A 114,626-nucleotide genomic window follows, 5' to 3' on the forward strand; every position below is an offset into this window, starting at 1 on the left:
CAGGCGCCGGAGTTGCCGCCGTTGCGGTTGATTTCTTCCATGATGACCGAGGCGGCCGTCAGCGACAGGCCCGAACCGCCGTAGGCCTCGGGGATCAGGGCCGACAGCCAGCCCGCGTGGGTAAGCGCCTGAACGAATTCCTCGGGAAAACCGTTCTGTTCTTCAATGCGCTGCCAGTAGGCCGAATCGAAACCCGCGCAAAGGTCGCGTACGGCTTCGCGGATTTCCGGGAAAAGCTGGTCTTGATCCTGATCTGCAAACATGGGGTAGGCCCGGTCGATTTGAATGGGGCCATTATTCCCGACAGCCCTTTGGCCTGAAATTCGGATTTGCGAAAGAGCGGCTTAGGTGCGGCTTAGGTGCGGCTTAGGTGCGGCTTGGGGGCGGGCCAGTGTGGAGCCCAGATGCGAGGCCGGCACAGCGTGCGCATTCTGCGGTGAAAGGCCAGCCCCAATAGCAAGACGCCCGGCGAGCCGGGCGTCTTCTGGCATGCTATTGGCGCGGAGCGTATCAGCGCATGAACAGCCAGATCAGGATCAGCACGAAGGCCGGAACGCCGAGAAGCCACGCGATGATATAGGGCATGATGTGCTCCTTCCTTTTTTGTACGTATTCACGATAGAAGGAACGGCTGCGCTGTCGTGTCCGGGGGCATCCGGTTGCGCTGTAGGACGGCATCGCATTTGTGTGGCGTGACGTGGCGAGCGCCTGCCACGCGAAGAATCGCGGTGCGCATCACTAATTTTGATCATGATACGGCGCCGCGCATCGGTCACAATGGCATGGCGGTTCGCATTGGCGACGGGGAGGCGTCACCTGCGGTCCGCCAAAAAAAGCAGGGGAAGCAAAACGGATTACGTCCTCACCTGGCGCACAGGGCCGGCACATGGCGGCGAGACGGGACGATGTCCGCGAGGGGCGTAGACGGCGCGCCCGGCGGCACTGCGGTGCCGCCGGGCAAGGCCGCGCTGCGTCGCCATGTCGCCCGCGCGCCCGCCCCATGCGGCACGATCAACGGCAGGGCGCTGTCCTGCTTCGCACGCACATTCCAGGCAGCTGATTGGCTCTCGTGCCGGCCCGCCGCGCGCAGTCGGGAAATTCGATCTTTCTGCGCGCAACCGCACGCTCCGCGCAGCGGCGCAGGCCTATGCTCTGTCGCAGAGGCCCCGTCGTCAGGGGCCCACCGCAGGGGAGTGTGGCATGAAAGCAATCATCAGTGACGAAGCGGCGTTCGCCGTGTTCGTAGGATCCCGTTTCCCGTACTACCGCGCTCGCTGGCAGGTCGCGGCGGCGAACAACGGCATGGCGTGGAACTGGGCCGCGTTCTTCTTTGGGCCCTTCTGGATGGCCTACCGCCGCATGTACTGGCAGGTCGGCGTCTACGCCATCGTCCTGTGCGCCGAACCGGTGCTGCACGCATTGTTCCATGTCCAGATGCCGGATGTGCTCGCACGGCCGCTAGCCTATGCCATGGCGCTGGTCCTCGGCTTCTACGGTAACCAGCTGTACCGCATGCATGCGGAATCGACGATCCAGCGCCTGCGCGATTACCACTGGTCGCCCGAAGTGGTCAACGATTCCCTTGCGCGCTGCGGCCGCACGAGCTGGCCGGGTGTGGCGGCCATGGCGCTGCTGATCGCGGTCATGCTGGTGTCGCTGCGGCCGCTCGCGAGGCTGGTGGCCTAGCGCCGCCAGTGGGCGAACGGCCATGTATTGCCAACTCTATACAGGCTCGCGCGCAGCGTCGACCAGGTACTGGATCAGGGTTTCGGCGAACTGTGGCAGTTCGCGGCCCGGGCGGCGGCACAGGCGCAATTCGCGGCGCGCCCATTCATCTTCCAGCGAGATAAAGCGCAGCACCTTGCGACTCGCATAGCGGCGCGCACAGCTGTTCGGCACGATGGCGATGCCGGCGCCGGCCTCGACCATGCGGCAGACCGCGTCGAAGCTGCCGACCTGGATGCGCAGGCTGATACGCTTGCCCATGCCGCTGGCGATGCGGTCGAGGAAGGACTGGATCGCGCTGAACTGGTTCAGGCCGACGAAGCGGCAGGTATCCAGCAGGTCGGCGAAGTGCAGCCGCTTGAACTGCGGCAGCGGGTGGTTGACCGGCGCAATCACGATCAGTTCGTCGCTGCACAGGTGCATGACGTCGAGATCCTGGGTCGCGACTTCGCCCGCCACAATGCCAAGGTCCGCCGCGCCCGCGCTGATCGCGGACACGATTTCCTGCGACAGATGCTCTTCCAGCTCCACATCGACGTCAGGGTTTTCACTTAGAAAACGGGACAGGCCCGTCGCCAGGAACGAGTTGGTGGCGGTCGTATTGGCCAGCAGGCGGACCTTGCCCTTGACGCCCTTGGCATAGGGACGCAGGTCGGAGTGCAGGCATTCGAGCTCGCGGAACACCTCGCGCGCATGGTGCAGCAGTGTATCGCCGGCCGGGGTCAGCCTGACGCCTTTCACCTGGCGGATCAGGAGCTGGGTCTGGAACGCCTCTTCCAGTTGCTTGATGCGCGTGCTGGCTGCCGGCAGGGACAGGAAACTGCGCTCCGCTGCGCGGGTCAGGTTTTCCGTTTCACCGACGTTGAGGAAAAGGCGCAGGTCGGTCAGGTCGTAATGCATGGGGTTCCGTCAGGCCAAAGGCCACTTTTGCGATTCGTGAATTCCAATGTTTCAGCCGCCAATTTATCGTATCTCGCGTGGCAATAACATCCGGACATGCTTGCCTGCGACTGGCACGGCCGTCGCGGGCAGCCGTTATTGTCGCCAGAAACGCGGTCTGTTGACCGGGAAAAGCATTCAGAGGAGCAACGCAATGAGCGGTTTGATGGCAGGCAAGGTAGCGCTGGTAACGGGCGCGGGTGGTGGAATCGGGCGCGGTATCGCGCTGGCGATGGCAGCTGCCGGCGCCAAGGTCGTGGTCAACGACCTTGGCGTGTCGATGACCGGCGAAGGTGGCGATGCCGGTCCCGCACAGCGCGTGGTGGAAGAAATCCGCGCGGCCGGCGGCGAGGCCGTGGCGAACACCGACAGCGTGTCGACCTGGAACGGTGCTAACGCCATCGTCCAGTGCGCGCTCGACAACTTCGGCCGCATCGATGCCGTGGTCAACAACGCCGGCAACCTGCGCGACCGCATGTTCTTCAAGATGAATGAAGAGGAATGGCGTTCGGTTATCGACGTGCACCTGCACGGCACCTTCTTCGTGAGCCGCGCCGCAGCCAACTATTTCAAGGACCAGGAAGGCGGCGCCTTCGTGCACATGACGTCGACTTCGGGCCTGATCGGCAATCTGGGCCAAGCCAACTACTCGGCCGCCAAGCTCGGCATCGCCGCGCTGTCGAAGTCGATCGCACTCGACATGCAGCGCTTCAACGTGCGCTCGAACTGCATCGCGCCGTTCGCATGGAGCCGCATGACCAGCTCGATCCCGGCCGAGACGCCGGAAGAGAAGGCACGCGTGGCCAAGCTGCAGAAGATGGAAGCCGGCAAGATCGGCCCTGTGGCCGTCTACCTGGCCAGCCCGTCCGCAGCCGAGGTCAACGGTCAGATCTTCGCCGTGCGCGCCAACGAAATCATCCTGATGAGCCAGCCGCGCCCGGTGCGCTCGGTGCACATGAGCGAAGGCTGGACGCCGGAATCGATTGGCGAGATCGCCATGCCGGCCATGCGCAACAGCTTCTTCAAGCTCGAGCGCTCGCCCGACGTGATCAGCTGGGATCCGATCTGAGATGGCGCCCGCCATGCAGGGCGCACTGGCCGGTGTCCGGGTGCTCGACCTGTCGCGCATCCTGGCCGGGCCGTGGTGCGCGCAGAACCTGGCGGATCTCGGCGCGGAAGTCATCAAGGTGGAACGCCCCCGGGTCGGCGACGACACGCGCTCCTGGGGCCCGCCATGGTTGCCGGATCCTGAAGGCCAGCCTTCGCGCGATGCCACCTACTTCGCCGGCGCCAATCGCGGCAAGCAGTCGCTGACGCTTGACATCGCGAGCCCGGAAGGGCAGGCGATCGTGCGCGAACTCGCGGCCAAGTCGCACATCGTCCTCGAGAACTACAAGGTCGGCGACCTGAAGCGCTACGGGCTCGACTATGAAAGCCTCAAGGCGATCAATCCGGCGCTGGTCTATTGCTCGATTACCGGCTATGGCCAGACCGGGCCCAGCGCGCACAAGCCGGGCTACGACTTCATCTTCCAGGGCATCGGCGGACTGATGAGCGTGACCGGCGAGCGCGACGACCTGCCCGGTGGCGGTCCGCAGAAGGTCGGCGTGGCGGTGGTAGACGTGCTGACCGGCATGTACGCGACCGTGGCTGTGCTTGCCGCACTGCGGCATGCCGAGCGCACGGGCGAAGGCCAGCATATCGACATGGCCCTGCTCGACGCCGTGGTGGCCGTGGGCGCGACGCCGATCATCGCCCAGCGCATTACCGGCCAGGCCATGCCGCGCTATGGCAATGCGCACGCGAACATGGTGCCGTACCACGTCTTTGCGACGTCGGATGGCTACATGATTGTCGCGGCCGGCAACGACGGCCAGTGGCAGGCGTATTGCCGGGGTATCGAGCGTCCGGATCTGGCCGTCGACGAGCGCTTTGCCACGGGCTCGGGTCGTATCATCCACCGCGAATTGCTGGTGCCGATGCTCGAGGCCCATATGCGCACACGTCCGACCGCACTCTGGGTCGAGGCGCTGGAGGCGCAGGGCATTCCGTGCGGGCCGATCAACGACTACGCGCAGGTGCTCGACGACCCGCAGGTCCGTCATCGCGAACTGCAGGTCGACCTGGTCCGCAAGGACGGTGCGATCTGCCCGACGGTCAAGAGCCCGCTGCGGCTGTCAACCACGCCGGTGCAATATGACGCGCCGCCGCCGCGCCTTGGCGAACACACGGAACGTGTGCTCGCCGAAGTGCTCGGTTTGTCCGCGGAGCGGATCGCTGCACTGCGGGAGCAGGGCGTGGTCTGAGCGCGGGCATAAAAGCCCGACAGGGTCAAGCCGGCGATGGCGTTGTCATCGCCGGCTTTTTTTGTTTGCGCTGGTTTTGCCGGCTCGTTAGCTGCCGGCGCTTGCGAGCTGCCGGTATTCGCCGGGCGCCACGCCCGTCCATTTCTTGAACGCGCGGTGGAAGGTGCTCGGCTCTGAAAAGCCGAGCCGCAGTGCGACCTGCTGCAGCGAGAGGTCGGAGCGCTCGAGCATGCCGATCGCTACGTCGCGCCGCAGGTTGTCCTTGATATTCTGGTAGCCGCGCCCTTCGTCGCGCAGCCGCCGGCGCAGCGTTTGCGGCGTCAGGCGCAGCATCTGCGCCATCTGCTCCAGCGATGGCAGTTCGTCGTCGAGGTGCGAGCGCAGGTGCAGGCGGATGCGTTCGGCCAGGCAACTGTTGTCGCGGTAGCGCACCAGCAACTTGTGCGGCGCCTCGCGCAGGAACTCGCCGAGGCCGGTGGCATCCTGCATCACCGGCAGTCGCAGCCAGGCGGCATCGAAATGCAGCGCCGTGCAGGGCTGCCCGTACCGGACCGTCGTGTTGAAGATGCGCTCGGTGTCGGTCTGTCCCTTGGGCGGACCCGCGCTCAGGTCGACGCGGGCCAGTGGCACGCGCCGTGCCACCAGCCAGTTGATCAGGCCGTAGGCGTGGAAGACGAACGTCGACTCCGCGAACACGTGGCACGGCGTTGCCGGCGCATGCGCTTGCAATTGCACGGAAACGGTCTTGCCATCGTCGCTGCGGTGCAACCGAGGCGTGAAGTCGCCGATGTGCAGCCGGTACTGGCGCAGCCCGGCCTGGATCGCTTCTTCCAGCGTCGCGCAGTGGATCATTGCACTGGCAGCCTGGGCGAACACCCCCGGCGGCACGGGGCGGCTGAGCAGGCCCCAGAGTTCGTCGCGCGTGATGCGGCGCAGCGTGCGGATCAGTGCGGCGTACTGGTCTTGCGTGACGCGCGCGGTGGGCGATGCCAGCAGTGCCGGCGAGATGGCCGCGCGGCGCAGCAGCGCATCGATATCGCCGCCGAGCCGGCGCACGCCGAGCACGATCTGCTGGACGTGATGGATGGCGATCGTGTGGCGCGCCGGCGCCGGCGCTGCGGCCAGCGTTGTCATAACCGTGCTGGCGGTGCCGGCCAACGCCGGACCCGGCGCGGCGATGCTGCGCGGCATGCCCGGCACGGGATGCCGGTGAGCGGGCGTGGCAACGATGTGCATGAGTCTCCTCGTCGTGTTGGGGCGCGCCGGGCATTGCCCTGGCAATGGCGGACTGGCGGCATGGTGGCCTGAGGCAGACCTTATCGCGGTCGGGTCGCACCGCACAATCGGGATTTGCCAAAGCCTGCCTTTCAACTGAGCGATTCGGCCAATCATTTTGGGTCGTCTGGTCATTGTCCGGACCACCTCCCATCGCGCACCCTCTCGCTGTGGAAAGGTCCGCACCGAACGGACCGCCACCGGCAAGCCGGACACGGCCACGCCAACGGATACATCGCCGGCGTCAGCAAAACGGGCAGAGCCCTTCGCCGCGAACCAAAAACACAAAGGAGACAACCACATGCAGGCAAATCGTCGTAGTGCATTGCAGCGTCTTGGTGCCGGGTTGCTGGCATTGGGCGGGGTCGCAACCGGCTTGCTGGGCGCCGGTTCGGCGATGGCGCAAGTGGCCTTCCCGTCGAAATCCGTGCGCCTGGTGGTTCCTTATCCGGCCGGCGGGGCGACTGACGTCCTGGCGCGTGCCATTGCCGACGGTCTGGGCAAGGCCTGGAAGCGTCCCGTCGTGGTGGAGAACCGCCCTGGCGCCAGCAGTATGATCGGCTCGGAAGTGGTGGCACGCGCCGAGCCGGACGGCTACACCGCACTGCTCACCATCACGACGCTCGTGCAGGCGCCGAGTCTTTACACCAAGGCCCCGTTCGACCCGGTGAAGGATTTCGCGCCCGTGTCTGAGCTTGGTACCACGAACCTCGTGTTCGCCGTCAACGGCGCAGTGCCAGCCACGAACCTGAAGGAATTCATTGCGCTGGTGCGCGCCAAGCCTAAACAGTATTCCTTCGGCTCGTACGGCACCGGTTCGAGCGGCCATCTCTACGGCGAGATCTTCAACGAGACCGCCAAGCTGGACATGATCCATGTCTCCTACAAGGGCGAGGCGCCTGAGTTGAACGACCTGCTCGGCGGCCAAGTGCCATCGGCGGTGATCTCCGTAATGGGCGCCAAACCGCATAACGCCTCCGGGCGCCTGCGCGCGCTTGCCGTGACGGGTGCTTCGCGTTCGCCGCAACTGCCTGATGTGCCGACATTCAAGGAAGCCGGCATCGCCGGCATGGATTCGCTCGGCTGGTTCGGCCTGCTGCTGCCGGCCGCCACGCCGCGCGCGATCGTCGAGAAGTTCTCGGCCGACGTCAACAAGGTGCTTGCCGACCCTGCGGTGCGCGCGCGCATGAACGAACTGGGCGTGATCCTGACCGGCAGCACGCCCGATGCCTTTGCCCAGACCGTGCAGTCCGACTACGTACGCTGGGGCAAGGTGATCCGTACCCACAACATTCGTCTTGACTGAGCCTTTGCCTGACATGAAGTCCGCCAGTACCTCCCAGCCTTACCGTTCCCCCGCCTGGCCCGCCGGCTTGCCGGCGTCGCTGCATGCGCCGCGTACCAGCCTGTTCTACAACCTGGAGGTGGCCGCGCGCCGCTATCCCGACAAGACCGCGATCCAGTACTTCGGCGCCGCGATTTCCTACGCCGCGCTGCTCGACGAGGTCGAGCGCATGGCTGGCTATCTGCAGCACACCTGCGGCATCCAGCCCGGGGACCGGGTGGTGCTGTTCAGCCAGAACTGCCCGCAGTTCATCGCGGCCTACTACGCCATCCTGCGCGCCGAGGCCGTGGTCGTTCCGGCCAACCCGATGTGGCTGGAGGCCGAACTCGAACACGTGGTCGCCGACAGTGGCGCCGTGGCCGTGTTCTGCGGCAGCGAACTGTACGACCGCGTTGCCCCGTTGCACGGCAAGGCATTGCGCCATGTGATCGTGCACCACTATGCGGGCATGCTGCATGACGACGGTGGCCTGCCCGTGCCGGCCTGGCTGCGCGAGCCGGCGCCCGCGCTGAGCGCGGCACCGAGCGGTGCGATGCCCGTCACATGGGAGGCCGCTTGCAATGCCGGCCAACTGCCACGTCCGCACGAGGCCGGCTACGACACGCTGTGCATGCTGGCCTACACGTCCGGCACGACCGGTAACCCCAAGGGCTGCATGCATACCCACGGCACCATGATGAGTTCCGCGGTGGGCTCGCAGGTGTGGCGCAGCAGTACGCCGGAGGCGGTGGTCCTGGCGGTGGCCCCCATGTTCCACCTGCTCGGCATGCAGAACTGCATGCATTCGCCGATCTACCTCGGCGCCACCGTGGTGCTGATGCCGCGCTGGGAGCGCTCGCTCGCCGCCGACCTGATCGAGCGCTATCGCGTCTCGGTATGGGGCGCGCCGCCGGCGATGCTGGTGGACTTTTTCGCACAGCCCGGCGTGACGCAACGCGACCTGTCCAGCCTGGCGTTCCTCGGCGGTGGCGGTGCGGCCATGCCCGATGCCGTGGCCAATATGCTGCAGGAGCGCTTCGGCCTGCCCTACGTCGAGGCCTACGGCATGACCGAGACGGCGTCGTTCCTGCTGTCGAACCCCCGTCAGAAGCCCAAGCGCGAATGCCTGGGCATCGCCACCTTCGGTGTGGACGCTCGGGTAGTCGACCCGGAAACGCTGGCCGAACTGCCGCAAGGCGAGATCGGCGAGATCGTCGCCCATGGCGCGCAGGTGATGCTCGGCTACTGGAACAACCCGGAGGCCAACGAAGAGTCGTTCGTCGAGATCGACGGCAAGCGCTTCCTGCGCACGGGCGACCTGGGCTTCATGGATGAAGAGGGCTACTTCTTCATGCGCGATCGCCTCAAGCGGATGATCAACGCGTCGGGCTTCAAGGTCTGGCCGGCCGAGGTGGAGAACCTGCTGTACGGGCATCCGGCGATCCACGAGGCTTGCGTGATCGCCGCGCGCGATGACCATCGTGGCGAAACGGTCAAGGCCGTCGTGGCGCTGCGTGCGGAATCGCGCGGCACGCCAGAGGCTGACCCGGAACGCATCATGGCCTGGTGCCGCGAGCGTCTGGCTGCCTACAAGGTGCCGCGCATCGTCGAATTCGTCGACGCCCTGCCCAAGTCGGCCACGGGCAAGATCCAGTGGCGCGCGCTGCAGGAAGAGGCCATGCAACCGGCGGGCCTGGGCAAGACGGGCATGGAAGGCCGGTGAGACCGGACCAAGACAGAGTTTTGGAGAGAGACAGCATCATGCAGAAGAGCAGACGAACCTGGCTGGCGCAGGCCGGCACCCTGGCGGGCGCCGCCATGCTTGGCAACGTGGGCCAGGCAGTGGCCCAGAACTACCCCAGCAAGCCGATCCGTATGGTCGTGCCATACCCGGCCGGCGGCGGCACCGATACCGTGGGCCGCATGATCGGCCAGCGGCTGGCCGAGGCGTGGGGCCAGCCGGTGGTGGTCGACAACAAGCCCGGCGCGAGCGGCATGCTCGGCAACGACATCGTCGCGAAGGCGACACCCGATGGCTACACGGTGCTGCTGGCCATCACGGCGCTGATCCAGTCGCCGAGCCTGTACAAGCGTACGCCGTATGACGTGAACAAGGATTTCACGCCGGTTTCGCTGATCGCCAAGTCGTCGGATCTGTTCGTGGTGCCCAACCGCGTGCAGGCCAACACGATGCGCGAGTTCATCGCGCAGGCGAAGGCCGGCAAGCTCAGCTATGGCTCGTATGGCAACGGCACGTCGTCGCACCTGCACGGCGAACTGTTGCGGCAACAGGCTGGCATCGAGCTGACGCACATTCCGTACAAGGGCGCGGCACCGCTGCTCAACGACTTGCTCGGCGGCCAAGTCGATTCGGCATTCGTCGATGTGACGTCGGCGTATCCGTACCTGACCAGCGGCAAGTTCAAGATCCTCGGCATTACGGGCACGCAGCGCTACAAGGCTATTCCGAACGTGGCGACGTTCGCCGAGCAGGGCCTGCAGGGCTTCGAGCCGAGCGGCTGGTTTGCGCTTTTTCTGCCCGCCAACACCCCGAAGGACGTGACCGCACGCCTGGCCGCCGAAACCGCCCGCATCGTGAAGCTGCCCGAGATCACCCAGAAGCTGGCCGGCATGGGCCTTCAGCCAGTCGGTTCCGCGCCGCAGGAGCTGGCCGCCGTGGTGTCGGGCGACATGCCCAAGTGGGCCAAGATCGTACGCGACGCGCATATCCAGCTGGACTGAGCGCCAGTCAGGCATCGAACCGCAGCATTACATGGAGTCATCAATGGAAACGATTCGCTATGCCGTGGAAGACGGCATTGCCACCCTTACGCTCGATTACCCGGCCCGCAAGAATGCGCTGAACGGCGTCATGCGCCGCGAAATCGGCGATGTGATGCACCAGCTGCGCCAGGACACCAGCGTGCGCGCGCTGATCCTGACTGGTGCCGGCACCGATTTCTGCTCGGGCGGGGACATCAGCTCCATGCAGGGCGAGATCAGCGCAGCGCAGGGGCGCCAGCGGCTGGGCAATATCCATCCGTGGCTCGAGACGCTGATCAATCTCGAGATTCCTGTCATTTCCGCGGTCGATGGCGCGGCTTTTGGCGCGGGATTCAGCCTGGCGCTCACCGCTGACATCATCCTGGCCACCCCGCGTGCCCGGTTCGGGTTGCCGTTCCTGCGTCTGGGTTTGATTCCGGATTGTGGCGTGTTTTACACATTGCCTCGCATGGTCGGCCTCCAGCGCGCCAAGGCGCTGATGTTCTCGATGCGCGAGCTCAACGCCGAGGCGGCCCAGGAGCAGGGCATCGTCATGGAGATCGTGCCAGCAGACAGCCTGCAGGAGCGCGCCCGTGCGATGGCCCGCGCCTTCACCGAGGCCTCGCCCGTTGCGCTGGCGCTAACCAAGAAGGCGCTCAATGCGTCGCTGAACCAGGACCTGCACAGCATGCTGGCCATGGAGGCGGACGGCCAGGGCATCGCGTTCGCCACGGAATACCGCCAGGAGGCCGCGAATCGCTTCCTGTCCAAGCAGCCGCCGCGTTATCGCTGGCCTGACTAAGTCCTGCGAAGCAACAGGGTGCGTGCGGCATGCTGCGCTGCGGTATGGCGGACAGGCGCCCACCTCGCAAGGCTTCAACGAAATACGCCCATCTATATAGAGGCGCGACAGCGGTAATGCCGCCTGTCCTCCTTTTCCCTCTGCATTTCGAAGTCGATACACATCATGGGATCTCCCGAACTGAATGCCACCGCCGCTGCCTCCACCGAGGCCCCCTGGATGACCGAAGACCTGGTCCTGTTCCGGGACACGGTGCGGCGCTTTGTCGAACGTGAACTGGCGCCGAACGAATCGCGCTGGGCCGAGCAGGGCTATATCGACCGCGACGTCTGGCGCCGTGCCGGCCAGATCGGCCTGCTGTGCGCGAGCATCCCCGAGGAATACGGCGGCGGTGGTGGCACCTTTGCGCACGAGGCCGTCATCACGCAGGAAATGGCGCGCGGCATCTGCACCAGCCTGGGCAATAACGTGCATAGCGGCATCGTGGCCCACTACTTGCTCAACTACGGCACACAGGCGCAGAAGGAGAAATGGCTGCCACAGATGGCCAGCGGCGAAATGGTGGCGGCGATCGCCATGTCGGAACCAGGTGCCGGCTCGGACCTCAAATCGGTACGCACCCGCGCGGTGCGCGAGAAGACAGAAAACGGGGATTGCTATCGCATCAACGGTGCAAAGACTTTCATTACCAACGGCTATCACGCCGACTTGGTCTGCCTGATTGCGAAGACCGATCCGGAAGCCGGCACGCGCGGGGTGTCGCTGATCATGGTGGAGACCCGTGATCTGCCGGGGTTCCGTCGCGGCCGCATCCTGGAGAAGATCGGACAGAAAGGCCAGGATACTGCCGAGCTGTTCTTCGACGACGTGCTGGTACCTTGCGAGAACCTGCTCGGCGAGCAGGAGGGGCAAGGCTTCTACCAGCTCATGCAGCAGTTGCCGCAGGAGCGGATGATCATCGCCCTTGGTGCGGTGGCGAGCATGCAGCGCGCCATCGAGCTGACGACCGACTATGTGCGCGAGCGCAAGGTGTTCGGTCAACCGTTGCTCGACTTGCAGAACACGCGTTTCAAACTGGCTGAGTGCAAGACCAATGCGACCATCGCGGCCACGTTCGTGAACGACTGCATGGTGCGGCTGATGGAAGGCAAGCTCGACGCAGCGACCGCGGCAATGGCCAAGTGGTGGTGCACGCAACGCAACTGCGAAATCATCGACGAGTGCCTGCAGTTGCATGGCGGCTACGGCTATATGCTCGAATACCCGATTGCACGCATGTACGCGAATGCGCGTGTCGGCAAGATCTACGGTGGCTCGAACGAGATCATGAAAGAGCTGGTCGCACGCACGCTCTGAGTGCTGTCATCAGCAGTCGGCGTGTGCTGATGCACGCCGCGAAAACCTCAGCAAAAGGCCGGCGAAATCGCTGGCCTTTTTTGTGTACTGGTTACAAAACCGTCTGTGCAGGCTAGGGCAGAAAGGTGTAAGGTTTGTCACAAGCCATAGTCAATGGCCCGTCGCGCGCGAGGAAGCGCTCTGGTTCAAATGTGGTGTTTTCTGGTTGGTAATGCCGTTGCTTACATACATGCGAATCGTCAACTTGAGCTCCACCCTCGCCGTTATTTGACTATGATGAAGTAAAGACTTCGCAACATGACCAGGTCGCCAAGCCGGGGTGGTGGACCGCGAAAGCTGACGCGAAGCCTCAGGGGAGTAGCAGTGCCTTGACCTCGGATGAGGACTCTGACGGGAGTGAGGAATGGACATTTTCGGCCATTACGCCACGCGTTTCGAAGCTCGCAAGGAAGAGGAATACAGCATCCAGGAGTACCTGGATATCTGCAAGAAGGATCCGACTGCCTATGCGACTGCGGCCGAGCGCATGCTCGCCGCGATCGGTCAGCCGGAGCTGGTGGACACCCACCATGATCCGCGCCTGTCCCGACTCTTCTTCAACAAGGTCATCAGGGTTTATCCGGCCTTCCGCGATTTCTACGGCATGGAGGACACGATCGAGCAGATCGTCGCGTTCTTCAAGCATGCCGCGCAGGGCCTGGAAGAGCGCAAGCAGATCCTGTATCTGCTCGGGCCTCCTGGTGGCGGCAAGTCTTCGCTGGCGGAGAAACTGAAGGCGTTGATGGAAGAGGTACCCATCTACGCGCTGAAGGGTTCGCCGATCCATGAATCTCCGCTCGGTCTTTTCTCGCCGGAGGAAGATGGCAAGATTCTGGAAGAGGACTATGGCATTCCGCTCCGCTACCTGAGCACCATTCCATCTCCGTGGGCGGTGAAGCGCCTGCAAGAGTTCAATGGCGACATCACGCGGTTCCGCGTGGTCAAGCTGCGTCCGTCGGTGCTGTCGCAGATTGCGATCTCGAAGACCGAACCGGGCGACGAGAACAACCAGGACATCTCCTCGCTCGTCGGCAAGGTGGATATTCGCAAGCTCGAGGATTTCCCGCAGGACGATCCTGACGCCTACTCGTATTCCGGCGGCCTGTGCCTGGCCAACCGCGGCCTGCTCGAGTTCGTCGAAATGTTCAAGGCGCCGATCAAGGTGCTGCACCCCATGCTGACCGCCACGCAGGAGGGCAACTACAAGGGCACGGAGGGCTTCGGGGCGATTCCGTTCGACGGCATCATCCTGGCGCACTCGAACGAGGCCGAGTGGCAGACGTTCAAGCAGGACAAGAACAACGAGGCTTTCCTCGACCGCATCTACATCGTCAAGGTGCCGTACTGCCTGCGCGTGTCGGAAGAGGTGAAAATCTACGACAAGCTGTTGCGCAGCAGTTCGCTGGCGGCGGCGCCGAACGCGCCGAGCACGCTGAAGATGATGGCACAGTTCGCGGTGCTCACGCGCATCAAGGAGCCCGAAAACTCGAACATCTTCTCGAAGATGCGCGTCTATGATGGCGAGAGCCTGAAGGACGTCGATCCGAAGGCGAAGTCGTACCAGGAATATCGCGACTATGCAGGTGTGGACGAGGGCATGAACGGGCTGTCGACGCGCTTCGCGTTCAAGGTCTTGTCCAAGGTCTTCAACTTCGACAACACCGAAGTCGCGGCCAACCCGGTGCACCTGCTGTACGTGCTCGAACAGCAGATCGAGCGCGAGCAGTTCCCGCCGGAACAGGAAGCGAAGCTGCTGTCGTATATCAAAGAGTACCTGACTACACCGTACGTCGAGTTCATCGGCAAGGAGATCCAGACGGCGTACCTGGAGTCGTATTCCGAGTATGGGCAGAACATCTTCGACCGCTACGTGGTGTTCGCCGACCTGTGGATCCAGGACCAGGAATACCGCGATCCGAATACCGGCGAAATCCTCGACCGCAACGCGCTGAATGACGAACTGGAAAAAGTGGAAAAGCCAGCGGGTATCTCGAACCCCAAGGACTTCCGCAACGAGATCGTCAACTTCGTGCTGCGCGCGAGAGCCCACAACGGTGGCAAGAATCCGGTCTGGACCAGCTACGAGAAGCTCAGGATGGTGATCGAGAAGCGCATGTTCTCCACCACCGAGGATCTCCTGCCGGTCATCTCGTTCAACGCCAAGTCTTCGCGCGAAGACCAGGAGAAGCACGAGAACTTCGTCAACCGCATGGTCGAAAAGGGGTATACGCCGAAACAAGTCCGACTGCTGGTGGAGTGGTATCTGCGCGTAAGAAAATCATCGTAACTGCGCCTGAACCAGGCCTCTTTTCGAAGGCATATACATGGGCACGGTCATCGACAGGCGTGAGAACGGCGGCAACAAAAGTGCCGTCAACAAGCAGCGCTTTATCAAGCGCTACCGAGAGCAGATACGCCAGGCGGTTGCGAAGGCGGTGTCCGGCCGGAAGATCATGGACATCGAGCAAAGCGGTCAGGTGTCCATTCCGGTCAAGGACATCTCCGAGCCGATCTTTCATCACGGCCCGGGCGGGCGGCGTGAGTGGATCCATCCCGGCAACAAGAAGTTCGTCCGGGGGGATTCATTCGACCGCCAGCAGCAGGGCGGCGGCGGAACCGGTTCGCGCGCCAGCGATAGCGGCGAGGGCGAGGACGATTTCGTCTTCACGCTGTCGCGCGAGGATTTCCTGAATTTCTTCTTCGAGGACATGGCGCTGCCGGACCTGGCCAAGCGCCACCTTGCCAAGATCGCGGAAGTGCGCAAGGTGCGCGCCGGCTACTCGATCGACGGCACGCCTTCGAACCTGTCGATCCTGCGCACCATGCGCAGTTCGATCGGCCGGCGCATTGCGTTGTCCAGCCCGTACCAGAAGCGCCTGCGCGAACTGGAGGACGCTTACAACGAGGCGCTGGAGAAGGAAGGTCCTTACGCGGACTCCGCGCTCGAGCTGATGAAAGAGATGCGGCACCTGCGTGCCTGCATCGACCGCGTACCGTTCATCGAGAAGCTCGACCTGCGCTACAACAACCGCGTGCTCAAGAAGCGGCCGCAGGCCCAGGCGGTGATGTTCTGCCTGATGGACGTCTCGGGCTCGATGGACGAGAGCCGCAAGGATCTCGCCAAGCGCTTCTTCATGCTGCTGTACCTGTTCCTGAAACGTAACTACGAGCGCATCGACGTGGTGTTCATTCGCCATCACACCGTGGCCAAGGAGGTGGAAGAGGAGGATTTCTTCCATTCGCGTGAGTCCGGTGGTACCGTGGTGTCGAGCGCGCTGAAGCTGATGGTCGAGGTCATCCATGACCGCTATCCGCCCAGCCAGTGGAACATCTACTGTGCGCAGGCATCCGACGGCGACAACTGGGCCGGGGATTCCGAGCTGTGTGGTCGTTTGCTGCGCGAGTCGATCCTGCCGCTGGTGCAGTACTACGCGTATGTGGAGGTTGCCTCGGAGGAACCGCAGAATCTCTGGGAAGAGTACCTGACGGTCAAAGGTCAGTTCGAGCACTTCGCGATGCAGCGCATCATCAGTCCGGACGAGATTTATCCGGTTCTGCACGACCTGTTCCAGAAGCGCGCGGCCTGACGGGCAAAAGGGCCTTTCCGGTCCATCGGTTCCGGTGGACCAGCAGGACGTTGACAGTGGCAACGCGGCGCAGCGTCGCCGTCCCGGGCAACGTATGCCGGGAGCGGCCCGCTTGCCCGCCAGATGGGGGTGAAGATGGCTTATCTCTCCACGGGTTCGGAATGGACCTTCGAGCTGATCAACCGGTATGACCGCGAGATCGCCCGTATTGCCGGCGAATTCGGCCTGGACACCTATCCCAACCAGATCGAGATTATCACCGCCGAGCAGATGCTGGATGCCTATGCATCGGCCGGCCTTCCGGTGGGATACAGCCACTGGTCATACGGCAAGCACTTCCTGGCCTCGGAACGCAGCTACCAGCGCGGCCACATGGGGCTGGCCTACGAGATCGTAATCAACTCCAACCCCTGCATCGCCTACCTGATGGAGGAAAACACGCTGCCCATGCAGGCGCTCACCATCGCGCATGCGTGCTACGGCCATAACTCCTTCTTCAAGGGCAACTACCTGTTCCGCGCCTGGACCAACGCGGACGCCATCATTGATTACTTGCTGTTCGCCAAGAACTACGTGGCCGAATGCGAGCAGCGCTATGGCGAGCAAGAGGTGGAACTCCTGCTCGACTCCTGTCACGCACTGCAAAACTATGGCGTAGACCGCTACAAGCGACCCAAGAAGTTGTCGATCACCGAAGAGCAGGCACGTCAGACCGAGCGCGAGAACTACCTGCAGATGCAGGTCAACGATTTGTGGCGCACGCTGCCCAAGCACCGCTCGCACGCGCTTGCGGCGGATGACGACGCGGTCGAGCCGGAAGGCACCTTCCCGCCGGAGCCCCAGGAGAACCTGCTCTACTTCATCGAGAAGAACGCGCCCAAGCTCGCGCCGTGGCAGCGCGAGATCGTGCGCATCGTGCGTAAGATCGCGCAGTACTTCTACCCGCAGCGCCAGACCAAGGTGATGAACGAAGGCTGGGCCACGTTCTGGCACTACACGATCATCCACCAGCTCTACGAGGAAAAGCTGGTCAACGACGCGTTCATGCTGGAATTGCTGCAGGCGCACACCAATGTGATCTACCAGCCGCCGTACCACAGCCCATACTACAGTGGCCTGAACCCGTACACGCTGGGCTTCCTGATGTTCCAGGACCTGCGCCGCATGTGCGAGAACCCGGACGACGAGGACCGCTACTGGGCGCCGGAGATCGCCGGCTCGGACTGGCGTACCACGCTCGACTTCGCCATGCGCAACTTCAAGGACGAGAGCTTCCTGCTCCAGTTCCTGTCGCCGCGCGTCATTCGCGAACTCAAGCTGTTCTCGGTGCTCGACGACGACCGCGAGAACAAGCTGCGCGTGACGGCCATCCATAACGATGAGGGCTATCGCATGATCCGGCAGCTGCTGGCCTCGCAGTACGACTTGTCCGGCATGGAGCCGAATATCCAGGTCACCAATGTCGATGTGGGTGGGGACCGCTCGCTGACCTTGCGTCACCAGCAAAGCGACCGCCGGCCGCTTTCGCACAACTTCGACGAGGTGATCCGCCACGTGACGCGCCTGTGGGGCTTCAACGTGCGGCTGGAAGTGGCGTATGAGGATGGCCGGCGCGAACTCAAGTACGAGTGCAAGCCGGAACGCCGCCACCGCAAGGTGCCCGGTGGCGGGCTGAGCCTAGCGGCCTGAGCCTGAGAGTTTTCCGTGTACGAAACGGCGGCCCTAACCGGGCCGCCGTTTCGTTTCGGATGTCAGCCAGCGGTCTCGCACCAGTCTCGCACCAGTTCCACCGCGCCGCGTGATGGCTCCGCGCACACAAGCTCGCCGAGCACGCGGCTCCACCAGCGATCCGAACCGTCGGCCACGCGCCATGCGTGCAGCCGGCGCGTGTAGAGCTGCAGGTCGAATTCCTCGGTGATGCCGATGGCGCCGTGCACCGCATGGGCGATGGCGGCCACCGGCGTGACCGCGTCGCTCGCGCGCAACTTGCCGATGGCGGCGCGGGCCGGATCGGGCGTGCTGCCCGAGCCTTCGCACGCGATCTGTGCGGCCAACCGCGAGGCGGCAACGTGCTCGGCCATCTCGCTGATCTGGTGCTGGATGGCCTGGAATTTGCCGATCGCGCGCCCGAACTGCAGGCGGTCGTTGGCGTACTGCAGCGTCATGTCCATGACCTGGGACAGTGCGCCGGCCATCTGCGCGGCATGCAGGCAGGCGCCGATGGTGCGCAGCGTGCCGGCGGGCAGTTCGAAGGCCTGTTCAGCCTGGATATCGGGGCGGCGCAGGCGCACGGTCAGGTCGGCGTGGGCGCCGGTCGGCTCGGCACCGGCGGTGGACGCCGGCAGCAGTACGCAGCGGGTGCCGGTCTGCACCAGGAACCAGCCCGCGTGGCGGGCGTCGGCCACCAGCGTGGCTGGGCTCTCGTCATCGAAACTTGCGAGTGCGATCGGTTCGGCTGGTGCCTGCACGCCGTGCGCGTGTAGCAGCGCGCGGGCGAACAGCGTCTGCGCGAGCGGCAGCGGCATGGCGTGACGACCCAGTACGTAGAGCACCGGGGCCACGTCGGACAGGGATAGTCCGGCGCCATCGGCCGATTCAGGCAGCAGGCAGTCGGCAAAGCCGCTTTCCAGCAGCGCTTGCCACAGTGGCGCCGTATCGGCACCCTGTTCGATGGCACGGACCGTGGCAGGTTGGCAAAGATCGCGCAGCAGGGCGTCGAGCGCGTCGGAATAGGTGTTATGCATGGCGGTGGACTCAGTAACGGACGCGTTCAGCGCAGACCCAGGCCGCGCGCAATCATGCCGCGCAGGATCTCGCGCGTGCCGCCGCGCAGCGAATAGGACGGGGCGATCTGCGTGACATAGGCCAGCGTGCGGTACAGCGCGCCATCGGCCGCGAGTGCCGGTTCGTCGCCGAGCGCGGCTTCGACAAGCGCCGGGATCGACTGCTCGAACGTCGTGCCGAGATCCTTAACCAGCGCGGCTTCGACCACCGGGCTTTCGCCGGCGGCCAAGCGCGCCGTTACGGCCAGCGACATGGACCGCAGCACCGCAAGGTGGCCGACCAGCCGGCCGGCGGTGACGGTGTCGCGCCGCGCTTCAGGCAGGCGCCGCAGCGCGGCCAGCCACGTATCGAGCAGCACCACGCTCGAGTACAGCCGTTCCGGGCCGCTGCGCTCGAAGGCGAGTTCCGCATTGACCTGTTCCCAGCCGCTGCCTTCCTGGCCGACCAGCGCGTCGGGCGCCAGCACCACGTCTTCGAAGCTGACTTCCGAGAAATGCGCATCGCCAGTCAGGTCCTGGATCGGCCGCACCGTGACGCCGGGTGCCGAAAGGTCGACGATCACCTGCGACAACCCCGTCTGCCGGTCCTGTGGCGTGCCAGAGGTGCGGACCAGCGCAATCATGTAGTGGCAGTGGTTCGCGTTCGTCGTCCAGATCTTGCGGCCATTCAGGAGCCAGGTTCCATCCGCTTGCCGCACGGCACGCGTCGCCACGCTCGCGAGGTCGGAGCCCGAGTTGGGCTCGCTCATGCCGATGCAGAAGAACGCTTCACCGCGGCAGATGGCGGCCAGGTACTTGGCCTTCTGCGCCGCATTGCCGTAGCGCAGGATCAGCGGACCGCTCTGGCGGTCCGCAATCCAGTGGGCCGATACCGGTGCACCGGCGGCCAGCAGTTCTTCGACTAGCACGAAGCGCGAGAACGGATCCAGGCCGGCACCGCCGTACTCGGCCGGCAGCGTAATCCCGACCCAGCCGCGCGCGGCGAGTGCGCGGCTGAAGGCAGCGTCAAAGCCCATCCACGAGCGTGCGCGGAGTTCGGGCGGCAGCTTCGGCATCTGTTCGGCCAGGAAGGCCCGGACCTGCTCGCGGAACGCCATGGCGTGCGGCGGCAGGCTGGTGAGCTGGAAAGTGGAAAGCAGTGCGGTCACGTTGAATATCCAGGTGCGTGTCAGTCGAGCGTGGCGCCGGAGTCCTTGACCACCTTGCGCCAGCGCGCCATCTCGGCGGACAGGTAGCTCGCATAGGCCTCGGGTGTCGAGCCGCGCGGCTCGGCGCCCTGCGCGGCCAGCGCGGATCGGGTTTCGGGGTTGGCCAGCGCCTTCATGGTTGCGGCGTTGAGCTTGCGGACGATTTCCGGCGGCGTTTTGGCGGGGACCATCATGCCCTGCCAGGCGCCGACTTCAAAGCCCGGCATGACGGTTTCGGCCACGGTCGGCACGTCCGGCAATTGCGAGCTGCGCGTGCTGCTGGTCACGGCCAGGGCGCGCATGCGCTTGTCGCGGATGAACGGCAGCGACGAATTGATGGTGTCGGTCATGAACTGCACCTGCCCGCCTGCCAGGTCCGTGAGCGCGGGCGCGCTGCCCTTGTACGGCGCGTGTACCGCGTTCAGGCCGTTGGCCTGCAGGAACAGGAACGCAGCCAAGTGCGTGACGTTGCCATTGCCAGCGGAGCCATAAGTCAGCTTGTCGGGATGGGCCTTGGCGTACTGGATGAATTCCTTGACGTTTTGCACCGGCAGTTGCGCGTTGACTTCGAGCACCAGCGGCACCATGGCGGTCAGCACCACCGGCGCGAAGTCGCGCCGCACGTCGTAGGTCAGCTTGCTGTAGAGCGCGGGGCTCAGTGCGATCGACGAGGTGTTGTACAGCACGGTATAGCCGTCGGCCGGCGCCTTGGCGACGATCTCGGCGGCGATATTGCCGTTGGCGCCGGGACGGTTGTCCACCAGCACCTGCTGGCCCAGCTCGTCCGTCATGCGCTTGGCGATCACGCGCGACACCAGGTCGGTTGGGCCGCCCGGCGGGAACGGCACTACCAGACGGATCGGATGGGCCGGGAAGCCGGCACCATCCTGTGCCAGCGCAGTCGCGCTGGCGAGCAAGGCCGGCACGAGCGCGGCCATGGTCTTCATGAGGGTCTTTGCCTTCATCTGTTGTCTCCTCCACGAAATCGTCAGGTCAATTCCAATGCGGTCCGCCGGGCGCGGCAGGCTTCAGTCGGCGCGTCCTGCCAGCAGTCGCCGTGCCGTGTACGTCATGACTTTCTCGTTGCGCTGGTTGAAGACTTCGATCGCGGAATCGACCACTGCGCGGCCGCTGCGAGACGTCGGCCGGATGCCGGTCACCGTGACCGTGGCCCATACCGTGTCGCCGACGACAACCGGAGCCAGGATCTGCTGCGTGAGTTCAAGCATCGCGAGCCCCGTGCCCTGGATCATGGTCTGCAGGATGAAGCCCTCGATCAGCGTGTACGTCAGCGCGCCCGGAACCGGCCGCCCGCCGATCGCGCCGCCGTCGTAGCCGTCCTCGATAAAGATGGCCTCGACCATGCCGGTGACCGAGATGAAGTTGACGAGGTCGGTCTCGGTGACGGTGCGGCGGAAAGTCCGGAAGGCCTGGCCTTCCTTCAGGTCCTGCCAGTAGAAGCCCTGGCCGAGCCGCGGCAGGTCGCTTTTCGTCATGCTGTCTCCTTGGTGTCGTTCTTGCTGCCGGAAGTACCGCGGGCGGCGCCCGTGGCATATAGCCCGTCAATGTCCTGCTGTGTCAGGCCGGCCTGCGCCAGCAGCTCCGCGGTGTGCTCGCCGAGGCGCGGCGGCACGCCGATCGGCGCGCGCGTGCCGTCGAAGCGCACCGGCGCACCGGGAAAGCGCAGCGTGCCCATCGCGGCATCTTCAACCGGCTCGAAAAAGCCGGTCGCGCGAAGGTGCGGATCGTCGGGCAGGTCGTCGAGTTCGTTGATCCGTGCCACCGGAATCTGCAGGGATTCGCATAGCTCCAGCCAATGCGCGGTACTGTGCCCGCCCACGATTTCGCCCGTGATCTCGTACAGCGTCTCGATGTTCGCGGTGCGCGCGGAGATATCGGTGAAGCGCGCATCGGCGGCCAGTTCGGGGCGGCCGGCGGCGCGGAAGAAGTCGCGCCAGTGGGCATCGGTGTACGGCATCATGCAGACATGGCCGTCGGCGCTCTGGTATGGGCGGCGCAGCGGCGCCAGCACGCGCGGATAACCGGTGCCCCCACGCGGCGGCTCGAAATGCCGGCCATAGAAGTGCTCGACCAGGTTGAACGCGACCATCGATTCGAACATCGGCACCTCGACCATCGTGCCTTGTCCGTCGCCGCGCGCACGGCCGGCCAGTGCCGCGCATATTGACAGCGCTGCCACCAATCCGCTGGTCTTGTCGGCGGCAATGGTCGGGAAATAGCGGCTGCTGCCGGTCTGCGCCGCCATCAGCGCGGCGTTGCCGGCAAGTCCCTGGATGATGTCGTCGTAGGCAGGGCGTCCGCCGTACGGGCCTTCCTCGGCAAAGCCCAGCAGACTCACGTAGACCAGTTGCGGATGGCGTGCCTTCACATTGGCCGGAGCCAGGCCCAGCGCGGCCAGCTTCTGCGGGCGCATGCTGTGCATCAGCACGTCCGCGCCGGACAGCAGGCGGTCCAGCGCTTCCTGCGCGGCGGGCTGCTTCAGGTCGAGCACGATGCTCTTCTTGCTGCGGTTCACGCCGAGGAAGATGGCGGCCATGCCGGCTTCGGCGGCCGGGCCGGTACGCCGGGTGGAGTCGCCTTCGGGCGGCTCGACCTTGATGACCTCGGCGCCAAGGTCGGCCAGCCACTGGCTCGCGTAGGGGCCCATCACGACCGTGGAAAGGTCGATCACGCGGATGCCTGCTAAGGGCAGCATGCGTCTGTCTCCGGATCTTTACTGTGAGCACAGCGTAGATCACCGGGACATGTCTGGTCTAATATTAGTTTTTTAGAAACTGATATTCACTGGATATCGAGATGGATCTGCGTCAACTCCAGCAGTTCGTTGCCCTGGCCGAGACCGGCAACTTCCACCGGGCTGCCGAACGCCTGCACATGGCGCAGCCGCCGCTGTCCATTTCCATCCGCAAGCTCGAAGAGCAGCTCGGCACCGCGCTGTTCGTGAGAACACCGCGCGGCGTGAGGCTGACCCAGGCCGGAGAAGCAGCGCTGCAGGATGCGCGGCGCGCGTTGTTCCATGCGGGGCAGGCACGCGCCGCGGCGATGGCGGCTGCGCAAGGCGAACGCGGCGCGCTGCGGATCGGCTTTGTCGGTTCAGCGACCTATGCGCTGCTGCCCAAGCTGATCCCCGCCTTCCGCGCCGCTCACCCGGGGATCGAGCTAGTGCTGCATGAATCCACCACCGCGAACATCCTGGACCAGCTCGAGAAGCACCGGCTGGATGCCGGGCTGGTGCGCTTCCCGATCCTGAGCAGCGGCGGCTACACGCTGACACCGCTGGAGAGCGACGTCTTCGTCGCGGCCGTGCCTGCGGACAGCCCGCATGCGAAGGAGGAATCGATTCCGCTGAAGGCGCTCGCGGCCGAGCCGTTCATCATGCATCCGGCGGCGGCGGTGCCGAACCTGCATGCGGTGTCAATGATGCTGTGCCAGCAAGCCGGGTTTGTGCCGCGCGTGGCGCAGGAGGCGGTGCAGGTCCAGACCATTATCAGTCTGGTGGAGAGTGGGCTTGGCGTGGCACTGGTGCCTAGCGTGGCGACGCGGTATGCGAACCGGCGGGTGCGGTTTTTGCCGCTCTCCAGCCCGCGGCCGGCGGGGCGGATCGGGATTGCGTTCGCGGCGCGGGCCGATGATGCGGATCGGCAGGTGGAGAGGTTTTTGGGGGCGGCGTTGGAGGCGGTGGGGGGTTAAAAGGGGCCTTTGGGTTGGGGTTGGGGTGTCGCTCTTGGCCCGCGAAACACCAGCGCCGGCCAAGAGCGACAATCCTCACCTGCTTTTCCCTTGCCTCCCCCCCTTGGGCCGCGCAGCGGATATAGCTCCTGCCCGCACTAGATTCACCCCCGGCAACAGGTGCAACAACCTCACCAACTCCGACTGCCGATGGGTTCCGGTTTTTCGCAACGTATCCCGGATATGCACCCGCACGGTATGCGGCGACAGGAACTCCCGCTCAGCAATCTCGTTAAGCGTTTCACCGGCAGCCAGCCGGATGGCAATAATGCTTTCCTTGCGCGACAGCCCAAACAATGAGGTCAACACCGCCGCATCAAGCACCGACCGCGATTCCGAGTTGCCTAGCAGCATCATCGCCGCCGGCAACTGCCAGGGACCTTCCACGGGCTGGCGCGACACCAGCGGCACGACGATGATCGGCACCGGTTGTCCGCCGGAGGTGATGTGCATCCACGATCCCGAGGCCGCGTCGGCACCGCGGCCGCGCACGGCGCCATCGAGCAGTCCGTGCAGCACAGACTGCAGCGATGGATCGCGCGCGTGCAGCAGGCCTTGTTCGAGCGACAGGTTGCTGTCGGCCTGCACCAGGGCCTCGGCCCAGCTGTTGGCATAGCGCACGCGCATGTCCGCCTGCAGCACCATCACGCCGAAGTCCAGCGTGTCGAGTCCGGCCAGACCCAGCGAAGCCAGTCCGCTCAGCTCGAAGTTGCGCTGCTGCAAGCGCGCGGCGCGCGCCCAGTGCGGCATGACATGGGCCAGCCGGCGTTCGCGTACGGATCGGCTGACATGGCTGTGTCCCGTGCTGGTGCCGCTCATGAGTACGCAGATCTCGGCGGTGTCGATCAGCCGGATGCCCTGTTCGAGTTCGTCGCCGTCGCGCGAGACGGCAACCGCTGTCGCGACGCTGTCCGCCATGGGCTCTGCATCGCCGGCGATGGCTAGTGCGGGCCCCGCGTATGACGGCTGGCCCGGATCCGATGGCGGGATGACGCCGTCGGGCAGGCTGACGCCGCTCGTGAAACAGCCGTGCGGGGTGACGCCGAGCCGGGCATGGCCGGACAGCTTGTCCCAGATCAGGTAGCGCGGGCTGCCTGTGGCTGTGTAGCGCGAAAACAGGTCCAGAGCGGCGGGCATGGCCGCCACGTCCATTGCGGACTCGTAGATGCAGTCGACCAGACGATGAAAATCATCGTCGGTCGTCGGGTGTTCGCCCATATTCAGTTCCCCCGGTGGCAAACGCCTTTACCGATCGCCATTTCAAGATGGCTGCTGTTTTGTGTTTCCCTTGCTGCTGTGGTGCCCGGGCGTTCTTGTGCGCGCCGTGGCCACGGCACCGTAACGTGACGGTACCGCGTGCAAGATGCTCTGCAAGCATTGTCCATGCTGCATGCCGGCAATCATGCCAAACAATCCAGTTCGATTTATCCCCGCCTTGGGGGGCTAGCGCTCAGTCAAGCGAGCGCAGCGGGACCGCATTGGCAATATGTCGACGCTTGCATAACGCGGATGTTAATGCGCTATACCGAGTCATGAAGAAATTTCGACGTCAAAGTGACAGCCGCGTTTCTCAAAAGCGACAACGTACCCGTTTCTGCGTGATTTAAGAATCTCATTCAGTACGCGGCATGACGGCTTCGACGCTTGCCGCGCCGGCCGTTCCGCCGTCGAGCTGGATGGTCAGGCTGGGCGACGCCATGCGGATACCGTTGGTGTCGAACTGCCGCTTGAGCAGGGCGTTGAACGCGCGCGTGATTTCCGCCTGCATCAGCGGGCGGGTCTTGAACTGCGCCAGCACCACCGGGCCGCTCGGGTCGAAGCGGTCCAGGCCCAGGATGTCCAGGCCGGACAACAGCTTGTGGGAGTAGCGGTGGTCGTGCGCGATCTGGGCGCCGGTGGTCCGGATCAGTTCCAGCGCGCGGTCCAGGTCGCTCTGGTAGGCGATGCCAATGTTGAAGACCGCATAGCCATACCCGCGGGACAGGTTCTTCACAGCCTTGATCTGGCTGTACGGCAGCGTGTGCAGCGCGCCCTTGCCGTCGCGCAGCTTGACGGTCCGGATGGTCATGCCTTCGACCACGCCGGCATGGTCGGGCAGTTCGATGGAGTCGCCAATGGCAATGGAGTCCTCGATCACGATGAACAGCCCCGTGATCAGGTCCTGGACCAGGCTCTGAGCGCCGAACCCGATCGCCAGGCCGACCACGCCGGCACCCGCGAGCAGCGGGGTGACATTGACCCCGAGATTGGCCAGCACCACCATCATCGCGATGACCAGCAGCGCCACGAATGACGCATTGCGCACCAGCGGCAGGATGGTCTTGGCGCGCATGCTGGGCTGCGCGGCCCGGCCGTATGCAGGCGACAGCGCCTGCGTGATGGCCGTGTCGATCAGCAGCCAGACCAGCCACGCGAGCAGCACTGTGGCGGTCACGCTCAGCACGGACTCCGCAATGTGCCGGCCCGCGGGCGAGGCTTCGACCAGATGGAGCACCGACGTCCCCCAGATGCGCGTGCCCAGTTCGATCACGGAGATCCATATCACCACGCGCACCAGCGCCATGGCGAAGCGGCCGAAGCGCTCCAGATAGGCGGAACGCCGCCGGTCGCGGATGCGCGGCGCACGCACCTTCGCCTTCGGGGACCGGCCTGCGATCAATGTCAGCAACAGCGCGACAACGAACAGCGACACCGAGGCCACCGTGCGGCGCAGGAAAACATCGGCATGGCCGGCGGCCAGCACGGTGCCGATCACCGATGCCACGACCACGGCGAGCACGGGCAGATGCCAGGCCTGGCCGGCCAGGCGCAGCAGGTCCGTCATGGCCGGATGCGACTGGCGGAATTCGAGCGGACGCTGCGCGATAAGCTGGCCCACCTGGCGCCGGAAGCGCAGCGCGAACACGCCGATCAGGATCGCGGCTGCCACGTTGGCGCCTGTCGAAATCAAGGCGCTCAGATTGGTGCCGAGCGTGGTCGTAATGCGGGGATCTGTCGCGCTGTTGCCGAGTGCGGCCAGCGCGCCGGTGCAGAACAGCAGCCACGGCGAGTGCACCAGCAACTGGCGTACCGCCGTGCGGCGATGTGCGGTGCGGAACAGCGCGAAGATAACCTGGCAGACCGCGCTGGCGATGGCGCCGGCCACGATGGCATGGGCCACCATCACGGCGGCCATGCTGGCCGGCGACTGCGAGTAATGACGATACGCGAGCAGTACCGTGAGCCCGAACGCGGCTATCCACGGCCCGATGCGCCGCAGCATATAGATGCCGACATCCATCCAGGACGGCACGTCGGGCAAGCCGGCGCGCGGCTTGCGCACCAGCGCGACGGTGGTTTCGGCACGTATGCGGCGGCGCACGCGGATGCGGTGGCCGATTTCCCACAAGAGCCAGCCGCACAGCGCCCAGCCGCCGATGACCGCGGCGAACTCGCGCAGGGAAACTAGACCGGAACGCGTGCCTTGGAGCGTCGCGCCGTCCCGCCATTCCTCGGCGGCAAACTGCGAACGCCAGCGCCAGTAGTGCCAAGGGCCGTGGTCCTTGCGAAGATGCGTATCGACTTCATCGAGTGCCTGCGCAACGGCGCCGATCAGTCCTGGCGACGAGGCGGCCGCGACCGGTGCGGACGCCGAGGCATTCAATCCACTGCGCAGTGCTTGCAGTTGTTCGAGCAGCGCTTTGCGCTGCGTGTCGTCCTGTAGCGTGACGATGACCTGGTCAAGCGACTGGGCGAGCGGGGCACTGGCTGGCGCATTCTGGGCATCGGCCTGCCTGATCGCGGCGGCCAGCGGGTTTGCCGGCGCGGCATGCACGGCCCGGCCGGGCACCAGTATCAGGATCAGCGGCAGCAGCAGTGCAGCAAGCAGCAGCGAGCGGGCATCAGGGGTGAAGGGGCGCATGGGTCAGGAGCCGCGTCATGGGCAGGCCGTCCATGCGCGACACTGTAGCGCATTGGCCCCTTGCCGGTCCCCAAGTTGGCATGCGGATGGTTCTGTGTTCCGCCGCAGCGCGGAAAAAGTGGCGCATCGGTGCATTCGTCGCTTCCGACGATGCGTGTCAGGGCCCGATCCACGAATCTCGAACCCGCTCCGGCGCCGTGCTGCGCCGGTTTCAGACACCAACTTCGGGCCTGCCGCTCGCGCGGCGCGGGCCTGCAAAAAACAGACGGAAGGAACTCGGCAATGGAACTTAATGCATCGGTATCGGCTATCGTGACCGGCGGCGCTTCGGGCCTGGGTGCGGCGACGGCGCGCGCGCTGGCCGCGCACGGTGTGCGCGTCGCGCTGTTTGACCTCAATGTCGAAAAGGGCGAAGCACTGGCTCGCGAACTGGGCGGCGTGTTTTGCCAGGTCAACGTGACCTCGGAAGCGGAAGTCGAAGCCGGCTTTGCCAAGGCACGCGCCGCCATCGGCCAGGAACGCATCCTGGTCAACTGCGCGGGCACCGGCAACGCGATCAAGACCGCGTCGCGCTCGAAGGAAGACCCGTCGCAGATCAAGTTCTTCCCGACCGACGCGTTCGAACGCATCGTCCAGATCAACCTGATCGGCACGTTCCGCTGCATCGCGCGCTCGGCGGCCGGCATGCTGACGCTGGACCACACTGCAAGCGGCGACCGCGGCGTGATCATCAGCACCGCCTCGGTGGCGGCGCAGGACGGCCAGATCGGCCAGGCGTCGTACTCGGCATCGAAGGCGGGCGTGGTTGGCATGACGCTGCCGATCGCACGCGATCTCTCCGGGGAAGGTATCCGGGTCAACACCATCCTGCCGGGCATCTTCAACACGCCGCTGCTGCAAGGCGCACCCGAGAACGTCAAGGCCGCGCTGGGCGCCTCGGTGCCGTTCCCGAAGCGCCTGGGCCAGCCCGAAGAGTTTGCCTCGCTCGCGGTCGAGATGTGCCGCAACGGCTATTTCAATGGCGAGTCCGTGCGACTGGACGGCGCCATTCGCATGGCACCGCGCTGATCGGAACGGCAAGCATCCACAGATGACGGCTGCGGCCCGGCCTGGCCGGGCCGTTTCTGCATATAAGAAGAGGAGACGTCGATGGATTTCAGCTACCTGGCCACGCTGCCTCACGCGGTGCGCCACTTTGCAGGCCTCCGGCCCGACGCCGTGGCCTACGCGTTCGAAGGCCGGCAGACGAGCTACGCCGAGTTCGAGCGCAATACCAGCCGCGTCGCGCAGGCGCTACTGGCTGCCGGCGTGCGCGCGGGCGATCGTATCGGCTATATCGGCAAGAACTGCGACCACTATTTCGAAGCGTGGCTGGGCGCCGCAAAGATGGGCGCGGTCATGACGCCGGCAAGCTGGCGACTGGCGGGTCCCGAAGTGGAATTCATCATCGGCCATTGCGATGCCGTGATGCTGTTCGTCGGTCCCGAGTCAACGGCGATGGTGCAGGGTTTGCTGCCCGCGCTGCCGATGGTGCGTCAGGTCATCGCCATGGAAGCGGGCGGGTCACAGGACTGGCCCGTTTACACGGACTGGCGTGATGCGCATCCGGCCACGCTGCCCGATCACCAGCCCGACGCGCATGATGTCGTGCTGCAGCTCTACACCTCGGGTACCACGGGGCGACCTAAGGGCGCCATGCTGACCCACCGCAACCTGACCATTGGCACCGAGGTCAGCGAGCGCGAATCGATTCCCTGGTCGCACTGGACCGCGGACGATATCTCGCTGGTGGCGATGCCGGTCGCGCATATCGGCGGCTCAGGCTGGGGCCTGCGCAACCTGCTGTCGGGTGCCAAGGGCGTGGTGGCGAGAGAGTTCGATCCGCGCGCGGTGCTCGACTTCATCGAGTACGAGCGCATCAGCAAGCTGTTCATGGTGCCGGCGGCGATGCAGATCGTGTTGCGCGATCCGCGCGCGCGATCGGTCGACTATTCGCGCCTGAAGTACCTGCTGTACGGTGCGGCGCCTATTCCGGCGGCGCTGTTGCGCGAAGGCATTGAAGTCTTCGGCTGCGGCTTCGTGCAGCAGTACGGCATGACCGAAACCACGGGCACCGTGGTGGCGCTGCCGCCCGAGGACCATACGACCGAAGAAGTGCCGCGCATGCGCGCCGCAGGCAAGCCGCTGCCAGGCGTGGAACTGAAGGTGGTCGACTACGAAGGCCGCGAACTGGCGCCCGGTGAAGTCGGGGAGGTCGTGGTCCGCTCCGCGCACAATATGTCCGGCTACTGGAAGCAACCCGAAGAGACCGCGCGCACGATCGACGCCGATGGCTGGCTGCGCACTGGTGACGCGGGCTATCTCGATGCGGAGGGCTATCTCTACATCCATGACCGCGTCAAGGACATGATCATCAGCGGCGGCGAGAACGTCTATCCGGCTGAGGTCGAGAGCGCCATCTATGGCCATCCGATCGTCGCCGACGTCGCCGTGATCGGCGTGCCCGACGAGAAATGGGGCGAGGCGGTCAAGGCCATCGTCGTGCTCAAGGCAGGGCAGGCTGCCGATCGCGAAAGCATCGTCGCGTGGACGCGCCAGCGTCTGGCGGGGTTCAAGGTTCCGAAGAGCATTGACTTCGTCGATGCCTTGCCGCGCAACCCGTCCGGCAAGCTGCTGCGCCGCAAGCTGCGCGAGCCGTTCTGGGACGGCATGGGCCGGCAGGTCAACTGACCGGCTGGCGGCACCAGCAAGAAGGGCCCGGTTCCTCGCGGAACCGGGCCCTTTTTCCATCTGCGGCTGCGGTATCGCTCAGTCGGCCTGGATGCCGAATTCCTTGACGATCTTCGTGTAGCGCGCCGTATCGGCTGCCAGCAGCTTCTGCAGCACGGCCGGCTCGCCGCCGGACGGCGTGACAGCAATGGTGGCCATGCGCGACACCACGTCAGGCATCTTCAGGATCTCGTTGACGTGGCCGTTGAGCGTGCGCACCAGTTCAGGCGGCATGCCCTTGGGGCCGAGCAGCGCCTGCCAGGCGCCGATCTCCACGTCTTTGTAGCCCTGCTCGGCCAGCGTCGGGACATTCGGCGCGAACGGCGAACGCTTCGAGTCGGCCACGCCGATCGGCACCAGGGTGCCATTGCCGACATACTGGGACACGGCGCCATACGTGACGAAAGTCACCGGCACCTGTCCGCCAAGTACGTCGACGATCGCCGGTGCCAGACCGCGGTAGGGCACCTGGTTGATCTTGACGCCGGCCGACTTGTTGAACAGCTCGCCCATGATGTGCATCGGCGAACCATTGCCCGGCGTGGCATAGGTTTCCACCTTGCCCGCCTTGACGCGGGCCACCAGGTCGCTGACCTTGGTGATGCCCGTGCCCTTGTTCACCACGACGAACAGCGATTGCGTGCCGATCTGCGAGATCGGCGTGAAATCGCGCTGCACGTCGTAGCTGGCGCCGGTACCGGGCTTCAGCACGAGCGGGGCGATGGCCACGGTGTTGGGCGCAAGCAGCAGTGTGTAGCCGTCCGGGTTGGCGCGCGACACGTACGCGCTGCCGATGGTGCCGGCCGCGCCGGTGCGGTTTTCGACCACGACCGATTGCTTCAGGCGCGGCGCCAGCTTCTCGGCGAACATGCGCGCCAGCACGTCGACATCGCCGCCGGCGGGGTAGGCGACCACGATGGTGATCGGCTTGTTCGGATATTCGCCCTGGGCCAGCGCGGGGACGCCGGCAAACATGGCGGCAGCGCCTGCCGCGATGACGGTGGCAAGGACTTTGCGACGTGCAGACTTCATGGTGGACCTCTGAAAACTGGTGTCCCGCGCATCGGAACATGCGCGCGGACGATGGCAATTGAGTGCTTCAGGGCAGCCGCGGGCCGGAGTGCCGCGGGACTGTGTCGTGCCAGGGGATGTATCGCCATGGAGCGCGGCGGCCGGGGATCGCGCCAGCCAGCCGCGTTGCGTACGTCTCTTAGAAGATGTGCTTGATGCCCAGCATGGTGCCGAACTGGTTCGCACCGGGCTTCGGGTTCGACCCCGGCGAGCCGCCGCTGACCGACGCGGCGAGCTGGCCGCCGTTGTCGATGAAGCCGGCGGTCGCGTACACCGACGTGCGCTTGCTGAACGCGTACGTGCCGCGCAGGGCGTACAGCCACGCCTTGTTGTCGCTGCCGTGGTAGTTCAGGTAGTACACCTGGCCAGCCAGGTTGATCGCCGGCGTGATGTCGTAGGACGCGCCGGCGTAGTACAGATCGCTGATGCGGGTCGCGCTGCCTTCGTTGTCGCGGCGCAGCCAGCCGGCACCAAGCTTGGTGCGCGACAGGATCATGTAGCCGCCCACCGACAGACGGTCGTCGGTCAGGTTGCTGTTGGTCAAGCCGGCGAACGCGCCGGGGCCGCCGCGCTGCGAGTCATAGGCGGTGTGCACGCCCCACCAGTTGGTCGCGTACTGGACCATGGCCGACCATTCGCGGCAGGCCTTCTTGTCGGCCGGGTTTTCGCCGGCGCAGTTGGTCCCGGCCGGGCTCGGGCCGGCGTTGACCGCGTCGCGGCCGAAGCTGTAAGTGGCGCCGACCGTGAAGCCGCCGAAGGTGCCCTTGTACGAGACTGCATTATCGGCACGCGTGTTAGGCAGGTAACTGTCCAGCGAGCCCGAGCCGTAGACGTTGGGGCCAAGGATGTCGCTGTCCAGCGTGGCCCAGAACAGCATCGTGTACTGGCGGCCGAACGAAAGCTGGCCGTACTGGTTCGACAGGCCGACCAACGCCTGGCGGCCGAACAGGCGGCCGCCCTGGTTGGCGCTGCCCGTATCGGGCGCAAAGCCCGATTCCAGCACGAAGATGCTCTTCAGCCCGCCACCGAGGTCCTCGGTCCCGCGCAGGCCCCAGCGCGAAGGGACGGTCGCGGTGTTGTTGGGCACGCGGGTCAGGCCGTAGCCGTTGGCGCCAACGTTGCTCACATACTCGACACCCGTATCGACCACGCCATAAAGCGTCACCGATTGGGCCGAGGCCAGCAGGGGGGAGGCTGCGAGCAGGCCCGCAGCGATTCGTGCAAGTTTCATCTACCGTTTCCTTCTTTGTTCCGTCTTCTAATCGTTCTGGCTCGTCTGTCCTGGGACCGGCTGCTGCAAGCCTCCGTAAATGCATTTACAGCCTCTTTTACGTTTTATAGGTAAAACATCAAACAACCTAAGAAACGTTGAGCGAAATATAGCCGGGCTTTTCGAGAGGAGTGAGGAGGGTTATCCCTAGTGAGGTCGCGGTACGACGCGCCGCGGACGCCAGAGGCTGCACACGGCCGGTGCATGGCCGGAATCGGGATGCGACTGCAATGCCGCGCTTGCGGCGGACCCCCGTGCAAGGTTCCGAATGCGCAAGTCGCGCCAGCAAAGACTTTGCAGACAATTGAAGGTACTGGCCGACGCTCCGTCGCCTGGTGTCGGTGCATGCACCGCGCCGGCGCGTCCCGACGGCAAGCATCGGCGACCTATCGTTAACCCTGATCCTCTTGCCGCAAGCGAGCTTCTATAGTCAAAAGGTTTCATTCGCAAACTTGAGTTTTATATATGGAACAAAATGACTATCAAGAAGGGTGTCCACCGTCACAAGCCATGCTTGCGGCGTTGGACAGCGGGTTTGCGCAACGTGTAGCGCAGGTCGGCGGCGGTGCCCAGGTGTCCTACCGCAGCGGCGGCAACGTCGGTCCGGTGATTGTGCTGCTACACGGCATCAGTTCCGGCGCGCCGTCCTGGTTGCCATGCGCAAGCCTGCTGGCCGCGCATGCGCGCGTGCTTGCGTGGGATGCGCCCGGCTACGGTGACTCCACGCCTCTGGCACAGGCGGAGCCCAAGGCGGCGGACTATGCGCAGCGCCTGCGTGAATGGCTGCGTACCCTGGGTGTGCGGCCCGACCTGATCGTCGGCCACTCGCTCGGCGCGCTGATGGCGGCGGCCTATGTGGCCGAGGCCGATGAGGCAGGACTGCCCGCGCAGTTGCTGCTGCTGAGCGTGGCTCAGGGATACGGCGCTCCGGGCAAGGAGGACAAGTCACGCGAAGTCGCGCGCCAGCGACTGGATGCGCTGGCATCGCTCGGCGTCGAAGGGCTGGCCGAACGCGGCCCCGGACGATTGCTGAGCGGCGGTGCCGACGCCGGAGCCCAGGCGTGGGTGCGCTGGAATATGCGCCGCCTGCGTGCGGACGGCTACCGGCAGGCGGTGGCCATGCTGTGTGGCGACGATATCGATGCCTATCTGGCAAGGCGTCCGGCGTCAGTGCCGGCACGCATTGGCTGCGGGAGCCAGGACATCGTCACCACGCCGGTCGCGTGCGGCATGCTGGCCGAGCGCTTCAACCTGCCGTTCGATCCGGTGCCCGATGCCGGCCATGCCTGCTATATCGACCAGGCCGCCGCCACGGCACGCCTGATCCGCAGCGCCCTGCCTGCGGCCAATCGATAGCCTTTCTGTGCCGGGGCGCGCCGCCCCGGCAGCACATTCCGCATTTCGCGGGTTAACCCTAGTCAATTTTTAAACGATCGTTGTCTATAGTCGTACCTGTGTTCAATATCTAAACCAGCGTTTCAATAGTAAAACAAACGCAGCGTGACCCGAACCGGGATCACAGCGTGATGAAACGGGTCCCCACGCAGGCAGAAATGGAGCAAAGCGCAATGGATAGCCTCTCGTACAACCCCAACCTGGTCCCCTGGGAGCGTCCGGCCCCGAACAACGTCGCGGGCAAGGGCCACATCGAACAGCCGGGCAAGGTTGCCAACATCATCTGGCAGACCCGCGCTGATGCTCCCTCGGCCTACGAGAACAAGCTCGGCGACGCGCTCGAAGCCGCGTTCGAAGGCGGCGCGCAAACGCCGGCCGACATCGTTCGCGCCTTCAATGCCACGGACTTCCTGTGCCTCGACGGCCAGGTCTGGACCGAAGAGCGCTTGCTGGCCGAACTGCGCCGGCTGGGCGCCTGACCGCAGCCCGCCCCGACCGACAAGCACAGAGCCCCGAGCGAGAGAAACATGGAATCGAACAAGCAAGCCCGCGCCGAAGCCCGCCTGAACAGCGGCCTGCGCAACTACTGGTACCCGGTCGCTGCCTCGTGGGCGGTGACGCACGCCCCGATCGGCATTACCCGCCTGAGCCAGAACATCGTGCTGTGGCGCGACAACGCCGGCCAGGTCCACGCGCTGGAAGACCGCTGCCCGCACCGCGGCGCACGCCTGTCGATGGGCTGGAACCTCGGTGACCGCGTTGCCTGCTGGTACCACGGCGTGGAAGTCGGCGGTGACGGCCAGGTCAAGAGCGTGCCGGCCGTGGACAGCTGCCCGCTGGAAGGCCGCACCTGCGTGCGCAGCTACCCGGTGCAGGAACAGGCCGGCGCGATCTTCCTGTGGTTCGGCGACCAGGCCCCGCAAGAAGGCGAGGGCAGCCCTGACGTGCTGCGCCTGCCGGAAGAACTGGTCAGCGAAGAACACAGCCACTTCCTGTGCGTCGCGCACTGGGACTGCAACTACCGCTACGCGATCGACAACGTCATGGACCCGATGCACGGCGCCTACCTGCACGCCGTGTCGCACTCGATGGCCTGCGGCGAGAAGTCGGCCACGATGCAGATCCGCGAAACCGACCATGGCTTGATCTTCGAAAAGGTCGGCCAGCGCGGCGTGAATTTCGACTGGGTCGAATTCGGCGAGACCGGCACGCTGTGGCTGCGCCTGGCGATTCCGTACCGCGACAAGGTCGGCCCCGGCGGCCCGTTCGGCATCGTTGGCATGGCCACGCCGGTCGATGAAGACCACTGCATGGTGTTCTTCTGGCGTACCCGCCACGTGCAGGGCTGGCAGCGCGATGCGTGGCGCTTCCTGTACCGCAACCGCCTGGAGCAGCTGCACTGGGACGTGCTCGAGCAAGACCGCGTGGTGCTCGAATCGATGGCGCCGCAGGCGCGCGACCACGAAATGCTGTACCAGCACGACGCCGGCATCACGCGCGTGCGCCGTCTGCTGAAGCGCCGCGCCGAGCAAGAGATTGCCGATGAGCCGGTCGCCATGCTCAAGGCTGCCGGCGGGGTGGCGAACCATGCCTGAGACCAACAACAACGGCCTGCTGGCCGGGCGCAAGGTGCTGGTCACCGGCGCCGCACGCGGACTGGGCCTGGCCTTCGTCAAGTCGCTCACTGAAGCCGGCGCCGCAGTGGCCATGGCCGACATCCTGGCCGATCGCCTGCAGCAGGAAGCCGACGCACTGCGTGCTCGCGGATTCAAGGTGGTGGCCGTGCCGGTGGACCTGTCCGACCCGGCTTCCGTGCAGGCCTGTGCCGATGCCGCCATCAAGGGCCTCGGCGGTCTGGATGGCCTGGTCAACAACGCAGCCGTGACCGATTCCGGCGGCCGTGACGCCAGCGCCATCGACGTCGCCACCTGGGACCGCGTGATGAACGTCAACGTGCGCGGCACCTGGCTGATGACCACGGCCTGCCTGCCGGCCCTGAAGGCCAGCGGCCGCGGCGCCGTGATCAACCTGGCTTCCGACACGCCGCTGTGGGGCGCGCCGAACCTGCTGGCCTATGTGGCGAGCAAGAGCGCCATCATTGGCATGACGCGCTCGCTGGCGCGCGAACTGGGCCGCGACCAGATCACCGTCAACGCGGTGGCGCCGGGCCTGACGCTGGTGGAAGCCACCGAATACGTGCCGCAGCACCGGCACGACCTGTATCGCGAGCAGCGCGCCATCCAGCGCGAGCAACTGCCCGACGATGTCTGCGGCGCGGTGCTGTTCGCACTGTCCGACCTCGCCCGTTTCGTGACCGGCCAGACGCTGGCGGTCAACGGCGGCTTTGTCATGCACTGATCCACTGATCTAACGATCTACTGAAACAGAAGGAATCCAAATGAGCGATCTGTCTCAACCAGCCAATATCAAGCGTTCGTGGGAACAACCGGACGGCGCGTCGTTCGACCAGTGGATGGAAAGCCGCGTGGCGCGCTTCTCCACGCGCAAGTACGACTGGGACGCGCTGAAGTTCCAGGCCGACTACGACCCGAAGTACCGCCGTGCGCAGATGCGCTACCTCGGTACCGGCGGTACTGGCGTGGCTGCCGACACCAACACCGTGCCGTCGGAGAACTTCACGTTCTCGACCATGATCATCCCCGCCGGCCATGAAGGCCCGATGCACATCCACACCGACGTGGAAGAGGTGTTCTTTGTGATGCGCGGAAAGATCAAGCTGATCCTGGAAAAGGACGGGGAGCGCTTCGAGACCATCCTGACCGACCGCGACCTGGTGTCGGTGCCGCCGGGCGTGTACCGCGAGGAAATCAACATCGGCGACGAAGACGCGCTGATGTGCGTGATGCTGGGCGCCAAGAAGCCCATCACGCCGACGTACCCGCCCGAGCATCCGCTCTCGAAGATCAAGCGCTGATGCCTGCGCCCAACCGCACACTGCGCCATCACCAGGTACCCAGGCCATGACCGCCCTGCAACCCGCCACCGCCACGCAAAGCACCGCCGAGTTCCCGGACAAGTACATCGTCCCGGGCCTCGAGCGCGGCCTGCGCCTGCTCGGCGAGTTCAACAGCAAGGACCGCGCGATTTCCGCGGCCGAACTGGCGCGCCGCCTTCAGGTGCCGCGCTCGACGGTGTTCCGCCTGCTGACCACGCTCGAAATGCTCGGCTTCGTCGAGCGTGCCGAGGGTGGCCGGGACTTCCGCCTGGGCATGGCCGTGCTGCGGCTGGGCTTCGAATACCTGGCTTCGCTGGAGCTGACCGAACTGGGCCGCCCGCTGCTGGAGCGCCTGCGCGACGAGATCGGCTATCCGTGCAACCTCGTGGTGCGCGACGGCCGCTCGATCGTGTACGTGGCCAAGGCCGTGTCGCCGCGCCCGTTCGCGAGCACCGTGAACGTAGGCACCCGTCTGCCGGCGCACGCGACCGTACTTGGCCGCGTGCTGCTCGAAGACCTGTCGCTCGACGAACTGCGCGCGCTGTATCCGGAGCCGCGGCTCGAGGCTTTCTCCGAGCGCACGCCGGCCAGCGTGGACGCGCTGTACGAACTCGTGCAGCACGACCGCGAGCGCGGCTATGTGCTGCATGAAGGCTTCTTCGAGTCGAGCATCTCCACCATCGCCGCGCCGGTGCGTGACCGCACCCGCAAGGTGGTGGCGGCGCTGGGCGCGACCATTCCGGCCGCGCATATCGATCCCGCGCAGCTGGACTCGATGGTGGAAAAAGTCAGGGAAACCGCGGGCGAATTGTCGCGCCTGCTGGACTACCGGCCCGCGCTGAAAAGCAGCGGCGGCAAGGTAGTGAATCTGTATCGGGAGTGAGGACAATGTCCATGATTGAACTCGACGGCAAGGTTGCCGTCGTCACAGGCGGGTCCTCCGGCATCGGGCTGGCGACCGTCGAACTGCTGCTCGAAGCGGGCGCCGCCGTGGCCATGTGCGGCCGCGACGAAAGCCGCCTGCGCAGCGCCGAAGCGCAACTGCGCGAGAGGTTCCCCAACTGCCGGCTCTATGCCGCCACGTGCGACGTGCTCAAGCCCGAACAGGTCGCAGCGTTTGCCGCCAACGTGCAAAGCACGCTCGGCAACGTCGACATGCTGGTCAACAACGCCGGCCAGGGCCGCGTGTCGACCTTTGCGAACACGGAAGATGCTGCGTGGATGGAAGAACTGCAGCTCAAGTTCTTCTCGGTGATCCACCCGACGCGCGCATTCCTGCCGCAGCTCGAGCAATCGGGGCAGGGCGCCATCGTCTGCGTGAACTCGCTGCTCGCGCAGCAGCCTGAGCCGCACATGGTCGCCACCTCCGCCGCGCGTGCCGGCGTGCTGAACCTGGTGCGTTCGATGGCCACCGAGTTCGCCCCGAAGGGTGTCCGCGTCAACGGCATCCTGATCGGACTGGTCGAATCGGGTCAGTGGCGCCGCCGCTTCGATGCGCGCCCCGAAGAAGACCGCAACCTGGACTGGGCCGCATGGACCGCGCGCCTGGCCCAGCAGAAACATATTCCCCTTGGCCGCCTGGGCCTGCCCGTCGAGGCAGCCCGCGCCATCCTGTTCCTTGCCTCGCCGTTGTCTTCGTACACCACGGGCAGCCATATTGATATCTCCGGAGGACACTCCCGTCATGCCTAATCAACAACAGTACGAACAACAGCAAGTCACCGTGGGCTGTGCCATCACGGCGTTTCTCGAGCAGTGCGGCGTCAAGGCAGCCTTTGGCGTGATCTCGATCCACAACATGCCGATCCTCGACGCCATGGGCGAGCGCGGCCACATCCGCTTCGTGCCGGCACGCGGCGAAGCGGGCGGCACCAATATGGCTGACGCCTGCGCCCGTACCACGGGCGGCCTGGGCGTGTGCCTGACCAGCACCGGCACCGCCGCGGGCAATGCCGCCGGCGCCATGGTCGAAGCGCTGACCGCCGGCACACCGATGCTGCACATCACCGGCCAGATCGAAACGCCATACCTGGATCAGAGCCTGGCGTACATCCACGAAGCACCGGACCAGCTGACCATGCTGAAGGCCGTGTCGAAGGCCGCCTTCCGCGTGCGCAGCGCCGACACCGCGATCAGCACGATCAAGCTGGCCGTGCAGACCGCGCTGACGGCGCCGACCGGCCCGGTCAGCGTCGAGATCCCCATCGACATCCAGGCCGCGCTGATCGACATGCCCGTCGACCTCAAGCCGCTGCCGGTGCCGCAGCACCAGCCGTCGGCGCACGCCATCGACGCGCTGGCCGAGCGCCTCGCCAACGCTAAGCGCCCGATGCTGTGGCTGGGCGGTGGCGCTCGCCACGCCAGCAAGCAGGTCAAGCGCCTGCTGGACCTGGGCTTCGGCGTGGTCACCAGCACGCAAGGCCGCGGCATCGTCGCGGAAGACGATCCGCGTTCGCTGGGCGCCTACAACCTGCACAAGCCGGTCGAGCAATTCTACCAAAGCTGCGACGCGATGCTCGTGGTCGGCTCGCGCCTGCGTGGCAATGAAACGCTGAAGTACGAACTGAAGCTGCCGCGCCCGCTGCTGCGCATCGATGCCGATCCCGCTTCGGAAGGCCGCTGCTACCAGAGCGATTACTTTGTCAGCGGCGACGCTGCCCTGGCGCTGGACGCCCTGGCTGACCGCCTCGAAGGCCGCATGCAGATCGACCCGACCTTCGCCGATGACCTGCGCCGCGCGCACGACACCGCGGTCAACGCGCTGATTGACGGCCTGGGCCCGTACTCGGCACTGGTGCAGGCACTGCAGCAGGCCGTGGGCCGCAACTTCAACTGGGTGCGCGACGTGACCGTGTCGAACAGCACCTGGGGCAACCGCCACCTGCAGATTTTTGATTCGCGTGCCGGCGTGCATGCGCTGGGCGGCGGCATCGGCCAGGGCTTGGCCATGGGTATCGGCGCTGCAGTCGGTGCGGCGGCCACGGCTTCGGGCAAGAAGACCTTCACGCTGGCTGGCGACGGCGGCTTCATCCTGAACCTCGGCGAGCTGGCCACGGCCGTGCAGGAACGCGCCGACATGGTCATCGTGCTGATGAACGACAAGGGCTATGGCGTGATCAAGAACATCCAGGACGCGCAGTACGGCGGCCGTCGGCACTATGTCGACCTGCACACGCCCGACTATGCGCAACTGTGCCAGTCGCTGTCGCTGCGCCACCGCCGCGTCAGCAGCCTGGACGACATCGGCGCCGCGCTGCAGGAAGCCACGGCCGAGACTGGTCCGTTCCTGCTGGAAATCGACATGCTGTCGATCGGCAGCTTCAAGACCGTGTTTGCCGGCCCGCCGGTGAACAAGCAGGCGCCGATTGCTGCGCCGGCTACGACCGCCTGAGGGATAAGGGAGATGTCCATGCTGCATGTGTCCATGGTGGGATGCGGCGCGATCGGCCGTGGCGTGCTGGAGCTGCTGAAGGCGGATCCCGATGTCGCGTTCGACGTGGTGATCGTGCCGGAAGGCCAGATGGATGAGGCACGCAGCGCGCTGTCCGCGCTCGCGCCCAACGTCCGTGTGGCCACGGGCCTCGACGGTCAGCGCCCCGACCTGCTGGTCGAGTGCGCGGGCCACCAGGCGCTCGAAGAGCACATCGTGCCGGCGCTCGAGCGCGGCATCCCGTGCATGGTGGTGTCGGTCGGCGCGCTGTCCGAGCCGGGCCTGGTCGAGCGGCTGGAAGCCGCCGCGCGCCGCGGCAACACGCAAGTGCAACTGCTGTCCGGCGCGATCGGTGCGATCGACGCGCTGGCCGCGGCACGTGTGGGCGGCCTCGACGAGGTCATCTACACCGGCCGCAAGCCGGCGCGCGCCTGGACCGGCACGCCGGCCGCCGAGCTGTTCGACCTGGAAGCCCTGACCGAGCCCACGGTGATCTTCGAAGGCACCGCGCGCGACGCGGCCCGCCTGTACCCGAAGAACGCCAACGTGGCGGCCACGGTATCGCTGGCCGGCCTCGGGCTGGATCGCACTTCGGTGCGGCTGCTGGCCGACCCGAATGCCGTGGAGAACGTCCACCACATCGAAGCACGTGGCGCGTTCGGCGGCTTCGAGCTGACCATGCGCGGCAAGCCGCTCGCGGCCAACCCCAAGACTTCGGCGCTAACGGTGTTCAGCGTGGTGCGCGCACTGGGCAACCGGGCGCACGCGGTATCGATCTGACCCGCAGCTGATCCGCATCTCACCCGAACCAGCCGGCCCCCACAGACCAAGCAGGCAACGACAATGAAGACGCAAGAAGTACTCCCCATCTGTATCGCAGGCGAATGGCGCCTGGGGACCGGCGACCGCTACGCGACGCGCTACCCGGCCACCGGTGAAGTGGTGGCCGAACTCAACGCCGCGAGCCTCGCGGACGTCGAAGAAGCGGTGCAGGGCGCGCAGCGCGCGTTCGAGACCAGCGGCTGGGCCCGGCGCAAGCCGCACGAGCGCGCCGCCGTGCTGTACCGCGTGGCCGAGCTGATCCGCGCGCAGGCCGAGCCGCTCGCGCAGCGCCAGCGCCTGGACAACGGCAAGCCGATCAGCGAAACGCGCGCGCTCGTCGCCAGCGCCGCCAGCACGTTCCAGTTCTTCGCCGCTGCCTGCGAAACGCTGGAAGAGCAGATCACGCCGCAACGCGGCGAGTGCCTGACCATGAGCGTGTACGAGCCGATGGGCGTGGTGGCCGCCATCACGCCGTGGAACTCGCCGATCGCCAGCGAAGCGCAGAAGATGGCGCCCGCGCTGGCTGCCGGCAACGCCGTGGTGGTCAAGCCCGCCGAAGTCACGCCGCTGATGGCGCTGGAACTCGCACGCATCTGCGACGAGGCCGGCGTGCCGAAGGGCCTGATCAGCGTGCTGCCCGGCAAGGGCTCGGTGATCGGGGACGCCATCACCAAGCATCCGCTGGTGCGCCGCGTGTCGTTCACGGGCGGCACCACCACTGGCAAGCACATCGCGCACATCGCCGCCGACAAGATGATGCCGGTGTCGCTGGAACTGGGTGGCAAGTCGCCGACCATGGTGTTCGACGACGCCGACCTGGATCACGCGGTGAACGGCGTGCTGTACGGCATCTTCAGTTCGTCGGGCGAATCGTGCATCGCCGGTTCGCGCCTGTTCGTGGCGCGCTCGCAGTACGAGCCGTTCATCGAGCGCCTGGCCGCCGGTGCCGCGCATTTGCGCGTGGGCGATCCGGCCGATGAGCGCACCCAGATGGGCCCGCTGATCACCGACCGCCACCGTGACTCGATCGAATCCTACGTCGCCATGGGCGTGCAGGACGGCGGCCAGTTGCGGACCGGTGGCCTGCGTCCGGACGTGGCGGGCCTGCCCAACGGCTACTTCTATACACCTACCATCATCGAAGGCCTGGACAACCACGCCCGCATCGCCCAGGAAGAAATCTTCGGGCCGGTGCTGGTGGCCATCCCGTTCGATGACGAGGACGACCTGATCGAGCAGGCCAACGACAGCGTCTACGCGCTGGCGGCCGGCATCTGGACGCGTGACTACAAGCGCGCCTGGCGCGTGGCACGGGCCGTGCAAGCCGGCAATGTGTGGATCAACACCTACAAGCAGTTTTCCATTTCCGCGCCGTTCGGCGGCTGGCGCGACAGCGGTCTCGGCCGCGAGAAGGGAAGGCTGGGCATCCTGCAGTACATGGAGCAGAAAAGCGTGTACTGGGGCCTGAACGAACAACCGCTGCCGTGGGCCAACTGAGCCCCGCAAGCTGGAGCACAACATGATCAAGGTATTGGGAATCGACGAAATCGTCTACGGCGCGGATGACTTTGACGCCTGCCGCGGCTTTTTCAGCGACTGGGGCCTGACCATCAAGCGCGACGACGCGCAAGGCCTGGACTTCGAAACGCTCAACGGCTGCCGCGTGCTGGTGCGCCGCATCGACGACGCCACGCTGCCGCCCGCGATCGAGGCCGGCCCGACGCTGCGCGAAGTGGTATGGGGCGTGGAGACGCAGGCATCGCTGGACCACATCGCGGACGCCATCGCGGACGCGCCCGGCTTCGTGAAGCTGGGCGAGGGCGACACGCTGCGCATCGGCTGCACCGATCCGAACGGCCTGGCCGTGCGTTTCCAGGTCACGCGCAAGCATGACGTGCAGGTCGAATGCGCGCTGATGAACACGTGGAACGACAAGCCGCGCCTGAACCAGCGCAGCCCGATCTACGAACGCGCCGTGCCGATCGAAGTCGGCCACGTGGTGTTCTTCGTCAAGGACGTGAAGGCTACCGAGCGCTTCTACGTCGAGAAGTTCGGCTTCGTGCCGTCCGACCGCTACCCGGACCGCGGCGCTTTCCTGCGTTGCGCAGCCGAAGGCGGTCACCACGACCTGTTCCTGCTGCAGTTGCCGGAACCGAAGGCCGGCATCAACCACGTGGCGTTCACCGTGCGCGATCTGCACGAAGTCTTCGGCGGCGGCATGCACATGTCGCGCAAGGGCTGGGACACGCAACTCGGCCCCGGCCGTCACCCGATCTCGTCGGCTTACTTTTGGTACTTCAAGAATCCGGCCGGCGGCTTGATCGAGTACTACGCCGACGAAGACCAGCTCGACGAGCACTGGGAACCGCGCGCGTTCGAGCCGGGCCCGACCATGTTCGCCGAATGGGCGATCGAGGGCGGCATCGACGGCAACACGCGCCGCCAGAAGAACGCTGGCGGCCCGGCAGGCAAGTTCCTGACCGAGAAGCGCTGAACTCGCTGAACGCGAGCGCAAGACCAGGCTAGTAGCGCCGCGCTGTATTGTGCGCGGCGCGCCAAGGAAACAGAAGGAAGACACATGAGTGCCCACAAGACCCTGACGATGCGAGTCCAGGCCATGCGCTACGAAGCGCGCGGCATTGTCAGCCTCGAGCTGCAAGATCCCGACGGGGCCACGCTGCCCGAATACGGTCCGGGCGCCCATATCGACCTGCACCTCGGCAATGGCCTGGTCCGCAGCTACTCGCTGTGCGGCGCGCCGGAAGTCCGCGACCGCTACACCGTGGGTGTCCTGCAGGACCGCAACAGCCGCGGCGGCTCGCGCTACGTGCATGAGCAACTGCGCGTCGGCGCCACGCTGACCGTCAGCGCGCCGCGCAACAACTTCGAACTCGATGAAAGCGCCGCGCACACCGTGCTCGTCGCCGGCGGCATCGGCGTCACGCCGATCGTCTGCATGGCACGCCGCCTGGCCGAGCTGGGCCGTTCGTTCACGCTGCTGTACTGCGCCCGCACGCGCGCCGAAGCGGCGTTCGTCGATTCGCTGTCGGCGTATGGCGACGCGGTGCGTTTCCACTTCGACGACGAAGCCGGTGCTCCGCCCGACATGAAGGCCATGCTGGCCGGCCAGGACGCGCAGACGCACCTGTACTGCTGCGGCCCCGGCCCGATGCTCAATGCGTTCGAAGCCGCGTGCGAGGCGCACGGCTATCCGAACGTCCACATCGAACGCTTCGCCGCCGATCCGTCGACCGAGTCGGTGCAGGAAGGCGAATACGTCGTGCAGCTGTCGCGCACGGGCTCCCTCGTCAAGGTGCCGTCGGGCAAGTCGCTGCTCGACGCACTGCTCGAAGCCGGCCTGGACGTCGAGCACAGCTGCCGCGAAGGCGTGTGCGGTTCGTGCGAGACCGCTGTGCTGGAAGGCTGCCCCGACCACCGCGACAGCGTGCTCAGCAACAGCGAGCGCGCCTCCAACAAGACCATGATGGTCTGCGTGTCCGGCTGCAAGGGCAGCCGGCTGGTGCTGGACCTGTAAGTCCACGCCCGACGGCGAGGCCTGCCAGCCTCGCCGGCGCTTCACCGTGCGCCCGAGCGCGCAACCGAAGCCCTCCGTGCCGCGGCGCGATGGCTGACTGCCCCCCAAAGTATTAGAAGAGAAGCACCGTGCTGACACAGAGACAAGACACCGCGTCCCCCGGCGCGCAAATGGCGGCCAGCGCCAGTATCGTGACCGCTGCCGAAGGCGCCGCCGGCTTTGCCGACAGCCGCAGCACCAGTGCCGCAGGTAGCGCGGGTGGCGTCACACGAGGCAACATCATCGCCCGCATCGAGCGCATGCCGGGCAATGCCATGCATATCCGCGCGCGGCTGCTGATCGGCCTCGCGACATTCTTCGACGGTTTCGACGTCATCGCCATCGCGGCCACGCTGCCGCTGCTGATCGCCAAGTGGTCGCTCACGCCGGGCCAGATCGGCTTCCTGATTGCTGCGCCCTCGGTGGGCCAGCTCGTCGGCGCGCTGGTGTTCCCGGCGCTGGCCGAGCGTTTCGGCCGGCTGCGTTCGATTGGATGGAGTGCGGGCATCATCGGTTTGATGAGCATTGCGTGCGGCTTTGCGCCGTCTTTCGAGATCTTCGCAGTGCTGCGCATCGTGCAGGGTCTGGGTCTCGGCGGCGAGTTGCCGGTGGCGGCCACCTACATCAACGAAGTCACGCGTGCGCATGGCCGTGGGCGCTTCGTGCTGCTGTATGAAGTCGTGTTCCCGATCGGCCTGATGGTTTCCAACGGTGTGGGCGCCTGGCTGGTGCCGCACTACGGCTGGGAGGTGATGTACTTCCTCGGCGGCGTGCCGCTGGTGCTGTTCTTCATCCTGCGCCGCGTGGTTCCGGAGTCGCCGCGCTGGCTGGCGGAGAAGGGGCGGATGGAAGAAGCGGACAGCGCGCTGCGTGCGTTCGAAGCGCGTGCCCGCACGCCGCTGCCGCCGGTGGGCGATACCAGTGCCTTTGATGCGATGACCCATCATCCGCGTCGCCGTGTCCGTGACCTGGTCAGCAAGGCCTATATCGGCCGCACGCTGGCGGTGTGGATGCTGTGGGCAACCTGCGGGTTCATTCAGTATGGCTTGTCGACCTGGCTGCCGACGGTCTACAAGACCGTGTATCACGCACCGCTGCAACTCGCGCTGAATCTGGCTGCTGGCGCTTCAGTGCTGGGTGTGGTGGGCTCGTTGGTGTGCGCGATGATTGTGGACAAGGTTGGCCGCAAGCCGGTGATCAATGTGTCGTTCCTGCTGTGTGCGCTGTCGCTGGTGCTGGCGGGGGTGTTTCATGCGTCGAACGTCTATGTTGTGGCGACGCTGTGTGCGCTGGCTATGGGGTTCCTGGCTAGCGGGTTTATTACGGCTTATGTCTATACGCCTGAGCTGTATCCGACCAGTGTGCGGGCTATGGGGTGTGGGCTTGGTGGGGCTTGGTTGAAGCTCGCTGCCATCTTTGCTCCGTCGCTGATCGCCAGCACTATCGGCAGCGGCGATCTCAGCGGTGCGTTTCTTTCGCTGGCGGCTGTGCCGTTTTTGGCGGCGATTACGGTGCACTTTTTGGGGATTGAGACGAAGGGGCAGGTGTTGGAGGAGTTGGAGGTTTGAGTTTGTGGTTTCGTCGGCAATCTACAGGCGGGCTGTTGGTCTCACAGCGGCCCCATCTGAGACATCCGGGGAAATCGAGAGGCCGCTTCAGCCAGAAGCGGCCATGCGGAAGATGCCAGGGCGCACTTGCGTGCCGGATTCTGACAGCTGCTCATGGCAGCTTCATTGAGGGAATCGGCGTGACTGAGTTGCGGCAAGCCTTCTCGCCATTTTAGGAGCGCGAAAGCTTCGCCAGTCATCGTGGTAGCAAGCAGTGCGGTGCTTCAGCTATGGCAGATCTCGCCGGAGCCAGCCTTCTCGTTCTCTGCTTCGGAGTCGCACGCCGAAAGGGCCAGCAAACCCCGCCGCAGATCGTCGATCAGATCCTCCGTGTCCTCCAGGCCCACATGCAGACGTACTGCTTGTCCCTGGTGCGGCCACCGATGGCCGGTGCGTCCCATTCCCGGCGTGAACGGGATCACGAGGCTTTCATAGCCGCCCCACGAAACACCCAGGCCGAAATGCTCGAGAGCGTCAATGAACGCCGCGAGCGAGGCTTTAGAGTTTGTGCGCAGCACCACCGAAAAGAGGCCGCATGCGCCGGTAAAGTCGCGCTTCCACAGTGCGTGTCCCGGATGGGATGGTAAGGCGGGATGCAGGACCGCTTCGACCTGCGGCTGCAGCTCCAGCCATTGGGCGACACGCAGCCCAGATTGCCAGTGACGCTGCAATCTGACGGCCAATGTACGCAGGCCGCGCAGAGCCAGATAGATATCATCCGGGCCTGCCGTTTGACCCATGTCATGAGTGGTCTGCTTGATCAGAGGCCAGGTCTCTCGATTGCACGTCACTACGCCAAGCATTGCGTCGGAATGACCCACGATGTACTTCGTGGCGGCCTGGACCGACACGTCGACCCCATGTGCGAACGGCTTGAAGTAGAGCGGCGTCCCCCAGGTGTTGTCCATTACGACATAGGCACCGTGTCGATGCGCCGCTGCAGCAATGGCAGGAATGTCCTGGATGTCGAAGGTCTCGGAACCGGGCGATTCTACATAGACCACGCGCGTATTCGCCCGCAACAGGGCCTCGATCGGCGTGCCGCCTACCGGATCATAGGTCTCGACTTCAACGCCGAAGCGCGCCAGGACCCGCTCCAGAAAGGCGCGTGTCGGGGAATAAGCGCTGTCGGTCACGAGGACGTGGTCACCTGCCGAGAGTAAAGCTGTCAGCGCAGTACTGACCGCGGCAAGGCCGGAAGGAAAGACTAGCGATCGATATCCGCCCTCAAGACCAGCTACGGCTTCTTCGAGCGCTTGCGTAGTAGGCGTGCCATAGCGGCCATAAGTCGTTGCCCCGGGCTCTTCCGCAGCGCGCGCGCGCTTCATCTCTTCCCATTCGGCCATCGAACCTGCGAGGATGGTCGACGCCCTGAAGATCGGCGTGTTGACGACGCCGCCGAAGCGCTCCGGGTGGCGGCCGGCACAAACGAGGTGGGTGTTTTCATTCATAGCAATTCTCATGGTTAAACGATGCGGCATCGTTATTCGTGGTCGAGTGCCGCCGGGACGTTTGATATGCAGGCAGATGATTAAATGAGGACTGCCGGGAGCGCGTCGCGATAGGCAAATAGCGCCGGTGCGCCGCCGGTATGCAGGAACAGCAGCGGACCCTCACCCGCAAAGCGCTTGCGCATCACGCCGTCGAGCAGGCCAGCCATCGCTTTTCCTGTATACACGGGGTCGAGGAGGACTCCCTCCGTACGGGCCAGCAATCTGATGGCATCGAGCGCAGCCCGGTTAGGTTCGCCATAGCGGGGCAGGAAATATTCGTCCCACAGTTCGAGCCGCAGTTCCGCCGGTACTTCGATGTCGAGCAATTCCGCCGTTCCGTCGATCAGCCCTGCCACCTTGGGCGCCTGCGCCTCGACGGGCCGCGACACGGTAATACCGACGACTTGTGCGTCCGGCATTGCATGGGCGAGTGCCAACGCCAGGCCTCCGTGGGTTCCCGCACTGCCGGATGCCAGCACGACAGCCGCAAATGAAACGCCCATCGCGTCGGCTTGCTGCGCCATCTCCAGGCCGGCATGGACATATCCCAATGCGCCAAGCGGATTGGACCCGCCGATTGGGATGATGTAGGGCTGATACCCGTCGCCGCGCAGTCGTTCGGCCAGTGCTTGCAACTGGGCGTCGGCATTGTCGAGCGTGGCAACCGGTTCACCGTGCGCGTCGAACAGGTCGAGCAGCAGGCGATTACCGCTGCGCAGATAGTCGACGTCCGTGGTGTTGATTGGGTTCTCCAGCAACGCGTGGCAACGCAGTCCAAGACGGGCTGCCAAGGCGGCCGTTTGCCGGACATGATTCGACTGAATCGCGCCGGCTGTCACCAGCGTATCAGCACCTTTGCTCAAGGCGTCGGCCGCCAGAAACTCGAGCTTGCGCAGCTTGTTTCCGCCAAAGGCGAGTGGCGTGGTGTCATCGCGCTTGATGTAGACATCGCGACCGAGCATACGAGACAAGCGATCGAGTTTCTCCAGGGGGGTGACCGCGCCGACCAGTTGAAGGCGGGAAAATGAAGCAATGCGATCCGAGATTTTTTTCATGGGACTTCGGCTCTGGAGGAAATAAATCAGGTGAGACAGACGCTGTGAGGTAGCTATCGCCGACTCTAGGCTTCATGCGGGCAAGCGCGCCTTCATCAGTGCAGGATCTTCGCCAGGAATTCCTTTGCACGGGCTGACTTCGGGTCGCCAAAAAAGGCATCTTTGCCAGTGTCTTCAATAATGGAGCCGCTATCCATGAAGATCACGCGGTTGGCAACCTTCTTCGCGAACCCCATTTCATGGGTGACGCAGATCATCGTCATGCCTTCGCGAGCGAGTCCAGTCATGACGTCGAGCACCTCGTTGATCATCTCCGGGTCCAGTGCCGAAGTCGGTTCATCGAACAGCATGGCGACGGGATCCATCGACAGGGCGCGCGCGATGGCAACGCGCTGTTGCTGTCCGCCCGAAAGCTGCGCGGGAAATTTTGCGGCGTGGGCTTTCAGGCCGACGCGCTCAAGCAGTTTTAGGCCTTTTTCCCGGGCCTCGTCCTTGCCGCGCTTTAACACCTTGACCTGTGCCAGGGAAAGGTTGTCGAGAATGCTCAGGTGCGGGAACAGCTCAAAATGCTGGAACACCATGCCAACCCGTGAGCGCAGTTGCGCGAGGTTGATCTTGGGATCCCCGACGCTCACGCCGTCCACGCTGATGACGCCCTGCTGGAACGATTCGAGCCCGTTCACCGTCTTGATGAGCGTTGACTTCCCTGATCCCGACGGACCGCAGATGACCACGACCTCGCCTTTCTCTACACGCGTGCTGCATGCATCCAGCACCTTGAACTGACCGTACCATTTCGATACGCCTTCGAGAGCGATCATTGTTTCGTCTCCTGCTTGCAGATTATTGTTGTAGCGCTTCGCCTGGCAGGCGAATCAGCGTGTCACGCGCAGTGTCAGCCGCGCCTCGATGCGCCGCTGCACCCACGACAATCCTGTGCTCAGCAACCAGTAAATGGCGGCTACTGACAGGTAGAGCGGAAGCGGTTGGAAAGTCGAGGCAATGATCTCCTGCGACGATCTCAGCAACTCGGTTACGGTGATGACGGAAACCAGCGAGGTGTCCTTGATCAGGCTGATTAGCGTATTGCCGAGGCTCGGTACGGCCAGCCGCAGCGCCTGCGGGCAGACGATGTAACGCAGTGTCTGCAGGTGACTAAGCCCGAGACTGTGCGCCGCGCTCCATTGCCCGCGGCTGATACCCAGGATCGCGCCGCGCATGCTTTCCGAGAGGTAAGCGCCGGCATTGGCCGTGAGAGTAAGGATGCCGGCAGTAGTGGGTTCGAGATTGATGCCGAGATCGGGCAGACCGTAGTAGACGACAAACATCTGCACAAGCAGCGGCGTCCCCCGCATGACGCTGACATAGGCGCGTGCGATGCCACTGAGGACAGGACTGGCACTGATTCCCATGATGGCAACGACGATCCCGACCAACAGGCCGAAGATCATCGAGGCCAGGGCGAACTTCACGGTGATCGCGGCGCCCTGCAAGAGCACCGGGGAGGCATGAATAATCAGATCAAAAGGGCTCATGATGCGATCCATGGCTTTGACCGGACGCGCCCGGCCGCAACCGGACGGGCGGGCGGTCAGGCGGTCAGGCGTTGGGGTTACTGTGCGAGGGGTTGGCTGGCATCGGTGCCGAGCCACTCGATGGACAGCTTGCGCAAGGTGCCGTCCTGTTGCAGCGCAATCAGGGCGTCGTCAATGGCCTTGGCGAATTTGGGATTGCCCTTGCGGTAGGGAATACCCATTTCCAGCTTCGTGCCGGCCAGCAGCGCACCGGTACGTAGTGGCAGGTTGGCGTTCTTGATCAGGTACGGCAGCATCAGCCGATCATTGAGCGCGGCATCGATACGGCCGGCTGCGAGATCACGCAGGTTTTCCGAGGTACCCGGATAGGTCTGCACCTGGATGCCAGGCACCGATTTGGCAAGATCGGCATAGTTGCTGCCGAGCGTGACGCCAACGGATTTGCCCTTCAGCGCGTCCAACGACCCGAATTCGCGCTTGTCGTTGCTGCGTTGAAGCACCTGGACCGCGGAATAGACATAAGGCTGCGTGAAATCGAGTGCCTGCTTACGCGCCGGCGTCATGCTCACCTGATTCACGATGACGTCAAATTTGCCGGCCTGCAGGCCCGCGATGATGCCGCTCCACTCAGTGGTAATGAACTGAACTTTGAGGCCCATCTTGTCTGCCACGGCCCTGGCCACCGCGACGTCAAAGCCATCAAGCTGGCCTTGGCCATTTCGATAGCCGAACGGGGGGTACGTGCCCTCCATGCCGACCTTCAGGACGCCGCTGGCCTTGACGGTGTCCAGCAGGTCTTCAGCATGTACGGCGGGTGCGGTGAAACCGAGAACGGTCGCGAGCAGCGCGCTTTGCAACAGCGATTGCAGCAGCTTCATGCCTTGTCTCCAATGTGGTTATAGATATTGTCGAAGGGCAACATCAGTGCCAGACAGGTCCCGTGGAACGATTTACCTGATAGCTGATGGCACCTTCGCCGGCCTCGGGACCGCTGTCTCGTCGAGACAGTGGCTCGTTAAAGCCGTGAGAGAAATCGTAGTGATCAGGGAGGGGAATGAACTTTCAAAAGACGAAGGGGTAAAGCCATTTTGTGGAATATTTTTCTACTTGTGTCGAGCTATTGGCAACGACGTTCTTGATATGCGGCCTGAAGTGTAAGAAGCATCTACATCGGGCAACGGCTTCGCTATCCGCAGCCCTCGGGTCACGAGGGCCGGCGGAGAGCCGGCGCGGCATTTGGCTGTGAGCCTCTACCGCGCACGTGCTTCGCTCTGTTCCTGGCTTCAGTGGTGGCCATGAACTGACCGCTGGTGCGGCACTCAGGAAGCCGGTCGAGCTACGCCGTATTGCGACGATAGGTATCGACGGATATGGTCGGGGGAATCGATGAACTGTGTCTGGCCGTGCATGCGAATCTCGACGCTGTCGTCAACCGGCGTTCGTCCGGCTCCGAGCACCAGGACAGGGGCGGACTGGTTTGCTTCGCCGATCAACTCGACAATTGCCTGGCGCGGGCGCGGCGCATCGATGTACTCGACATCGATCTCGCTGCGCAGCTGCGGGAAGAAGCTGAGCAGCCCTTCGACAGCAATGGCATCGCCGCAATAGAAGGGGCCTTCCGAGCCTTGAAAAAAACCAGGGCGGAGCATCAGTAGCTTGTCTTTCACGTTGTCTCTCACTTTGGGTTGAAGTCAGTGGTGTACGTCGTTCCCTTCCCTTGTCGGGTCGCGAACCACCGATCCAAGGATAGGGGTGGGTAGGTAAACTCACTAGTGGCACGAACGACAATTAACGTCTGGATCATGCCAAAATGGTGGCACGGCGATTCGGGACGGTTCCTGCCTGCTGATCCTCGCTGCGGTCCTGGGTTTGCCGGTCTGGACACTTCTGAGTCGCGCGACAGCCGGGCCACGTATCCACCTCGCCAGGTGACCTCGACTGCGACCCACTAGCGATCCGTCATTCATGTCAAAGAACAAAACGCAAACCCGTGCCAACGGAGGGCTGGTAGCAGTCGTCGTCTACGACGGGCTAAGCCTGTTTGAATACGGCTGCGCCGTGGAAGTATTCGGTCTGCCCAGACCGGAAATGGGAGACGAGTGGTATCGCTTTGCGACATGTTCGGCCGAGCCTGGAACGTTGCGCGGAGTGGGCGGTATCCAGGTGCAAGCAGACGGGGGCCTTGAACTTTTATCGAAGGCCAAGACAATCATTGTTCCCGGGTGGCGCAGCATCGATGCCGTTGTGCCGCCGGAGCTTTGCGGTGCTTTGCAAAAGGCGAACAAGCGCGGAGCGAGGGTTATGTCGATCTGCACCGGTGCCTTTGTATTGGCTGCCGCAGGCTTGCTTGACGGCAAGCGGGCGACTACCCATTGGCGTCACGCGACAGCGCTTGCGGAACGGTATCCGGAAATCCGGGTAGAGGCAGATGTGCTCTACGTCGATGCTGGCGATGTCCTGACTTCGGCCGGCAGTGCGGCGGGAATCGACCTGTGCCTGCACCTGATTCGCCGGGACTTCGGGCCTCGCGCTGCCAATCAGGTCGCACGTCGGCTGGTCATGCCCCCGCACCGTGAAGGCGGTCAGGCCCAGTATATTGCCGAGCCGGTTTCGAAGCGCAGCAGCGCATCGTTGGCTCCTCTCTTGGACACGGTGCGCGCAACATTGGGGGAAGACTGGCCGATTGTCAGGATGGCAAAACAAGCCGCAATGAGTGGCCGCACCTTCCAGCGCCACTTCGTCAACATGATGGCCATGCCGCCTGGTGAGTGGTTGCTGATCGAGCGGATCAGCCGAGCCAGGGTGTTGCTCGAAGAAACCGGATTATCGATGGATGACATCGCGGTGCAGGTGGGCTTTGGTGCCGCAGCCACGTTGCGCAATCATTTTCGCACCCGGCTTGGAACAAGTCCTGGATACTACCGGCGGCGTTTCAGCGCGTCAGACGAGCACTGATTTCAACCATGGTGTGCCATTTGGGCCGACGGTAGACAAGTCTTGCCCGGAAGGGGGTAGAACCGGATAACCGCAACCGGGTACAACAGTTCGGGCAGCTTCGGGTGTTATCCCTGCAACTCGGGTGTCGCGAGCCATTCGCGTCCTTTCAGCATCCCCTGCCAGTAGAGCGGCGGCAGAATCCGCTCTTTGAGCCACCATGCCAGCCGCGAAGGCCGCGTGCCGTCGATGAGCCAGCCCGGAAAGCTCGGTGCGACCTTGCCGCCGTAGGTGAACTCGGCCAGGACGATCTTGCCGCGTTCCACGGTCAGGGGGCAGGAGCCGTAGCCGTCGTAGCGGGCTTCTCCCGTGGCCTCGCCGCGCGTGGCGAGCAGGTTGTGCGCGACGACTGGCGCCTGCTTGCGCGCCGCGGCGGCCGTCTTGGCATTGGGCATGTTGCCGGCGTCGCCTAACCCGAAGACATTGTCGAAGCGCTTGTGACGCAGCGTTGCCGGATCGGCGTCGATCCAGCCGGCGGCATCGGCCAGCGGGCTGACGCGAATGAAATCGGGCGCCTTCTGGGGCGGCACCGCGTGGAGCATGTCGAACTCGCGCTCGACCAGTTTCGGATCGCCCCCATCCGCGGCCAGGCGGAACGTTGCCCGGCGTGCGGCGCCATCCACTTTCACCAGCGTCTCGCCGAAATTCAGTGCAATGCCATAGCGCTCGACGTACTGCATCAGCGCCGGCACGTAGTCGGCCACACCGAACAGCACGTTGCCTGCATTGCAGAAATCTATGTCGACGCGATCGAGAATGCCGGCGCGGCGCCAGGCATCGGCAGACAGGTACATGGCTTTCTGCGGCGCGCCGGCGCACTTGATCGGCATGGGCGGCTGCGTGAAAAGCGCTTTGCCGCCGCCCTTGCGGGTCAACTCGCGCACGAGGTTCCAGGTGTACGGAGCGAGGTCGTAGCGGTAGTTGGAAGTCACGCCGTTGCGGCCCAGCGTTTCGGGCAGCCCTTCGATGGCGTCCCAATCCAGCTTGAGCCCTGGGCACACTATCAGTTGTTCGTACTTCACCACGCGGCACCCATCAAGGATGACAGCATTGCGCTCGGGCTCGAAGGCTGCCACGGCTGCCTTGATCCATGCCACCCCCCGCGGCAGCACCGAAGCCATGGTGCGCGCGGTATGGGCTGGCTCGAAGACGCCGCCGCCCACCAGCGTCCAGCCGGGCTGGTAGTAGTGGATGTCGGCCGGATCCACGATGGCGATATCCAGCCCCGGCTTGCGTGCCAGCAAGCTCGACGCCACGGCGATTCCCGCGGCGCCGCCGCCAATGATGACCACAGCGTGGCTGGCATCGGCAACATCGACGGGCGTGCGGCCGCCATTGGCGATGCGCCGCACGACGCCCTTTAGATCATAGCCGGCGGCCGCGGCCCGCTCGATGATGTCCGGCAGTGGCCTGATCACGGACTGCGACAGCGCCCACAGCGTCGCCGAGCGCGTGCCGGTGCGGCAGTAGGCCAATACGGGTTTCGGCAGGCTGTCCAGGAGTTGGCCGAACGCCTGAGCCTGTTCGTCGCTGACCTTGCCCGATTCCACCGGCAGGTAATGTGCCTGCAGGCCGAGCGCGGAAGCCTTGCGTTCGATTTCCTGGAAGTTTGGCTGGTCAGGGCCTTCGCCATCCGGGCGGTTGCAGATCAACGAGCGAAAGCCGAAGGCCGCCAGAGCGTGCACATCGTCTGGAACGATCTGCTGGCTGACCGAAAGATCGTTGGTGAGGGCGCGGGGTTGCATGGTCGTCTGTTCCTTGGGTCGGGTGGCTCAGAGGGCGTTGAGGGGAATCTTCAGATAGCGCACGCCGTTGTCCTCGGGCGGAGGCAATTCGCCCGCACGCATGTTCACCTGGACCGAAGGCAGTATCAGGGTCGGCATGGAAAGCGTGGCGTCGCGCGCCTGGCGCATGGCGACGAATTCCTCTTCGCTGATTCCGTTACGCACGTGGATGTTGTTCTCGCGCTCATCCGCGACCGTCGTCATGTATTTCATTTCCCTGCCGCCCGGCTGGTAGTCGTGGCACATGTACAGGCGAGTGTCTTGTGGAAGGCTTAACACCTTGTTGATGGAACGGTAGAGCGTGCGCGCGTCGCCGCCGGGGAAGTCGCACCGGGCAGTGCCGTAATCCGGCATGAACAGGGTGTCGCCGACGAATGCGGCGGTATCGTTGCCGTCGCTGACCACATAAGTCATGCATGCCGGCGTATGCCCCGGCGTGTGCATGGCGCGCATTTGCAGTCCGCCGATGTTGAAGGTATCGCCGTCGTTCAGCAGGCGGTCAAACTGATGCCCGTCGCGCGCGAAGTCTGCACCACTGTTGAAAAGCTTGCCGAAGACCTGCTGCACGGTGGTGATATGGCTGCCGATGGCGGTCTGACCGCCGAGCCTGCGCTTGAGGTAGGGGGCGGCAGACAGGTGGTCCGCATGCACATGGGTCTCCACGATCCACTGCACGGTGGCGTGCAGCGACTGCACGCGCTCGACAAGGCGGTCCGCACTGGCGGTGCGTGTGCGGCCGGATTTGGGATCGTAGTCGAGCACGCTGTCGATCAATGCGCATTGCAGCGTGGCGCGATCCAGTACGAGGTAACTGAGCGTAGAGGTATCGGGATCGAAGAAGGCTTCGATCTCCATTTGCGAGGGGCTTGGCATGGTCGGTGTCATGTGTGTCTATCCGTGGTTAGCAGAGCGTTGCGATTCACCACTCAAAACTCGTGCCAATGCCAATTCGATCTCCAAGTGATTGATTTTTTGCGGATTTTTTAGCACGACAGTCAATCCGGCTGCCGCGGGGCATAGCGTGGCGCTGCCACTTGGCAGTGCTGGCACAATTTGGCAGAATGGCGCGCCGCCTACGCCGTCCCCAACTTAGCCCCCAAGCCCCCGATGGATCGCAAAGCCACTCTCCAGGCACTCCTGTCCTACCTGGAGCAGGAAAACCAGCCGATGATCGTCCTCGATACGGACTACCGCATCCTGGCTGCCAACACTGCCTACCGCCGGCAGTTCGGCGCTGTCGACCGACCCTATCTGGGCCAGCATTGCTACCGGATTTCGCATGGCTATGACGTACCGTGCGACCAGGCGGGCGAGCATTGCCCGATGCGCAAGGCGTTCGAGACTCGGGGCCCGGACCGCGTCCTGCATATCCATCACACGCCGCGTGGCCCGGAACATGTGAATGTCGAACTGCGCCCGATCCTCGATGAGGACCAGCAGGTCGTTGCCTATGTCGAGCGCCTCAGCACAGTGCGCAGCGCATCGGCCCGCGCGAGCGCGGAAGGGCTGGTCGGCCGCTCCGAGGCATTCAATACTGCGCTGGAGGCCGTGCAACGGGTGGCGCCTTCCTCGCTGCCGGTCCTGTTGCTTGGCGAATCCGGCACCGGCAAGGAAATGTTTGCACGCGCTGTGCACGAGGCCAGCAGCCGCGCCGGCGGGCCGTTCGTCGTGGTGGACTGCTCCGGCCTCACCGAGGCCCTGTTCGAGAGCGAACTCTTCGGATACGAAAAAGGCGCGTTCACGGGGGCCATCGCGCGCAAGCCGGGTCTGGTTGAAACCGCCGATGGCGGCACGCTATTCCTCGATGAAATGGGCGACGTACCGCTGTCGATGCAGGTCAAATTGCTGCGCCTGATCGAATCGGGGACCTACCGCCGCGTGGGTAGCGTGGAAACGCGGCGGGCGGACTTCCGGCTGGTCGCGGCCACGCACAAGCCACTGGACGAGATGGTCAGTCAAGGGCTGTTCCGGCAGGACCTGTACTTCCGTATTGCCGCGTTCCCGATTCACCTGCCGGCCCTGCGCGAGCGGCTCGACGATATTCCGCTGCTTGCGGAGTCGATCCTGCAGCGCGGGGGCGGGGCCGGGGACCAGCTCCACCTCAGCGCCGAAGCGCTGGCGCGGATGCGTGCGTATCACTGGCCCGGCAACATCCGCGAGTTGCGCAACGTGCTCGATCGCGCCCGCCTGTACGCCGATGACGGCGTCATCCGTGCCAAGGATCTCCCGCCGGGGCTCGTGGAAACGGGCATGGCGCCGGTCACCAGGCCGGGCCCGGCAGACGGCTGGAGAACCGACGACGAGGCGCTGCGCGAGCGGGTCCGTCAGTTCCGGGGCACACGGCGCGACCTCGCCCAAGCCCTCGGCATGAGCGAGCGCACGCTCTACCGGCGGCTACGGGACCTGGGCATCCGCTGATTCGCCGATCTGGCAGCGCCGTCGCTTGACTGCCAGATCGCTGCCATTCACTGCCGCCGCTGGCAGCGGTGACATCCGCCTGACAGCCGGAGCTGTCCTCCACTTGCATGCGCTCGCGGTGCAAGTCTTTGTTTTGCCGGCCTTTTTGATCAACGCGCCACGATGGCACGGAACTTGTTTATGTGTCGGCATGAACCCTTCGGATTAAAACGGGCACTGGTTCGCGGTGTCGGCTTTGTTCCCGTGCATGCCATGGCGCGGCCGCTCTCGGCTGTGTGAGTGCGGGGGGGGGCTGTGCGACGGCACTGGCCGCGTGCCTGGCGGTGCAATTCACGTAGCCGCCCCATCTTGATGGAATGACAGATGCAAGACATTGTTGCCACCAGCGCTGCACTGGGCGCTGTTGTGGGCCTCATCCTCGCGCTCACGGGCGCGGGCGGCGCCATTCTTGCCGTGCCGCTGTTGCTCTTTGTCCTGCGCCTGAGCGTGGCGGAGGCAGCGCCGGTCGCCTTGCTGGCGGTAGGCTTGTCGGCAGCCGTCGGCGCAATGCTTGGACTCCGTGCCGGCGTCGTGCGCTACCGCGCCGCATTACTCATGGCGGTGTCCGGCACGCTATTCTCGCCAATTGGGCTGTGGTTTGCCCATCGCCTGCCCAACGGTCCGCTGACGCTGCTCTTTGCCGCCGTGCTGGCGTTGGTGGCATGGCGGATGTTCCGGCAGGCAGCGGGGAGCAAGGTGCCGCAAGCAGCCGAAGCCGCCCCGTCCATGCAGCCTTGCCGGCTCGACAACCAAACTGGACGCTTTGTCTGGACAGCCTTGTGCACGCGTGCCTTGGCGCTGTCCGGCGCAGGCGCAGGCTTTCTGTCGGGGCTGCTTGGTGTCGGTGGCGGCTTTGTCATCGTACCCGCCTTGAAGAAGGCCACCAATGCGCCGCTGCATACCATTGTCGCGACATCTCTGGCGGTTATCACGCTGGTGTCGGCTTCCGGTGTCATCACGACCGCCATTGCCGGACGCATGGATTGGCAGGTCGGTGTGCCGTTCGCCGCCGGTGCCATGCTGGCGATGCTGGGTGGCCGACTGCTCGCGAGCCGGCTGAGCGGCGCAAGGCTGCAGCAAGGTTTTGCTGTGGTGGCAGGCCTGATCGCTATCGGCATGGTGGCGAAGGTGGTGATGGCAAGCTGAACGTCAGGGTGAAATCCCGCGCCTCGCTACGGAGTCGGACGCCGTGTTGGTGGCAAGCCAACAAGCGCTGACGCACTGCCGAGCCTCTGCAAAGCCTCGCTCGCCCCGCTTGCAGACCGGATCGGCGAAGTCGGCGAGGGATCGAAGCCGCGGCAGCCTAACCACCGCCGGTCTGAAGGGCGTCCGCCAAGAACGCCCCTATCCCTGTCCCTTCAACAGCTTCCTCAACCCCAGATACACCGCCCGCCGCTCCTCGGGCGCCAACTGCCGAATCACCTCCGCCTGACCGCGTCGCGCGAGCGGCATTACCTCGTCATGCAGGGCAATCCCGGCATCCGTCACGCTGCAGATGAGTTTCTTGCGCGGCGTATTCCCCTCCGTTTCCAGATGCACCAGCCCGCGCTCTTCCAGTAGCCGCAGCGTGCGGCTGACCAGCGCCTTGTCGGAGGTGGACTGCACCACGAGCTCGGAGAACGGCAAGGTCCGCGCGTGCGCCAGCAGCGCCAGGATGCGCCACTCCGGCACGGTCAGGCCGAATTGCTCGGCATAGGGCTGCGTCACCGTGCTCCGCAGTCGCGTGATGAGCTGGCTGAGCATGGTGGTCAGGAAGTTGTCCACCGTCAGGCCGTTGCCGGCCTCGTCCAGGTCGGTCCAGGGGCTGTCGTCTGCGGGGGAGGGCGGCTGAGCCTGCTGGCCAGTTGCGGGCCCGGTGTTTCGGGTCATGAATTCCTTCCGATTGAGGCGGTTCGAGGACGCTTCGCGGCGCCGGAGCAGGCGCCCAGGCGGCGTGAAGGGCGCCAGATTGTCTCATAGGCGGACGCCGTGGCCGCGGGATACGGCGCCTTCGTCATATTAGTTTTGAAAAACATAACTCATCCATTGTCAATTAGGGGTTAACGTAAGTTGAGTCATCAACAAACGCGACCTAGCATATCTGTGTGTTCCTGATGTGAACATACGTTTTACTAATGAAACACTCGCAGAGGTGTTTTCCATCGAGCCAACCCTGTCTTCGCGTTGAGCACAACCGACCCGACTCCCGCCGCGAAGCGCCCCCACAGGAGCTGTTGATGAAACGAGACCGCCGACTTTTCCTTGCTGCCACTGCCATGGCAGCGCTGGCGCTTGCTGCGGGCAGCACGGCCGCTGCCGCTGCCTATCCGACCAAGACCGTGACCATGGTGGTCGCCTATCCGCCGGGCGGCGATACGGACGCCATGGCGCGCTTGTATGCCGACAAGCTGTCGGCCCGCCTCAAGCAGCCGGTGATCGTGGAGAACCGGCCCGGCGCGGCAGGCGTGGTCGGGACTTCCTTCGTGAGCCGTGCGCCGGCCGACGGCTACACGCTGCTCTATACGCCGAACCCGTTCACGCTCGCGCCGATGGTGCTCAAGCTCGCGCCGGCATCCAGCTATGACCCGCTGCATGGCTTCACACCCGTGATCCAGACCGCGGTGCAGGCGGTGCTGCTGGTGGCCAACCCGGCGGCCGGCGTCAAGACGGTGCCGGAGATGATCGCCGCGGCCAAGGCGGGCAAGAACTTCACCTACGGCAGCCCGGGTGCCGGTTCGCCGATGCACATCGCCGGCGAGATGCTGAACCGTGCCGCGGGCGTGAAGATCCAGCACGTGCCGTACAAGGGTGTGGCGCCGGCCGTCAATGACGTGGTGGCCGGCCATGTGAGCTTCGCGTACGTGACGCTGGGTCCGGTCGCGCAGTACATCAACACCGGCAAGCTGATTCCGCTGGCGATCACCGACGCCAAGCGCTCGGCGCTGCTGCCCAATGTGCCGACGCTGGCGGAGCTTGGCTACAAGGACGTGGTGGTCGGCGCCTGGCACGGCGTGATGGCGCCCAAGGGCACGCCCGCCGAGGTGGTGAAGGTCCTCAACGAGCAGCTCAATGAAGTGATCAGGCTGCCGGACGTCACCGAGAAGATGGCCACGTTCGGCGCGATTCCGGTCGGCGGTGCGCCCTCGGCGCTCGACAAGGTCAATGCTTCGGACTATGAGCGCCTGGGCAGGGTGATCCGCGACATGGGCATCTCGGCGGAATGACGCAAGGCGCAGCAGATCCATGCAACACAAGACGCAGGAGGCGGGCATGAGCGAGTCCATCGTGGGAGCGTCCACGCCGCAGGTGACCGCGCGGGAGAAGGTCATGGGACGCGCGCAGTATGCCGGCGATATCAAGCTACCCGGCATGCTGCATGCGAAGGTGCTGCGCAGCCCGCACCCGCATGCGCGCATCGTCAGCATCGATACCGCGGCGGCGAAGGCGCTGCCCGGTGTCAAGCTGGTGGTGACCGGGCGCGATACGCCCACGCGCCTGTGGGGGCCGCACCGCAAGGAGCAGCGCATCCTCGCTGTCGGCGTGGTGCGCCACGTCGGCGAGGAAGTGGCGGCCGTGGTCGCGGTCAGCGAGGAAATCGCGCGCGATGCGCTCGACCTGATCCGCGTCGCGTACGAGGAACTGCCTGCGCTGCTGAGCCCCGAGGCTGCCCTGGCCGACGGGGCGCCGGAAGTCCATGCCGGCACGCGCAATATCGGCCATGAGATGCATATCGAGCGCGGCGACGTGGAGGCCGGTTTTGCCGAGGCCGCCGCGGTGTACGAGGCCACGTACGACATGCATTCGCAGTACCCGGGCTATCTGGAGCCGATGGCCTCCGTCGCGACGCAGGACGGCAACGGGCGCCTGACGGTGTACGCGTCGACGCAGTCGGTGTTCCTCGCGCGCAGCCGCCTGGCAGAGGCGCTCGACCGTCCGGCCTCGACAATCCGCGTGGTGCAGGCGACTACGGGCGGCGGCTTCGGCGCGAAGATCGTCGAGGAGAACAACAGCCTGATCTGCGCGTTCCTGGCGACGAAGCTCGATCGCCCGGTGCGGATGGTCAACAACCGCCTCGAAGATTTCCAGGGCGCGCGCGCAAGCGTGCCGGCAAAGGTGTGGCTGCGCATCGGCCTGTCGGCCAACGGCATGATCGTGGCCAAGGATGTCCGTATCACGGCCGAGTGCGGCGCGTATGCGGGCCTGGCCGGCGACGTCATGCACGTCAGCGCCATGCGCAGCGACAACATGCATCGCGTGACCAACGTGCGATCGCATGCGGTGCTCGCGTACACCAACAACCCGCCGCGAGGTGCATTCCGCGGCTTCGGTGGGCAACAGATGCAGTTCCCGCTGAACTGCCATCTGACGGTGCTGGCAGGGATGATCGGCATGGACCCGATTGAGGTGCACAAGCGCAATGCGATCGGCCGCGGCGAGACCAGCGTGCATGGCTGGCAGATCGGCAGCACGGGCATGCAGGAATGCCTGGAGATGACGCGCAAGGCAATCGGCTGGGATGCGAAGCGAGAGGCCCCGCGTGGCACCGGCACGCGCCGGCGCGGCGTGGGCATCGCCGCCGCGATGCACGTCAGCGGCAACCGCACGCTCGGCAACTGGGATGGCTCGACCATCCTGCTCAAGCTCAATGAAGATGGCCGCGTGATGCTGCAGACCAGCGAATGCGACATGGGGCAGGGCGCCAACACGATGCTGAGTCAGATCTGCGCGCAGGAGATGGGCATTCCGCTGTCGCACGTGACCGTGATGGCGCCGGATACCGATACCTCGCCGTTCTGCCTGGGCTCGCTGGCGTCGCGCGTGACGATCATCTCGGGCAATGCCGTGCTGCGTGCTGCGCGCGAAGCGAAGCAGAAGGTGATGGCGCTGGCGGCCGAGAAGTTCGGCGTGGATGCGGACAGCCTGGTGTTTGCCGATGGCCGCATCAGCGTGCCGGGCCAGCCGGACAAGTCGGCCACGCTCGCTGAAATCGCACGGCTCCATATCTTCCGCCATGGCGGCGAGGGCATCCATGTGCGCGCCACCTATGACGCGCCCACCGTGATGCACGACGCCAACTACTACGGCAACATTGCGCCCGCCTATTCGTTCGCGGCGCAGGCGGTGGAAGTGGAGGTCGATACCTGCACGGGCCGCGTGACCGTGATCGACAGCTTTGTCGCCGATGACTGCGGCAAGGCCATCAACCCGCTCGCGGTGCACGGCCAGACGCACGGTGCCACGGTGCAGGCAATCGGCTGGACGCTCTACGAGCACCTGCGCTACGAAGACGGCCGGCTGCAGAACGGCAACTTCGCCGACTACACCATGGCCACGGCCGATGCGCTGCCGATGCTGCGCACCGACCTCGTCGAGTCGAACGATCCCAATGGCCCGTTCGGCGCCAAGGGCGCAAGCGAGACGGCAATCCTGCCCGGCGCGGCGGCGATTGCCAACGCGGTGTATCACGCGGTCGGTGTGCGCATCCATTCGCTGCCGATCACGCCCGAGAAGGTGCTGGCCGCATTGCGCGAGCGCGAAGAGATGGAGAAGGAGAGCGCCCATGCGTGATTTCGAATTCCTGGAGCCGGCTACGGTCGGCGAAGCCAGCCGCATGCTGGCCGACCTCGGGGACAACTGCCGCGCGTATGCGGGCGGCACGGCGCTGATGCTTGGTATGCGCCAGCGCATGGTGACACCGAGCCATGTGGTCTATCTCGGCGGGCTCGATGCGCTGCGCGGCATCACGTTCGATCCGAAGCAGGGACTGCGCATCGGTGCGCTGACCCTGCATGCGGAAGTCGCGCGTTCGCCGATCGTGCAGGCGCATTACCCGATGCTGGCGAGCATGGCTTCGCGCGTGGCGAATCCGCAGGTGCGTAATCAGGGGACGATCGGCGGCAACCTTTGCTATGCCGATCCGGCCACCGATCCGCCCGGCTGCCTGATGGCGCTCGGTGCGCAGATCGTGCTGAGCGGCCCGGGCGGCGAGCGTGTGCTGGCGATCGAGGATTTCCTCGTCGATTACTACGTCACCGCACTGACGCCGGGCGAGATCGTGACCGAGATCCGCTTGCCTGCGCCGGCGGCCGGCGCGGATGGACGCTACGCGCGCTTCCTGCGCACGGCCGCGGAACACCGGCCGCTCGCCAGCGTGGCGCTGTCGGTGCGGCGCGAGGGCGGCTTCTGCGTGGAGGCGCGTCTAGCGGTCGGTGCCTCCACGCCCATCCCGGCGCGCCTGCACCGCGCCGAGTCGCTGCTGTCCGGCAAGACCGTGACTGCGGAGCTGGCGGCCGAGGCTGCCGACATCGTCGCCGCCGACATCAACGCGGTATCGGACATGCGCGGCACGGAGGATTTCCGCCGCCATATCGTGCGCACGGTCGCACGCCGCACCATCGCCGATCTGTTCGGCGTGGCCGCGGACTGAGGAGTCGCCATGAACAAAGTCACCATCGATGTCACCGTCAACGGTGAAGAACATACCGTCGAGGTCCCCGCACGGCGCATGCTGTCCGACCTGCTGCGCGACGACCTGAACTTGACCGGCACCAAGCGCGGCTGCGAAACCGGCATCTGCGGCGCCTGCACGGTGCTGGTGGATGGCGAGGCCGTCAAGTCCTGCCTGATGCTGGCCGCGCAGGTGCGTGGCCGCCACGTGATGACCGTCGAAGGCCTGGCCGCAGACGGCGATCTGCATCCGCTGCAGCAGTGCTTCATGGAGTGCGGCGGGCTGCAGTGTGGCTACTGCACGCCGGGCTTCCTGATGACGTCGTGCGCGCTGCTGGCCAACAACCCCAACCCAACGGAAGAGGAAGTCCGCCACGGCCTGAACGGCAACCTGTGCCGCTGCACGGGCTATGTCGGCATCGTCGAATCCATCCTGTCCGCCGCGGAGAAAATGCGTGGAAATTGAAAAGACCCTGGTCACCGCGGTGCCGCCGGCACGCGTGTGGGAACTGATGCTTGACCCGAACGTGATGGGCGCCTGCGTGCCCGGCATGGAATCGATCGAGGTCATCAGCGATGTCGAGTACATCGCGCATATGGCGGTGAAGATCGCGTTCATCAACGCACGCTTCCGCCTGCATACGAAAATCGTCGAGACGCGCGCGCCGCACTACCTGCGTACCGAAGGCACCGGCGAGGATGCCTCGGTGGCGAGTTCGCTGCGCCAGACGAGCGAGATGTTCCTGACGGAGCAGGAGGACGGTTCCACGCAGTTGCGTATCAAGGTGCAGGTCGATGTGCTGGGCCGGCTCGGTACCTTCGGCCTGAGCGTGATGAAGACCAAGGCTGACCGGATGTGGGACGAGTTCGGCGCCAACCTGCTCGCGCGGTTGTCGCCGCAGGCCGGGCAGGCCGTGGCGGCAGCGGTTCCGGCTGCGACGCCGGCCGCAACGGCACCTGCTGCCATGCCGGCGGCGGCGCCTGCATCGGTCGCCGCGCACAACGGACACGCGGCGAGCGCGCCGGTCTGGAACGGTAACGGCCACGGCGGTGGCAACGGCGGCTTCCTGTCGCGGCTGTTCGGGCGTGCGCCGGTGCAGCGCGGTCCGGTCTCGGACATCTGCGTGGAACTGCGCCGTCGCGACGAGACCATCGTCGTGCGCTGGCCGGCCCAGCATGGCGAGCAGTGCGCCGCCTGGCTGCGGGACTATCTGAAGTAAGGGTGGGGGAACGTGTGGCGACGGGCGGACAACCCGTCGCCATGCGGGGTTTGTCGACGTGACGGGTACCCGACGGGGCTCAGGCGTGATATATGGGACAGTTACGGATGCATGCGGCAGTGGAAAACCGCACCGCAAGGCACCCGAAGCACGTCCAGAACGCCAAAACACGCCATAGCAGAGACAGACCATGACCACCGAATCGCCGCCCGAAGACGCCCAGGACAAGTACATCGTGCCCGGGCTGGAGCGCGGCCTGCGGTTGCTGGGGGAATTCAGCAGCCGCGAGCGCACGCTGTCGGCCGCCGAGCTGGCGCGGCGCCTGAAGGTGCCGCGCTCGACGGTTTTCCGGCTGCTGGCCACGCTCGAGATGATGGGCTTTGTCGAACGCACTGATGGCGGCCGGGAATTCCGCCTCGGCATGGCGGTGCTGCGGCTCGGCTTTGACTACCTCGCCTCGCTGGAACTGACCGAGCTGGGTCGTCCGCTGCTGGACCGCTTGCGCGATGAAATCCACTACCCGTGCAATCTCGTCGTGCGCGACGGACGCTCGATCGTCTATGTCGCAAAATCCGTGGCGCCGCGCCCGTTTGCGAGCACGGTCAACGTCGGCACGCGGCTGCCGGCGCATGCGACGGTGCTCGGACGCGTGCTGCTCGAAGACCTGTCGCTCGACGAACTGCGCGCGCTGTATCCCGAATCGCACCTCGAAGTGTTCTCGGATAGCACGCCGCGCACGGTCGAGGAACTCTACGACATGGTCCAGCGTGACCGCGAACGCGGCTATGTGCTGCAGGAAGGTTTCTTCGAGGCCAGCATCTCGACCATCGCCGCGCCGGTGCGCGACCGTACTGGCAAGGTGGTGGCGGCGCTCGGGGCAACCATTCCCGCTTCGCGCATCGACCCGGATCAACTGGACAATATGGTGGAAATGGTCAGGGGTGCTGCCGCGGAACTGTCGCGGCTGCTCGACTACCGTCCGCCCGAACCGCCGCGGCCGTTTGGCCTCGGCTGAAGCACACAGACCATGCAGCAAAGCAACACCAGCCCCCGCAAAAAGATGTCCGTTACCTGTACCCGGCGCCGCTGGCTCACCACCGTGGCGACAACCCTGCTGGCAACGGCCGGCATGGCCATGCAGCATGCCGAAGCCGCCTGCGCCAATGTGCGCATCGTCGTGCCGTTCCCGGCGGGCGGCCCGGCTGACCAGCTGGCGCGCACACTCTCGCATGGGCTGCAGCAGCGGCACGCGGACGTTCCCTACATCGTCGACAACAAGCCCGGTGCGAACGGCAATATCGGCATCGACGCCGTGCGCCGTGCCGCGGGCGATGGCTGCACGCTGCTGGTTGTGCCTGCCGGCAACCTGACCATCAACCCGACGCTGTTCCCGGCGCTGTCCTATCAGGTGGAGCGCGATTTCCGGCCAGTGTCGCTGCTCGCGAGTTCGCCCAACGTGCTGGCCGTGCATCCGTCGGTCAAGGCGAACTCTGTGCAGGATCTGATTCGGCTGGCGCGGCAATCGGCACAGGCGGGTTCACCGATGGGTTATGCGAGCCCCGGTGTCGGCAGCGGCCTGCATCTGGCGGGCGAGTTGTTCCGGCACAAGGCCAACGTGACGCTGATGCACGTGCCGTACAAGGGCACCACGCAGGCGCTTAATGACGTGGTGGGCGGGCAGGTGCCGGTGCTGCTGGGTACGTGGCCGACGCTCGCGCCGTTTATCCAGTCGGGCAAGCTGCGCGCGCTGGCGGTGACGCAGTCGAAGCGTTCGCCGGCGGCGCCCGACGTACCGTCGCTGGCCGAGCAGGGCGTGACAGGTATCGATGTCAGTTCCTGGTATGCGCTGGTTGTGCCGCGTGCGACGCCAGCCGCGGCGGTGGACAGCCTTGCATCCGAGGTGCGCGCATTGCTGGGCACCACTGTCGTACGGGCCGAGCTTCAGCGCCAGGGCATGGAGCCTATCGCCAGCACGCCTGATGCGCTCGCCGCGCGCATCCGTGAAGAAACGGCCGCGTGGGCAAAGCTGATCCGCGAATACGACATCAAGGCCGAATAACGGCCGGACTGCGCTAGCGCTGCCGGCCACTGCTAGCGCGGTCACCGAGCAACGCGGACAGGTCGCGCGCGGCGGCCTTGACCTCGCGCTCGACGCGTTCGCGCAGCGTGTTGTCGGTTTCGAAGCGCTGCTGCGGGCCGGCCACGCTGATGGCGGCGATCACCTCGCCGGTGGCGTCGCGCACGGGCGCGGCGCAAGAATCGATACCGGCTTCAAACGCGGAAAAACTCCATGCGCAGCCGCGTTCGCGGTCGGCTGCGAGGATGTCGGCCAGCCGCGCATGCGTGGCGGGGCTCTGGCCGGTCACGGTTGGCAGCGGGTCATCACCAAGCAAGGCGCGCAATTCTTCAGGCGGTAGATCGGCAATCAGCATGCGCCCCGGCGTAGTCAGGTGCGCGGCGACGCGGCTGCCGACCTGGATATTGCTGACCAGCGATGTGTTCGGCATATCGCGCAGCAGGTACAGCGCATGGCCGCCATCACGCACGACGAGGTAGGCCGAGAGCTGCAGCGATCCGCTGAGCCGCGCAAGCACACGCCGCGCGAACGTGGTCAGATCATTGGCCGCCAGCACGCGAGACGCCAGCTTCAGGAACCCGAATCCAATCTCATGCCCGCCCTGCGGCAGGCGTTCCAGCATGCCTTCGTGTTCGAGCGTGGCGAGCAGCCGCATGACCGTAACGCGGTTGACGTCGATGCGCCGGCCGACTTCGCTGAGATTGGCGGTCGAGCCGCCTTCGGCAATGAAGCGCAGCAGCCGCAGGCCGCGGATGACGGGCGAGACCAGTTGCTGGTCTTTGGCGTCGTCGGTGTCGGCGTTGTTGTCGATGTCGGGGCTCTGCTTCGGCATGGTCAAGGAGAAAAAGGCAAACGGCCGCGAAGTGCGGCCGTACAGGTTGGGTTGCGTGGGGATCAACCCAGCGCAACGTTCCAGGCGTCGTAATCGTACACCCAGTCCGCATTGCCGCCTTCCTTGAGCCACGCGTTGCTGCGCGAGCCGATCTGGATGCGGCTCGTGCGCTCATGGCGTGCGCGCTGGTAACGGGCGAGCGCCGACGGCACCGCCGCATAGCCGTCCTGCGCAGCATCGGCCAGGCAGCGTGCGAGTACCACGCCATCCTCGATCGCCATGCCGGCACCTTGCGCCATGAAAGGCATCATCGGATGGCAGGCATCGCCCATCAGCGTGACATGGCCGTCCGACCACGTCGGCAGCGGATCGCGCACGTACAGCGCGGAGATCAGCACGTCGTCGCAGGCATCCAGCAGTGCGCGTGCCTCGGGATGGAACCCTGCATAAGCGCTGCGGAGGTCTTCCACGCGGCCCGGCGTGGTCCACGATTCGTTGCGCCAGCTTTCCTGCGCCACCGTCGCGAAGATGAAGATATCGCGCCCGCGATTGAGCGGGAACGTGACGATCTGCGAAGTCGGGTCCGTGCCCCACCACTTGGTGAAGGCATTGAGATTGGGCACGCCGGCCAGGCGCTCTGCGGGTACCACGGCGCGGTACGCCACGACGCCGGTAAAGATCGGACTTTCCTGGCCGAACAGCGCCGTACGGACCACCGAGTGGATGCCGTCCGCGCCGACCAGAACATCGACCTTGTCCTCGCCGCCGTCGGCAAAGCGCACGGTGGTGCCGTTGTCATTGCGCTCGATCGCCACGGCCTTGTGGCCGAGCTTGACGTTTGCAGCGGGCAGGGCGCCTTCGAGCGCGGTCATCAGGTCGGCTCGGTGCATAGTGAGCTGCGGCGCGCCGTAACGCTGTTCGGCTTCGTCCGACATGGGCAGGCGCGACGTTTCCTCGCCGGTATCCCACGTGCGGCTGATGCGATGGGTCGGGCGTGCCGCGGTTTCGCGCAACGCCTCGCCGACACCGAGGCCATCGAGCGCGCGCACGGCGTTAGGAGTCAGGTTGATGTCGGCGCCGACGCGCGCAAAGCGCGCGGCCTGTTCGTACACGGTCACATCCATGCCGAGCTTGCGCAGCGCGATTGCCGCCGCGAGGCCGCCGATACCAGCGCCGTTGATGCCGATCTTCAGGGAAGTCATGTTGTCTGCCTGCTTTCTGCCAGTGGGTGGGGCGCCATCCGCCGACCTCGTTTCGATGGCGGTTGGCATGTTGTTCAAAAATGAACGTATAGTTCATAAAAGTTTATGCGCGAAAAAAGCCGGGCGTCAAGCAGGTCGGGTTGATTTGAGGAAAGCAGGAGCCGTGAGGAGTAAGGGGCGCTTGGCAGCGCGGCGCCTCACTCCTGGGCTGGCGTAGCCAATGCCGCCGTCATGGCGGCGGAGAGTGCTGTGTAGCGCGTTTGGATGCTGTGCTGCACGGCCATGCCGCGCAAATGCGCGGAAACCGAAGGGGCGTCTCAGACGCCAGGATCAGGCAGGTCGTACAGCAGCCGCACGAGTTCGGCCACGGACGTGATGCAGAGCTTTTCGGTCACGCGGGCGCGATGGTTCTCCACCGTGCGCACGCTGATGTTCAGCGCTTCGGAGATCTGGCGGCTGGACTTGCCGCTGGCGACGTGTTCGGCAATCTCGCGCTCTTTCGGCGTGAGCGTGGCCAGCCGCTTGCGGCGCTCGCTCATGGCCAGCCGCCGGGCATGCAGGCCGCGGCTGTGTTCCAGTGCGGCCCGGACGGTCTGCACCAGGCGTTCGCCGTCCACGGGTTTTTCCAGGAAGTCGAACGCGCCGACACGCATGGCTTCCACCACCGACGAGACTTCCGCGTGACCGGACACGAAGATGATGGGCAGGCAATCGCCGGTGGAAAGCAGTTCGTTCTGCACGCCAAGTCCGCAGAGTTCCGGCATGCGCAGATCGCAGACCAGGCATTCGCACGGACTGGGCGCGTAGCTGTCGAGAAACGCCCGCGGCGATGTGAACGGTCTCAGGACCACGCCGTGGTGCTGAAGCAGTTCCCGATAGAGCCACAAGACGATCTCGTCGTCATCGAGAACGTAGACGATGGATGGGTTACCCGACACGGGTACTTACTCCTTGTGCTGATGCCATACCGCTGGTCGGGTCCGGACTGCCAGGCCCTGCACGGGGCGGGCACAAGGCAGCAGGCAGGTTCAAATGGCGACGCTGTCCTGCCGATATCCGGGAAAGCCGGAAATTTTGCTGTACTTCCCGCGCTTGGGCAATCACTGGACAAGCCCGCCAGTGCTGCCGGAAGCCCGCCGTTACAAAAAAATCGCCCGTTCAGTGGCGCCTTGCCCGACAGGGCTGGCACGAATGCAGAAAGAGGCGAGGAGTGTTCGTGCGATGCCGCGGAAAATCGAAATCGTTCGCAAGAGACAGCGGCCGTGATGATCCGCAATCCGGGCGCGGCGGCGCAAGGCCGGGCGTGCAGAACACCTCAAATGAGTTAGGTCCGCACAAACCTATGCGGCCGTGCCGGCGCGCAACGTTTGAGTAGTTTTACTCTGTCCGTAAAGTGCCGTCTCAAGCAGAATGCGCCCAGCAGTCACGACCGGCCGGGCAGACGGGGCAAGCAAGCCCGCGCATTGAAGAAGGCCGGAAGTGCTGAAGTCGCGGTGCAAGGCTGCGGCGGACGGGCAGCGTCCGGAGCACGGAGGGAGTATTGCGATGATGGCGGGGTGTCCGCGCAATGCGTAGTTGATCAGGCCCGTAGCATGAGCAGAAGCCCGCTTTCAGCGGGCTTCTGTCTGCCTTTTCCTTTAGTCTCTTTCCCGCATTCTTTCCCCAAATTACCGGTCATGGCGTCAGGCATGTGCCATCGACCGGTGTCGCGCCGCGTTACAGACCGAGCATCAGCTTGGCGATGATATTGCGCTGGATCTCGTTGGACCCACCGTAGATCGATGCCTTGCGGTAGTTGAAATAGCGTGGCGCCAGCACGGCGGCGTAATCTGGCCCGACGCGAGGCGGTGCTTCCCGGCCCTGGACTTCGGCCCAGGTGTCCTGGACGAACGGTAGCGCGGCGGGTCCGGCGGCTTCGACGGCCAGCTCGCTGATGGCCTGCATGGCCTCCGTTCCCAGCAGCTTGAGCATGCTTGACGCCGCGCCGATCGATTTGCCGGATTCCACGCCGCTGAACAGCTTCAGCTCCACGGCCTGCAGCCCCGCTGCGCGCAGGTGGAGCTGGGCCAGTTTGCGGCGGAAGCCCGCATCTTCAAGCAGCGTCTTGCCGTCGTCGCCGGGCTGGTCGGCGGCGATGGCCGCCACCTTCGCGAGCTGCTTGCGCAACGTCGGGCCGTAGGTGCCGCCGCGCTCGAATTCGAGCAGGTACTTGGCATACGTCCAGCCCATGCCTTCCTCGCCAATGCGGTTCTCTACCGGCACACGCACATTGTCGAAGAACACCTGGTTGACTTCCTGCTGGCCGGGAACCGGGCCATCAAGCGTAGGCAGCGGCGCAACCGTGATGCCGGGCGTGCGCATGTCCACCAGCACGAACGAGATGCCTTCCTGGCGGCGCGCGTCGCGGCTGGTGCGCACCAGGCAGAACATCCAGTCGGCCCATTGCGCATGCGTGGTCCAGATTTTGGAGCCGTTGAGCAGGTAGTGCGCGCCGTCGCCATCAGTGGCAAGGTCGGCACGCAGCTGCAGCGACGCCAGGTCGGAACCTGAGTTGGGCTCCGAATAGCCCTGGCACCACCAGACATCGGATTTCAGGATTGGCGGCAGGAAACGCGCCTTCTGCGCGTCGGTGCCGTACTTCATGATCACGGGCGCGACCATCTTCAGGCCCATCGGCGACACCGGCGGGCAGCCGGCCGCGGCGAGCTCGGACTGGAAGATATGGCGCTGCGTGGGCGACCACCCCGGGCCGCCATAGGCTTCGGGCCAGTTCGGCGCGGCCCAGCCGCGCGCGTACAGCGCCTTCTGCCAACGTACCTGTCCGGCCTTGTCCAGGTAGCCATTCTTGGATTGCGCCATCATGGCGCGCAGTTCGGCGTCGTACGCTTCGTCAATCCAGGCGCGCACTTCGTCGCGGAACTGCAGGTCTTGCTCGGAGAATTCGAGATGCATCGCGGGCCTCTCTGAAGGGTGCGGGGTGTCGTGCGGTGCAGCGTCAGGCTGCGGCCGGGTAGAGCAGGTCGGCGTAGCGGCCCAGGTGGTGTTCGGCCGAGCCGAACTGCAGGTCGATGGCCGTGACGCGCTTGAAGTAGTGCCCCACGGCGAGTTCATCGGTCACGCCCATGCCGCCGTGGATCTGCACTGCGGCCTGGCCGATGAAGCGGCCAGCCTGCCCGGCCTGCGCCTTGGCCGCGCATGCAGCCAGGGCTCGCTCGCGCTCTGGCGCCGGGGCCTGCATCGCAGCGACCTGCGTCAGCGCCACGGACTGCTCGAGCTGCATCGCCATATCCGCCATGCGGTGCTGCAGCACCTGGAAGCTGCCAATGGCCACGCCGAACTGCTTGCGCTGGCGCGCATAGTCGATCGTGTCCGCAAGCATGCGCGCCATCGCACCGTTGGCTTCCGCGCTCAGGGCCACGAGCGCGGCATCGCTGAGCTGCTCGATCAGCGGCAGTGCTTGTCCTTCGGTGCCGATCACATGGCTGGCCGGGACCCTGGCCTGGTCGAACAGCACTTCGGCGGCGCGGTTGCCGTCGATGGTCGGGTACTCGCGCAGGGTCACGCCCGGCGTGTCGCGCGGCACCCAGAACAGCGTGATGCCGTCGGTGTCGCGCCGCTTGCCGCTGGTGCGGGCACTGACGACGAAATGCGTGGCGAAGGGCGCGCCCGCAACCACGGATTTGTGGCCGCTAAGGACATAGCCGCGGCTGTCATGCGTGGCGCTGGACTGCACGTCGTGCCGGCAATAGCGGCTGGCCGGTTCGGCATGCGCCCAGCCGAAAGTCGCTTCCCCGCCGATGATCGCGGGCACCCATTGCTCCGCCAGCACCTTGTTGCCGTGCACCAGCGCACCGCCGCCTAGTACGACGGTCGACAGGTACGGTTCGAGCACAAGATGGCGGCCGAACTGCTCCATTACGATCATGTGTTCGGGCGCTCCGCCGCCAAGGCCGCCCAGCGCCTCCGGAAATCCCGCGCCAAGGATGCCGAGTTCGCGCGCAAAGGCGCGCCAGCAGTCGGGACGCCATCCTGCTTCGGAACGCTCTGCGGCGCGGCGCGCTTCAAAGTCATAGTGGTCGGCCAGGTACCGCGCGAGCGTGTCGCGCAGCATCGATTGTTCTTCGCTGAACTGGAAATCCACCTCGGCTCCTTTCTGCACGGGAATGCACGGAATGGGAAGGGCGCGTTGGCCCGAGACGTGCTGCGCCGGCCATCTTCGGGGCAAGCCTGACGCCGGCGCATCGTCGAATCCGACGAGCATCGGCGCGCGGAGTTTGCCGCACTGCGGCATAACCGGAAAAGACGCCTTCGTCGTTTCCGACGATGTCCTAGTCTCGCGGTGGTTACCAGAATGCTCGCAGCCCGACCGCCCGCACGCGGCGGCATCCATTCGAATAACAGGAGACCACGCCATGCACCCGTACGTCCACGCGCAGCGCACCCCAGACAAGCCGGCCGTCATCATGGGCGACGGCACTGTGGTGACCTACCGCGAACTGGATGAGCATTCCAACCAGGTGGCTCGTCTCTATCGCGACCACGGCTTGCAGCCCGGCGATCGCGTGGCGTTCCTGATCGAAAACCACCCGCGGCTGTTCGAACTGTGCTGGGGCGCGCAACGCAGCGGCATTACGTTCATCTGCCTGAGCACGCGCCTGAACGTGGCCGACGCCGCCTATATCGTTCGGGACAGCGGCGCGCAGATGCTCATCACGTCGCGCGCGCAAGCGGAGATTGCTGCCGCCCTGACGGAGCAGGTGCCCGGTCTGAAGGGCTATCTGATGCTCAACGGCACCTTGCCCGGCTACACGCCTTACGAGACCACGCTAGCGCAATATCCGACCTGGCGCATCGACGATGAAACCACGGGCGGCGATATGCTGTATTCGTCGGGCACGACCGGACGCCCCAAGGGCGTCTATGCGCCGCCCGCCAGCCCGCAGATCGACACGCCTACCTCGCTGACCGCGCTGTGCCAGAAGCTGTATGGCTTCGGGCCGGACATGCGCTACCTGTCGCCAGCGCCGCTGTATCACGCCGCGCCGCTGCGCTACAACATGTCGGTGCAGGCACTGGGCGGCACGTCGATCGTGATGGATCATTTCGACGCGGAGCAGTTCCTGCGGCTCGTGCAGGAACACCGTATCACGCACACGCAGGTGGTGCCGACGATGTTCTCGCGCATGCTCAAGCTGCCGGCAGAAACCCGCGGCAGTTATGACGTGTCGTCGCTGCAGGTGGCGATCCATGCGGCGGCGCCGTGCCCGGTTCAGGTCAAGGAGCAGATGATCGAATGGTGGGGGCCGGTGGTGTGGGAGTACTACGCCGGCACTGAAGGCAATGGCGTGACGGTGGTCAGTTCGCGGGAGTGGGTGGAGCGCAAGGGCACGGTCGGACGTGCCATGATCGGCAAGCTGCGCATCTGCGACGCGGATGGCAAGCTGATGCCCAATAAGCAGCCAGGCACTATCTACTTTGCCGAGGGACGCCAGTTCGTCTACCACAATGACCCGGCCAAGACCGCGGAGTCGCGCCACCCCGAACATGCCGAGTGGAGCACCATCGGTGACATCGGCTACGTCGACGATGACGGCTATCTCTACCTCACCGATCGCAAGGCCAACATGATCATCTCCGGCGGCGTGAACATCTACCCGCAGGAAGCCGAGAACCTGCTCATGACGCATCCGAAGGTCATGGATGTGGCCGTGATCGGCGTGCCGAACGAGGATTTCGGCGAAGAGGTCAAGGCCGTGGTGCAGCCGGCCAGCATGGCGGACGCAGGACCGGCGCTGGCCGCGGAGCTGATTGCGTTCTGCCGGGAGAACCTGTCCGGCATCAAGTGTCCGCGCACTGTGGACTTCGAAGCCGAGCTGCCGCGCCTGCCAACCGGCAAGCTGCTCAAGCGCGTGCTGCGCGACCGCTACTGGGCGGGCCACGCAAACAAGCTGGTCTGAAAGCCCGACGCCACTGCCGCGGGCGGCTTGCCGACGCGAACGTCGGTTTACGCCATAATTCCCTGTTCATTCACAGGCACGGCCGCGCCGTCATGCCGGCCCGCATCGCGGCGCAGGGCAAGGCGGACCGGATGCGGAGCACAATTTTGCCAATGGCGAGCAATGAGGAGACTGCCCGGCGCCCTGTGCCGGGCTCGGGTACAGGCGCCCTGGCGGCGAAACTTCGGCCGCCCCTGCTGACCCCCTACCAGGTGGAGCGGTCAGCCATCTGCGACACCATCTGCGCGGCCGGTTTCGTGCGGCTCGTACTGGTGCGCGCACCAGCTGGCTTCGGCAAGACGACGACCATGCTGCAATGCCGGGCCCGGCTCGAAGCGGCTGGCGTACCCACGGTCTGGCTGACGCTGGACCGCGCCGACAATGACGCCACGCGTTTCCTCGGTTCGCTCGAAGTGGCGCTCTCCCCGGTATTGGAGGGGGCTCCCAAGCGTCCTTCCGACCATGCGGGTGCCGATGCCGGCGAGCAGGCGCTTGCACTGATGGACCGCGTGGCGCGGCACCATGGCGCCTTCACGCTGTTCCTGGACGACTTCGAGGCGCTGCAGAATCCGGCTGTCGTCGGGCTGGTCTGGCAACTCGTCGAAAGCCTGCCGCCTGGCGCACGCGCGGTGGTCGGTACGCGCTGGGTGCCGGAAACTGGCCTCGGGCGACTGCGCGCACGCGGCGAACTGCTCGAAATCGAACCGGCCCAGCTGCGCTTCAGCGCCAGCGAAACCGAATCGTTCCTGCGCCACGCACGCGGCCTGAAGCTCGAGCAGGCTGCCATCAGCGCGCTGCACCGGCGCACAGAAGGGTGGCCCACTGCGCTTTGGCTGGCTTCGGTTTCTATGGAGCGGCGTGCCCAGCCGGAGACGTTCATCGCCGGATTCTCGGGCTCCAACGCGGCCATCGCCGACTACCTCGTCGAAGACGTCTTTCATCACCTGCCCGAACCGGTACGCGATTTTCTGCTGCGCACGTCGATCCTCGACCAACTGTGCGGGCCGCTGTGCGACGCGCTGTACCAGGGGGGGGCCCAGCCGCCTGCTGTCGCCGATGCCGACGCGCCGGCCGGCAACAGTGCCGATATCCTGGCGTGGCTGGAGCGCGCCAACCTGTTCCTGCTGCCGCTCGAGAGCGAGCGTTACGGCGAGCGCGGCACCGGCGAGCAATCCCAGCAGTGGTATCGCTATCACAGCCTGTTTTCGAGCTTCCTGCGCGGACAACTGACGCAGACCATGCCGCAGGCGGTGGCGGAGCTCCACATGGCGGCCTCGCGCTGGTACGAAGGCCAGGGCCGTCCGGTGCCGGCCATCGAGCATGCGATTGCGGCGGGTGCCCTGGATCACGCACTGCAACTGCTCGACGGTTCCGCGGGCGGTCTGCTTGCGCAGGGCCGCATGCGGCTGCTCACGCGCTGGCTCGAGATGGTGCCGCCCGCTGAACTGGCGCGCTGGCCGAAGCTGCAGATTGCGCGTGCGTGGGCGGTGTCGTTCACGCGCGGCCCTGCCGAGGCCATCGCGCTGCTGCAGGCCTCGTCCACCGAGGACGCGACGGGCGAACTGCTCGCCCATGTGCGCGCGCTGCGGCACATGCTGCTCAACATGATGGACCGCTTCGACGAAGCGCGCGCGTTTGCCCGCAATGAGCTGCCGCCATTGCCGATGGGTTATGCGTTTCCCGACGCGATCCTCGCCACCTCGATGGCCCGGCTCGCCGCGGTCAGCGGCGACTATGTCGAGGCGCGACGGCTGCTCGCCGTGGCGCGCCAGGCTGTGCGAGGCTCGGACAGCAACTTCAACAAGATTTTCTCCGAGTCGGTCGAAGGACTGATCGACCTGCGCCAGGGACGCCTGCAGCAGGCGCTGGGGCGCTTCCGCATTGCCGCCCGCACCATGCTGCCGAACCGCTTCGGTCCGACCAACGGCAATGCCATGGCCTGCATTCTGCTGGCCGAAGGGCTGTACGAAACCGGCGATTCGGACCGCTCGGGCCGGCTGCTCAATGTGTACCTGCCGCTATCGCGCGACTTGGGCCTGGCGGACCAGATCATCACCGGCCATCTCGTGCTCGCGCGCATCGCGTTCGAGCGCGGCGAAGTCGATCAGGCCCACGAATGGCTGGCCGCGCTCGAGCATCTCGGCCATCACCGCGGCCTGACCCGGCTCGTCATGTCCGCCATGCTCGAGCGCGCGCGCCTGGCCTTGCGCCAGGGCAACCGGCATGCCGCCGAGGAAGCCTTGCAGCGTGCGGGCGATCCCGCGCTGTGGCGCACGCGGCCTGGCGTAAGTTCCTTTGCGAGCGATGTCGAAGACATCACCGTCGGACGTTTGCGGCTGGCCTTGCATGTCGAGCCGACCGCGCAAGTGCGCGAGGCGATCGAGCGCGAACTGGCGGCAGCTGTGTCCAACCAGCTCATGCGGCGCGCGCTCAAGCTGCGCATCCTGCTGGCGCAGGCGTATCAGCGCACGGGTGACGGCGCGCAGGCGCTCGTGGTCATGGCGGAGGCATTGCGCTTCGGTGCGGCCGAAGGGTTTGTCCGCATCTTTGCCGATGAGGGCGACGAGGTGCGCCGCCTGGTGGCGCAAGCCTGCGCAAGGCAGGGGGGTAACCTGCCGTCGGCGTACGTGGAGCGGCTGCTTGGCGCCTGCGGTCAGGGGCCGGATGTGGCGCCGTCAGGCCAGGCTGCCCCGGCGCCTCTCGTGGAACCACTGACGCCGAAAGAACAGAAGGTGCTGCAATTGCTGGCCGAAGGTTTTTCCAACGTGGCCATGGCACAGCGACTGTTTGTGTCGGAAACCACCGTGCGCACGCACCTGCGCAATATCAGCGCCAAACTGCATGCGAGCAACCGCACGCAGGCAGTGGCCATCGCGCGGCAGCTCGGCTTGTTGTGAATGGCGCGCCAGGGCGGCGCGCCATAGTTCAGATGCCCATGAACTCGGTGAACGCCTCCAGCGGCGCGCGCGGCGCGCGAAGCTGGTTGGCAGGGGCTTCCGGGTCCTCGTAGCCGATCGCCATGCCGGTAAAGAGCATCCGCTCCGGCGGTAACGACAGGAAGCCGCCAATCGTCTGCGGATAGATCGCCCAGCATTCCTGCGCGCAACTGTCGAGGCCTTCTTCGCGCAGCAACAGCATCACGGTCTGCAGGTACATGCCCAGGTCCGACCATTGGGGCGGGCCCATGCGGCGGTCGACGCTGCAGAACAGTGCCAGCGGCGCGCCGAAGAACGCGAAGTTGTTGGCGAACTGGGCGAGGCGGCGCTGCTTGTCTTCACGCGGGATGCCCAGACTGCGGTACAGCGCCTCGCCGACTTCGAAACGCCGGTCGCGGTAAGGCGATACGAGTTCGCGCGGATATATGTCGTATTCGCGCTCTTCGCCGCCTGGCGCTTCCGTGACGCGCTGGCGCATGATGTCCATGAGCCGATCCATCGCTTCGCCGCCGACCACATGGATATGCCATGGCTGGAGGTTGCCGCCAGAAGGCGCGCGTGCAGCGGCGGCGAGCACTCGGCGGATGGTGTCGGGATCGATGGGATTAGGCAAAAAGCCGCGCACGGATTTGCGGCTGTCCACCGCTTGACTGACCTTCATGTCGGCTCCTGCTCAGGCGAATGGGGGCTCGCCGCCCCAGTCGAAGAAGTCCGGCATGTCTTGCGACACACGTTCGGGGAAGGCGGCGGGACGCTTTTCCAGAAATGCGCTGACGCCTTCCTTGACGTCGGCCGAGCGGCCGCGCGACTGGATCGCGCGGCTGTCGAGCTTGTGTGCTTCCATCGGGTGGCTGGCACCGGCCATGCGCCAGATCAACTGGCGCGAGATGGCGACGGACACCGGCGCGGCGTTGTCGGCAATCTCCCGTGCGATCGCGCGTGCGGCGGGCAGCAGGTCTTCCGGCGCATGGAGCGAGCGCACGAGGCCGCGCTCGAGCGCTTCCTGCGCCGAGAACACGCGACCCGTGTAGCACCATTCGAGCGCAGTCGAGATTCCCACGACGCGCGACAGGAACCACGACGACGCTGCCTCCGGCGTGATGCCGCGGCGCGCGAACACGAAGCCGAACTTCGCGTCGGTGGACGCCAGCCGGATATCCATGGGCAGTTGCATGGTGACGCCCACACCGACCGCGGCGCCATTCACGGCGGCGATCACCGGCTTCAGGCTGCGGAAGATGCGCAGCGACACGCGGCCGCCGCCGTCGCGGTGGGCCGTCTCGGGCTTCGCGCCATAGCGCTTCTCGAAATCGAAGGTGGCGCCGCCGGCCGATAGGTCCGCGCCGGCGCAGAAGGCTCGGCCGGAGCCCGTGACGATGACCGCGCGCACGTTGTCATCGGCATCGGTAGCATCAAAGGCGGCGATCAGGTCCTGCATCATCTGGCCCGTGAACGCGTTGAGCTGGTCGGGCCGGTGCAGTGTGATGGTGGCTACGCCGTCTTCCACGGCATAGCACAGGGTCTCGAAAGTGGGATTCGATGGGGTCATGGTCGTCGGGCGGCGGGATGATTCGGTCCACACTAGTGCAGAATGCGTCTCCCGCAATCGTCGCTTCCGACGAAGCTGGCGCGCACGGCGGCATCTTAGACTCCCACTGCGTGGCGCGGCCTGCCCCAAGGCGGCAAGGCGCGCGGCTGAAAACAAGGACGACCATGAAGACACGTATCACCGAAATGCTGGGTATCCGTTACCCGATCATCCAGGGCGGCATGCAATGGGTTGGTTATGCCGAGATGGCAGCCGCTGTCTCCAATGCGGGCGGCCTGGGTATCCTGACCGCGCTGACGCAGCCGACGCCGGAGGCGCTGGCCGAAGAAATCCGCCGCTGCCGCGAGATGACGGACCGTCCGTTCGGCGTCAACCTCACGCTGCTGCCGTCGATCAACCCGCCGCCGTACGCGCGCTACCTCGATGTCATCATCGAAAGCGGCGTGAAGGTGCTGGAAACCGCCGGCAACAACCCCAAGGAACACATTGCGCGCGCCAAGGCCGCCGGCATGAAGGTGATCCACAAATGCGTGGCGATCCGTCATGCGCTGTCGGCCGAGCGGCTGGGGGTGGACGCCGTGTCGATCGATGGCTTCGAGTGCGCGGGCCACCCGGGCGAGGACGACGTTCCGGGCATGGTGCTGATTCCGCTGGCGGCGCGCAAGCTCAGTATTCCTGTCATCGCTTCGGGCGGTATCGCCGATGGCCGTGGCATGGCGGCGGCCCTGGTGCTGGGCGCCGAGGGCGTGAACATGGGCACGCGTTTCTGCGCGACGCAGGAAGCGCCGATCCACGACAACATCAAGCAGGCGCTGGTAGCCGCCAGCGAGCGCGATACCAACCTGATCTTCCGCACCATGCACAACACCGCGCGCGTGCTGAAGAACGCCATATCGGACGAGGTGGTCAGCATCGAACGCCGCCCGGGCGGTGCACAGTTCGAGGAAGTGCGCCACCTGGTCACGGGGCAGCGCGGCAAGGCGGCCTTGGTGGCTGGTGAGCCCGATGGCGGCATCGTCAGCGCGGGCCAGTGCGTGGGCCTGATCGACGATGTGCCGAGCTGCGAGGAGTTGGTCGCGCGCATGGTGGCGGAGTGTCGCGAACAGCTTGGCACGGCCTCGCGCTATTTCGGCTGAAGCCATGGCGGAAGCGGACATTGCTGCCATGTCGACCGGCGAGGATGTGGAAACCATGCCCGAAGGCTTCGTGGCCCTGCGCCAGCTGGACGGCTATATGGGCCACTTCGGCCAGCTGTATGCGAACGTGCCGAAGCGCATCCTGGCCGTACGTGTCGGCGAGCACCACCTGAACAACCTCGGCATTCCGCACGGCGGCATGCTCGCCACGCTGGCCGACACGGCGATCGGCATGATGATGCAGATCGAGACCGAACGGAAGAACAACGCCGTCACGGTCAACCTGAGCCTAGACTACCTCGATGCCGCACGCGTCGGCGACTGGCTCGAGGCGCGCGTGGAGTTCGACAAGCTCGGTTCGCGACTGCGCTACGGCACGTGCCGCGTGATGAGCGGGGAGCGCTGCCTGCTGCGCGCGACCGCGATTTTTGCGGTGCTCGGGCCGCGCACCTGAGCCGGGCGCGCGTTTCGTCGCTTTCGACGACGCGCGCGCCGTTCCGCCTCAGCAGAATACGTGCATCCACGCTTTATGGCTGGCCCCTTTCGCCGGCACCGTTCAAGGAGATCACATGGCAGAGGCATACATCGTTGGCGCGGTACGTACCGCAGGCGGACGCAAGGGCGGCAAGCTGGCCGGCTGGCATCCGGCTGATCTGGCGGCGGAGGTGCTGAACGCGCTGCTCGACCGCACCGGTGCCGATCCCGCGCTCATCGAAGACGTAATCATGGGTTGCGTGAGCCAGGTTGGCGAGCAGGCCGGCAACGTGGCCCGCAACGCCATTCTGGCGTCGCGGCTGCCCGAAAGCGTGCCGGGCACCTCGGTCGACCGCCAGTGCGGGTCGTCGCAGCAGGCGTTGCACTTTGCCGCGCAGGCCGTGATGTCGGGCGCGATGGACATCGTCATCGCGGCGGGCGTGGAAAGCATGACGCGCGTGCCGATGGGACTGTCGTCGCAACTGCCGGCCAAGAACGGCTTTGGCGTGCCGAAGAGCCCGAATGTCGAACAGCGCTACCCGGGCGTGCAGTTCAGCCAGTTCACGGGCGCCGAGATGATCGCGCGCAACTATGGCTTTTCGCGCGAGGATCTCGACCGCTATGCGCTGCAGAGCCACCAGCGCGCCGCCGCTGCGACGCGTGCGGGCCGGTTCAATGCCGAGATCGTGCCGGTGGAAGTTCGTCTGGCCGACGGCACTCGCAATGGCGAGATGCACACGGCGGATGAAGGTATTCGTGCGGACGCCACGCTGGAATCGATCGGCAGCGTCAAGCTGATCGCAGAGGGCGGCCGTGTGACCGCCGCTACGGCCAGCCAGATTTGCGATGGCGCGGCGGGCCTGATGGTCGTCAACGAAGCCGGCCTGAAGAAGCTGGGCGTCAAGCCGCTGGCGCGCGTGCACCACATGACCGTGATCGGCCACGATCCGGTGATCATGCTCGAAGCGCCACTGCCGGCCACGCAGCACGCGCTGAAGAAGGCAGGCATGAACATCAACGACATCGACCTGTTCGAAGTGAACGAGGCCTTCGCGCCGGTGCCGCTCGCCTGGCTGAAGGCCACCGGTGCCGATCCGGAACGCCTGAACATCCACGGCGGCGCGATCGCACTGGGCCACCCGCTGGGCGGCTCGGGCGCCAAGCTGATGACCACGCTGATCCACAGCCTGCATACGCACGGCAAGCGTTATGGCTTGCAGACCATGTGTGAAGGCGGTGGGCTGGCCAACGTCACCATTATCGAGCGCCTGTAAGCGCTGCGCCGGGCAACCGGCATCCGCCTCAATGGTGGAGAAAAAGGGGTAAAGGGAGCAGGACCGGCGGCGCAGGCATGTCAAAGTGCCTGCGCCAGTCGCCGGATCGGCGCTGAACACGGCAAGTGGCAACGCTACTGTTCCGGCTGGCGTTGCAAGAACGCCCGCCAGAGAGGGGTAAAGGGAGAAGGACCGGCGGCGCGGGCATGTCAAAGTGCCCGCGCCAGCAGCCGGCGACACGCTCCGATTCCAACCCGGATTCCCGGGATCGAATCCAAACATCAACTGGCGGCGCGTGGCCGTCGGCTTTCAGGCGAACGTTTGCGCGCTGCGGCGATCCGGCAGTTCCAGATGGGGCACGCTGTTGAAGCTCAGCAGGCGCCGCGTGCCGCGGCCGACGATGATTTCACAGAACCCGGTATTGCGGAACTGAAGGTTCAGTTCGATGGCCGTCTGCGCGGGAGCACCCAGCAAGTCCGCGGCAGCGCGGCCAATGGCGCCGCCCGAACTGACCACGAGGATGGCATCCTCACGCGCGGTGCCTTCGCATGCATGCGTCAACGCGCCATGAATGCGCGTGCCGAACTCCGTCCACGATTCCGGCATATCGGCCAGGCTGTCCTGGGTCCATGCGTGGTAGGCGGCGCGAAACGTGCGCCAGTAGTCGTTGTAGTCGCCGTTCTGGTGGGCGCGATGGTCGGCGCCGCCCGTGTAGGACCGGTAGAGCGCTTCGCCGTCGTATTCATTGAGACCGGGATGCGATTCAATGCTGGAGGCGGCGGCACCCATGGCGGAGAGAATCTCTGAAGCCGTGTCTCGCTGGCGCACCAGCGTGCCGGCGACGACGCGCTTCAGGCCAATGCCGCGATCGCGGAAATACTCGCCCAGCCAGCGCGCCTGCTGCCGGCCTGTCTCGGAGAGACAGTCATAGTTGGCCGCGCCAAACGAGGCCTGTCCGTGCCGGACAAGGAAAAGGGTTGCCATGGATGGTCTCGGTTCGGTTTGCCGCAAAACCGCGGATCCATTACTGGACGGGCGCGGCGCGCCCTGCGGCGCGGCAAGTGTGTCAGCGGATTCTAGAGGCCATGCACGCGCCGTCAAAGCAAGGCACGGGCAAATTCATAGCGGCTATCGCCGGCCTGCATTACCTGCGGCCGGCGGTATGTATCCGCATCCGGATCGTCAGGCCGGCGTGTCTTCCACGCCCAGGTAGCCCATGAGCATCCGGCTCATTTCGCCGGGGAGGCGCTCGTCTTCAAGATGAAACGGGCCGGTGTCGTTCAGCACTGCGTTGACGAGCATGCTGAACACTGCCTGCATGGCAAAGCGCACACGCTGTTCGGCTTCAGCCGCGGGCAAGGACAGGCGGGGCACGAGCAGCAGCACCATGCGTTCGACCACGGCATCGCCGTTCTGGCGGTGCGGCAGCCATTCTTCCGGCCGCGTCGAAGCGTGCCGGAGCGACGCGCGAATGACGCCGCGATTTCCAATGACCCCGAGCACCAGAAAGCGCATGGCTTTTTCCAGCACAGTGCGCGTCGGTACGTCCTCCCAGCGCTGCTGCACCAGGTAGCGGTCGACCGAGTCGGCAGTTTCTTCGATCACCAGCGTGCGCAGCGCTTCGAAGTAGGCCATCTTGTCGCGGAAGCGCCCATAGAAGGCGCCGACGGACACCTGGCACGCCGCGGCGATCTGTGCCACGGATACCGCGGCAAAGTCACGCTGCGCGAGCAATTCGCGGCCAGCGCTGAGCAGTGCCTGTTCGGTTTCGCGTGCGCGGCGCTGGCGCGGCGGTTGCAGGATCGAGGGGGTCTCCACGCGGGGGAAGGAAGAAGAGGGAAATGCGTCTCCTGTTGTCATGTCTCGCATAGTTTGTACTTGAATAATTCGAATTATGATTCGGTTTTGAACCATACGGGCTCGGTGGGCGGGACGTCAAGCGTTCCTTGCATTTTGGCCGGCCGCGTCAATTGCCATGGCGGCGGCTATATCACCGACCCGGTGTGTGTTGATGGCGGGAGATTGACCTTTGCGGCAGTGCCGGCAAGGGGCAACACATACGGGAAGACACATAAATGTCATAAAAACGTCACAATGGGGATGGCTATGGTCGAATGCCTCCATGCTCAGGGGGTCGGTCAGGCTCAGACAAGGAGAAACAAGACATGAAGACGTCGAAGAACGAGCCACAATTCCGTCCGAATCGTATCCGGCGCGCGCTGATCGCCTTGGCAGCGGCGCCGCTGGCCATTGCCGCCGGGACAGTGCACGCGGCGTGGCCTGAGAAGCCGATCCGGCTCGTCGTCGCCTTTCCTCCGGGCGGTCCGGTCGATACGCATGCGCGCCTGCTTGCAGAAAAGCTGCAGCCGCTTCTGGGGCAGACGATCGTGCTCGACTACAAGGCCGGCGCTGCAGGCAATATCGGGTCGGACAACGTCGCCAAGTCGGCCCCGGACGGCTACACCCTGTTGCTGGCCAACACCGGGCAAATGGCGATCAATAATTCGCTGTATCCGCGGCTTCAATACAGTATGCCGAAGGATTTCGCCCCCGTGGCGCGCACCGCACTGATCCCACTGGTAATGGTGGTGAATAACAATGTGCCGGCGCGCAGCCTCAAGGAATTCATTTCCTTTGCTAAGGCCAATCCGGGCAAGCTGAACTTTGCCTCGGGCGGCAACGGCGGCATTTCTCACCTGATGCCGGAAATGTTCAAGCAGGCTTCCGGCACGTTCATCGTACATATCCCGTACAAGGGCAGTGCACCGGCACTGACCGACGTGATGGGTGGGCAGGCGCAGATGATGGCCGATTCGATCCCGCTGTTCACGCAGTACATCAAGGCCGGCAAGGTACGGGCCCTGGCCGTGACTTCGAAGCAGCGTTCCCCTGCGCTGCCTGACGTACCGACCATGGAGGAAGGCGGCCTGAAGGGGTTCGAGGTGGTGGGCTTCTACGGCATGCTGGCGCCCGCAGGCACACCCAAGGAAATCGTGACACGCCTGTCGGACGCCTTGCACAAGGTGTTGTCCGATCCGGATACCAAGGCCAAGCTGGAGCAGCAGGGTGCCGAGCCTGCCTGGCAATCGCCCGAGGCCTTCACGGCAACGATCGTTGCGGAGCAGAAGCGCTGGGGACAGGCTGTGAAGGTGTCGGGCGCCAAGATCGATTGAGCCAGGTTGCGCCCGGGTTTGCGCGAGTGAGCCCTGTCACTGGCGGGTGCGGTGCTTGAGCCCGGCGCAATAGCCGACGAGCGTGGTGACGCAGCAAGCGTCGCCGCTCCATTCTCCCCACATGACAGCGTCGTCGGGCCCTGCCACCAGACGGCGTTCGCAGCGGCCCGGCGGCCGCGGGGCTTCCACGCCTGCATCGTGCGCTTCCGTGGTCGGCGGCTTGGCAGGCTGCGGCACAATGTCTTGCCAGACGTACGCCGTTCCGCCCGGGACCGCCTGGACAGCCTGCGGCGGTCCCCACTGAGCTTTGGCATCGTCGATCGGTATGCCTTTCCATGAGTCGAGCAGATCCCGCATCGTGCTGCTTTCAATGCTTGCGCATGCACCTGTCAATGCCATGGCAAACGCCGCCGCCGCTGCGGGTGCTTTGCGAACGATCGCAGCCCGGCGGGCGCGCCGGACAAGAGGAACGAAACATGAGGCCGGCATGGGCGACTCCGCAGCTGCACATCAGGGCGCCAGGCCCCTCAGTGAAGGCTAGCGGAGCCGCTTCGGCCGGTGCAAGCCGGCTATGCGTGGTGGCGCACTCAAGTCCGGGAACTTAGACCCATCAGTCATCAAACAAGCCAGGCGACGGCTGGCGCCGCACCGGCGCCTTGCTTCGTCCGGGCCCCTGTGGCAGGTTCGGCGGGCTTCGGTCATCAGGCGCAGGCGCTTCGCACAAGGCAAGCTCGAAGCTGCGTGTGGATGTCAGCGGCACCGCATTGGGCATCCACTGCTGCAGCCGCGAAGCAAGGATCTGGTAAGTATCCAGATCGAAGCGTGCCGGCGCGGCAAGCAGGGTGGTGACGTCTTCAAGTGTTTGCACCGACCCCAGATAGCACCAGTCCTCTGCAACGTGCCACCAGGTTTGCGTGTCCGAGACTTCCGGCCAGGCGGCCGGACCGTCAAATGGCCAGCGTTTGAGCCGCGCCTCAGCCATGGCTGTCGCGATTCTCGCCCGGTGGCTTGGCGACGCCTCTTCGCCCACACAGGCGCCCTCGCAGCGGTGGAGCTGCCGCGCGAAGCAGGGATTGCCCGCGCGCGCGGTCTTCTCCAGGGTTAGGGTCGCCTGGCAAAGCCGATGCTCATCGGCCAGCCGGCGCAGCCAGGCTTGCGCTGCGCCACGGCTCGCGAACGCGCCATACAGATTGCCCCGTCGGCTGAAATCGGTATCGGCGTCCGAGCGCAGGCGCGGCACAGGCAATTCGGGCGGCAGTTCCCAGGTGTACAGCCGAGCGCTTCCGCGCAGCATCTGGTTGTGGAGCGGCTGCATGGTTTTTACCAGACTTGCCTCGAGCAACAGGGCACCGATTTCTCCTCCGGTCTCACGCCATTCCACGCGTCGCACCAGGCGGGCGAGGCGCATGTCCTTGCCTAGCCGGTAGTCGCCCGAGAAATGTGCGCCGATCCGTTGCCGCAGATGCACGCTCTTACCTATATAGAGCGGGGCGTCGTTATCGCCGTAGAACAGATAGACACCGGCGGTATCGGGCACATCGTCGAGCGCGGTTTCTTCGAGGCCTGCAGGCAGGCTGGCACGCTTGACCAGGGCTCCCGTTGCCGCATCGATCAGTTCCACGGAATAGAGCGCATGGATCTTCTGCCAGAACTGCCACAGCAACTCGGCATCGGCCAGTGCCCGATGGCGCGCCCGGGGTTGCAAGTCGAACCGCGCGATGATCGCATCAAGGCCATGCCGTGCCGCTGAAGGGAACAGCGAGCGTGACAGCCTGACCGTGCACAGTACGTCGGCGCGGAAAGTCAATCCGGCGCGGCGGAACTCGTTCTTCAGGAATCCATAGTCAAAGCGCGCGTTGTGGGCGACGAAAAGGCGTCCCTGCAGGCGCTCGGCAAGGGCTTCAGCGATCGAGGCAAAAGTGGGCTGGCCTTGTACGGTCTCGTCGGTGATGCCCGTCAGCCGCTGGATGAATGGTGGGATGCTTACGCCGGGATCAAGCAACGTATCCCATTCCTGGATGCCTTCGGGGCCGACTTCGACAACGCCGATCTCGGTGATCCGGTCGTGCTGGGCATCGGCGCCGGTGGTTTCCAGATCCACGAACACTATGGGGCGCGACAGCGCAGCCGCCAGTGCATGGGCGTCGGCGAAGCGGGCCTTTCCTGAGAGGCGATCAGAGGGGGGAGGGAAAATGTCCTGCATGGGCAGATTCTAAGTGGGCTGGCAGGGTGATGTGAGACAGTTCTCAAAAAGCGCTTGCCAAGCCTGACTTGCTGCCGTACTATTCGCCCCCTCGCAACACAACGCGGCGCTGCAAGGCAGGGCTGACAAGGGTTGCGGGGCGACTGGGTGGTTCGGAGCGAGGGGTTAGCGCGATGAACCGAAGCAAAAAAAGTGCTGACCCGGTTGACGAAACGAAGAAAGCTCTGCATAATCTCGCTTCTCTGCTGCTGACGCAGCGACGCAAACGGCAAAGCCGGTAGCGTGCCCTGAAAGGGCGGGTTCTTTAACAACCAAACAACCGATAAGTGTGGGCGCTGGGTAGCGGACGCACGAGGTCTTCGGACTTCGGAGCTTCAAAAGTTATCAGTGCTCGCACAGCAAAACGTGACTGGGTCTACGGATCTGGTCAGTCAGTTTTCTGAGAGTGAGCGACCGCTCGAAAGAGCGAGGACCTTCGGGTCCACACAGAGATTGAACTGAAGAGTTTGATCCTGGCTCAGATTGAACGCTGGCGGCATGCCTTACACATGCAAGTCGAACGGCAGCACGGGCTTCGGCCTGGTGGCGAGTGGCGAACGGGTGAGTAATACATCGGAACGTGCCCTGTCGTGGGGGATAACTAGTCGAAAGATTAGCTAATACCGCATACGACCTGAGGGTGAAAGCGGGGGACCGGTAACGGCCTCGCGCGATAGGAGCGGCCGATGTCTGATTAGCTAGTTGGTGGGGTAAGAGCCCACCAAGGCGACGATCAGTAGCTGGTCTGAGAGGACGATCAGCCACACTGGGACTGAGACACGGCCCAGACTCCTACGGGAGGCAGCAGTGGGGAATTTTGGACAATGGGGGCAACCCTGATCCAGCAATGCCGCGTGTGTGAAGAAGGCCTTCGGGTTGTAAAGCACTTTTGTCCGGAAAGAAAACCCTTGCCCTAATACGGTGGGGGGATGACGGTACCGGAAGAATAAGCACCGGCTAACTACGTGCCAGCAGCCGCGGTAATACGTAGGGTGCGAGCGTTAATCGGAATTACTGGGCGTAAAGCGTGCGCAGGCGGTTTTGTAAGACAGGCGTGAAATCCCCGGGCTTAACCTGGGAATGGCGCTTGTGACTGCAAGGCTAGAGTGTGTCAGAGGGGGGTAGAATTCCACGTGTAGCAGTGAAATGCGTAGAGATGTGGAGGAATACCGATGGCGAAGGCAGCCCCCTGGGACATGACTGACGCTCATGCACGAAAGCGTGGGGAGCAAACAGGATTAGATACCCTGGTAGTCCACGCCCTAAACGATGTCAACTAGTTGTTGGGGATTCATTTCTTCAGTAACGTAGCTAACGCGTGAAGTTGACCGCCTGGGGAGTACGGTCGCAAGATTAAAACTCAAAGGAATTGACGGGGACCCGCACAAGCGGTGGATGATGTGGATTAATTCGATGCAACGCGAAAAACCTTACCTACCCTTGACATGCCACTAACGAAGCAGAGATGCATTAGGTGCCCGAAAGGGAAAGTGGACACAGGTGCTGCATGGCTGTCGTCAGCTCGTGTCGTGAGATGTTGGGTTAAGTCCCGCAACGAGCGCAACCCTTGTCTCTAGTTGCTACGAAAGGGCACTCTAGAGAGACTGCCGGTGACAAACCGGAGGAAGGTGGGGATGACGTCAAGTCCTCATGGCCCTTATGGGTAGGGCTTCACACGTCATACAATGGTGCGTACAGAGGGTTGCCAACCCGCGAGGGGGAGCCAATCCCAGAAAACGCATCGTAGTCCGGATCGTAGTCTGCAACTCGACTACGTGAAGCTGGAATCGCTAGTAATCGCGGATCAGCATGCCGCGGTGAATACGTTCCCGGGTCTTGTACACACCGCCCGTCACACCATGGGAGTGGGTTTTGCCAGAAGTAGTTAGCCTAACCGCAAGGAGGGCGATTACCACGGCAGGGTTCATGACTGGGGTGAAGTCGTAACAAGGTAGCCGTATCGGAAGGTGCGGCTGGATCACCTCCTTTCCAGAGGCGCGCGTTCTGCGTGCTCAGTGTCCACACTTATCGGTTTGTTTGCTGTTACAGCCAAGGGTCTGTAGCTCAGGTGGTTAGAGCACCGTCTTGATAAGGCGGGGGTCGTAGGTTCAAGTCCTACCAGACCCACCAAGTTATCCGAGGGGGGATTAGCTCAGCTGGGAGAGCACCTGCTTTGCAAGCAGGGGGTCGTCGGTTCGATCCCGTCATCCTCCACCACCGCTTACGAGCGGGACGGAAGTACCTTGGTTTGGTTGGCCAAATGCAAGCGCTCTGCGCAAGAGTGTTTGCATTTGGCATTGCCAAGCGATCGCAAGATCGGCTGTTCTTTAACAATATGGGATGTAGTAAAGGTGTCGCGCGAGCGTTGATGAGACGCTCAGTTGTATAACGCGATACCGGGTTGTGATTGTATCAACCAAAGTATTTAAGTGATCGAAAGATGACTTGGAATACGGCACAAATGCGAGAACTCAACCTGTAGCGAGACGGTGTCCTTGAGACACACTTGTTATAGGGTCAAGCGAACAAGTGCATGTGGTGGATGCCTTGGCGATCACAGGCGATGAAGGACGCGGTAGCCTGCGAAAAGCTTCGGGGAGCTGGCAAACGAGCTTTGATCCGGAGATGTCCGAATGGGGAAACCCGGCCCGAATGGGTCATCCCACACTGAATTCATAGGTGTGGGAAGCGAACGCGGCGAACTGAAACATCTAAGTAGCTGCAGGAACAGAAATCAACCGAGATTCCCAAAGTAGTGGCGAACGAAATGGGAAGAGCCTTGTACTCTTTAGCAGTGTTGTTAGCAGAACGGGATGGAAAGCCCGGCCGTAGCAGGTGATAGCCCTGTATGCGAAAACAGCGTTGTGGAACTAGGTGTACGACAAGTAGGGCGGGACACGTGAAATCCTGTCTGAAGATGGGGGGACCATCCTCCAAGGCTAAATACTCGTGATCGACCGATAGTGAACCAGTACCGTGAGGGAAAGGCGAAAAGAACCCCGGGAGGGGAGTGAAATAGATCCTGAAACCGCATGCATACAAACAGTCGGAGCCTCGTAAGGGGTGACGGCGTACCTTTTGTATAATGGGTCAGCGACTTACATTCAGTGGCGAGCTTAACCGATTAGGGCAGGCGTAGCGAAAGCGAGTCCGAACAGGGCGATTAGTCGCTGGGTGTAGACCCGAAACCAGATGATCTATCCATGGCCAGGTTGAAGGTGCGGTAACACGTACTGGAGGACCGAACCCACTAACGTTGAAAAGTTAGGGGATGAGCTGTGGATAGGGGTGAAAGGCTAAACAAATCTGGAAATAGCTGGTTCTCTCCGAAAACTATTTAGGTAGTGCCTCGTGTGTCACCTTCGGGGGTAGAGCACTGTCATGGTTGGGGGGTCTATTGCTGATTACCCCGCCATAGCAAACTCCGAATACCGAAGAGTGCAATCACGGGAGACAGACATCGGGTGCTAACGTCCGGTGTCAAGAGGGAAACAACCCAGACCGCCAGCTAAGGTCCCCAAATATGGCTAAGTGGGAAACGAAGTGGGAAGGCTAAAACAGTCAGGAGGTTGGCTTAGAAGCAGCCACCCTTTAAAGAAAGCGTAATAGCTCACTGATCGAGTCGTCCTGCGCGGAAGATGTAACGGGGCTAAGCCATATACCGAAGCTGCGGACGCACAGTAATGTGCGTGGTAGGAGAGCGTTCCGTAAGCCTGTGAAGGTGTCTTGTAAAGGATGCTGGAGGTATCGGAAGTGCGAATGCTGACATGAGTAGCGATAAAGGGGGTGAAAGGCCCCCTCGCCGTAAGCCCAAGGTTTCCTACGCAACGTTCATCGGCGTAGGGTGAGTCGGCCCCTAAGGCGAGGCAGAGATGCGTAGCTGATGGGAAGCAGGTTAATATTCCTGCACCGTCGTATGATGCGATGGGGGGACGGATCGCGGAAGGTTGTCCGGGTGTTGGAAGTCCCGGTCCCTGCAGTGGAGAAGGCGCTTAGGCAAATCCGGGCGCGTAATTCAAGGCTGTGGGGCGAGTGAGCTAGGCTCGCGAAGCAATTGGAAGTGGTTCCAAGAAAAGCCTCTAAGCTTCAGTCATACGAGACCGTACCGCAAACCGACACAGGTGGGCGAGATGAGTATTCTAAGGCGCTTGAGAGAACTCGGGAGAAGGAACTCGGCAAATTGGTACCGTAACTTCGGGATAAGGTACGCCCTGGTAGCTTGACTGGCCTGCGCCAGAAGGGTGAAGGGGTTGCAATAAAATGGTGGCTGCGACTGTTTAATAAAAACACAGCACTCTGCAAACACGAAAGTGGACGTATAGGGTGTGACGCCTGCCCGGTGCCGGAAGATTAAATGATGGGGTGCAAGCTCTTGATTGAAGTCCCGGTAAACGGCGGCCGTAACTATAACGGTCCTAAGGTAGCGAAATTCCTTGTCGGGTAAGTTCCGACCTGCACGAATGGCGTAACGATGGCCACACTGTCTCCTCCCGAGACTCAGCGAAGTTGAAGTGTTTGTGATGATGCAATCTCCCCGCGGCTAGACGGAAAGACCCCATGAACCTTTACTGTAGCTTTGCATTGGACTTTGAACCGATCTGTGTAGGATAGGTGGGAGGCTTTGAAGCGTGGACGCTAGTTCACGTGGAGCCGTCCTTGAAATACCACCCTGGTTTGTTTGAGGTTCTAACCTTGGCCCGTGAATCCGGGTCGGGGACAGTGCATGGTAGGCAGTTTGACTGGGGCGGTCTCCTCCCAAAGTGTAACGGAGGAGTTCGAAGGTACGCTTGGTACGGTCGGACATCGTACCTAAAGTGCAATGGCAAAAGCGTGCTTAACTGCGAGACCGACAAGTCGAGCAGGTGCGAAAGCAGGACATAGTGATCCGGTGGTTCTGAATGGAAGGGCCATCGCTCAACGGATAAAAGGTACTCTGGGGATAACAGGCTGATACCGCCCAAGAGTTCATATCGACGGCGGTGTTTGGCACCTCGATGTCGGCTCATCTCATCCTGGGGCTGTAGCCGGTCCCAAGGGTATGGCTGTTCGCCATTTAAAGAGGTACGTGAGCTGGGTTTAAAACGTCGTGAGACAGTTTGGTCCCTATCTGCCGTGGGCGTTGGAATCTTGACGGGGGCTGCTCCTAGTACGAGAGGACCGGAGTGGACGTACCGCTGGTGTACCTGTTGTCTCGCCAGAGGCATCGCAGGGTAGCTATGTACGGAAGAGATAACCGCTGAAAGCATCTAAGCGGGAAACTCGCCTGAAGATGAGGATTCCCTGGAGGCTTGACCTCCTTGAAGGGTCGTTCGAGACCAGGACGTTGATAGGCTGGGTGTGGAAGCGCAGTAATGCGTTAAGCTAACCAGTACTAATTGCCCGTAAGGCTTGATCCTATAACCAGTGTGTTTTAGCCTGGTGAGTCAATCGCCTTGTGCCGATACAGCACAACCCAACGCTACAAAACTACATCCCGAATTGGTGAGGTTGACCGCGTCAGCCTCACAACCCCTCATGCCTGGTGACCATAGCGAGCTGGAACCACCCCTTCCCATCCCGAACAGGTCCGTGAAACAGCTCCGCGCCGATGATAGTGCGGATACCCGTGTGAAAGTAGGTCATCGCCAGGCTCTTATAATGCAGAACCCCTCAGCTCATTCGAGCTGAGGGGTTTTTGCTTTTGGGAACACGTGTTCGCGTGTCGCGATGCCTTCAAGTCGCGGTTGCGTGCACCCATCTGGACTCCGCGGGACGGGGATCAGTTCATACCGCCTCTGCGACGCGGGCAGTCACTGTGCGTTCGACGTGGTCCTCTGCAGGAACGGCACTCCGCAACCGAATCAGACCGTCTTGCTGCCGGATCTCCAACTCTCCGTTCTCCCGGCGCGCGTATTGCCACCCGGCGGCAATTGCAGCGTCCAGCGTGGCGAAATGCAAAGGCTCTCGAAGGCCCTCCTTTTGCAGTGACCATCCCACCGCGGCCGGACGGACACAAATTCTTCCCACAGGCATTTCTGTCTCCTCGCACGAATGGCGATATGTCCCGAAGGAAGATGCTTGCACGCTTGCCACCTTCCATGTATGTCGGAAAAAGATGCATTCTGGCAACATGGCTTCGTGTTGGGAACGGAGGTTGCTCCCACCATCAGGGGTGTGGCGCAATCAAAGGGATGCTTATGTACATGGTCTACTGGTCCGAAGCCCATGACACCGGACTCACCCCACATGCCCAGTCGTTTCCTAGCGATGCGATGCGTGACGCGCTCCGGCTAACCGAAACGCTACGCCAGCGCCAGCTTGCGGGGGAGCCCGTGAGTTTTGTCACGCTTTGCTCGGAAAACCCCAACTCAGTGGGACGTGCGGGGGCGGCAGATCCACCGCCAGACTATGAGTGGAGAAAGCGGCGACCCTGAGAAGGTTCTGGCGGTGTACGGCCCTTCGTAATACTGCTCGTTTTTATCGTCAGAATATTCCGCCAACCCGACCTATAATGATTGACATTACAACGATTGATCGGGCAATAAAATGACGTCGACGGCACAATCCGGGCATGGCAGCGGACAGGTTCTCCCATTCCGCGAATCGCTGCTTGCCATGTTGGGGGTGGCCTTTGTGTCGATGCTGGTGGCCCTTGACCAGACCGTGGTCGGTACGGCACTGCCAACGGTTGTCGCCGAGCTCCAGGGCTTCGAGTACTACGCGTGGGTAGCGACGTCTTACCTGCTGCTGTCGGTGATTACCGTGCCGATCTTCGGGCGCCTCGGCGATTACTATGGCCGCAAGCCTTTCGTGCTGGCTTCCATCGTCGTGTTCTCGGTGGCGTCCGCGCTGTGCGGCATGGCGACGAGCATGCCCTTCCTCGTGGCTGCGCGCGGACTGCAAGGAATCGGGGGCGGCATGCTGGTCGGCACGGCGTTCGCGTGCATCCCAGATCTGTTTCCGGATTCGCACGTGAGGCTGCGCTGGCAGGTTCTGATGAGTGCGGCGTTTGGCGTGGCGAATGCAATCGGGCCGTCGCTGGGCGGCATACTCACGGAGTGGTACGGCTGGCGCGCCGTGTTCTATGTCAACCTGCCGGTGGGGGTGCTGAGCCTGTGGTTCGTGTGGCGCTACCTGCCGCACCTGCGCCAGCAATCGCATTCCGGCCCGATCCGGGTCGACTGGCTGGGTGCCTTGCTGATCGGCGTGGGGCTCGGCTGCATGCAGATGAGTGTCGAGCTGCTACCGCAGCGTGGCGTCGATTGGCTGACCGCAGGGCTGCTTGCCGTCGCTGTCGCGGCGCTGGTCGGGTTGTGGCAATGGGAACGCCGCTGTGCCAATCCGATCCTGCCGCTGGACATGTTCCGCAACCCCGGCGTGGCGCCGCTGCTCCAGCTCGCCGTGCTGGTCGGGTTCACGATGTTTGCGGTGCTGATCTATGCACCGCTGCTGCTGCAGGGGGGCTTTGGCTATTCGCCGCGCGATGCTGGGCTGTTGGTAACGCCGCTGGTGGTGTGCATCACGGTCGGCAGTATCGTGAACGGTCGCATCATCACGCGCATCCGCCATCCTAACGCGATGTTGTTCGCCGGCTTTGGCATGCTGGCCGCCGGATGCCTGGCCCTGTCTCAGGCCACGCGCGGCATGCCCCATTCGCTGCTGCTCGCGATCATGTTGGTTGCCGGTTTCGGGCTTGGCTTCATCATGCCAAACCTCACGGTGTTTGCGCAGCAGACAGTGGGCCGGGAACATCTTGGTATCGCTACCGCGATGCTGCAGTCGCTACGGATGGTAGGGGGCATGATCGGTACGGCGATGGTCGGCACGATGGTATCGCGCTCCTATACCGCAGGTGTGGAGCAGTCGCTTGCGGCCGTCAATGCGCAGGGCTGGCTCACGCGCATGGCCGATCCGCAGGTGCTGATCGATAAGGCCGCGCAGGCAGGATTGCTGACCGAACTGCAGCAGGCAGGGCACAATGGCGCCTTGCTGCTGGAGCAGGCGCGTGTGTCCCTGGTGACTGCAATTCATTTCGGGCTGGCAATTGCCGCAGCGGCAGCGTTGATAGGCCTGTGGCGCGCGCGGCGCGTGCCGCCGGTCAGGCTCGTGCGAGCCGGCCAGCAGCCGGCCATGGCGGCTGACTAGAGCACTGGCTGCACGGCGTGCTTGGCATGCCGTGTCATTGGATACGGGAGATTGGATGGAACTGGAGCGACAAAGCCTTGCGGTACTGCAGCAGTTCGGGCGGACTTACCGCGCCTATGCAGCGGCTTTCGAGCAGCGTATCGGGCTTCCGTTGCCGCGATGGCGCATCCTGTTTGCGCTGCACCTCCAGGAAGATGCTATCGCCCAGAAAGCCCTGGCTGAGCGCGTGGGCATGGATCCCGGTGCACTGACCAGGCAGCTCAAGGCCTTGGAGGAGCTTGGCTGGGTCCTGCGCAATACCTCGGAGCGCGACAACCGTGTGACCCACGTGACGCTGTCCGCAACTGGCCGGGACGTGGTCGAAGGCAAGATGCCGCTGCGCTCGGCCTTTCTACAGGATGTGCTGGAAAACGTTCCCGAGTCGACCATGGGCGAACTCTCGAGAGGCCTTGCCCAATTGGAGGCCGGCATTGCCGATGCCGTGGCGCGTGCCGCGGAGATGGCGGACGCGGACTAAGCGTCCGGCACGATCATTTGCGCTAGCTGGGCAGAAGGATGCCCTGGCGCGCAGCGCATTCGAACAGATCGCGGTCATTGTTGGCCCCGAGCTTCTGCATGGCGCAATTTTTCTGGCGGCTGATCGTCTTGACGCTGCGGCACATGATGCCGGCAATCTCGCTGACCGAGCGCCCGCTCAGGTAGAGGCGGATGACTTCCGTTTCACGGACCGACATGCGTTGGGGAACGGGCTGGCCGGGTTCTATCAGGCTATCCGGGTCCGATCGCGTCAGGATTTCCAGTGCTGATTTGCCAACGTAGTCGAAGCCCCGTTGTATGCGGACGACCGCGGTGACCAGCTCGCTCGGAGGCGCATCTTTGAGCAGCAGCCCGTGCACGCGCGACTTGAGGATCGAGCGCAGGATCATGGGATTGGTGATCATCGTCAGCACAATGACTGCCATTGCCGGATAGTGCCGCCGCAGCGTGGAAATCAACCGTATGCCATCGGAATCTCCCGGTCCCGGCATGTGGTAGTCGGTGATTACCACATCGGGCCGCAGTGCCTGGGCGCAGCACAGCAAATCTGTCGCGCTGGTGGCCATGCCGCACACCTCCCATCCCGCCTGCGTCTGCAATTGGTCCCGGGCCGCGGTGGAGACAAGGGGGTGGTCGTCGGCCAGCAGGATTCTCAAGGTCATGGCGCGGTTCCTTCTCGTGGGGGAATAGACGTCGTGATTGCGTCCCAAAAAATCGCCGCACGCGTGTATAGCGTGCGGCGCGAAAGACGCATCAACATCGGCGCACATGCCGGATCTCGAGCCAAACGGGAGGCGGCCGCGACACGACAGTGCGCACCCAGAATACTGATGTCGCGGTCCCGGCGGACTAGGAAACTTCGCAAATACGTGCAGCTAAATGTAACGGCGCCGATGGCGCGATTTTTCCGAAATGGCCGAAGGGGCGGGCCAGAGCGGAAACGGCATCGTCCCCCACGGAATATGCGTGACTAACGCTTGCGCTACCGCAATCGATCGAAGTGGCTAAGAGGGCGAACTGCCCGCTTGCCGCGGCTCAGGCCGCTGCAGCGTGCCGAGGCGGTTCCTGCCGGACCTTGCGGCGGTTGTCGATCGCCTTGAGGGGGTCGCGTAGGACAGCACTGCCTACGTCCATGATGTCGCGCAGCGCGCCCTTGTCGCGTGCCCGCTCGGGCGCCCAGAAATGCAGGGCGGCCCATTCCGGGAAGCTGCTCGGGGGCGCGAGCAGGCGCGTCTTGCGATCGCGCGTGACCAGGGGCACGTTGAAATCGAGCACAGGGCAGATGCCACCGGCCGAATGCAGCAGCGTGATTTGTGTGTGCCACGATGGCACCACGGTCTCGCGGTGTCCCGGGGTGCTCGCCTGCCGCGCAAGGAAGCTGCGCAGCGGACTACCGGCTTCGCAGTCTTCCTGCAGCAGGATCCAGTCGCTTTCCGTATCGTCGGCGCTGCCGGCGCGCATTGCGCTGACGAGCCGGCGCGGCGTTGCGAGGATGTTGTGCGGCAATACTTTCGCCGGGTTGTGGCCGCCATCCACCACGAAAGCGCAGTCCAGTTCGCCACTGTCCAGGCTTTCGGCCAGCGTGGCATCGGCAATGACGGGCCGCGTCACGAAGCTGTCATGCGGGAATCGCTCGCACAGTGTGGTCAGGATTTCAGTGATTACCGGGTCGCCAATGGACGAGGAAAACCCGATCGACAGGCGTCGGCCCTGATGGCTCTTCTCCGTGACCAGGTCATTGGGGCGCACAAGCTGGTTCCATTTCGCCAGGATCTGCCGGGCGGTTTGCTCCAGACGCAGCGCGTGCGGCGTCGGCTCCAGCGTGCCGTTGCGCTTGACGAAGAGCGGATCGCCCGTGATTTCGCGCAGCCGCGCCAGGCTGTAGGCGACCGTCGGGACACGCCCTTGCGTGCAGGCCGCTACCGCGCTGAGGTCGCGGTACTCCATGACTAAGACGAAAACATGCAACAACTTCGTGCTGACATGACGCATTCTGACTTCTCCCGATCCATGGACTTCTGTTTTTGTTTTTTCTTGTGTTCAATTGCCCGGCAATGCGACGGCGATATGCAGCCCGAGGGCGAGCGCCGCGCGCCGCGAAGCTCAGCAATCGGGTTCGCGGGTAGAAAAAGAAATTACCGTGGCAGTGGGAACGGGAACCGGCAAGCGATGTTGGCGGCGGATCTGGCTGCTAAGAAGCATGGCACAACTCCTAAATGTCCGACTCGCGTCGACAAATGGCGCAGTGACTCATCAATCCTTCAGGCCCGTGCTTGCCGGCAGTTCTTTGTGTGTCACCGATGTGTCCGTACCGGTGAAGAACTGGCGGGCCGCCCGTCTGTACGGGCTCCGTGGAGCGCCGTTTGCGGGCGTACGAAATTTAGTTGATGCCGAGGAATCTTAATACAACATCCAGAAAGTTCCTAGGAAGTAACTGCATTGGGGTATGCCGTGCGGCGACTGTCAAGATTGATTGTCCAGACATCGGAACATGGTCAAAAGCCGCCGGAAACGTGCTGAAAGCCTCTACGGGACACAAGGAAGGTTGTGCGCTTCGCAGCAAAGGCGGCGGACGAAATGGCTGTTGTCGATGTCGTGCGAAATGGGAAAAGCGCGCCGTCGCGCCTTGCAGTGAAATTGGATTCCAATTTGGAAATACCAGGATGGTGGCTGACACACGCGTACCCCGCCACGACATTGTTATGGCTGCGCGGGCGCGTGGTGGCTTGATGCTGGCGCTATGTCCACCTGACAGCCGCTTGCTGTCAGGGTCGCACAATTTGCTTAACTCGCGCAGCAAAGACGTTGAATTGCCTTTTGGCGCGGCGGTGGGCTAACGTACGGGCAGGGTCGGGCACGCTTACCGGCGCGCATGGGGATGGTTGCGTAGCGGAGAAAATCGGTGAACAGACGGTATTCGGAAGAGCAGATCCGCACCTATCTGGCCGAGGCCGCCAGCGGCGTGCCGGTGCGCGAGTTGTGCGCGCGGTACGGCTTCAGCGACGCGTCTTTCTATGGCTGGCGCGCGCGCTATGGTCAGCCCGGGCAGGGCGATGCGCGCGACGGGCGCAAGCTTCGTGAGTTGCAGGAGGAGAACGCCAGGCTCAAGAGCATGCTGGCCGATGCACTGCTTAAACTCGAATTGCTGCGCAACCGTACCGGCCGCAATGGCAGCGGGAAAGACCGCTGACCTTCATTTACTAATTCCGGACCCATGCGGTCCAGCAGGCGTCCCGGGCTGCGCATGTGCGAACCGGGCGCAGTCCCGGAGTGTTAGCTTGAGTATTGTGATTTGTCGCAAGGTTTGCATGTTGGCGGGTACAGGGTTGCTGGCCGCCCAGGTCTGGGCTGCGGCGGACGTGGCGCGACCGGCGCCGATGGTCGCGCCGCCGCCGCCGCGCATGCTCGACAGTGCCACTTCAACGGTCGAATCGCCAGACGGCACCTTGTCGGTACCGCAGCGCCAGCGCTGCCAGTCTCTGCTCGACCAGATCAACGCGCTGCCCGTCGGTGAGCAGTGGTCGACGGGCAAGCCGTCGGTGACCATGGCTGACGGCCGCACGTATCCGACGCTGGAGCGGCAAGCGGATCGCAAGCGCCTTGAGGAGGCGTATCGCCAGGAATGCACGCAACAGAGCCGGTAGCGGCGGCGCGCCCTGCGCCCGCCCACGCAACTGGCGGACTTGCCAAACCGCTGTCGCGGTCATGGCTGGACGCGATGTGTCCGACTGCATTCCTGTGGAGAGCGAACATGCACCGCTTCCGTCATATTTTTGCCTGGTGTCTGGGGTTGATGCTGCTGGCGCCGTTTGGCGGGCCGATGGCGCAGGCTCCGCTCAGCCACGCGCAACTCGACCAGCTCACCGCACCGGTCGCGCTCTATCCCGATGCGTTGCTGTCGCAGGTGTTGATGGCTGCGACCTATCCGGCCGACGTTGCGTCTGCCGCGCAATGGTCGAAGGCCAATGCGAGCCTGTCCGGCGATGCAGCCACCAAGGCAGTCAGCAACCAGCCGTGGGACCCGAGTGTGCAATCGCTCGTGGCATTCCCGTCGGTGATGGACATGATGGGGCGCGAGCCCCAATGGGTGCAGTCCCTCGGTGATGCCTTCCTTGCGCAACCCAATGATGTCATGGACTCGGTGCAGCGCTTGCGACGGCAGGCTCAGCAGGCCGGATCTCTCAAGACCACGGAGCAGCAGAGAGTGGTCACGCAGACCACCGGCGCGACCACCGTGGTGCAGATCGAACCGGTCAATCCTCAGGTGGTCTACGTGCCTGCGTACAACCCCACGGTTGTTTATGGCGCGTGGCCGTATCCGGCATATCCGCCGGCCTACTATCCACCGCCGCCGGGATCGGTGTTCGCAACGTCGCTGGTGGCAGGCATTGGCTTTGGCCTTGGTGTGGCGGCAGTCAATTCGCTGTGGGGCGGTTTCAACTGGGGATCGCACGACGTCAACATCAACGTGAACCGCTACAACAACATCAACGTGAACAACCGTCTCGACGTGAACCGGTCCAACGTCAACTGGCAGCACAATCCCGCCAATCGCGGCAACGTGCCCTACAACAACGCAAACGTGCGCAACCGGTTCGACCAGCAACGGCAGGCCGGTATCGCCAACCGTCCGCAAGTCGGTCAGTTCGGTACGCCGCGCCCTGGCGCGGGCGGTGGTGGTGTGCAGCGCCCGGGTGCTGGCGGACAGGCGGATGCACGCGAACAGGCACGCGAGCGTGCCGCCCAATCGTTCCAGAGCCGCACCGGGCAATCGATGCCGGGACACGGCGGCGGTGGCGTCGCGGACCGCGGCCGCCAGGGCGCCGAAAACAGGCCCGGCGCGAACGGTGGCGGCGTGCAGAACCCGCGCCCGGCCGGTGCCGATCGGCAGCGTGCCGACCAGGCCCAGGCGCGCGACCGCGCGCGCAATGCCAACCGCAACAGCGCGCTGCGCGATGCCGGCAATGGCGACCGCGTTCGGCAGCAGTCGCAACGCGTCGCGGCACAGCCGGCACGTGGCACTCCGCAACGCCAGGGCTTTGGTGGCGAGGGCGGTGGCTTTCATGGTGGCGGAGGACGGCAGGGCGGGGGCGTCCACGGCGGCGGTGGTGGAGGCGGACATCTCGGACATGGCCGGAGGTAATCATGATGCGTAAAACCATGTCAGCGATGCGCGCGCTGGTGGCCGTCGTTGCGTTGTCGGCGGGGGCACCGGTGCTGGCGCAGCAGATGTATGCAACGCCCGATGCCGCAGCGGAAGCGCTCGGCGACGCCATCTCGCGCAGCGACGACGATGCGCTCCGGCACGTACTTGGCAACGACTTTCACAAGCTGCTGCCGCCGAGCGGCGTGGACAGCGATGACGTCTACGAATTCCTGGCTGCCTGGGCCCGGCATCACGCGATCCAGCCTGATGGCGAGCGCCGTGCGCTGCTGACCGTTGGTGAAAGTGGCTGGACGTTTCCCGCGCCGCTGGTCGAACAGAAGAACGGCTGGCACTTCGATCTGCAGGCCGGAGAACGTGAAGTCCTGCGTCGGCGCCTGGGGCGCAATGAGCTGGTGGCCATGGAGACGCTGCTGCAACTCGCCGATGCGCAGGAGCGCTACGCGCAACAGGTGGGGGGCGGGCGCTACGCGACCCAACTCGTGAGCAGCCCCGGCAAGACAAATGGTCTGTACTGGCCGTCGACAAGCCAGGAGAATGCCAGCCCGCTTGGGCCGGACGCGCTTGCAATGGTGCCGGAGACGCCTGTCGATTCCGCGTTTTACGGCTACCACTACCGGGCGATCGCGCCACCCAAGGGCAGCAATGCCAAATACGCCTTCGTGGCCTGGCCCGCGCAGTATGGCCAGAGTGGCATCCACACGTTTCTGCTCGGCAGCGATAAGACGTTCTACGAGCGTGACCTGGGCGCCGGGACAGCAACGCGTGCCAAGACCATCCGGAGCTTCTCCCCGGACGGGTGGCAGCGTGTGTCGCATCGCTGAACGGTAGAACTCAACGCTAGACGGCAGGCCGGCCGCCCTCTGGGATGTCGGCTAGAACGGGCGGGGCTCGTTGCCAGTCCCGGCCAGCGAGCCGATTGTGGCCGGCCCCGGTCGCGGCATCGGGTCCAGATCCGCATAGACGGCAGCCAGGCCGTCGCGGTCGATCAGCCGCAGGCGACGCTGACGCACCGAGATCAGACCCACCGAGGCGAAACGCGACAGCAGGCGCGATACCGTTTCCAGCGTCAGGCCGAGCAGGCTGGCGATATCGGTCCGCGACATGGCCAGCGTGAGCGCGCTATCGGCGCCGCCGCGGCGCCGGTGTTCGGCGTCCAGATCCAGCAGCAGCATTGCGAGCCGCTGCGCGGCTTTCATCGAGCCCACCGCGACGAGCAGAATGCGTTCGCGCTCCGCCTGGTGGCGCATCACTGCCTGCACCGAATCGCGGAATCCCGCATTGGCCATGTGCGCGCGCAGCGCTTCGACCGACACCACGCAACACTCAGTGTCCTGCAAGGCGAGGGCGCTCACGCTGTGCGCCGGCGCCTCATTTGGTTCGAGCCCGAGGACGTCTCCGGACAGCGAAAAGCCCGTCACCTGCCGCCAGCCCAGTGGCGATTCATAGACCTGCTTGGCGCTGCCTTGCCGAAGCGGAAACACCGCTGTCACGGGCCGGCCCTGGCGAAAAATAGCATCACCTGCCGGCACGATCAGGTGCGCCGGTTGCAGCGGTTTCTCGGCGTCGGGCCGTGTGCCCGCCGCCGGGGCATGACGGCAGACGTGGCGGAACAGGCACAAGGAGCAAGAGGGCGAGGCGGGATCCGACATGGAGAAGTGGGAGCGCCTAGGGGCGACAGCCTAGTATAAATGCGCAACAACGGTAGCTATCTCTCCGTGATCTGTATTCTTTCGTTGGGCTAATTGAATGTTTTCGACTCTGTCCGCCTGATCGGCAGATCTGAGGCGATGCGAAAAAGCCACGCTGCGGGGCAAGTCTGCAGTGGCTTGTGATATGCTGCATTGCAACAACATGAAGCACCCGGGGGAGACACGTCTCAGATGACCAGGAGTTCTCATGGCCAAGAGCCTCGCCACGGACTGGCAGGCGCAATTCCGGCGAATGAGCCGGGCGCAGGCCCAGACCGAAGCACAAGTGAAATCGTGGCTGGAACGCATTGAATCGTTGAGCCCGCTGGCGCCACGGCGCCGGATCCGGACACCGCATGGTGTCCCGCTTTCTCCGCGGCACCCTGTGCCGCAATTGCCGGGCAGCTGGGAATCGCACCGGCTGCGCCTGGCGCCGCAGCCCGGCGAACTGGTGCCGCAGCTTTCCTATCACCTTTACGTACCGGCCAGCGCCAAACACCGCTTTCGCGGCCCATTGCCCGTGGTGGTGATGCTGCATGGCTGCCGCCAGACTCCCGACGACCTCGCCGCGGGCACACGCATGAATGCGCTGGCCGAGCGAGAGGGATTTATCGTGGCCTATCCGCAGCAGCCGCTGCGGCGCCAACTCCAGCGCTGCTGGCAGTGGTTCGACCTTGCCGCCGGTGAAGGCGGCCGTGAAGCACAGGCGGTTGCCGCGCTGATCGATGCGCTGGCACGGCGCCACGACGTGCGTGAGGACCAGGTCTACCTTGCTGGGATGTCAGCGGGCGCTGCCATGGCCGCCGTGGTTGCGCTGCGCTATCCGGAGCGCGTGGCGGCAGTCGGCCTGCACTCCGGGGTGGTGGTGGGAGCGGCCGATAATCCGGGGGCGGGCCTCCGGGCCATGCTCCATGGGTCGGAGGCCGATCCGGCGTGGCTGGTCGACGCGGTTGGCGCCACGCCCGGCGGTCCCGAACTGCCGGCAATCGTCGTGCACGGGCTTGACGACGACGCGGTGCATCCGGTCAACGGGCGCCTGCTGGCACGGCAGTTCCTGGCCTACAACCGCCTGGAAGACCGGCTGCGCGGTATCGAAGAGGCCGACATCGACTTGCCGGCCGGCCACTTTCACGAGGCGCGCTTCGGGCGCTGGAGCCGCGACCTTGTCACACTCGTCGAAGTCGAAGGGCTGGGACACGCGTGGAGCGGAGGGGATGGCGACTACAGCTATCACAGCGCCACCGGTCCCGATGCCAGCGCGATGATGTGGGAATTCTTTCGCGAACACAGCCGGTAGCCGGCGACCATGAAAAAGGAGGGCAGGCAGCCCTCCTTGATGTTGTGGCAACTTGCCGCAGTGCCTGGCAACTCGCCGCTGCGCATCAGCCGCGCGGGCGATCCTTGACGAACAACGCCGTCACCATGCCGAGCGCGCAGATGGCGACCACATAGTGCGCCGGCGCCAGCGGATCGTTCTTGAGCATCAACGTGACGACCATCGGAGTCAGGCCGCCGAAGATCGCATACGAGAGGTTGTACGAGAACGACAGGCCCGAAAAACGCACCTGGGCAGGGAACGCGTTGACCAGCACGAACGGCACGGCGCCGATGGTGCCGACCAGGAAGCCGGCGAGCGCATACAGCGGTACCAGCAGGTCGGGCCGGGTCTGGACGGTGGTGTAGAGCGCGTAGGCGCTGGCGGCCAGCAGCAGGCCGCCGAAGAACAGCGTGCGGCGCGCGCCGATGCGGTCGGCCAGCGCTCCTGATATCACGCAGCCGAAGGTCAGGCACAGCGTTGCCACGCTGTTGGCGATCAGCGCCGTGCGCGCGTCAAAGCCGTACAGCTTCTGCAGGAAGGTCGGGGTCATCAGGATCACCACGACAATGCCCGCCGACAGCATCCACGTCAGCAGCATCGACACGACGACCGCGCCGCGATGGTCGCGCACCACTGACTTCAGCGGCATTTCCGCCGCCAGAGCCTTGCGCTTCTGCAATTCGGCGAAGACCGGCGTTTCGTGCAGCCAGCGGCGCAGGTACATCGACGCAATGCCGAACACGCCGCCGATCAGGAACGGCACGCGCCAACCCCAGTCCGCGAGTTCGGCAGGCGTAAAGACTGAATTGATGCCGGTAGCCACGAGCGAGCCGAGCAGGATCCCGGCCGTCAGGCCGCAGGTCAGCGTGCCGCACGCATAGCCGACGTGGCGCTCCGGCACGTGCTCCGAGACGAACACCCAGGCGCCCGGCACTTCGCCACCTACGGCGGCCCCTTGCAGGATACGCAGCACCAGTAGCAGCATGGGAGCCAGCAGGCCGATGGTCTGGTAGGTCGGCATCAGGCCCATCAGCAGCGTGGGGACCGACATCAGCAGGATCGACAGCGTGAACATCTTCTTGCGGCCCAGCAGGTCGCCGAAGTGAGCCATGATGATGCCGCCGAGCGGGCGAGCCAGGTAGCCCGCGGCAAAGATGCCGAAGGTCTGGAGCTGGCGCAGCCAGTCTGGTACGGACGGCGGGAAGAACAGCTGGCCGATCACCGTCGCGAAGAACACGAAGATGATGAAGTCGTAGAACTCGAGGGCGCCGCCCAGTGCGGCGAGGGAAAGGGTCTTGTAATCCTGGCCCGTCAGAGATCGCGCGGGCTGGGCCGGCGCACCCGTGATCGGGGCGGTACTGCTGGTGGTGGACATGAGTTGACTCGCATGAATGGCATCTCATGCGAAGCGCACAACACGGATTGCGTGGAGGGTGTGGCCGGAGGGTACAGCGCGGGAGAAGCAGGCACTACGTGGCGGGTAAGCCGCAGGCTTGCGACGAAACGCTTCGCAAAGGCGTAAAGATATCAGATCCAGCCCTTGGCCCACGCGTTGTCTCGTTGATAAGACAAAGGACGATTCACTTGCTTTGCTGCGAGCCATGGCCATAATGTCAAAAAAAAGTGAAATCCGGGGCACAAAGTATCGTGCATTACGGGTGGCGGGGTTAGATTCATCGGGAATGACATGGAAATCAAGAGTTCCATACAGTTCGCCACGGCGACGCCGCGGCGAAAGCTGGCCTTGCGCGTGGCCGGCGGCGTGGTGGCCGCTTTGGCGATGTTTGGCCTGGCAGGATATTTCGGCGGTCCGCCGCTCATCAAATCGCTGATCGAGAAGAACGCGACGGAAGCGCTTGGCCGCAAGGTGACGCTGGGCGAAGCGCATGTGCGCCCGTTCGAACTGGCAGCGACGCTGACCGATTTCACCATTTACGAGCGCGACGGCAAGACGCCGGCGGTGACGCTGGGCGAGCTGGAGGCCGACACCTCGCTGGCCTCGGTCTGGCACCTTGCGCCGGTGGTGGATTCGCTGCATATCGACCGGCTGGCCGTCCATGTGGTGCGCGAGGCCGATGGCCGCTTGAGCTTTGCCGATATCCAGGACAAGCTGGCCGCGCAGCCGCCGAAGCCACCCGATGCCAAGCCGGCCCGCTTTTCGGTCAATAACATCGCCGTGACCGGCAGCTCGGTGGCCTACGAGGACAAGGTCGCCGGCTCGAACGTGCGGGTCGACAACCTGACCCTGACGCTGCCGTTCCTGTCCAACCTGCCGCATGACGTGGAGATCGTCACGCGGCCGACGCTCAGCGCGCATGTCAACGGGACGCCGCTTGCGCTCGATGGCACGGTGCTGCCGTTTGCCGATTCGCGCGAAACGCACCTGAACGTCAACTTCGACGGGCTCGATGTGGCCCGCTTCATGCCGTTTGCGCCGAAGCTCAAGGACGCAGACGTCAAGCATGGGCTGCTCGATACGCGCCTGACGCTCGGTTTCCGGCAGCAGAAGGACAAACAGGACATCTTCGTGTCCGGCACGGCGGCGCTGCGCGAACTGGACGTGCGCACGCTCGCCGGCGCACCGCTCATCAGCAACGGCAAGCTCGCGTTCGACATCGACCGCGTCGAGCCGCTCGCGCGGCAGGCGCATCTGCGCAGCGTCGACATCGATGGGCTGAACGTCGCGGCTGTGCGACGCGCGGATGGCTCGCTGAATCTCGCCACGGCTTTCGTGCCGCAGGCGGCTCCTGCCGCCAAATCTGCGCCGGCGGCCCCGGCGTCTGCACCGGCCGCGTCCGCGCCGGCAAAAGAGGCCGCCTGGCGCTATGCCGTCGATCGCATCACGCTCAGGCAGGCCCACATCGGCTTTGAAGACGCGCTGGCGCTTTCCGGCCCTGGCAAGCTTGCTGTGGGCCCGATCGACGCCCAAGTGAATGGCCTGGTCAGTGCCGAAGCCGACAAGGCGACCAAGCTGCAGGCCACGATCACGGTCGCCAATGGCCAGACGCTCACGCATATGGGCGAACTGTCGATGCGCCAGAGTACGCTGGCCGGCACGCTGGAAACTGCAGGACTGCAACCGCAGGGGTTTGCATCATGGTGGCCGCGTGAGCTGAGGGCGCAGTTCGGCAACACCGCAATCAATGCGGAACTCCATTACCGGATGTCGTGGGCGCAGCCCGTGTTCCAGTTCGTGCTGGAAAAGTCGCGGCTGGAACTGGCCAATGTCCGGGTCGCCACGCGCGAACCGGTGGTCATGCCGACGGTTGCGGTGCCTGCCAGCCAGCCGGCCGCGCGCAAGGTGCTTGCGGAACGTACCGAGCGCGCCAGCCGCGCCCGACGTGCGCGCGAGACCGACATCGAAGGGGCGAACCTGCCCTTGCTGCAGGCGGAAAAGGTCGTACTTGATGACATTGGCCTGGACCTGGCAAAGCAGACGTTCGAAGCAGGCCAGCTAGCGGTCACCAGCCCGCAGATAGCGGCGACGCGCGATTACCGCGGGCAACTCCTGGAAATGGCCCGCATCTGGGCAACCGAGTCGAAAGAGCAGGCCAAGGTCCAACGCAGCAGGCAGGCGACCGCGGGAACCACGGCGGAAAACGGGACCACGCCTCCTCCTGCCGCCGGGGGCTGGAAAGTGCGGCTCGGCAAGGTGGGGCTCGAAGGCGGTTGGGCACGGCTCGCTGACTATGCGCCAGCCGAAGTCAACCGTGGCCGCCCCGTTATTCATCAGTACCGCAATATCGGATTGAGCACGGGCGCCATTACATGGCCGCTTACCACGGCGGCTGTGCCCGTCAAGCTGCATGCCGAAACGGGCAAGCGCGGTGTGGTCGGCATCGAAGGCAATGTGCTGCCCGCCGCTCCCGCCGGGCAGCTTCAGCTCGACCTGCGCGATGTCGACCTTGCACCCGTGCAGCCCTATGTGGGGGATCGCCTCAATGCCGCGCTGCGCAGCGGCACGCTGACCGTCAAGGGCAAGGTGGCCTACAGCGCGCCCCCGGGCAAGCCGACTGCCGCGCGCTTTACGGGCAATGCGCAGGTGGCCAACGTGCGCACGGTAGACCGCGTCACTGGCGACGACTTCCTGCGCTGGCGCACGCTCGCGGTGTCGGGCATCGATTTCAACATGGACGACAGCAAGGGTCCGATGCGCGTGGCGTTGAATAACATCGCGCTGTCGGATTTCTATGCGCGCGTGATCCTGAACGCGAACGGGCGCCTGAACCTGCAGGACGTGATGGCGGGCGGCGCGGCCAAGGGCGAGGCGCAGCCGGCCACCAGCCTGACGCAGGCGAACCCGGCTTCGGCGCCGGCGGCGGCCTCCGCGCCGGCTGCTTCGCCGCCGCCGCAGGCTGCTGCGGGCCCCAAGCCGCAGGTGCTGATCGGCGGCGTGTCGGTGAATAAAGGCAACATCAATTTCTCGGACTTTTTCGTCAAGCCGAATTACAGCGCCAATCTGACCGGTATGAAGGGCTCGGTGTCGAAGGTCTCCTCGGGAGATCCGACGCCGGCCGATCTCGTGCTCAATGGCCGGCTTGATGATGATGCGCCGGTCAGCATCAGCGGAAAGATCAATCCGCTCGGCGAGCAGCTTTATCTCGATATCGCAGCCAAGGCATCGGGCGTGGAGCTTACGCGCCTGACGCCGTATGCGGCCAAGTACGCGGGGTATCCGATCACCAAGGGCAAACTCACCGTGGACGTGGCCTACAAGATCGACCACGGCAAGCTCGACGCGAGCAATCACCTGTACCTGGACCAGCTTACGTTCGGCGACAAGGTCGACAGCCCCGACGCCACCAAGCTGCCTGTGCTGCTGGCCGTATCGCTGCTCAAGGACCGCCACGGCGTGATCGACGTGAACCTGCCGGTGTCCGGCTCACTGTCGGATCCGGAGTTCAGCATCGGCGGCGTGATCGTGCGCGTGATCGTGAACCTGCTGGCCAAGGCGATCACCTCGCCGTTCGCGCTGATCGGATCGGCATTCGGCGGTGGCAGCGGCGAAGAGCTTGGCTACGTCGAATTTGCGCCGGGCACGTCGACACTGGCGCCCGCTGCGAAGGAGAAGATTGCCACGGTTGCCAAGGCACTCAACGATCGGCCTTCGCTGAAGCTCGAAATCAGCGGCCGCATCGACCCGGCCACCGACGAAGCCGGTGCCCGCCGCGCATGGCTCGACGCCCGCGTGGCCGAGCAGAAGCGGCGCGACCTGCGCAAGAGCGCGCAGGAAGGCGACGAAGCCAGCGATAGCGAGGCTGGGGAGCAGGGCGCCGACGTGAAGGTGTCGAAGCAGGAATATCCGAAGTACCTTGAAGAGGTCTACAAGCGCGCCTCCGTGAAGAAGCCGCGCAACTTCATCGGCATGGCCAAGTCGCTGCCGCCCGAGGAAATGGAACGGCTGCTGATGGAGAATGCCACGGTGTCGGAAACCGACCTCAGGCACCTGGCCGACCAGCGCGCGCTGGTCGTCAAGCAGGCGCTCGAGCGCGACGGCAAAGTGCCGGAAGACCGGCTGTTCCTGACCGCACCACATCTGAATGCCGATGGCATCAAGGACAAGGGGGCGCCGAATCGCGTCGATTTCTCGGTCCGGCAATAGGCCATCAGGGCTGTTAGCAAAGAGGCTGGCGCCGACCGGGCACCACCGGGGCGCCGGCGGCCGCTTTCGTTTGCCTGTCGCAAAAACCGCGTATGATTCGGCCCGGTGAAACTATCGGGCCGCCAGCGGGCGGCGTTACAGGAGAACGTGTTGCAGGATCAGCTGGAAGAAGCAGTCGCCTACAAGACCTGGGTTTGTGTGATCTGCGGCTGGGTGTACGACGAAGAGCAGGGCTGGCCCGATGACGGCATCGCGCCGGGTACCCGCTGGGAAGATATTCCTGATGACTGGCGTTGCCCCGAATGTGACGTGGGCAAGGCTGAGTTCGCGATGATCGAACTGTAACGTCATCGGCTTGTGCCGGTGGCGTCATTCGCGGCAGCAGCAATCAGTGGCGCACTGCCTGCCGGCAGATGCCGATACGTTGCCGGTGTCGCGCGCAACGACGGTAGCGCATGCGGTAGGGGTGGCTGCATCGCCACAGTGCGACCGCAACGGTCATGCACAGCAGCGTTGCCATGACGGTAGCAAGCAGGCCGATCGACATTGGGCGGCCCTCCTCTCTCTCGAAATACCAACCGGGCCTTGCGGCTCAGATCAGCAACGGCAATGCCTCAAGTACCAGCACCGCCACGAGCGCGCCAATCAGTGCGCCCATGGTGCGGCAGCTGATACGCAGGTATCTGGCGGTCACCGGGATCGAGCCCATTGCGATCACGCCTACCAGTGCCATCGGGATCAGGAATACAAGATCGTGCGCCTGGAAATGCCACATGGCGGTCTCCTGTCTCTCTGTCTTGTGATTCCAGTATAGACAGTGTGTGGCGGATGAACGGCCGCATGCATCGGGATTGACCCGCATGCCAGGCCTGGCAAATCGCGTACCGTGCGTGTCACCTCGTGCCATGCAATGTGTGGCGCTGCGCGGACTCCGGCATCTTTTTCGGCCCACCCAGTCCAATTCTGCAACCCGCGTGTCCTATGCTGAGCAAATACGCGGGCCTATCGCGTGGCCTATGGCGTAATACAGAGAGGCGGAGGTGGCGATGGAACTTCACATGCATTCGCACCATTACGTGCGACGCTCACCGGACTGGACTGCTGCCGCGGTGTCCGGGTTGGCGGCCGGCGCATTGCTGCTGGTGGTGGAGCTGTTCTGGTCAACGATGGTGTCGGGCGTGAATCCGTGGGGGACCACACGCATGATCGCCGCTATCCTGATGGGCCGTGACGTCTTGCAGACGTCGCTGTTCAGCGTAGGCACCGTGGCTGCAGCACTGCTGATCCACTTCGTGCTGGGCGCCGTGCTGGGAATGGTGCTCGCCGTAATCATCGCGCCGTTCCAGCTGGATTCGAGCATTCGCATGATCCTGCTCGCAGGCGCCGTGTTCGGCCTGGCGGTCTACCTGTTCGACTTCCATGTCATGACACGCTTCTTCACATGGTTCGCCGACGCACGTGGCTGGCACACGCTGGTCGGGCACCTGATCTTCGGCATGGTGGCGGCGGTTTGCTACTGGAAGCTGGAAAGCAAGGACGTATCGCATTGAGCGCTGCCGGTGCGGAGCGGGCGCTTCGCGCCGCCTGAACCGCGCCGCTTTGCAACAGGGCGGTTTTGCCGCGCGCTTTGCTACTACACGGGCCGCGTGCGACGACAACGGCGGATGGGCAACGACGCCCCATCCGCCGTTTTTTCCGGCGCGGCAGTGCTTGTGCAATGCGGCAAGCCCGCGCACCTGTCTGGCGTCGGTCTCGTCCCGATGTCGCCTTGCAGTGACCTGACGGCATGCACTAGTCTTATCTCAACCCTGCGTGACTTCCGCATCCCTCGCCGCGCGCGAGGAGGAGGGTGGATATGGCGATGGCCATCGTACTCGTAGTCATCGTCGTCGCTTCGGTGCTCTTTCATTTCATGAGCCCGTGGTGGGCGACCCCGCTGGCGTCCAACTGGAAGCAGATGGACGACACGCTGACCATTACGCTGGTCATCACGGGCGTCTTCTTCATCGTCATCAACCTGTTCCTCGCCTATATGGTCTGGCGCTTTCGCCATGATGCGCCGCGGCATGACGCGCAGCCCGGGCATCGTGCCGACTACCATCCCGAGAACAGGAAGCTCGAAATCTGGCTGACCATCGGCACGGCGCTCGGCGTGATGGCGCTGCTCGCGCCGGGCCTGTTCGTCTATGCGGACTACGTGCGCCCGCCGCGGGAGGCGATGGTGCTCGAAGTGATCGGTCAGCAATGGCAGTGGGCCTTCCGCTTTCCTGGCAAGAGCGGCCAGCTCGGTACATCCGACCCGCGCTTCATCAGCGGCACCAACCCGCTTGGCCTCAACCCCGATGATCCGCGCGGCCAGGACAACATTGTCATCAGCGGACCCGAAGTGCACCTGCCGCTGAACCGGCCGGTCAAGGTGCTGCTGCGCTCGCGCGATGTGCTGCACGACTTCTACGTGCCGCCGTTCCGCGCGCGCATGAACATGGTGCCGGGCATGGTGACGTCGTTCTGGTTCACGCCGACGCAGGCCGGGCGCTTCGAAATCCTGTGTGCGCAGCTTTGCGGCGTGGGCCACTACAACATGCGCGGCATGGTGGTGGTGGAAGAGCCGGCTGCGTTCGACGCATGGCTGGCGAAGCAGCCGACGTTTGCGCTGACGCTCGCCAAGGCCGCCGCACCGCCGGCAACTGCGCCGGTGCCGGCGGCTGGTGCCGCTGCCGGCGTGGATCCCGCGCTGCTGGAGAGGGGCCGTGCGCTGGCACAGAGCAAGGGATGCGCGGGGTGCCACAGCATTGACGGCAACCCCGGCGTGGGTCCGACGTGGAAAGGCCTGTATGGCAGGACCGAGACGTTTGCCGACGGTAGCACCGCCCCGGTCAACGATGACTTCCTGAAAGAGGAAATCACCAATCCGCAGGCTCGGCTGGTCAAGGGCTTCGGCCCGGTCATGCCCAAGATAGCGCTGACTGACGATGAAATTGGCGCCCTGATGGCGTATATCCGTTCGCAGGGCAGTGGAGCGGACACAGGCGCCGCGCCGCCGGAGTCCGCGTCGGCTGGGGCGCCCACCGGGGCCACCGCCGCGGCCGAGACCAGTTCGCAGGCAGCGTCGTCGGCATCGGGCACCTACACGACATCCAATGCCGCCGTGGTGCCGCCGTCGGCCTCGCCCAAGGCGGCGACGAAGTGAGGAGAGACGCATGGCTTACGCCGACGATGCCGACCACCACGCACCGCAGAGCTTCTGGACCCGCTACGTCTGGAGCCAGGACCACAAGGTGATCGCCGTGCAGTACACCATCACGGCCATCGTGGTGGGGCTGGTGGGCGTGGCGCTGTCCAACCTGATGCGCATGCAGCTCGGGTTCCCCGGCAAGTTCGATTTCATCGACGCCAACCGCTACTACCAGTTCGTCACCATGCACGGCATGATCATGGTGATCTACCTCCTGACGGCGCTGTTCCTTGGCGGCTTCGGCAACTACCTGATCCCGCTGATGGTCGGGGCGCGCGACATGGTATTCCCGTTCCTGAACATGCTCAGCTACTGGGTCTACCTGTTGTCGGTGATCGTGCTGCTGGCGAGCTTCTTCGTGCCGGGCGGGCCCACCGGCGCGGGCTGGACGCTGTATCCGCCGCAGGCCATCCTGCCCGGCACGCCGGGCTACGAGTGGGGCATCATCCTGATGCTGGTGTCGCTGGGC

Annotated in this window: 96 protein-coding genes, 2 tRNA genes and 3 rRNA genes (2 of these 101 cut by a window edge); 62 read left to right on the forward strand and 39 right to left on the reverse strand. The window is 64.5% G+C overall.

Features of this window, described 5'->3' with window-relative positions; all coding sequences use genetic code 11:
- Positions 1–263 carry the 5' end (the start) of an acyl-CoA dehydrogenase family protein gene (locus tag ACIGJG_RS18285; RefSeq protein ID WP_011299667.1) on the reverse strand. Its footprint begins 907 nt before the window's first position, so only the first 263 of its 1,170 coding nucleotides appear in the window; the start codon lies at positions 261–263; the stop codon falls past the left edge of the window.
- A gap of 937 nt (positions 264–1,200) precedes the next feature.
- On the opposite strand from ACIGJG_RS18285, the gene ACIGJG_RS18290 reads away from it, so the two are divergent.
- Positions 1,201–1,686, forward strand: a complete 486-nt coding sequence (locus ACIGJG_RS18290; protein WP_011299668.1) for a DUF2628 domain-containing protein — start codon at positions 1,201–1,203, stop codon at positions 1,684–1,686.
- Between the two features lie 36 nt (positions 1,687–1,722).
- Here the strand turns inward: ACIGJG_RS18290 and ACIGJG_RS18295 are convergent, their stop codons facing one another.
- Positions 1,723–2,625 carry a LysR family transcriptional regulator gene (locus ACIGJG_RS18295; protein ID WP_011299669.1) on the reverse strand — a complete coding sequence of 301 codons (903 nt, stop codon included), beginning with the start codon at positions 2,623–2,625 and terminating at the stop codon, positions 1,723–1,725.
- A gap of 193 nt (positions 2,626–2,818) precedes the next feature.
- Between ACIGJG_RS18295 and ACIGJG_RS18300 the strand changes: the two genes are divergently transcribed.
- Positions 2,819–3,733, forward strand: coding sequence for an SDR family NAD(P)-dependent oxidoreductase (locus ACIGJG_RS18300; protein WP_011299670.1), 915 nt, complete (start codon positions 2,819–2,821; stop codon positions 3,731–3,733).
- Positions 3,734–3,746: 13 nt separating this feature from the next.
- Positions 3,747–4,970, forward strand: coding sequence for a CaiB/BaiF CoA transferase family protein (locus ACIGJG_RS18305; protein WP_041680111.1), 1,224 nt, complete (start codon positions 3,747–3,749; stop codon positions 4,968–4,970).
- Positions 4,971–5,057: 87 nt separating this feature from the next.
- Here the strand turns inward: ACIGJG_RS18305 and ACIGJG_RS18310 are convergent, their stop codons facing one another.
- The gene (locus ACIGJG_RS18310; RefSeq protein ID WP_483673714.1) at positions 5,058–6,206 is read right to left on the reverse strand and encodes an AraC family transcriptional regulator; all 1,149 of its coding nucleotides are present in this window, start codon (positions 6,204–6,206) and stop codon (positions 5,058–5,060) included.
- A gap of 340 nt (positions 6,207–6,546) precedes the next feature.
- On the opposite strand from ACIGJG_RS18310, the gene ACIGJG_RS18315 reads away from it, so the two are divergent.
- From ACIGJG_RS18315 to ACIGJG_RS18350, 8 genes are all read left to right on the forward strand, one after another.
- Complete coding sequence (locus ACIGJG_RS18315) at positions 6,547–7,551, forward strand: tripartite tricarboxylate transporter substrate binding protein (RefSeq protein WP_011299673.1); 1,005 nt, start codon at positions 6,547–6,549, stop codon at positions 7,549–7,551.
- A 13-nt stretch (positions 7,552–7,564) separates the two neighbouring features.
- Positions 7,565–9,292, forward strand: coding sequence for a long-chain fatty acid--CoA ligase (locus ACIGJG_RS18320; RefSeq protein WP_483673715.1), 1,728 nt, complete (start codon positions 7,565–7,567; stop codon positions 9,290–9,292).
- Between the two features lie 38 nt (positions 9,293–9,330).
- Complete coding sequence (locus ACIGJG_RS18325) at positions 9,331–10,311, forward strand: Bug family tripartite tricarboxylate transporter substrate binding protein (protein WP_011299675.1); 981 nt, start codon at positions 9,331–9,333, stop codon at positions 10,309–10,311.
- 43 nt (positions 10,312–10,354) lie between these two features.
- Positions 10,355–11,134 carry an enoyl-CoA hydratase/isomerase family protein gene (locus ACIGJG_RS18330; RefSeq protein ID WP_140949814.1) on the forward strand — a complete coding sequence of 260 codons (780 nt, stop codon included), beginning with the start codon at positions 10,355–10,357 and terminating at the stop codon, positions 11,132–11,134.
- A 165-nt stretch (positions 11,135–11,299) separates the two neighbouring features.
- Complete coding sequence (locus tag ACIGJG_RS18335) at positions 11,300–12,490, forward strand: acyl-CoA dehydrogenase family protein (protein WP_011299677.1); 1,191 nt, start codon at positions 11,300–11,302, stop codon at positions 12,488–12,490.
- 403 nt (positions 12,491–12,893) lie between these two features.
- On the forward strand, positions 12,894–14,816 hold the full coding sequence (locus tag ACIGJG_RS18340) for a PrkA family serine protein kinase (RefSeq protein WP_011299678.1): 1,923 nt from the start codon (positions 12,894–12,896) through the stop codon (positions 14,814–14,816).
- 37 nt (positions 14,817–14,853) lie between these two features.
- Complete coding sequence (locus tag ACIGJG_RS18345) at positions 14,854–16,116, forward strand: YeaH/YhbH family protein (protein WP_011299679.1); 1,263 nt, start codon at positions 14,854–14,856, stop codon at positions 16,114–16,116.
- A 135-nt stretch (positions 16,117–16,251) separates the two neighbouring features.
- Positions 16,252–17,805 carry a SpoVR family protein gene (locus ACIGJG_RS18350; RefSeq protein ID WP_011299680.1) on the forward strand — a complete coding sequence of 518 codons (1,554 nt, stop codon included), beginning with the start codon at positions 16,252–16,254 and terminating at the stop codon, positions 17,803–17,805.
- A 62-nt stretch (positions 17,806–17,867) separates the two neighbouring features.
- On the opposite strand, the gene ACIGJG_RS18355 is transcribed toward ACIGJG_RS18350, so the two are convergent.
- The 5 genes from ACIGJG_RS18355 to ACIGJG_RS18375 form a co-directional block, all read right to left on the reverse strand.
- Positions 17,868–18,860: an acyl-CoA dehydrogenase family protein gene (locus ACIGJG_RS18355; protein ID WP_011299681.1), complete on the reverse strand. Its 993-nt coding sequence runs from the start codon at positions 18,858–18,860 to the stop codon at positions 17,868–17,870.
- Positions 18,861–18,886: 26 nt separating this feature from the next.
- A complete protein-coding gene (locus ACIGJG_RS18360) occupies positions 18,887–20,047 on the reverse strand; it encodes an acyl-CoA dehydrogenase family protein (RefSeq protein ID WP_483673716.1) in 1,161 nt (386 codons plus the stop codon).
- Between the two features lie 20 nt (positions 20,048–20,067).
- Entirely contained in the window at positions 20,068–21,051 is a 984-nt protein-coding gene (locus tag ACIGJG_RS18365) for a tripartite tricarboxylate transporter substrate binding protein (protein WP_483673717.1), read from the reverse strand.
- Between the two features lie 63 nt (positions 21,052–21,114).
- A complete protein-coding gene (locus ACIGJG_RS18370) occupies positions 21,115–21,582 on the reverse strand; it encodes a MaoC family dehydratase (protein WP_011299684.1) in 468 nt (155 codons plus the stop codon).
- Positions 21,579–22,802, reverse strand: coding sequence for a CaiB/BaiF CoA transferase family protein (locus ACIGJG_RS18375; protein WP_140949812.1), 1,224 nt, complete (start codon positions 22,800–22,802; stop codon positions 21,579–21,581). The genes ACIGJG_RS18370 and ACIGJG_RS18375 overlap by 4 nt, the downstream gene beginning before the upstream one ends.
- Before the next feature lie 101 nt (positions 22,803–22,903).
- Between ACIGJG_RS18375 and ACIGJG_RS18380 the strand changes: the two genes are divergently transcribed.
- Positions 22,904–23,797 (forward strand): LysR family transcriptional regulator, encoded by an 894-nt coding sequence (locus ACIGJG_RS18380; RefSeq protein ID WP_011299686.1) that lies wholly within the window; start codon positions 22,904–22,906, stop codon positions 23,795–23,797.
- A 75-nt stretch (positions 23,798–23,872) separates the two neighbouring features.
- Here ACIGJG_RS18380 and ACIGJG_RS18385 read toward each other — a convergent pair whose 3' ends face one another.
- Both ACIGJG_RS18385 and ACIGJG_RS18390 read right to left on the reverse strand, forming a co-directional pair.
- Positions 23,873–25,054 carry a helix-turn-helix transcriptional regulator gene (locus ACIGJG_RS18385; protein WP_220630490.1) on the reverse strand — a complete coding sequence of 394 codons (1,182 nt, stop codon included), beginning with the start codon at positions 25,052–25,054 and terminating at the stop codon, positions 23,873–23,875.
- A gap of 394 nt (positions 25,055–25,448) precedes the next feature.
- A complete protein-coding gene (locus tag ACIGJG_RS18390) occupies positions 25,449–27,737 on the reverse strand; it encodes a mechanosensitive ion channel family protein (protein WP_140950990.1) in 2,289 nt (762 codons plus the stop codon).
- A 282-nt stretch (positions 27,738–28,019) separates the two neighbouring features.
- Here ACIGJG_RS18390 and ACIGJG_RS18395 point away from each other — a divergent pair, with 282 nt between their 5' ends.
- Positions 28,020–28,805: an SDR family NAD(P)-dependent oxidoreductase gene (locus ACIGJG_RS18395; protein WP_220630488.1), complete on the forward strand. Its 786-nt coding sequence runs from the start codon at positions 28,020–28,022 to the stop codon at positions 28,803–28,805.
- Between the two features lie 81 nt (positions 28,806–28,886).
- Positions 28,887–30,467 carry a fatty acid--CoA ligase gene (locus ACIGJG_RS18400; protein ID WP_011299690.1) on the forward strand — a complete coding sequence of 527 codons (1,581 nt, stop codon included), beginning with the start codon at positions 28,887–28,889 and terminating at the stop codon, positions 30,465–30,467.
- A gap of 78 nt (positions 30,468–30,545) precedes the next feature.
- On the opposite strand, the gene ACIGJG_RS18405 is transcribed toward ACIGJG_RS18400, so the two are convergent.
- Together ACIGJG_RS18405 and ACIGJG_RS18410 are read right to left on the reverse strand one after the other, a co-directional pair.
- A complete protein-coding gene (locus ACIGJG_RS18405; RefSeq protein ID WP_011299691.1) occupies positions 30,546–31,538 on the reverse strand; it encodes a Bug family tripartite tricarboxylate transporter substrate binding protein in 993 nt (330 codons plus the stop codon).
- 178 nt (positions 31,539–31,716) lie between these two features.
- Positions 31,717–32,808 (reverse strand): porin, encoded by a 1,092-nt coding sequence (locus ACIGJG_RS18410; protein ID WP_140950992.1) that lies wholly within the window; start codon positions 32,806–32,808, stop codon positions 31,717–31,719.
- A 504-nt stretch (positions 32,809–33,312) separates the two neighbouring features.
- On the opposite strand from ACIGJG_RS18410, the gene ACIGJG_RS18415 reads away from it, so the two are divergent.
- The 13 genes from ACIGJG_RS18415 to ACIGJG_RS18475 all read left to right on the forward strand — a co-directional run bounded on the left by ACIGJG_RS18415 (position 33,313) and on the right by ACIGJG_RS18475 (position 46,592).
- Entirely contained in the window at positions 33,313–34,203 is an 891-nt protein-coding gene (locus ACIGJG_RS18415; RefSeq protein WP_140950993.1) for an alpha/beta fold hydrolase, read from the forward strand.
- Positions 34,204–34,415: 212 nt separating this feature from the next.
- Positions 34,416–34,721: a recombinase-like helix-turn-helix domain-containing protein gene (locus ACIGJG_RS18420; RefSeq protein ID WP_483673718.1), complete on the forward strand. Its 306-nt coding sequence runs from the start codon at positions 34,416–34,418 to the stop codon at positions 34,719–34,721.
- A gap of 48 nt (positions 34,722–34,769) precedes the next feature.
- On the forward strand, positions 34,770–35,837 hold the full coding sequence (locus tag ACIGJG_RS18425; protein WP_220630485.1) for an aromatic ring-hydroxylating dioxygenase subunit alpha: 1,068 nt from the start codon (positions 34,770–34,772) through the stop codon (positions 35,835–35,837).
- A complete protein-coding gene (locus ACIGJG_RS18430) occupies positions 35,830–36,600 on the forward strand; it encodes an SDR family oxidoreductase (protein ID WP_483673719.1) in 771 nt (256 codons plus the stop codon). The genes ACIGJG_RS18425 and ACIGJG_RS18430 overlap by 8 nt, the downstream gene beginning before the upstream one ends.
- A gap of 40 nt (positions 36,601–36,640) precedes the next feature.
- On the forward strand, positions 36,641–37,177 hold the full coding sequence (locus tag ACIGJG_RS18435) for a cupin domain-containing protein (protein WP_011299697.1): 537 nt from the start codon (positions 36,641–36,643) through the stop codon (positions 37,175–37,177).
- 46 nt (positions 37,178–37,223) lie between these two features.
- The gene (locus ACIGJG_RS18440) at positions 37,224–38,081 is read left to right on the forward strand and encodes an IclR family transcriptional regulator (protein WP_011299698.1); all 858 of its coding nucleotides are present in this window, start codon (positions 37,224–37,226) and stop codon (positions 38,079–38,081) included.
- 5 nt (positions 38,082–38,086) lie between these two features.
- Positions 38,087–38,890 carry an SDR family oxidoreductase gene (locus tag ACIGJG_RS18445; protein ID WP_140950995.1) on the forward strand — a complete coding sequence of 268 codons (804 nt, stop codon included), beginning with the start codon at positions 38,087–38,089 and terminating at the stop codon, positions 38,888–38,890.
- Positions 38,883–40,589, forward strand: coding sequence for a thiamine pyrophosphate-binding protein (locus ACIGJG_RS18450; protein ID WP_011299700.1), 1,707 nt, complete (start codon positions 38,883–38,885; stop codon positions 40,587–40,589). The genes ACIGJG_RS18445 and ACIGJG_RS18450 overlap by 8 nt, the downstream gene beginning before the upstream one ends.
- Positions 40,590–40,607: 18 nt before the next feature.
- Positions 40,608–41,408: an aspartate dehydrogenase gene (locus ACIGJG_RS18455; protein ID WP_041680386.1), complete on the forward strand. Its 801-nt coding sequence runs from the start codon at positions 40,608–40,610 to the stop codon at positions 41,406–41,408.
- Between the two features lie 63 nt (positions 41,409–41,471).
- Entirely contained in the window at positions 41,472–42,947 is a 1,476-nt protein-coding gene (locus ACIGJG_RS18460) for an aldehyde dehydrogenase (RefSeq protein WP_011299702.1), read from the forward strand.
- Between the two features lie 22 nt (positions 42,948–42,969).
- A complete protein-coding gene (locus ACIGJG_RS18465) occupies positions 42,970–43,944 on the forward strand; it encodes a VOC family protein (protein WP_483673720.1) in 975 nt (324 codons plus the stop codon).
- Between the two features lie 84 nt (positions 43,945–44,028).
- Entirely contained in the window at positions 44,029–44,985 is a 957-nt protein-coding gene (locus tag ACIGJG_RS18470; protein ID WP_483673721.1) for a PDR/VanB family oxidoreductase, read from the forward strand.
- Between the two features lie 170 nt (positions 44,986–45,155).
- A complete protein-coding gene (locus ACIGJG_RS18475) occupies positions 45,156–46,592 on the forward strand; it encodes an MFS transporter (RefSeq protein WP_181184470.1) in 1,437 nt (478 codons plus the stop codon).
- A 263-nt stretch (positions 46,593–46,855) separates the two neighbouring features.
- Here ACIGJG_RS18475 and metC read toward each other — a convergent pair whose 3' ends face one another.
- The 6 genes from metC to ACIGJG_RS18505 all read right to left on the reverse strand — a co-directional run bounded on the left by metC (position 46,856) and on the right by ACIGJG_RS18505 (position 52,381).
- Positions 46,856–48,082 (reverse strand): cystathionine beta-lyase, encoded by a 1,227-nt coding sequence (metC, locus tag ACIGJG_RS18480; protein ID WP_483673722.1) that lies wholly within the window; start codon positions 48,080–48,082, stop codon positions 46,856–46,858.
- Positions 48,083–48,162: 80 nt separating this feature from the next.
- Positions 48,163–49,179, reverse strand: a complete 1,017-nt coding sequence (locus ACIGJG_RS18485; protein WP_483673723.1) for a D-cysteine desulfhydrase — start codon at positions 49,177–49,179, stop codon at positions 48,163–48,165.
- Positions 49,180–49,274: 95 nt separating this feature from the next.
- The gene (locus tag ACIGJG_RS18490; protein ID WP_011299708.1) at positions 49,275–50,000 is read right to left on the reverse strand and encodes an amino acid ABC transporter ATP-binding protein; all 726 of its coding nucleotides are present in this window, start codon (positions 49,998–50,000) and stop codon (positions 49,275–49,277) included.
- Positions 50,001–50,054: 54 nt separating this feature from the next.
- A complete protein-coding gene (locus tag ACIGJG_RS18495) occupies positions 50,055–50,714 on the reverse strand; it encodes an amino acid ABC transporter permease (protein WP_041680114.1) in 660 nt (219 codons plus the stop codon).
- A 77-nt stretch (positions 50,715–50,791) separates the two neighbouring features.
- On the reverse strand, positions 50,792–51,592 hold the full coding sequence (locus ACIGJG_RS18500) for a transporter substrate-binding domain-containing protein (RefSeq protein ID WP_011299710.1): 801 nt from the start codon (positions 51,590–51,592) through the stop codon (positions 50,792–50,794).
- A gap of 441 nt (positions 51,593–52,033) precedes the next feature.
- The gene (locus tag ACIGJG_RS18505; protein WP_011299711.1) at positions 52,034–52,381 is read right to left on the reverse strand and encodes a DUF3088 domain-containing protein; all 348 of its coding nucleotides are present in this window, start codon (positions 52,379–52,381) and stop codon (positions 52,034–52,036) included.
- Between the two features lie 298 nt (positions 52,382–52,679).
- Here ACIGJG_RS18505 and ftrA point away from each other — a divergent pair, with 298 nt between their 5' ends.
- Entirely contained in the window at positions 52,680–53,669 is a 990-nt protein-coding gene (gene ftrA / locus ACIGJG_RS18510; protein ID WP_140951000.1) for a transcriptional regulator FtrA, read from the forward strand.
- Between the two features lie 107 nt (positions 53,670–53,776).
- Here the strand turns inward: ftrA and ACIGJG_RS18515 are convergent, their stop codons facing one another.
- Positions 53,777–55,453 (reverse strand): bifunctional protein tyrosine phosphatase family protein/NAD(P)/FAD-dependent oxidoreductase, encoded by a 1,677-nt coding sequence (locus tag ACIGJG_RS18515; protein WP_483673724.1) that lies wholly within the window; start codon positions 55,451–55,453, stop codon positions 53,777–53,779.
- A gap of 27 nt (positions 55,454–55,480) precedes the next feature.
- Positions 55,481–56,377, reverse strand: coding sequence for an MBL fold metallo-hydrolase (locus ACIGJG_RS18520; RefSeq protein ID WP_011299714.1), 897 nt, complete (start codon positions 56,375–56,377; stop codon positions 55,481–55,483).
- 222 nt (positions 56,378–56,599) lie between these two features.
- On the opposite strand from ACIGJG_RS18520, the gene fisR reads away from it, so the two are divergent.
- Both fisR and ACIGJG_RS18530 read left to right on the forward strand, forming a co-directional pair.
- Positions 56,600–57,910, forward strand: coding sequence for a sigma 54-dependent transcription regulator FisR (gene fisR, locus ACIGJG_RS18525; protein ID WP_011299715.1), 1,311 nt, complete (start codon positions 56,600–56,602; stop codon positions 57,908–57,910).
- A gap of 363 nt (positions 57,911–58,273) precedes the next feature.
- Positions 58,274–59,095: a sulfite exporter TauE/SafE family protein gene (locus tag ACIGJG_RS18530; protein WP_483673726.1), complete on the forward strand. Its 822-nt coding sequence runs from the start codon at positions 58,274–58,276 to the stop codon at positions 59,093–59,095.
- 198 nt (positions 59,096–59,293) lie between these two features.
- On the opposite strand, the gene ACIGJG_RS18535 is transcribed toward ACIGJG_RS18530, so the two are convergent.
- A complete protein-coding gene (locus tag ACIGJG_RS18535; protein ID WP_011299717.1) occupies positions 59,294–59,818 on the reverse strand; it encodes a MarR family winged helix-turn-helix transcriptional regulator in 525 nt (174 codons plus the stop codon).
- A 347-nt stretch (positions 59,819–60,165) separates the two neighbouring features.
- Between ACIGJG_RS18535 and ACIGJG_RS18540 the strand changes: the two genes are divergently transcribed.
- From ACIGJG_RS18540 to ACIGJG_RS18570, 7 genes are all read left to right on the forward strand, one after another.
- A complete protein-coding gene (locus tag ACIGJG_RS18540) occupies positions 60,166–61,152 on the forward strand; it encodes a Bug family tripartite tricarboxylate transporter substrate binding protein (protein ID WP_011299718.1) in 987 nt (328 codons plus the stop codon).
- A gap of 46 nt (positions 61,153–61,198) precedes the next feature.
- Positions 61,199–63,496: a xanthine dehydrogenase family protein molybdopterin-binding subunit gene (locus tag ACIGJG_RS18545; protein ID WP_220630483.1), complete on the forward strand. Its 2,298-nt coding sequence runs from the start codon at positions 61,199–61,201 to the stop codon at positions 63,494–63,496.
- Positions 63,489–64,355: an FAD binding domain-containing protein gene (locus ACIGJG_RS18550; RefSeq protein WP_483673727.1), complete on the forward strand. Its 867-nt coding sequence runs from the start codon at positions 63,489–63,491 to the stop codon at positions 64,353–64,355. Before ACIGJG_RS18545 ends, ACIGJG_RS18550 begins: the two co-directional genes overlap by 8 nt.
- Before the next feature lie 9 nt (positions 64,356–64,364).
- A complete protein-coding gene (locus tag ACIGJG_RS18555) occupies positions 64,365–64,841 on the forward strand; it encodes a (2Fe-2S)-binding protein (RefSeq protein WP_483673728.1) in 477 nt (158 codons plus the stop codon).
- Entirely contained in the window at positions 64,831–65,595 is a 765-nt protein-coding gene (locus ACIGJG_RS18560; RefSeq protein ID WP_011299722.1) for an SRPBCC family protein, read from the forward strand. Before ACIGJG_RS18555 ends, ACIGJG_RS18560 begins: the two co-directional genes overlap by 11 nt.
- A 190-nt stretch (positions 65,596–65,785) precedes the next feature.
- On the forward strand, positions 65,786–66,610 hold the full coding sequence (locus tag ACIGJG_RS18565) for an IclR family transcriptional regulator (RefSeq protein ID WP_011299723.1): 825 nt from the start codon (positions 65,786–65,788) through the stop codon (positions 66,608–66,610).
- Between the two features lie 12 nt (positions 66,611–66,622).
- Entirely contained in the window at positions 66,623–67,654 is a 1,032-nt protein-coding gene (locus ACIGJG_RS18570) for a tripartite tricarboxylate transporter substrate binding protein (protein ID WP_011299724.1), read from the forward strand.
- A gap of 13 nt (positions 67,655–67,667) precedes the next feature.
- Here ACIGJG_RS18570 and ACIGJG_RS18575 read toward each other — a convergent pair whose 3' ends face one another.
- The 3 genes from ACIGJG_RS18575 to ACIGJG_RS18585 form a co-directional block, all read right to left on the reverse strand.
- The gene (locus ACIGJG_RS18575; RefSeq protein WP_011299725.1) at positions 67,668–68,504 is read right to left on the reverse strand and encodes an IclR family transcriptional regulator; all 837 of its coding nucleotides are present in this window, start codon (positions 68,502–68,504) and stop codon (positions 67,668–67,670) included.
- Between the two features lie 62 nt (positions 68,505–68,566).
- A complete protein-coding gene (locus ACIGJG_RS18580) occupies positions 68,567–69,706 on the reverse strand; it encodes an FAD-dependent monooxygenase (protein WP_041680115.1) in 1,140 nt (379 codons plus the stop codon).
- 317 nt (positions 69,707–70,023) lie between these two features.
- The gene (locus tag ACIGJG_RS18585; protein WP_011299727.1) at positions 70,024–70,644 is read right to left on the reverse strand and encodes a response regulator transcription factor; all 621 of its coding nucleotides are present in this window, start codon (positions 70,642–70,644) and stop codon (positions 70,024–70,026) included.
- Between the two features lie 94 nt (positions 70,645–70,738).
- Between ACIGJG_RS18585 and ACIGJG_RS18590 the strand changes: the two genes are divergently transcribed.
- Positions 70,739–70,972, forward strand: a complete 234-nt coding sequence (locus tag ACIGJG_RS18590; protein ID WP_140948761.1) for a hypothetical protein — start codon at positions 70,739–70,741, stop codon at positions 70,970–70,972.
- 450 nt (positions 70,973–71,422) lie between these two features.
- On the opposite strand, the gene ACIGJG_RS18595 is transcribed toward ACIGJG_RS18590, so the two are convergent.
- Entirely contained in the window at positions 71,423–72,658 is a 1,236-nt protein-coding gene (locus ACIGJG_RS18595; protein WP_011299728.1) for an acyl-CoA dehydrogenase family protein, read from the reverse strand.
- A gap of 43 nt (positions 72,659–72,701) precedes the next feature.
- Positions 72,702–73,847, reverse strand: coding sequence for an acyl-CoA dehydrogenase family protein (locus ACIGJG_RS18600; RefSeq protein WP_483673729.1), 1,146 nt, complete (start codon positions 73,845–73,847; stop codon positions 72,702–72,704).
- A 271-nt stretch (positions 73,848–74,118) separates the two neighbouring features.
- Between ACIGJG_RS18600 and ACIGJG_RS18605 the strand changes: the two genes are divergently transcribed.
- On the forward strand, positions 74,119–75,663 hold the full coding sequence (locus ACIGJG_RS18605) for an AMP-binding protein (protein WP_011299730.1): 1,545 nt from the start codon (positions 74,119–74,121) through the stop codon (positions 75,661–75,663).
- A 152-nt stretch (positions 75,664–75,815) separates the two neighbouring features.
- Positions 75,816–78,599, forward strand: a complete 2,784-nt coding sequence (locus ACIGJG_RS18610) for a winged helix-turn-helix domain-containing protein (protein ID WP_483673730.1) — start codon at positions 75,816–75,818, stop codon at positions 78,597–78,599.
- 28 nt (positions 78,600–78,627) lie between these two features.
- On the opposite strand, the gene ACIGJG_RS18615 is transcribed toward ACIGJG_RS18610, so the two are convergent.
- A complete protein-coding gene (locus ACIGJG_RS18615) occupies positions 78,628–79,299 on the reverse strand; it encodes a nitroreductase (RefSeq protein WP_140948765.1) in 672 nt (223 codons plus the stop codon).
- A 12-nt stretch (positions 79,300–79,311) separates the two neighbouring features.
- Positions 79,312–80,187, reverse strand: a complete 876-nt coding sequence (locus ACIGJG_RS18620; protein ID WP_011299733.1) for a crotonase/enoyl-CoA hydratase family protein — start codon at positions 80,185–80,187, stop codon at positions 79,312–79,314.
- 17 nt (positions 80,188–80,204) lie between these two features.
- Here ACIGJG_RS18620 and ACIGJG_RS18625 point away from each other — a divergent pair, with 17 nt between their 5' ends.
- From ACIGJG_RS18625 to ACIGJG_RS18635, 3 genes are all read left to right on the forward strand, one after another.
- Complete coding sequence (locus ACIGJG_RS18625; RefSeq protein WP_373460798.1) at positions 80,205–81,323, forward strand: NAD(P)H-dependent flavin oxidoreductase; 1,119 nt, start codon at positions 80,205–80,207, stop codon at positions 81,321–81,323.
- Between the two features lie 4 nt (positions 81,324–81,327).
- Complete coding sequence (locus ACIGJG_RS18630) at positions 81,328–81,777, forward strand: PaaI family thioesterase (protein WP_011299735.1); 450 nt, start codon at positions 81,328–81,330, stop codon at positions 81,775–81,777.
- Positions 81,778–81,892: 115 nt separating this feature from the next.
- Entirely contained in the window at positions 81,893–83,071 is a 1,179-nt protein-coding gene (locus ACIGJG_RS18635) for an acetyl-CoA C-acetyltransferase (protein ID WP_011299736.1), read from the forward strand.
- A 309-nt stretch (positions 83,072–83,380) separates the two neighbouring features.
- Here ACIGJG_RS18635 and ACIGJG_RS18640 read toward each other — a convergent pair whose 3' ends face one another.
- Positions 83,381–84,055 carry a histidine phosphatase family protein gene (locus ACIGJG_RS18640; RefSeq protein ID WP_011299737.1) on the reverse strand — a complete coding sequence of 225 codons (675 nt, stop codon included), beginning with the start codon at positions 84,053–84,055 and terminating at the stop codon, positions 83,381–83,383.
- A gap of 198 nt (positions 84,056–84,253) precedes the next feature.
- Positions 84,254–84,931 carry a TetR/AcrR family transcriptional regulator gene (locus tag ACIGJG_RS18645; RefSeq protein WP_166487065.1) on the reverse strand — a complete coding sequence of 226 codons (678 nt, stop codon included), beginning with the start codon at positions 84,929–84,931 and terminating at the stop codon, positions 84,254–84,256.
- A gap of 305 nt (positions 84,932–85,236) precedes the next feature.
- Here ACIGJG_RS18645 and ACIGJG_RS18650 point away from each other — a divergent pair, with 305 nt between their 5' ends.
- On the forward strand, positions 85,237–86,244 hold the full coding sequence (locus ACIGJG_RS18650; RefSeq protein WP_041680118.1) for a Bug family tripartite tricarboxylate transporter substrate binding protein: 1,008 nt from the start codon (positions 85,237–85,239) through the stop codon (positions 86,242–86,244).
- A 36-nt stretch (positions 86,245–86,280) separates the two neighbouring features.
- On the opposite strand, the gene ACIGJG_RS18655 is transcribed toward ACIGJG_RS18650, so the two are convergent.
- Both ACIGJG_RS18655 and ACIGJG_RS18660 read right to left on the reverse strand, forming a co-directional pair.
- Positions 86,281–86,643, reverse strand: a complete 363-nt coding sequence (locus ACIGJG_RS18655; protein ID WP_235679827.1) for a hypothetical protein — start codon at positions 86,641–86,643, stop codon at positions 86,281–86,283.
- A gap of 211 nt (positions 86,644–86,854) precedes the next feature.
- Positions 86,855–88,447 carry an exonuclease domain-containing protein gene (locus ACIGJG_RS18660; protein WP_483673731.1) on the reverse strand — a complete coding sequence of 531 codons (1,593 nt, stop codon included), beginning with the start codon at positions 88,445–88,447 and terminating at the stop codon, positions 86,855–86,857.
- A 494-nt stretch (positions 88,448–88,941) separates the two neighbouring features.
- Here ACIGJG_RS18660 and ACIGJG_RS18665 point away from each other — a divergent pair.
- The 5 genes from ACIGJG_RS18665 (at position 88,942) to rrf (ending at position 94,116) form a co-directional block, all read left to right on the forward strand.
- Positions 88,942–90,475: ribosomal RNA gene (locus ACIGJG_RS18665) — 16S ribosomal RNA — on the forward strand.
- Positions 90,476–90,539: 64 nt separating this feature from the next.
- Positions 90,540–90,616 (forward strand) — tRNA-Ile (locus ACIGJG_RS18670).
- 11 nt (positions 90,617–90,627) lie between these two features.
- Positions 90,628–90,703: transfer RNA gene (locus ACIGJG_RS18675), tRNA-Ala, on the forward strand.
- A 298-nt stretch (positions 90,704–91,001) separates the two neighbouring features.
- Positions 91,002–93,882: ribosomal RNA gene (locus ACIGJG_RS18680) — 23S ribosomal RNA — on the forward strand.
- 121 nt (positions 93,883–94,003) lie between these two features.
- A 5S ribosomal RNA gene (gene rrf, locus ACIGJG_RS18685) occupies positions 94,004–94,116 on the forward strand.
- The 16S, 23S and 5S rRNA genes sit together here with 2 tRNA genes alongside, the layout of an rRNA operon.
- Positions 94,117–94,249: 133 nt before the next feature.
- Here rrf and ACIGJG_RS18690 read toward each other — a convergent pair.
- A complete protein-coding gene (locus ACIGJG_RS18690; protein ID WP_337903235.1) occupies positions 94,250–94,597 on the reverse strand; it encodes a DUF2188 domain-containing protein in 348 nt (115 codons plus the stop codon).
- A 65-nt stretch (positions 94,598–94,662) separates the two neighbouring features.
- Here ACIGJG_RS18690 and ACIGJG_RS18695 point away from each other — a divergent pair, with 65 nt between their 5' ends.
- From ACIGJG_RS18695 to ACIGJG_RS18705, 3 genes are all read left to right on the forward strand, one after another.
- Positions 94,663–94,899, forward strand: a complete 237-nt coding sequence (locus ACIGJG_RS18695) for a hypothetical protein (protein WP_049796535.1) — start codon at positions 94,663–94,665, stop codon at positions 94,897–94,899.
- Between the two features lie 112 nt (positions 94,900–95,011).
- On the forward strand, positions 95,012–96,610 hold the full coding sequence (locus ACIGJG_RS18700) for an MFS transporter (RefSeq protein WP_140949648.1): 1,599 nt from the start codon (positions 95,012–95,014) through the stop codon (positions 96,608–96,610).
- Between the two features lie 55 nt (positions 96,611–96,665).
- Complete coding sequence (locus tag ACIGJG_RS18705; RefSeq protein ID WP_011299743.1) at positions 96,666–97,127, forward strand: MarR family winged helix-turn-helix transcriptional regulator; 462 nt, start codon at positions 96,666–96,668, stop codon at positions 97,125–97,127.
- A gap of 22 nt (positions 97,128–97,149) precedes the next feature.
- Here the strand turns inward: ACIGJG_RS18705 and ACIGJG_RS18710 are convergent, their stop codons facing one another.
- The gene (locus ACIGJG_RS18710) at positions 97,150–97,809 is read right to left on the reverse strand and encodes a response regulator (RefSeq protein ID WP_140949655.1); all 660 of its coding nucleotides are present in this window, start codon (positions 97,807–97,809) and stop codon (positions 97,150–97,152) included.
- Positions 97,810–98,182: 373 nt separating this feature from the next.
- Positions 98,183–99,139 carry a LysR family transcriptional regulator gene (locus tag ACIGJG_RS18715; RefSeq protein ID WP_011299745.1) on the reverse strand — a complete coding sequence of 319 codons (957 nt, stop codon included), beginning with the start codon at positions 99,137–99,139 and terminating at the stop codon, positions 98,183–98,185.
- A 910-nt stretch (positions 99,140–100,049) separates the two neighbouring features.
- Between ACIGJG_RS18715 and ACIGJG_RS18720 the strand changes: the two genes are divergently transcribed.
- From ACIGJG_RS18720 to ACIGJG_RS18735, 4 genes are all read left to right on the forward strand, one after another.
- Complete coding sequence (locus ACIGJG_RS18720) at positions 100,050–100,337, forward strand: transposase (protein ID WP_011299746.1); 288 nt, start codon at positions 100,050–100,052, stop codon at positions 100,335–100,337.
- Positions 100,338–100,455: 118 nt separating this feature from the next.
- A complete protein-coding gene (locus tag ACIGJG_RS18725) occupies positions 100,456–100,791 on the forward strand; it encodes a hypothetical protein (protein WP_483673732.1) in 336 nt (111 codons plus the stop codon).
- Positions 100,792–100,898: 107 nt separating this feature from the next.
- A complete protein-coding gene (locus ACIGJG_RS18730) occupies positions 100,899–102,290 on the forward strand; it encodes a DUF3300 domain-containing protein (RefSeq protein ID WP_140949646.1) in 1,392 nt (463 codons plus the stop codon).
- A gap of 2 nt (positions 102,291–102,292) precedes the next feature.
- Positions 102,293–103,135, forward strand: a complete 843-nt coding sequence (locus tag ACIGJG_RS18735) for a DUF2950 family protein (protein WP_220630480.1) — start codon at positions 102,293–102,295, stop codon at positions 103,133–103,135.
- A gap of 51 nt (positions 103,136–103,186) precedes the next feature.
- Here the strand turns inward: ACIGJG_RS18735 and ACIGJG_RS18740 are convergent, their stop codons facing one another.
- Positions 103,187–103,963: a Crp/Fnr family transcriptional regulator gene (locus ACIGJG_RS18740; protein WP_140949644.1), complete on the reverse strand. Its 777-nt coding sequence runs from the start codon at positions 103,961–103,963 to the stop codon at positions 103,187–103,189.
- Between the two features lie 247 nt (positions 103,964–104,210).
- Here ACIGJG_RS18740 and ACIGJG_RS18745 point away from each other — a divergent pair, with 247 nt between their 5' ends.
- On the forward strand, positions 104,211–105,299 hold the full coding sequence (locus ACIGJG_RS18745; protein ID WP_483673733.1) for an extracellular catalytic domain type 1 short-chain-length polyhydroxyalkanoate depolymerase: 1,089 nt from the start codon (positions 104,211–104,213) through the stop codon (positions 105,297–105,299).
- A gap of 85 nt (positions 105,300–105,384) precedes the next feature.
- On the opposite strand, the gene ACIGJG_RS18750 is transcribed toward ACIGJG_RS18745, so the two are convergent.
- Positions 105,385–106,695: an MFS transporter gene (locus ACIGJG_RS18750; protein ID WP_140949643.1), complete on the reverse strand. Its 1,311-nt coding sequence runs from the start codon at positions 106,693–106,695 to the stop codon at positions 105,385–105,387.
- Positions 106,696–107,007: 312 nt separating this feature from the next.
- On the opposite strand from ACIGJG_RS18750, the gene ACIGJG_RS18755 reads away from it, so the two are divergent.
- Together ACIGJG_RS18755 and ACIGJG_RS18760 are read left to right on the forward strand one after the other, a co-directional pair.
- Entirely contained in the window at positions 107,008–110,922 is a 3,915-nt protein-coding gene (locus ACIGJG_RS18755; RefSeq protein WP_011299753.1) for a DUF748 domain-containing protein, read from the forward strand.
- A 147-nt stretch (positions 110,923–111,069) separates the two neighbouring features.
- A complete protein-coding gene (locus ACIGJG_RS18760) occupies positions 111,070–111,267 on the forward strand; it encodes a rubredoxin (protein WP_084791939.1) in 198 nt (65 codons plus the stop codon).
- A gap of 43 nt (positions 111,268–111,310) precedes the next feature.
- On the opposite strand, the gene ACIGJG_RS18765 is transcribed toward ACIGJG_RS18760, so the two are convergent.
- Positions 111,311–111,469, reverse strand: coding sequence for a hypothetical protein (locus tag ACIGJG_RS18765; RefSeq protein WP_166487066.1), 159 nt, complete (start codon positions 111,467–111,469; stop codon positions 111,311–111,313).
- A gap of 45 nt (positions 111,470–111,514) precedes the next feature.
- Positions 111,515–111,697 carry a hypothetical protein gene (locus ACIGJG_RS18770; RefSeq protein ID WP_011299755.1) on the reverse strand — a complete coding sequence of 61 codons (183 nt, stop codon included), beginning with the start codon at positions 111,695–111,697 and terminating at the stop codon, positions 111,515–111,517.
- 271 nt (positions 111,698–111,968) lie between these two features.
- Here ACIGJG_RS18770 and ACIGJG_RS18775 point away from each other — a divergent pair, with 271 nt between their 5' ends.
- The 3 genes from ACIGJG_RS18775 to ctaD all read left to right on the forward strand — a co-directional run.
- A complete protein-coding gene (locus ACIGJG_RS18775; RefSeq protein WP_011299756.1) occupies positions 111,969–112,472 on the forward strand; it encodes a hypothetical protein in 504 nt (167 codons plus the stop codon).
- A gap of 305 nt (positions 112,473–112,777) precedes the next feature.
- Positions 112,778–114,112, forward strand: a complete 1,335-nt coding sequence (locus ACIGJG_RS18780; protein ID WP_011299757.1) for a cytochrome c oxidase subunit II — start codon at positions 112,778–112,780, stop codon at positions 114,110–114,112.
- Positions 114,113–114,122: 10 nt separating this feature from the next.
- On the forward strand, positions 114,123–114,626 hold the 5' portion of the coding sequence (ctaD, locus tag ACIGJG_RS18785; RefSeq protein ID WP_011299758.1) for a cytochrome c oxidase subunit I. Its footprint extends 1,254 nt past the window's final position; 504 of the gene's 1,758 nt are visible here — the first part of the coding sequence; it begins with the start codon at positions 114,123–114,125; its stop codon lies off the right edge, out of view.

The sequence above is a fragment of the Cupriavidus sp. C1SS-2L genome, assembly GCF_057073735.1.

What these genes read in the sequence shown, in the direction of transcription:
- ACIGJG_RS18290 (WP_011299668.1), top strand. Translation starts at nt 1,201, where the DNA reads ATGAAAGCAATCATCAGTGACGAAGCGGCGTTCGCCGTGTTCGTAGGA.
- ACIGJG_RS18295 (WP_011299669.1), bottom strand. Translation starts at nt 2,625, where the DNA reads ATGCATTACGACCTGACCGACCTGCGCCTTTTCCTCAACGTCGGTGAA.
- ACIGJG_RS18300 (WP_011299670.1), top strand. Translation starts at nt 2,819, where the DNA reads ATGAGCGGTTTGATGGCAGGCAAGGTAGCGCTGGTAACGGGCGCGGGT.
- ACIGJG_RS18305 (WP_041680111.1), top strand. Translation starts at nt 3,747, where the DNA reads ATGCAGGGCGCACTGGCCGGTGTCCGGGTGCTCGACCTGTCGCGCATC.
- ACIGJG_RS18310 (WP_483673714.1), bottom strand. Translation starts at nt 6,206, where the DNA reads ATGCACATCGTTGCCACGCCCGCTCACCGGCATCCCGTGCCGGGCATG.
- ACIGJG_RS18315 (WP_011299673.1), top strand. Translation starts at nt 6,547, where the DNA reads ATGCAGGCAAATCGTCGTAGTGCATTGCAGCGTCTTGGTGCCGGGTTG.
- ACIGJG_RS18320 (WP_483673715.1), top strand. Translation starts at nt 7,565, where the DNA reads ATGAAGTCCGCCAGTACCTCCCAGCCTTACCGTTCCCCCGCCTGGCCC.
- ACIGJG_RS18325 (WP_011299675.1), top strand. Translation starts at nt 9,331, where the DNA reads ATGCAGAAGAGCAGACGAACCTGGCTGGCGCAGGCCGGCACCCTGGCG.
- ACIGJG_RS18330 (WP_140949814.1), top strand. Translation starts at nt 10,355, where the DNA reads ATGGAAACGATTCGCTATGCCGTGGAAGACGGCATTGCCACCCTTACG.
- ACIGJG_RS18335 (WP_011299677.1), top strand. Translation starts at nt 11,300, where the DNA reads ATGGGATCTCCCGAACTGAATGCCACCGCCGCTGCCTCCACCGAGGCC.
- ACIGJG_RS18340 (WP_011299678.1), top strand. Translation starts at nt 12,894, where the DNA reads ATGGACATTTTCGGCCATTACGCCACGCGTTTCGAAGCTCGCAAGGAA.
- ACIGJG_RS18345 (WP_011299679.1), top strand. Translation starts at nt 14,854, where the DNA reads ATGGGCACGGTCATCGACAGGCGTGAGAACGGCGGCAACAAAAGTGCC.
- ACIGJG_RS18350 (WP_011299680.1), top strand. Translation starts at nt 16,252, where the DNA reads ATGGCTTATCTCTCCACGGGTTCGGAATGGACCTTCGAGCTGATCAAC.
- ACIGJG_RS18355 (WP_011299681.1), bottom strand. Translation starts at nt 18,860, where the DNA reads ATGCATAACACCTATTCCGACGCGCTCGACGCCCTGCTGCGCGATCTT.
- ACIGJG_RS18365 (WP_483673717.1), bottom strand. Translation starts at nt 21,051, where the DNA reads ATGAAGGCAAAGACCCTCATGAAGACCATGGCCGCGCTCGTGCCGGCC.
- ACIGJG_RS18370 (WP_011299684.1), bottom strand. Translation starts at nt 21,582, where the DNA reads ATGACGAAAAGCGACCTGCCGCGGCTCGGCCAGGGCTTCTACTGGCAG.
- ACIGJG_RS18375 (WP_140949812.1), bottom strand. Translation starts at nt 22,802, where the DNA reads ATGCTGCCCTTAGCAGGCATCCGCGTGATCGACCTTTCCACGGTCGTG.
- ACIGJG_RS18380 (WP_011299686.1), top strand. Translation starts at nt 22,904, where the DNA reads ATGGATCTGCGTCAACTCCAGCAGTTCGTTGCCCTGGCCGAGACCGGC.
- ACIGJG_RS18385 (WP_220630490.1), bottom strand. Translation starts at nt 25,054, where the DNA reads ATGGGCGAACACCCGACGACCGACGATGATTTTCATCGTCTGGTCGAC.
- ACIGJG_RS18390 (WP_140950990.1), bottom strand. Translation starts at nt 27,737, where the DNA reads ATGCGCCCCTTCACCCCTGATGCCCGCTCGCTGCTGCTTGCTGCACTG.
- ACIGJG_RS18395 (WP_220630488.1), top strand. Translation starts at nt 28,020, where the DNA reads ATGGAACTTAATGCATCGGTATCGGCTATCGTGACCGGCGGCGCTTCG.
- ACIGJG_RS18400 (WP_011299690.1), top strand. Translation starts at nt 28,887, where the DNA reads ATGGATTTCAGCTACCTGGCCACGCTGCCTCACGCGGTGCGCCACTTT.
- ACIGJG_RS18405 (WP_011299691.1), bottom strand. Translation starts at nt 31,538, where the DNA reads ATGAAGTCTGCACGTCGCAAAGTCCTTGCCACCGTCATCGCGGCAGGC.
- ACIGJG_RS18410 (WP_140950992.1), bottom strand. Translation starts at nt 32,808, where the DNA reads ATGAAACTTGCACGAATCGCTGCGGGCCTGCTCGCAGCCTCCCCCCTG.
- ACIGJG_RS18415 (WP_140950993.1), top strand. Translation starts at nt 33,313, where the DNA reads ATGGAACAAAATGACTATCAAGAAGGGTGTCCACCGTCACAAGCCATG.
- ACIGJG_RS18420 (WP_483673718.1), top strand. Translation starts at nt 34,416, where the DNA reads ATGGATAGCCTCTCGTACAACCCCAACCTGGTCCCCTGGGAGCGTCCG.
- ACIGJG_RS18425 (WP_220630485.1), top strand. Translation starts at nt 34,770, where the DNA reads ATGGAATCGAACAAGCAAGCCCGCGCCGAAGCCCGCCTGAACAGCGGC.
- ACIGJG_RS18430 (WP_483673719.1), top strand. Translation starts at nt 35,830, where the DNA reads ATGCCTGAGACCAACAACAACGGCCTGCTGGCCGGGCGCAAGGTGCTG.
- ACIGJG_RS18435 (WP_011299697.1), top strand. Translation starts at nt 36,641, where the DNA reads ATGAGCGATCTGTCTCAACCAGCCAATATCAAGCGTTCGTGGGAACAA.
- ACIGJG_RS18440 (WP_011299698.1), top strand. Translation starts at nt 37,224, where the DNA reads ATGACCGCCCTGCAACCCGCCACCGCCACGCAAAGCACCGCCGAGTTC.
- ACIGJG_RS18445 (WP_140950995.1), top strand. Translation starts at nt 38,087, where the DNA reads ATGTCCATGATTGAACTCGACGGCAAGGTTGCCGTCGTCACAGGCGGG.
- ACIGJG_RS18450 (WP_011299700.1), top strand. Translation starts at nt 38,883, where the DNA reads ATGCCTAATCAACAACAGTACGAACAACAGCAAGTCACCGTGGGCTGT.
- ACIGJG_RS18455 (WP_041680386.1), top strand. Translation starts at nt 40,608, where the DNA reads ATGCTGCATGTGTCCATGGTGGGATGCGGCGCGATCGGCCGTGGCGTG.
- ACIGJG_RS18460 (WP_011299702.1), top strand. Translation starts at nt 41,472, where the DNA reads ATGAAGACGCAAGAAGTACTCCCCATCTGTATCGCAGGCGAATGGCGC.
- ACIGJG_RS18465 (WP_483673720.1), top strand. Translation starts at nt 42,970, where the DNA reads ATGATCAAGGTATTGGGAATCGACGAAATCGTCTACGGCGCGGATGAC.
- ACIGJG_RS18470 (WP_483673721.1), top strand. Translation starts at nt 44,029, where the DNA reads ATGAGTGCCCACAAGACCCTGACGATGCGAGTCCAGGCCATGCGCTAC.
- ACIGJG_RS18475 (WP_181184470.1), top strand. Translation starts at nt 45,156, where the DNA reads ATGGCGGCCAGCGCCAGTATCGTGACCGCTGCCGAAGGCGCCGCCGGC.
- metC (WP_483673722.1), bottom strand. Translation starts at nt 48,082, where the DNA reads ATGAATGAAAACACCCACCTCGTTTGTGCCGGCCGCCACCCGGAGCGC.
- ACIGJG_RS18485 (WP_483673723.1), bottom strand. Translation starts at nt 49,179, where the DNA reads ATGAAAAAAATCTCGGATCGCATTGCTTCATTTTCCCGCCTTCAACTG.
- ACIGJG_RS18490 (WP_011299708.1), bottom strand. Translation starts at nt 50,000, where the DNA reads ATGATCGCTCTCGAAGGCGTATCGAAATGGTACGGTCAGTTCAAGGTG.
- ACIGJG_RS18495 (WP_041680114.1), bottom strand. Translation starts at nt 50,714, where the DNA reads ATGAGCCCTTTTGATCTGATTATTCATGCCTCCCCGGTGCTCTTGCAG.
- ACIGJG_RS18500 (WP_011299710.1), bottom strand. Translation starts at nt 51,592, where the DNA reads ATGAAGCTGCTGCAATCGCTGTTGCAAAGCGCGCTGCTCGCGACCGTT.
- ftrA (WP_140951000.1), top strand. Translation starts at nt 52,680, where the DNA reads ATGTCAAAGAACAAAACGCAAACCCGTGCCAACGGAGGGCTGGTAGCA.
- ACIGJG_RS18515 (WP_483673724.1), bottom strand. Translation starts at nt 55,453, where the DNA reads ATGCAACCCCGCGCCCTCACCAACGATCTTTCGGTCAGCCAGCAGATC.
- ACIGJG_RS18520 (WP_011299714.1), bottom strand. Translation starts at nt 56,377, where the DNA reads ATGACACCGACCATGCCAAGCCCCTCGCAAATGGAGATCGAAGCCTTC.
- fisR (WP_011299715.1), top strand. Translation starts at nt 56,600, where the DNA reads ATGGATCGCAAAGCCACTCTCCAGGCACTCCTGTCCTACCTGGAGCAG.
- ACIGJG_RS18530 (WP_483673726.1), top strand. Translation starts at nt 58,274, where the DNA reads ATGCAAGACATTGTTGCCACCAGCGCTGCACTGGGCGCTGTTGTGGGC.
- ACIGJG_RS18535 (WP_011299717.1), bottom strand. Translation starts at nt 59,818, where the DNA reads ATGACCCGAAACACCGGGCCCGCAACTGGCCAGCAGGCTCAGCCGCCC.
- ACIGJG_RS18540 (WP_011299718.1), top strand. Translation starts at nt 60,166, where the DNA reads ATGAAACGAGACCGCCGACTTTTCCTTGCTGCCACTGCCATGGCAGCG.
- ACIGJG_RS18545 (WP_220630483.1), top strand. Translation starts at nt 61,199, where the DNA reads ATGAGCGAGTCCATCGTGGGAGCGTCCACGCCGCAGGTGACCGCGCGG.
- ACIGJG_RS18550 (WP_483673727.1), top strand. Translation starts at nt 63,489, where the DNA reads ATGCGTGATTTCGAATTCCTGGAGCCGGCTACGGTCGGCGAAGCCAGC.
- ACIGJG_RS18555 (WP_483673728.1), top strand. Translation starts at nt 64,365, where the DNA reads ATGAACAAAGTCACCATCGATGTCACCGTCAACGGTGAAGAACATACC.
- ACIGJG_RS18565 (WP_011299723.1), top strand. Translation starts at nt 65,786, where the DNA reads ATGACCACCGAATCGCCGCCCGAAGACGCCCAGGACAAGTACATCGTG.
- ACIGJG_RS18570 (WP_011299724.1), top strand. Translation starts at nt 66,623, where the DNA reads ATGCAGCAAAGCAACACCAGCCCCCGCAAAAAGATGTCCGTTACCTGT.
- ACIGJG_RS18575 (WP_011299725.1), bottom strand. Translation starts at nt 68,504, where the DNA reads ATGCCGAAGCAGAGCCCCGACATCGACAACAACGCCGACACCGACGAC.
- ACIGJG_RS18580 (WP_041680115.1), bottom strand. Translation starts at nt 69,706, where the DNA reads ATGACTTCCCTGAAGATCGGCATCAACGGCGCTGGTATCGGCGGCCTC.
- ACIGJG_RS18590 (WP_140948761.1), top strand. Translation starts at nt 70,739, where the DNA reads ATGGCGACGCTGTCCTGCCGATATCCGGGAAAGCCGGAAATTTTGCTG.
- ACIGJG_RS18595 (WP_011299728.1), bottom strand. Translation starts at nt 72,658, where the DNA reads ATGCATCTCGAATTCTCCGAGCAAGACCTGCAGTTCCGCGACGAAGTG.
- ACIGJG_RS18605 (WP_011299730.1), top strand. Translation starts at nt 74,119, where the DNA reads ATGCACCCGTACGTCCACGCGCAGCGCACCCCAGACAAGCCGGCCGTC.
- ACIGJG_RS18610 (WP_483673730.1), top strand. Translation starts at nt 75,816, where the DNA reads ATGGCGAGCAATGAGGAGACTGCCCGGCGCCCTGTGCCGGGCTCGGGT.
- ACIGJG_RS18615 (WP_140948765.1), bottom strand. Translation starts at nt 79,299, where the DNA reads ATGAAGGTCAGTCAAGCGGTGGACAGCCGCAAATCCGTGCGCGGCTTT.
- ACIGJG_RS18620 (WP_011299733.1), bottom strand. Translation starts at nt 80,187, where the DNA reads ATGACCCCATCGAATCCCACTTTCGAGACCCTGTGCTATGCCGTGGAA.
- ACIGJG_RS18625 (WP_373460798.1), top strand. Translation starts at nt 80,205, where the DNA reads ATGATTCGGTCCACACTAGTGCAGAATGCGTCTCCCGCAATCGTCGCT.
- ACIGJG_RS18630 (WP_011299735.1), top strand. Translation starts at nt 81,328, where the DNA reads ATGGCGGAAGCGGACATTGCTGCCATGTCGACCGGCGAGGATGTGGAA.
- ACIGJG_RS18635 (WP_011299736.1), top strand. Translation starts at nt 81,893, where the DNA reads ATGGCAGAGGCATACATCGTTGGCGCGGTACGTACCGCAGGCGGACGC.
- ACIGJG_RS18640 (WP_011299737.1), bottom strand. Translation starts at nt 84,055, where the DNA reads ATGGCAACCCTTTTCCTTGTCCGGCACGGACAGGCCTCGTTTGGCGCG.
- ACIGJG_RS18645 (WP_166487065.1), bottom strand. Translation starts at nt 84,931, where the DNA reads ATGACAACAGGAGACGCATTTCCCTCTTCTTCCTTCCCCCGCGTGGAG.
- ACIGJG_RS18650 (WP_041680118.1), top strand. Translation starts at nt 85,237, where the DNA reads ATGAAGACGTCGAAGAACGAGCCACAATTCCGTCCGAATCGTATCCGG.
- ACIGJG_RS18655 (WP_235679827.1), bottom strand. Translation starts at nt 86,643, where the DNA reads ATGGCATTGACAGGTGCATGCGCAAGCATTGAAAGCAGCACGATGCGG.
- ACIGJG_RS18660 (WP_483673731.1), bottom strand. Translation starts at nt 88,447, where the DNA reads ATGCAGGACATTTTCCCTCCCCCCTCTGATCGCCTCTCAGGAAAGGCC.
- ACIGJG_RS18690 (WP_337903235.1), bottom strand. Translation starts at nt 94,597, where the DNA reads ATGTTGCCAGAATGCATCTTTTTCCGACATACATGGAAGGTGGCAAGC.
- ACIGJG_RS18695 (WP_049796535.1), top strand. Translation starts at nt 94,663, where the DNA reads ATGTACATGGTCTACTGGTCCGAAGCCCATGACACCGGACTCACCCCA.
- ACIGJG_RS18700 (WP_140949648.1), top strand. Translation starts at nt 95,012, where the DNA reads ATGACGTCGACGGCACAATCCGGGCATGGCAGCGGACAGGTTCTCCCA.
- ACIGJG_RS18705 (WP_011299743.1), top strand. Translation starts at nt 96,666, where the DNA reads ATGGAACTGGAGCGACAAAGCCTTGCGGTACTGCAGCAGTTCGGGCGG.
- ACIGJG_RS18710 (WP_140949655.1), bottom strand. Translation starts at nt 97,809, where the DNA reads ATGACCTTGAGAATCCTGCTGGCCGACGACCACCCCCTTGTCTCCACC.
- ACIGJG_RS18715 (WP_011299745.1), bottom strand. Translation starts at nt 99,139, where the DNA reads ATGCGTCATGTCAGCACGAAGTTGTTGCATGTTTTCGTCTTAGTCATG.
- ACIGJG_RS18725 (WP_483673732.1), top strand. Translation starts at nt 100,456, where the DNA reads ATGTTGGCGGGTACAGGGTTGCTGGCCGCCCAGGTCTGGGCTGCGGCG.
- ACIGJG_RS18730 (WP_140949646.1), top strand. Translation starts at nt 100,899, where the DNA reads ATGCACCGCTTCCGTCATATTTTTGCCTGGTGTCTGGGGTTGATGCTG.
- ACIGJG_RS18735 (WP_220630480.1), top strand. Translation starts at nt 102,293, where the DNA reads ATGATGCGTAAAACCATGTCAGCGATGCGCGCGCTGGTGGCCGTCGTT.
- ACIGJG_RS18740 (WP_140949644.1), bottom strand. Translation starts at nt 103,963, where the DNA reads ATGTCGGATCCCGCCTCGCCCTCTTGCTCCTTGTGCCTGTTCCGCCAC.
- ACIGJG_RS18745 (WP_483673733.1), top strand. Translation starts at nt 104,211, where the DNA reads ATGGCCAAGAGCCTCGCCACGGACTGGCAGGCGCAATTCCGGCGAATG.
- ACIGJG_RS18750 (WP_140949643.1), bottom strand. Translation starts at nt 106,695, where the DNA reads ATGTCCACCACCAGCAGTACCGCCCCGATCACGGGTGCGCCGGCCCAG.
- ACIGJG_RS18755 (WP_011299753.1), top strand. Translation starts at nt 107,008, where the DNA reads ATGGAAATCAAGAGTTCCATACAGTTCGCCACGGCGACGCCGCGGCGA.
- ACIGJG_RS18765 (WP_166487066.1), bottom strand. Translation starts at nt 111,469, where the DNA reads ATGTCGATCGGCCTGCTTGCTACCGTCATGGCAACGCTGCTGTGCATG.
- ACIGJG_RS18770 (WP_011299755.1), bottom strand. Translation starts at nt 111,697, where the DNA reads ATGTGGCATTTCCAGGCGCACGATCTTGTATTCCTGATCCCGATGGCA.
- ACIGJG_RS18775 (WP_011299756.1), top strand. Translation starts at nt 111,969, where the DNA reads ATGGAACTTCACATGCATTCGCACCATTACGTGCGACGCTCACCGGAC.
- ACIGJG_RS18780 (WP_011299757.1), top strand. Translation starts at nt 112,778, where the DNA reads ATGGCGATGGCCATCGTACTCGTAGTCATCGTCGTCGCTTCGGTGCTC.